At 52.4% G+C, this 88,723-nt stretch carries 65 protein-coding genes, 1 tRNA gene and 1 pseudogene; 25 read left to right on the forward strand and 42 right to left on the reverse strand.

Features of this window, described 5'->3' with window-relative positions:
* Positions 1-207 precede the first annotated feature (207 nt).
* The 5 genes from mntR to KOR42_RS17020 all read right to left on the reverse strand — a co-directional run bounded on the left by mntR (position 208) and on the right by KOR42_RS17020 (position 5,649).
* Entirely contained in the window at positions 208-648 is a 441-nt protein-coding gene (mntR, locus tag KOR42_RS17000) for a manganese-binding transcriptional regulator MntR (RefSeq protein WP_146511045.1), read from the reverse strand.
* Positions 649-1,074: 426 nt separating this feature from the next.
* Positions 1,075-2,040: a nucleoside hydrolase gene (locus KOR42_RS17005; RefSeq protein ID WP_146511046.1), complete on the reverse strand. Its 966-nt coding sequence runs from the start codon at positions 2,038-2,040 to the stop codon at positions 1,075-1,077.
* 30 nt (positions 2,041-2,070) lie between these two features.
* Entirely contained in the window at positions 2,071-3,339 is a 1,269-nt protein-coding gene (locus tag KOR42_RS17010) for a Gfo/Idh/MocA family protein (protein ID WP_146511047.1), read from the reverse strand.
* A 275-nt stretch (positions 3,340-3,614) separates the two neighbouring features.
* Entirely contained in the window at positions 3,615-5,102 is a 1,488-nt protein-coding gene (locus KOR42_RS17015; protein ID WP_146511048.1) for a DUF7133 domain-containing protein, read from the reverse strand.
* A gap of 61 nt (positions 5,103-5,163) precedes the next feature.
* A complete protein-coding gene (locus KOR42_RS17020; protein ID WP_197441288.1) occupies positions 5,164-5,649 on the reverse strand; it encodes a flavin reductase family protein in 486 nt (161 codons plus the stop codon).
* Between the two features lie 324 nt (positions 5,650-5,973).
* Here KOR42_RS17020 and KOR42_RS17025 point away from each other — a divergent pair, with 324 nt between their 5' ends.
* The gene (locus KOR42_RS17025) at positions 5,974-6,198 is read left to right on the forward strand and encodes a hypothetical protein (protein WP_231740974.1); all 225 of its coding nucleotides are present in this window, start codon (positions 5,974-5,976) and stop codon (positions 6,196-6,198) included.
* Positions 6,199-6,400: 202 nt separating this feature from the next.
* Here KOR42_RS17025 and KOR42_RS17030 read toward each other — a convergent pair whose 3' ends face one another.
* The 5 genes from KOR42_RS17030 to KOR42_RS17050 all read right to left on the reverse strand — a co-directional run bounded on the left by KOR42_RS17030 (position 6,401) and on the right by KOR42_RS17050 (position 12,139).
* Positions 6,401-7,072: a DUF4956 domain-containing protein gene (locus KOR42_RS17030; RefSeq protein WP_146511051.1), complete on the reverse strand. Its 672-nt coding sequence runs from the start codon at positions 7,070-7,072 to the stop codon at positions 6,401-6,403.
* Positions 7,073-7,382: 310 nt separating this feature from the next.
* On the reverse strand, positions 7,383-9,164 hold the full coding sequence (locus tag KOR42_RS17035; protein ID WP_146511052.1) for a CotH kinase family protein: 1,782 nt from the start codon (positions 9,162-9,164) through the stop codon (positions 7,383-7,385).
* Between the two features lie 421 nt (positions 9,165-9,585).
* The gene (locus tag KOR42_RS17040) at positions 9,586-9,897 is read right to left on the reverse strand and encodes a hypothetical protein (protein ID WP_231740975.1); all 312 of its coding nucleotides are present in this window, start codon (positions 9,895-9,897) and stop codon (positions 9,586-9,588) included.
* Positions 9,898-10,229: 332 nt separating this feature from the next.
* Positions 10,230-10,691, reverse strand: a complete 462-nt coding sequence (locus KOR42_RS17045; RefSeq protein ID WP_146511054.1) for a hypothetical protein — start codon at positions 10,689-10,691, stop codon at positions 10,230-10,232.
* An 11-nt stretch (positions 10,692-10,702) separates the two neighbouring features.
* Positions 10,703-12,139 carry an RHS repeat-associated core domain-containing protein gene (locus KOR42_RS17050; RefSeq protein WP_197441289.1) on the reverse strand — a complete coding sequence of 479 codons (1,437 nt, stop codon included), beginning with the start codon at positions 12,137-12,139 and terminating at the stop codon, positions 10,703-10,705.
* A gap of 79 nt (positions 12,140-12,218) precedes the next feature.
* Here KOR42_RS17050 and KOR42_RS17055 point away from each other — a divergent pair.
* Both KOR42_RS17055 and KOR42_RS17065 read left to right on the forward strand, forming a co-directional pair.
* Positions 12,219-13,349 (forward strand): annotated as a pseudogene (locus KOR42_RS17055) (sulfatase-like hydrolase/transferase); the annotation flags it as partial.
* A 900-nt stretch (positions 13,350-14,249) separates the two neighbouring features.
* A complete protein-coding gene (locus tag KOR42_RS17065; RefSeq protein ID WP_146511057.1) occupies positions 14,250-15,680 on the forward strand; it encodes an ApeA N-terminal domain 1-containing protein in 1,431 nt (476 codons plus the stop codon).
* 462 nt (positions 15,681-16,142) lie between these two features.
* Here KOR42_RS17065 and tssH read toward each other — a convergent pair whose 3' ends face one another.
* The 12 genes from tssH to KOR42_RS17125 form a co-directional block, all read right to left on the reverse strand.
* Positions 16,143-18,857, reverse strand: a complete 2,715-nt coding sequence (tssH, locus tag KOR42_RS17070) for a type VI secretion system ATPase TssH (protein WP_146511058.1) — start codon at positions 18,855-18,857, stop codon at positions 16,143-16,145.
* A 499-nt stretch (positions 18,858-19,356) separates the two neighbouring features.
* Positions 19,357-20,466, reverse strand: a complete 1,110-nt coding sequence (gene tssG, locus KOR42_RS17075; RefSeq protein WP_146511059.1) for a type VI secretion system baseplate subunit TssG — start codon at positions 20,464-20,466, stop codon at positions 19,357-19,359.
* On the reverse strand, positions 20,424-22,262 hold the full coding sequence (gene tssF / locus KOR42_RS17080) for a type VI secretion system baseplate subunit TssF (RefSeq protein ID WP_146511060.1): 1,839 nt from the start codon (positions 22,260-22,262) through the stop codon (positions 20,424-20,426). Before tssF ends, tssG begins: the two co-directional genes overlap by 43 nt.
* Before the next feature lie 8 nt (positions 22,263-22,270).
* Positions 22,271-22,756: a type VI secretion system baseplate subunit TssE gene (gene tssE / locus KOR42_RS17085; RefSeq protein ID WP_146511061.1), complete on the reverse strand. Its 486-nt coding sequence runs from the start codon at positions 22,754-22,756 to the stop codon at positions 22,271-22,273.
* Between the two features lie 130 nt (positions 22,757-22,886).
* Positions 22,887-23,687 carry a type VI secretion system accessory protein TagJ gene (locus tag KOR42_RS17090; RefSeq protein ID WP_146511062.1) on the reverse strand — a complete coding sequence of 267 codons (801 nt, stop codon included), beginning with the start codon at positions 23,685-23,687 and terminating at the stop codon, positions 22,887-22,889.
* Between the two features lie 4 nt (positions 23,688-23,691).
* Complete coding sequence (tssC, locus tag KOR42_RS17095) at positions 23,692-25,263, reverse strand: type VI secretion system contractile sheath large subunit (protein WP_231740976.1); 1,572 nt, start codon at positions 25,261-25,263, stop codon at positions 23,692-23,694.
* 193 nt (positions 25,264-25,456) lie between these two features.
* Positions 25,457-26,947, reverse strand: coding sequence for a type VI secretion system contractile sheath large subunit (gene tssC / locus KOR42_RS17100; RefSeq protein WP_146511064.1), 1,491 nt, complete (start codon positions 26,945-26,947; stop codon positions 25,457-25,459).
* Complete coding sequence (gene tssB / locus KOR42_RS17105; RefSeq protein ID WP_146511065.1) at positions 26,944-27,477, reverse strand: type VI secretion system contractile sheath small subunit; 534 nt, start codon at positions 27,475-27,477, stop codon at positions 26,944-26,946. The genes tssC (KOR42_RS17100) and tssB overlap by 4 nt, the downstream gene beginning before the upstream one ends.
* Positions 27,478-27,804: 327 nt before the next feature.
* Entirely contained in the window at positions 27,805-28,905 is a 1,101-nt protein-coding gene (gene tssA / locus KOR42_RS17110; protein ID WP_146511066.1) for a type VI secretion system protein TssA, read from the reverse strand.
* A 308-nt stretch (positions 28,906-29,213) separates the two neighbouring features.
* Entirely contained in the window at positions 29,214-29,903 is a 690-nt protein-coding gene (locus KOR42_RS17115; protein ID WP_146511067.1) for a sigma-70 family RNA polymerase sigma factor, read from the reverse strand.
* Between the two features lie 4 nt (positions 29,904-29,907).
* Positions 29,908-30,324, reverse strand: coding sequence for a hypothetical protein (locus KOR42_RS17120; protein WP_231740977.1), 417 nt, complete (start codon positions 30,322-30,324; stop codon positions 29,908-29,910).
* Positions 30,325-30,703: 379 nt separating this feature from the next.
* On the reverse strand, positions 30,704-32,056 hold the full coding sequence (locus KOR42_RS17125) for a YHS domain-containing protein (RefSeq protein ID WP_146511069.1): 1,353 nt from the start codon (positions 32,054-32,056) through the stop codon (positions 30,704-30,706).
* Positions 32,057-32,608: 552 nt separating this feature from the next.
* Between KOR42_RS17125 and KOR42_RS17130 the strand changes: the two genes are divergently transcribed.
* The 5 genes from KOR42_RS17130 (at position 32,609) to KOR42_RS17150 (ending at position 39,489) form a co-directional block, all read left to right on the forward strand.
* Complete coding sequence (locus KOR42_RS17130; protein ID WP_146511070.1) at positions 32,609-34,360, forward strand: tetratricopeptide repeat protein; 1,752 nt, start codon at positions 32,609-32,611, stop codon at positions 34,358-34,360.
* A 475-nt stretch (positions 34,361-34,835) separates the two neighbouring features.
* The gene (locus KOR42_RS17135; RefSeq protein WP_146511071.1) at positions 34,836-35,918 is read left to right on the forward strand and encodes a DUF1559 domain-containing protein; all 1,083 of its coding nucleotides are present in this window, start codon (positions 34,836-34,838) and stop codon (positions 35,916-35,918) included.
* 206 nt (positions 35,919-36,124) lie between these two features.
* Positions 36,125-36,541, forward strand: coding sequence for a hypothetical protein (locus KOR42_RS17140; RefSeq protein ID WP_146511072.1), 417 nt, complete (start codon positions 36,125-36,127; stop codon positions 36,539-36,541).
* A gap of 68 nt (positions 36,542-36,609) precedes the next feature.
* The gene (locus KOR42_RS17145; RefSeq protein ID WP_146511073.1) at positions 36,610-38,367 is read left to right on the forward strand and encodes a CRTAC1 family protein; all 1,758 of its coding nucleotides are present in this window, start codon (positions 36,610-36,612) and stop codon (positions 38,365-38,367) included.
* 75 nt (positions 38,368-38,442) lie between these two features.
* Positions 38,443-39,489 carry a tetratricopeptide repeat protein gene (locus KOR42_RS17150; RefSeq protein WP_146511074.1) on the forward strand — a complete coding sequence of 349 codons (1,047 nt, stop codon included), beginning with the start codon at positions 38,443-38,445 and terminating at the stop codon, positions 39,487-39,489.
* Positions 39,490-39,565: 76 nt separating this feature from the next.
* On the opposite strand, the gene KOR42_RS17155 is transcribed toward KOR42_RS17150, so the two are convergent.
* The 5 genes from KOR42_RS17155 to KOR42_RS17175 all read right to left on the reverse strand — a co-directional run bounded on the left by KOR42_RS17155 (position 39,566) and on the right by KOR42_RS17175 (position 42,755).
* Positions 39,566-40,777, reverse strand: a complete 1,212-nt coding sequence (locus KOR42_RS17155; protein ID WP_146511075.1) for a cytochrome c3 family protein — start codon at positions 40,775-40,777, stop codon at positions 39,566-39,568.
* A 264-nt stretch (positions 40,778-41,041) separates the two neighbouring features.
* Entirely contained in the window at positions 41,042-41,326 is a 285-nt protein-coding gene (locus tag KOR42_RS17160) for a hypothetical protein (protein WP_146511076.1), read from the reverse strand.
* An 87-nt stretch (positions 41,327-41,413) separates the two neighbouring features.
* Positions 41,414-41,659, reverse strand: coding sequence for a hypothetical protein (locus KOR42_RS17165; protein ID WP_146511077.1), 246 nt, complete (start codon positions 41,657-41,659; stop codon positions 41,414-41,416).
* 275 nt (positions 41,660-41,934) lie between these two features.
* The gene (locus tag KOR42_RS17170; protein ID WP_146511078.1) at positions 41,935-42,180 is read right to left on the reverse strand and encodes a hypothetical protein; all 246 of its coding nucleotides are present in this window, start codon (positions 42,178-42,180) and stop codon (positions 41,935-41,937) included.
* A 38-nt stretch (positions 42,181-42,218) separates the two neighbouring features.
* On the reverse strand, positions 42,219-42,755 hold the full coding sequence (locus KOR42_RS17175; RefSeq protein ID WP_146511079.1) for an RNA polymerase sigma factor: 537 nt from the start codon (positions 42,753-42,755) through the stop codon (positions 42,219-42,221).
* A gap of 205 nt (positions 42,756-42,960) precedes the next feature.
* On the opposite strand from KOR42_RS17175, the gene KOR42_RS17180 reads away from it, so the two are divergent.
* Positions 42,961-43,791, forward strand: coding sequence for a GntR family transcriptional regulator (locus tag KOR42_RS17180; protein ID WP_146511080.1), 831 nt, complete (start codon positions 42,961-42,963; stop codon positions 43,789-43,791).
* 306 nt (positions 43,792-44,097) lie between these two features.
* Positions 44,098-44,904, forward strand: a complete 807-nt coding sequence (locus tag KOR42_RS17185; RefSeq protein WP_146511081.1) for a hypothetical protein — start codon at positions 44,098-44,100, stop codon at positions 44,902-44,904.
* A 254-nt stretch (positions 44,905-45,158) separates the two neighbouring features.
* Here KOR42_RS17185 and KOR42_RS17190 read toward each other — a convergent pair.
* Both KOR42_RS17190 and KOR42_RS17195 read right to left on the reverse strand, forming a co-directional pair.
* Positions 45,159-45,243, reverse strand: a tRNA-Ser gene (locus KOR42_RS17190).
* A gap of 219 nt (positions 45,244-45,462) precedes the next feature.
* Positions 45,463-46,356 carry an STAS domain-containing protein gene (locus KOR42_RS17195; protein ID WP_146511082.1) on the reverse strand — a complete coding sequence of 298 codons (894 nt, stop codon included), beginning with the start codon at positions 46,354-46,356 and terminating at the stop codon, positions 45,463-45,465.
* 641 nt (positions 46,357-46,997) lie between these two features.
* On the opposite strand from KOR42_RS17195, the gene KOR42_RS17200 reads away from it, so the two are divergent.
* Complete coding sequence (locus KOR42_RS17200) at positions 46,998-48,833, forward strand: cation:proton antiporter (RefSeq protein ID WP_146511083.1); 1,836 nt, start codon at positions 46,998-47,000, stop codon at positions 48,831-48,833.
* Between the two features lie 213 nt (positions 48,834-49,046).
* Positions 49,047-50,036, forward strand: a complete 990-nt coding sequence (locus tag KOR42_RS17205; RefSeq protein WP_146511084.1) for a peptidylprolyl isomerase — start codon at positions 49,047-49,049, stop codon at positions 50,034-50,036.
* Positions 50,037-50,141: 105 nt separating this feature from the next.
* Here KOR42_RS17205 and KOR42_RS17210 read toward each other — a convergent pair whose 3' ends face one another.
* The 6 genes from KOR42_RS17210 to KOR42_RS17235 form a co-directional block, all read right to left on the reverse strand.
* Entirely contained in the window at positions 50,142-50,978 is an 837-nt protein-coding gene (locus KOR42_RS17210; protein WP_146511085.1) for an NHL repeat-containing protein, read from the reverse strand.
* A gap of 156 nt (positions 50,979-51,134) precedes the next feature.
* The gene (locus KOR42_RS17215; RefSeq protein ID WP_146511086.1) at positions 51,135-54,830 is read right to left on the reverse strand and encodes an FG-GAP repeat domain-containing protein; all 3,696 of its coding nucleotides are present in this window, start codon (positions 54,828-54,830) and stop codon (positions 51,135-51,137) included.
* 46 nt (positions 54,831-54,876) lie between these two features.
* A complete protein-coding gene (locus KOR42_RS17220) occupies positions 54,877-55,251 on the reverse strand; it encodes a hypothetical protein (protein WP_146511087.1) in 375 nt (124 codons plus the stop codon).
* Positions 55,223-55,966: a metallophosphoesterase family protein gene (locus KOR42_RS17225; RefSeq protein ID WP_197441292.1), complete on the reverse strand. Its 744-nt coding sequence runs from the start codon at positions 55,964-55,966 to the stop codon at positions 55,223-55,225. The genes KOR42_RS17220 and KOR42_RS17225 overlap by 29 nt, the downstream gene beginning before the upstream one ends.
* Before the next feature lie 127 nt (positions 55,967-56,093).
* The gene (locus KOR42_RS17230; RefSeq protein ID WP_146511089.1) at positions 56,094-57,080 is read right to left on the reverse strand and encodes an adenosine kinase; all 987 of its coding nucleotides are present in this window, start codon (positions 57,078-57,080) and stop codon (positions 56,094-56,096) included.
* A gap of 257 nt (positions 57,081-57,337) precedes the next feature.
* The gene (locus tag KOR42_RS17235) at positions 57,338-60,616 is read right to left on the reverse strand and encodes a PAS domain-containing hybrid sensor histidine kinase/response regulator (protein ID WP_146511090.1); all 3,279 of its coding nucleotides are present in this window, start codon (positions 60,614-60,616) and stop codon (positions 57,338-57,340) included.
* A 347-nt stretch (positions 60,617-60,963) separates the two neighbouring features.
* Here KOR42_RS17235 and KOR42_RS17240 point away from each other — a divergent pair, with 347 nt between their 5' ends.
* From KOR42_RS17240 to KOR42_RS17250, 3 genes are all read left to right on the forward strand, one after another.
* Positions 60,964-62,742 carry an ABC transporter ATP-binding protein gene (locus KOR42_RS17240; protein ID WP_146511091.1) on the forward strand — a complete coding sequence of 593 codons (1,779 nt, stop codon included), beginning with the start codon at positions 60,964-60,966 and terminating at the stop codon, positions 62,740-62,742.
* Positions 62,739-64,661 (forward strand): ABC transporter ATP-binding protein, encoded by a 1,923-nt coding sequence (locus KOR42_RS17245; RefSeq protein WP_146511092.1) that lies wholly within the window; start codon positions 62,739-62,741, stop codon positions 64,659-64,661. The genes KOR42_RS17240 and KOR42_RS17245 overlap by 4 nt, the downstream gene beginning before the upstream one ends.
* 290 nt (positions 64,662-64,951) lie before the next feature.
* Positions 64,952-65,953 (forward strand): YybH family protein, encoded by a 1,002-nt coding sequence (locus tag KOR42_RS17250; protein WP_197441293.1) that lies wholly within the window; start codon positions 64,952-64,954, stop codon positions 65,951-65,953.
* A 404-nt stretch (positions 65,954-66,357) separates the two neighbouring features.
* Here KOR42_RS17250 and KOR42_RS26780 read toward each other — a convergent pair whose 3' ends face one another.
* The gene (locus tag KOR42_RS26780; protein ID WP_197441294.1) at positions 66,358-66,627 is read right to left on the reverse strand and encodes a hypothetical protein; all 270 of its coding nucleotides are present in this window, start codon (positions 66,625-66,627) and stop codon (positions 66,358-66,360) included.
* A 42-nt stretch (positions 66,628-66,669) separates the two neighbouring features.
* On the opposite strand from KOR42_RS26780, the gene KOR42_RS26785 reads away from it, so the two are divergent.
* From KOR42_RS26785 to KOR42_RS17265, 4 genes are all read left to right on the forward strand, one after another.
* A complete protein-coding gene (locus KOR42_RS26785) occupies positions 66,670-67,236 on the forward strand; it encodes a hypothetical protein (protein WP_197441295.1) in 567 nt (188 codons plus the stop codon).
* On the forward strand, positions 67,233-68,198 hold the full coding sequence (locus KOR42_RS26790; protein ID WP_197441296.1) for a tetratricopeptide repeat protein: 966 nt from the start codon (positions 67,233-67,235) through the stop codon (positions 68,196-68,198). Before KOR42_RS26785 ends, KOR42_RS26790 begins: the two co-directional genes overlap by 4 nt.
* Positions 68,199-68,621: 423 nt before the next feature.
* Positions 68,622-69,587 carry a PP2C family protein-serine/threonine phosphatase gene (locus tag KOR42_RS17260; RefSeq protein ID WP_146511095.1) on the forward strand — a complete coding sequence of 322 codons (966 nt, stop codon included), beginning with the start codon at positions 68,622-68,624 and terminating at the stop codon, positions 69,585-69,587.
* Positions 69,588-69,772: 185 nt separating this feature from the next.
* A complete protein-coding gene (locus KOR42_RS17265; protein ID WP_146511096.1) occupies positions 69,773-70,510 on the forward strand; it encodes a 3-keto-disaccharide hydrolase in 738 nt (245 codons plus the stop codon).
* Between the two features lie 219 nt (positions 70,511-70,729).
* Here KOR42_RS17265 and KOR42_RS17270 read toward each other — a convergent pair whose 3' ends face one another.
* The 3 genes from KOR42_RS17270 to KOR42_RS17280 all read right to left on the reverse strand — a co-directional run bounded on the left by KOR42_RS17270 (position 70,730) and on the right by KOR42_RS17280 (position 75,754).
* Complete coding sequence (locus tag KOR42_RS17270) at positions 70,730-71,905, reverse strand: hypothetical protein (protein ID WP_146511097.1); 1,176 nt, start codon at positions 71,903-71,905, stop codon at positions 70,730-70,732.
* Positions 71,906-71,991: 86 nt separating this feature from the next.
* Positions 71,992-74,100 (reverse strand): hypothetical protein, encoded by a 2,109-nt coding sequence (locus KOR42_RS17275; protein ID WP_146511098.1) that lies wholly within the window; start codon positions 74,098-74,100, stop codon positions 71,992-71,994.
* A 172-nt stretch (positions 74,101-74,272) separates the two neighbouring features.
* A complete protein-coding gene (locus KOR42_RS17280) occupies positions 74,273-75,754 on the reverse strand; it encodes a MotA/TolQ/ExbB proton channel family protein (RefSeq protein WP_197441297.1) in 1,482 nt (493 codons plus the stop codon).
* A gap of 179 nt (positions 75,755-75,933) precedes the next feature.
* On the opposite strand from KOR42_RS17280, the gene KOR42_RS17285 reads away from it, so the two are divergent.
* The 3 genes from KOR42_RS17285 to KOR42_RS17295 all read left to right on the forward strand — a co-directional run bounded on the left by KOR42_RS17285 (position 75,934) and on the right by KOR42_RS17295 (position 81,491).
* On the forward strand, positions 75,934-77,070 hold the full coding sequence (locus tag KOR42_RS17285) for an FmdB family zinc ribbon protein (RefSeq protein ID WP_146511100.1): 1,137 nt from the start codon (positions 75,934-75,936) through the stop codon (positions 77,068-77,070).
* A gap of 336 nt (positions 77,071-77,406) precedes the next feature.
* Entirely contained in the window at positions 77,407-78,447 is a 1,041-nt protein-coding gene (locus KOR42_RS17290; RefSeq protein ID WP_231740978.1) for a KpsF/GutQ family sugar-phosphate isomerase, read from the forward strand.
* 2 nt (positions 78,448-78,449) lie between these two features.
* Positions 78,450-81,491, forward strand: coding sequence for a hypothetical protein (locus KOR42_RS17295; protein WP_146511101.1), 3,042 nt, complete (start codon positions 78,450-78,452; stop codon positions 81,489-81,491).
* 127 nt (positions 81,492-81,618) lie between these two features.
* Here the strand turns inward: KOR42_RS17295 and KOR42_RS17300 are convergent, their stop codons facing one another.
* Positions 81,619-82,620 carry a sugar phosphate isomerase/epimerase family protein gene (locus tag KOR42_RS17300; RefSeq protein ID WP_146511102.1) on the reverse strand — a complete coding sequence of 334 codons (1,002 nt, stop codon included), beginning with the start codon at positions 82,618-82,620 and terminating at the stop codon, positions 81,619-81,621.
* Between the two features lie 173 nt (positions 82,621-82,793).
* On the opposite strand from KOR42_RS17300, the gene KOR42_RS17305 reads away from it, so the two are divergent.
* From KOR42_RS17305 to KOR42_RS17315, 3 genes are all read left to right on the forward strand, one after another.
* Complete coding sequence (locus tag KOR42_RS17305; protein WP_146511103.1) at positions 82,794-83,249, forward strand: hypothetical protein; 456 nt, start codon at positions 82,794-82,796, stop codon at positions 83,247-83,249.
* A 717-nt stretch (positions 83,250-83,966) separates the two neighbouring features.
* On the forward strand, positions 83,967-85,634 hold the full coding sequence (locus tag KOR42_RS17310) for a sigma-70 family RNA polymerase sigma factor (protein ID WP_146511104.1): 1,668 nt from the start codon (positions 83,967-83,969) through the stop codon (positions 85,632-85,634).
* Between the two features lie 273 nt (positions 85,635-85,907).
* Positions 85,908-86,780, forward strand: coding sequence for an alpha/beta hydrolase (locus tag KOR42_RS17315; RefSeq protein ID WP_146511105.1), 873 nt, complete (start codon positions 85,908-85,910; stop codon positions 86,778-86,780).
* 191 nt (positions 86,781-86,971) lie between these two features.
* Here the strand turns inward: KOR42_RS17315 and KOR42_RS17320 are convergent, their stop codons facing one another.
* Both KOR42_RS17320 and KOR42_RS17325 read right to left on the reverse strand, forming a co-directional pair.
* Entirely contained in the window at positions 86,972-87,880 is a 909-nt protein-coding gene (locus KOR42_RS17320; protein ID WP_146511106.1) for a DUF1559 family PulG-like putative transporter, read from the reverse strand.
* An 11-nt stretch (positions 87,881-87,891) separates the two neighbouring features.
* Positions 87,892-88,524 (reverse strand): hypothetical protein, encoded by a 633-nt coding sequence (locus tag KOR42_RS17325; protein ID WP_146511107.1) that lies wholly within the window; start codon positions 88,522-88,524, stop codon positions 87,892-87,894.
* Between the last annotated feature and the right edge of the window lie 199 nt (positions 88,525-88,723).

The raw sequence follows: 88,723 nt of genomic DNA on the forward strand, positions 1-88,723 counted from the left end.
CAGCTTCTGCAACACCTCAGCCAGCGACTTTCCTGCCGCCAACATCGCTTGCCCCTCCTGCAACAGCTTCACAATCTGCTCAGGCTTACGTCGTCGTCGCTTCGTCATCAAAGTCTCCTCGAACCAAAATCGGTCGGTTGACTCTCATAACATCTGGATCAGAAAATGGGGAGCACGCCAGTGCTGCGATTCGTTCCTCAGAGAATTCTACATGCTGACTCCGATCTTATCTCCTTTCAACTCTTTCAGATGGCGGCGAAACACGGAAAGAGTCTTTTCACTGACATGATGTTCGATTCCCTCGGTGTCGATTTCGGCAACGTCGGGAGGAACTCCGATTGCGACAAGGTATTCGAAGACCACATGGTGCCGCTCACGAGACGTTCGAGCCAGAGTCACGCCGTCCTTGGTGAGTTCGATCGGGCGATACGGTTCCGTTTGAACGTAGCCCTCTTTTTGAAGGCGGCTGATGATGCGCGTCACTGTCACATGAGAAACGTCAAAGCGTTTGGTCAGGTCGACGACCCGACACTGCTCCTGATCTTCAATGATTTCGAAGATGGCTTCCACGTAATCTTCTGCCGTTTCCGTGGCATGGTCTTTTCGAGTTCGACGATGTCGATCAGCGATTTTGCGTGGATTGTTCATTCGCGGCTGTGAGTCTTCCGGATAGTCGAAGCTGATTTTCCTGTCGTTGAAACGTCTTCAGTCCCTTTTCGGCGTTTCGTTGTTCAGCGTCGGCCATCGACCGTTCTCAACGATACAGATCGGGGTTGAAGAATCGATCCTCAAACAGATTTCCTCGTATTGAATTTGCCCCGACCGATCGAAGGAAACCGCGTCGAGCGAATCTTCATTCGAGTCCCTGAAAACCGATTCGACCGGTCATCGAACTCTCATCAAGAACGATAACCGAAAGAGTGCAAAATCTAAACCGGAATCCGTTGAGCAATTTGCACAGATTCAAATGGCCCGCGGGTTCAAACTTGGCCGTACTTCGCCAAATCCAAGAAGGCATTTTCGGTTCCACTCAAACGAAAACATCTCTCGACGGGATGAATGTTTCCAATCGAGTCACTCACCAACGCCCGAGCTGGCAATCAGACGCAGCATATAATCGAGAACCCCGACTGTGTCGACTTCGGTGAGCACTTCGATATTCTGCTTCCAATGCGGAACAGGTCGACGATCGAAGACGGTCATTCCCCGCGTCAGTTCGCCGGTCAGTTCGACATCACAAACCATCGGTCGCTGCTCAAACAGCTCGCTGTGAGAAATACTTGCCACAGCCATTACTTCGGGGAGAAGAATTCCTTCTCTCCCCAACTGAGTGCGACTGATCCTCAATGCGAACGGGATCAACTCGTTCAGCAGTCGTCCGAGCCGGGAAAAACCATCGACTCCGAGTTGGCTGTATTGATCGAAACTCAATTCGAATTGATGAGAGGTATCGAGCGGAAGGAGTGTTTTATTCGCTGGAGACGTGAGAATCGCTTTGGCAGCGACGGGATCGGCGAGCATATTCAACTCAGCACACGCGGTCACATCTCCGCCTGCGGAAACAGATCCTCCGAGGATGCGAAGTTGTTTCAACTCGCTTAAGAACTCGCTGGATCTCTCAAACGCCCCGAGAACATTCGTCAGCGGTCCGAGAGTGAGCAATGTCAGTTCACCCGGATGAGCGCGAACAAGTTCGACCATCAGCTTCACGGAATCTGTCGGTTGATGAAGAGGAGCGGCGATCGGTCTACAATCTCCGAGACCGCTTTCTCCGTGGCCACTCAAAATCCCTGAGAAAACGGGAGAATCTTCGACTCGGAATGACTTCCCGTTCGACCATCCCAAACGAGGCCAGAGGGGCGGATCGACCATGGAAATAATCGTTTGCAGGTTTCGAAATGCCTGATCCCCGGAAACCAGCCCCGCACAAGAGGTCAACGCCACCACTTCAATTTGTGGGTCCATGAGTGCCAGTGTAATCGCGACGGCATCCCCAATTCCAGGATCCGCATCGATAATGACTTTGTGCCGCACCGACATGCATCCTCCATCTCAATCATGACAGTTCAATTACCCCGATGACATCAGCAGCGTCGCATCAGGATCGTCATTTACTCTCAACCTTTTCGCATCAATGTCAAGAGCGCGCCCTACACGATAGGAAATATTGCCAAGGTGACATGCTGTGCTGACAAGACTTCCTGCTTCGATAGACGCCCGCGAAGAATCGCCAACTCTGATCGATTGCACAAAAGATTGAAGTGCGTTCCGCTTGAATTCGCTCGATCCGGCGAATCGTTCATCGCGATTTCCGTAAACCTTCCAGCCACTCCGATCGACGACGAGAGTCCCGCGCTCGCCATAGAACGCCGTTCCCGATGTTCGACCTTCAATCCCACGAGTGCCCCATTGCCGATGTTCCCAGACGACATCAACCGATGGATATTCATAAGTAACCGTCAACGTGTCAGGGGTCTCTCGATCGTCCCGAAACGTTCGAATTCCGCCGGTCGATGAAACACGTTTGGGAAGGCCAAGCTTGAGTGCCCAGAAAGCGAGATCGAGATTGTGTGTCCCCCACCTTCCGAGCTCACCAGCCCCGTAATCCCAGAACCAGTTCCAGTCGCTATGAAAGCGATTTGCGGTAAATGGCCGGTGTTGTGCTGGCCCAAGCCACCGCTCGTAATCGACCCCGCGTGGAGGAGTCGATTCTGCACAGTAGCCAATCGACTTTCGCTGATGGACAGCCCATGCACGAGCAAGCGGAACCCGCCCGAGAAATCCCGACTGAACAAGTTCAACTGCTGACTGAAAATGCGCCCCGTATCGCTGGGGGAGGCCAGCCTGAACAACGCAGGAAGACTTCGCTGCCACCCGCCGAATTCGATCGACATCTTCGACGGTATGAGCAGTAGGAGTTTCGAGATAGAGATGGCGACCACTTTGAAGAACGTCGACCGCCTGCTGGGCATGCCAATGATTCGGCGTCGCGATGACAACTGCGTCCAGATCGGGACGCTCCAGCATCATCTGATGATCGGAAAACGCCAGTGGACGAGAGTTCTGAATCTCTTTCAAATCGGCCTGACCGGTCGACAGACGAGCAACATCAACATCGCAAATCGCTGTGACCTGAACGTCACCCATTCCGGCAAACGATTTCGCCAGTTCAAGCCCTTGATCTCCAAGCCCGATCACTCCGACCTGAAGGCGATCAACCGGAGATCGTACGTCCTTCAGCCCCATCATTCCGACGGTCAAACACGCAGCATTGCGAGAACTCGATTCCAGAAACTCTCGTCGAGAGTAAGAAGATTGTTCGCCAGCGGGCACCGTCATTTGACTTTCTTTGATTGGTGAAGACGTTGTCTCACACAGGCCGTTGACGTACGGATTTCCTGAGACGACATTCCGCTTCACAGTTGAGGATGTCTGCTTCGCCGGTCGTCCGTCTTGTCTCCATATGATTGAATAACCGCTCCCGTCGTGATTGGACTTGAGCGGCCGATTCACATCAAAATCATACCATCTGTTTTGATCGAGGACTACGTCCAATTTGCCGGGCTGACGAAATCCCGATTTCCGCGAACAATATTTTCGGATTCAAAGACACTTCACTCAACTGCTGTTTTCGCATCCTCTTGTGGAATGTAGTTCAACGTGTAATAGGCTTCAGGATGGAGGACCGGCAGTCCGTCGGCATTGCGCACCCCGGGCAACTTCAATTCATGCACATGACCACGTTGAAGGCCGTCAACTTTCAGTCGTACGCTCAAACCATCGTCGCTGACGGTCGCTGACTGAATCTCTGGAAGCGTCTGATCAACTTCTGGACTCCCGTAGCTGGACTGAAAAATATAGGTATACGTTTCAAGCGTGTACGATTCCGGATCGCCCGCCGTCGATGGATCCACAGGTTGAGTGAATGTCAGCTCGAAACCATCGGATTGAGCATTCATCGAAAGAATTTCGAAAGGGACTTTTCCTGTCCAATTGACCCGTTCAACCGCGAATGGACTCTTTCCTCTTGATCCCCATCCGCGATTCGTCCCTCCGACGAACATCACACCATCGGGAGACAACTCCACGCCCAGCGTTCCCGATCCGAACCCTTCCAGAAACGGGATACAGCACCCCTGATAGTGACCGTCGACTTTTTCCAGAACGACACGCATAACCGTGCTGAATGTCTGATCTCCGACGAAAAGTTGACCTTCGAATGGTCCAAATTTCCCGTGCGAAAGGTCACACGCAATTCCGCTCGCCGATTGCCCCATTTTCTTATACGGAAACAAAACAGCTGGGGGTTCGTACTCGGGAATCTTCTCTGCCTCGACGACAAATCGGCTGCCCGACTCCGGTTCTGCCGGGCGCGGTCCCATGACGTCTTCCGCGAGCCGGTACCACTCGAATCCTCCGGGATGTCCCACGAACTTCCCCGGGATCAGATGCTTCAACGCAGAGGTCCCATTCCATGGCCCCTGATTATCTGTATAGAAAATTTCCCCGGCAGCATTGGCCCCCATTCCCCCCGGCGAACGAATTCCACTCGTCGTTGGAATCATCTTTCCTTCGGGCGTCACACGAACACACCATCCCCGGTATGGAACTTTGCTCGAGAACGACCCAGTCAAGCAGAGCGTAATCCAGAGATCTCCCTCGCGATCAAACTTCGATCCGAACGCATACTCGTGGTAGTCCCCGGAAATTTCCCAGTCGTCGCAGACAACTTCGAATTCGTCCGCTTTGCCATCTCCATTCGAATCGCGCAATCGACTCACATCGGAGCGCTGGACGACATACAACCATCCATCTCGCTCCGCCATGCTGAGAACTTCGTGAAGCCCATGAGCGAACCGTTTGAACTGCGATGCTTTGACTTCACTCGCAAACGGATCGGTCACAATCCAGATTTCGCCACGTCGCGACGCGACCGCTAATTTGTCGTCGTCCAGAAGCTGAAACGAACTCGCTTCGAGAACTACACCTTCGGGGACTTCGAAACTTGTGATCGGGTAATAATCACTCTCCTTCGGATCGTCCGCCAGAACGAAATTCGCAACGACAAGTGAGCAAACAAGTCCACACAAAATCCGTCGCATCAGTCCCTCACATCAAATTGGAAAAGTGACCGCTTCATCCCAACAAGCCAGCTGTCCTCGATCAGTAACCGAATCCATTCTTGCGAAGATGCACGAACGGCTTCTCCGAGGAAACGCTCTCTCCCGGCTTACCTTCGGTAATCTCAACGACGTAAACGGTATGGTCGCCCGCATCGACGGAAGACCGCACCCGCCCTGCCAGCCATCCCAATGAGCCGTTCAGGACGGTGAGCCCGGTACTCGTTTTCTCGGTAGCGAGTCCTTCGAATGCGGGTTCTTCCGGTTCGAAGCCTTTTCCAAAATGGGACAGCAACTGCTTCTCGCTCTCCGCTACCAAACTCACCGCGAGATCGGACGACTCTTTAATCCAGTCGTTGAGATAGCGTTTCTTGTTCACCGCCACGGTCATCGTCGGAGGTTCAAACGACGACTGCTGAACCCAGCTCGCCAGCATTCCCGTTTCGAGGCCGTCTCCGTTTTGAGCTGTCAAAATGAAAACGCCACTCGGAATTTTCCCCAAAACCGGGCCAATATTTTCAACGTTCACAATCCGTCCTCAATGTGCACCAGTCGTGACAATCAATTTGTTTGCCGCAAATAGTAGGCAATCGAACGTCACTTGGCAGCGCAACAACGTTGCGAACGTCACAATTCTCGCAATCGTTCCTCAGAGGGGATCGCCACGCATCACGTTTCCGGCTTTTTGATGCATTTTTTCAACATCGCCTCAGAAAAATCGGCGCACCAAAAAAGGGTGAACTAAAGAACCAGTATTCAAGAAAGCATCCCCTTTGTCTTTCTGGAGAAATCGCGCCAGTGAGGTTCACCTCACCAGCCCGAAATTTCCAACAACCTCAGGACCATCATGAAGATGTCTCAGAACAACCGAATCGCCTCTGTTCTCAACGATCAGACCACTGACGAGCCAACTCCCAAAGACATCGCAATTGAGTGCGAAGCAATTCGTTCCAACTGGACTCCGGAAGTCCAACGGCGACGCGAGATCATTCGTCGGTTCGATCAATCCAGCCGGCTGTTCGAGGCAAATCTTCGGTTCATCGAGTTCCTGATCCAACGCTCTGAAACAACAAACTAAGCCAGAATCCAACTGGCGTGGCCGCGACGAGAATCAAACCCAGAGCCGGACAGGTTGCCCCGCGCAACCTGACGACTGAAAAAACTGCGTGCCCTGAAAAACTGCGTGCTTTGAACACCCTGCTCTCAACAACGCGCAATGCACCAGAGTGTTGCAAGAAGTTGCACGTCAAAACGCAGTTTGCCAGGGTTGTGGAACCAGATCAGAATTCATCGTTCGAGTCACCATCGCCAGTCTCAACGTCTCCATTGATTCCGTCACCGTTCGCTGTCGCGTCATCACACGAATAGTGAAGGACAATGCTGGCCAACCCTTTCTTCAGGTCAATCTTGGAGATTTTGACGCGTTCGCCAGACAGCCCGGTGCGTGACTCAATGTCCTGTAAAAGCTCTCGCTCGTTTCCGGGACTGAGCAGAGCAATGTTGTCATAGACAATGTTGCACTTGCACTTTGGTGCGCTAATCAGTGCCTGCTCAAGAAAGAAAGCGGCCGAGAGAATGATTCCATTCATCGCCGCCAGTTCTGCATAGCTCGTCTTCTTATTGGAGAGCGCATTGATGACCGCAATCCCGACAACCACGAACAGGTAGGTCATCTCTTTCACTCGAATGGCATCCGTGCGATATCGAATGATTCCGAAAATCGCGAACAGCCCCAGCGCCATCCCGATTCCCAGGTCCAGCTTCTTCAGCGCAAAGCAAATGAAGAAGATCATGACGTTCAACAGCAGGAAGCTGAAGACATAATCAGCACTCCCTTTATGACGTCGATAGCAGAAGGTCGTCAGCGATAAAACGACGACAATGTCGATTGCGAAACGGACCAACATCTTGATGAGGTCATCGTCAAACAGCGGGATCTCAAGGAATTCCATTGGGTAGCGGTTCTTAATTCAAACGACAAAAAATGTTGTTTTGTGAGACGTCAACAGGCTGTGTGAGCGAACCGTCGAGTTCCCACAAGAAAACGGTTTCGAGTGAGTGGACAGGAAGACGAAATCGCTCACAAGCCAACACTGCGAGCGAACCTTCGTCCTTGGAATGAATGGATTGGAACAGCGGCGGGGGCAATGAGTCAGAAGTCGATTCGCTCGCGAGAACGCTTCGAAACCAACAATGCCGGTCGGTCGTCGCCACTGTCCCAATCAAAAGAGGAAATCTTCAATCGCTAAATCGCCAGTTGCTTCATCGAAGCGACTGTTGCGTCGACGTGTCTTTCGGCAAGTTCTTGATCACCTCCAGACCGAGCAGATAGTCAGCACGCTGTTCACAGAACTGCTTTAACTCGCCATTCTTCATATCGGTTGCACGTTGAAATTCTTCGAACGAAGCCAGTTTTCGCGTGTCCTGTCGAACCTCGCGCTCAATCAGTTTACGGGATGAATCGACATGCGGTCCCAGGTAATCCCAATCGAGATACTTCGCCGCAATGAGACGGACATACTGCAGGTAACGGGTTCGTAGTTCTTCGTTGGCGAGAAGCTTACTTCTCAGAGGAAACCGATCGCTGTCGAGTCCAACGAGTGGATCGAGCGTCACGCTTGGTCGTTCTCCACCACCGGGAGGACCAAACCCTCGCCCGCTTCGCCCGCGACCTTCTCGATCTTCGAATCCGGGAGGAGGTCCACCATCCTCAGGTCCACCGAATCCGCGTCGGTCACCAAACTGATCTCCACGCCCCCTCTGTCGATCACCATCACGTGGACCGCGATCTCGAAAATCAGGACGCCCAGGGCCATCTCCACCAGGAGGGCCGAACCCCAGGAATCCACCATCCGGAGGGCCACCGGGACCTCGTCCCTGATGATCATGGAATGCTTCGTTCATATCGTGTGGGAGAATATGGAACTTGCCATCTCGATCCTGATAGATGTTGTAATCGCTGGCTCGTGTCCAATATCCGTCGCTGTTCACGAGAGCCACATCGACCGCAAGAAACCAGAGGACACCATCGATATCGAGAATCCCCTCGAGTTTCTCCGGAAGGTCCTGTTGAGGCGTGGTGTTGAGCACTTTGCAGAGATGAATCAGATCTCGCCAGGCATCTTCATCGTCATTCGATTTCATTTCGTAGCGTTCACGGTAAGGTTCGATCTCTTCTCCGAGATACCTCAGACCTGCATCGCCATTCGGACTTCCACTCACTTTCCAGCGAGTCCCTTTCTTGGTGTCGTAAAAATCTTTGAGGAAGTCTTTATTGAACTGTTGTGAGTTCGCATAAATTCCCCAACTGCGGCCGTTAATGACCACCTTCATGAAGTTAACTTTGGGAGTGGCAAGCTTTTCACCAGCGATGTGTGAGTACAACAACGAACTCATCATCGAAGCATCACCGTTGCAGTTCAGCAGATTCATTGTTCGGTATCCGTTCAGACGCTGCTTGTCATGAATGAAATCGATCGACAAATTCAGCGACCGCTTGCTTCCTTCCGGGATCATGAAGAACGAAGACGACCCGCGAAAACTGACGCCGATTTCAGGATAGGTTTCCTCGTCAACAATCAGAGTCGCTGGGATCTCAACATCGGTCGGCTTAAACGCAGCCATTTCCTGTTCCCAGTCATCACTTTCGAACTCAATGAACAGCGTTCGCAGCACATTGGGATCATACAAGTCCGCATCTTCAATCACGTCAACATTGTTCACATTCACGCGGGGACCCGGAGATCCTTCTGGCCGCCCTCCCCGTCCGCGACCGCCACCCGGAGGACCACCTGGAGGGCCACCGAAACCGCCGGGACCACCACGTCGATTCCCTCCCATTGTCTCCCGCATTCTCTCCATTGCCCGGAGCGCTGCCTTCCGCTCATCCGCGTTGAGCCAGCCATCTCCATTCGCATCAAATCTGTCGACGAGTTCGATGTCCGGGGCATTGGGACCGCCCGGTGGTTGTGCTTGTAAATTCGAAACCGACAAGCCAACCGCAAGGGTCAGCAACGGAACAACATAAGTGCGCAGTGGAATCATGGAAAACCATTCTGAGAGTGGATGGAATGCGTGCATCGAGCAGCGAAATCGACTCAAGTCGAACGCAGAGGATTTCAAACGCTTCGTTTGCCGACGAACATCAAAGTCACCAAATCAGACGTTGATATCCGCAAGGCATCTCGTGAAGACGATTCCTGAAGATGCTCCAGGACGCGAGATTCGCAGGATTGGCGCAGGAGCACCCGAGTTGCGAGCGAGACAGCAATCTCGTCTTCGTCTTCAGTATGTAAACGCAATCCAAGCCAGAAAGTTTCGACCGCCACCCTGAAAAAAAGAAGATTTCATGAAATCTTCAAGATTCGTGACGAATGCGCAGCCACTGCCCCCAAAGAAATCACCCCACAACTCAGCTCAACGCCACTCACTTCCCCGACAACAAGGTCGCCAGGGTGCCATGCCCTCAAGTTCTTTCTGCAATGCCACCCAGCCTGGGATCATCGCTGGTCCATCTTTTCTGCTTGACAGAATACTTGCGTGGGCCGATCGAGTAGATCGAGCCGGGACCGGCGTGGGGGTCGTTGTAGTAAGCGTTCAACTGGCCTTTGTAGATATGGGCGTTGGGAGTGGTTCCGGTGGTGCTGCGTTCTTCACCCCAGGCATCCACAACGTAGCGATCGGTTTCGACGTTGGTGTTGTCGGTGAGTGCCATCGTGTTGGCGGTGCCGTCGAAGTGGTAGAAGGTGGAAGTGCTCTCTCGCTGCTGGCTGACCATCTGAGCATACACCGCTGGAACGTAGGTCAGTGCGGTGCTGTTCTTTATCGCACGGCAAATCGCTCACGCACTCAGAGGAAAGCCGTCAGTCAGCCCAAGCGTAGATACCAGCATGAAGGCGTTTCACGAATGGCTGGCAGAGTGAGAGCAGCGGCAACGGGAAGGGCTGATGCCGGGCAGCGATAGCAGACTCAAGGAGATGTCACCAGCGAAACCGTTGCCGAAGGACTCAGCATTCAACAAGAGATGGAAGCAGAAGCCCAAGCCATTGCCAGCAGCCGCGCCCTTGTTCAAACCGTGGACGCCTGCACAACCGGCCAACTTGCAACCCCTCAAACCTGCACAGCCTGCGAAGCAAATAGGCGCCCCTTTCCGTCTGTTTCGATTATCCCATCAGTGAAAATGAGCGTCCCGTCTTCACTTCTTTCCACACCCAATAGCAATCTGCAACCGGGAGCTTTCCAAATCAACGTGTCGAGATTGCGAATCATGAGTTCGAATGGTCCTAACACACTTGCAACAGTTTCTGAATAGACCAGCAACGCCAATGTGCATTTTCCGGCCAAAGTTCCCTTCGCCCACAAGGCCGCTTCATCGTCGGTAGAATTAGCCCAATCCAGTGTTTTGTAACGCACGTTTTCCCAGTCGATGATTGAAGTTGTCGCCATCGATTGAATTGGGAAGTGGTTCTCCAAATAGTGAAATGCCAATTGTGCGAATTCGGCTGGCAATACTTCCAGGCCACTGGAGTGAACCAAACCACGAACATGCTCCTCGTCAACAAAGCTGCTCATCGTTAAACCTCCTAATTACCAAAGCCATGCTTGAGCAGTTCGATGTATTCATGCCATGTACCGCCCACGATCTCAACAGCACCGTAGAGCCAGTCCTTCCGTTTAGTTCCACCGGTTCGATCCCACCAGTTGACGTGGTATCCCTTCTTTGGGTCCCAGTCCAACCGCCATCCACGGAGTCCGTCTTTTGACTGCCTGCCAACAACCCACCCCTTTTGAGGTCCAACGTCCGAAACAAACTGAACCGAGTCGTCGCCGAGGCCAGCAAGTTCGGCCGCACGACGCCGAGCTGCAAGCGAATCACCTACTGATTCAAGGTGTTCGGTGCCTTTCTTTAGTCCTCTTGCTGCCGCACTTTTTTGGGCTTTCCTCCAAGCCCAAAATCCTAACGGTGAAGCAGCGAGCAACGCTTGCCAGTATTCCTCTTCTCCAACGTGGTACGAAGTGGTGACGGCCCAGCCGGCGGGGCTCCATTCGATGATACCCTCGACGTACATTTGTGCAAGGATCGCCGACTGCGCAGCACCAGTTTGAATGCCGGCTTCGTATGACTTCAAGGTCTGTTTGAATTCAGAATCTGAGAAGTCCGGATTGAGAAGCCGTGACATCAGGGCCTTCCGCATCCCGTATGATGCATCCCCGAATGATTGAACGAGTTCCTCGTAGAGTAGCTGCGCTGCGACAACGACGTTGGCAGTTGGTGTACCGTCGAACAGATTGTCGTCTAACTGGATCTTGAACGAATTCGTGTTCCGGTCCCAATCAGTGTCCGAGTATCCTGACAACTGCCAGAGGTCCTCGACAACAATGGTCTTCCCGGTGGAATGCCACGCCTTCAAAAGTGTTACAGCGTCATTGCCGTGTGTCAGGACGAACAAGGACAGAATCTGCCGTTCCTGTTCTCGGGTAATCCCCTGGATGTGGCGAGTTTCTCCGTAAATGAGGGATTTCTGTTCGGCTGTCAGTTCCGGGTACTCCAGCATTCCACTCGGATCGGTGGCGTTGACTGGGTTATTTGAAACGTATAGATACTGGTCTCCGTTCGATTCGATCGGATCTTCGCTTTTGAATCGCCCTGACAGAGCATCGTATGGGCGATTTGGCAATTGGTAGATCGAATCGCCAGGTCCGGCGTCGGGGTCGCGGTGGTAGGCGAGGAATTCCCCTTTGTAGATGTTGGCGTTGGCAGTCGTGCCGGTGGAACTGCGGAGTTTACCCCAGGCGTCAAGAGTGTACTCATCCGTCGTCGTTTCCGAGGCGTCGGTCAATTCGCTCGTGTCGTGGATACCGTTGAAGTGATAGAAACTCGAAGCGGCATCGCGATGCTGGCTCACCAGATGCGCGTACGGGAGTGGGATGTAAGTGAATTCCGCTTCGACGGTTCCGAGATCATCCCGTTCCTGGAGCACATTGTTTCCGTCGTACGCTTTTCGAATCGCCTCGGACACCGTGCACTCCTTTGCGTTGATGAACCGCAAAGTGTGAACAAAACCAGACTTTCACAAAACCTCAGTTTCCGGATAGCCTCTCAGTCTTCCAAAGTTGCTCAGTGACGCCGGCTATTTCACCCTGCTCACTGGGAAGTGGCATATCGGCGAGTCGGAAGGTATGCGCCCGCACGACGTCGGCTTTGATGAATTCTACGGATACTACCCGGCTCAAAAAGAGATCTCTCAGCGTGTCGACGCCCGGCGCTTTCCCGGCCTCGTTCTCAACCCAGACCGCCTCGCCGCATTCGAAGCGGTCGGACCTTCGGATTATCTCACACATGGCTTTAAGGGAGGTCGCACCGAGGAACTACAGCAGATCATGTCAACGGAGGACATGAGTAAGGCAGATCAGGTGCTAGCAGACTTCACTGTGAAGCGAATCGAAGAACTCGCTGCCGGGGAAAAGCCGTTCTTTATCGAGCACTGTATTATGAAAGTCCACTGCGACAACTTTCCCCACCCTGATTATGTCGGCAAGAGTGAAGCGATGTACCCCTACAAAGACAGCATTCACGAGGTGGACGCCCAGGTCGGCGAAATCATGAAGGCGCTCGACGACACCGGGGTTCTAGAAAACACGCTGGTCTTCTTCACTTCGGACAATGGCCCGCAAATGGACGGTTGGCCCGATGCAGGATACACGCCGTTCCGCGGTGCGAAGGGGACGACTTGGGAGGGCGGCGTCCGCGTTCCGGGCATCGCCTACTGGAAAGGTATGATCGCACCTGGCCGCACGAGCGACGGGTTATTCGATCTAATGGATCTTTTTGGCGTCAGCCTCAAACTCGCTGGTATCAGCACCGATGCGCTGCCGGATGGAAGATACTACGATTTTATAGACCAGACCTCTTTCCTGCTCACCGATGGCGGTCGATCAAGCCGTGAAGCCGTTTACTTTTGGTGGGGCAAGGAACTTATGGCGTGCCGCATGAAGGAGTATAAGGTCCACGTAAAGGTCGTGATGGCCCAAGCCCCGCACATGCATATCGACCTCGCAACCGTTCACGACGTCGGACTCGCCCCATGGTTCTTCAACCTCTACCTTGACCCAAAGGAAGAAATGACCGTTGGACATCGCCTGGACCCATGGATGGCGACTGTGCTCGGCAAGCTAAAAGCCCATGGTGCCACCTTCAAGAAGTACCCAGCCAAGGATATCGGACTGTGATACTTACTCACTGACACAGCGAGTCCCGTAGACTGCGACATGTCTTAGAAAATCACCAACATATTTGGATGCGCAGCGATCGTCGATCCGAATCCGTGCAAGCGTTCTTCTTCAGAATCGTCACACACAAGCGACGGTCAATTCTGACAACGGAAACGGGTCGTCTCGTTGCTTACGTGAAGCGATTGATCGCGTTCGCAACGATCACCCATTTCAGATTGCTGCGATCGTCCTGTTACCGGAGCATTGGCACGCAGTCCTTGACCTCCCAGACGGCAACCGTGCCGCGACGAAGAGGACCTGAAGCGATGTGCGGATGACGTTCATGGTCATCCGCACATCGTTGTGTCACATAGGGAGAGTACGCTCCAAACCGGGGACATGCGAACACCTGGCACGGCGATGAATTGGCAAATGCAGAACTTCCTTAACAAAGCTGGGACGTGTCCCAGCCTACGGGACTTTTCGAGTTCTTCGATGGCCAGAGTGCAACGCCAACTTTACAATCCAACGACGATCAAAGCATGCCCACGCGAGCGAGGGCATGGCACCCATCACCCAAGATCTTTCTACAATGCCTCCCAGCCTGGTGTCGACAGCGACAAACGGTTGGTCTTCCGATCAATTGGCCACCGGGACTGGAAACGGATGATGATTTTGTCGTCGGATGGTGTTAGAAACCTGACGGTGAAGCATCTTGTTGCTACGCAACCCAGCCGATCTCGGCCGGGCCACCCAGCGGGGCAACTTTTCACAGGAAGCGAAAATCAGCCAAGCATTCAGGTTTCGCTGCTAACGAACACTGATCAAAAGGACCAACAATCCCTTGCCATTCCTTCCACGGAAGCGGTGTGGTAGAAACCGAACGATTCCCGTTTGGCACGAACACCCAGAACTAAAATGTCTCAAAACGAACCTGATTCACAAAGTATCGATATCTCCCTATTCCCAGAAATAATGCCCGAAGACTATCTAGACAAGGAATTGGCATCAGATGAAATCTGGTGGCCACCTCGAACTGATCAGAAAGTAAGGGGGCGACTCGCCTACAAAGACACAATCAATTTGTCACTTTTCTCAGCCGTGGACACTACAGACGAACCTGTGATTTTCGGCAACTCGAACAAATTTGGCCGATGCACAATCTTTGAAGCATACAGCAAAGAGAACGACAACCACTCGCTTCCTGCCCCTAGTTCCCGTTTTCAAGCGACGTACGCAATCCTCGGAGTACATTGTGAAAGTCGAGAAGAACCGATTTTCAACAACATCTCGTTTCACTTTCCGGAGCTTTGTTATTTCCTTGAACATGACGCATTTTCCACCGAACGACATCCTGATGGAAAATCGACCACCACATACACGCCTCAGCAAAGTTTTCGCACATCTATTCTAGACGATAGCTGTACTGTCTACATCGGTTCAGGAATGTCTGAACTTGGGGGCGGAATGGAATCTCTAACACTTATCCATCGGCCTTCGATTTCTTTCTACTTCAAGTCGCCTGAGTCTTTCAATGGTATATTAAGCCTTTCTGATAAGGTAATACGACTGTTTACGCTTCTCCTTGGTAAACGCACTTACCTAACCGAATTTAACTATGCCTGCCCCGACCCAATGATGAGTGAACAGATCTTGCAGCGTCGGTCTCGACCCCCGAAGCCAGAATGGTGTTTTCCAATCGCACTTCTAAACCGAATTAAAGCTTATTGGCCAAACTTGCTTGAGAAATGGTTGGGAAATGAGGACATTCACACAACTGCCCTTCTGTTGCATCATGGAATGTCAGATGAGGGCTTCCTCGAGGATAGGTTTCTCTCGCTTGCACAAGCTTTGGAGACGTACTGCAGACTAAATCAGCCAGACAATCAGTATATGGATGAAGATTCTTACCAAAAGATTCAACAAAAGCTTCTGAACTCGTTACCGGAAGCTACTCCCCGGTCATTTCGACAAAGCTTTACACACAAGCTGAAATTCGCCAATCAGTTTGGACTCAAAAAGCGAATCAAATTGGAACTCGATGGATTAGACGACAAAACGGTTCGATTGTTCTGTCTGGATAAGTCGAAATTTGCCGACAAGGTTGTGGCGACTCGAAACTGGCTGGTCCATCAGGGGGAAAGAGAACCATCCCAAACATTCAGCAATCATGAGCTTTTCCCAGCCGCGATGAGCTTGCAAACGCTCATGCTGATGCTCATCTACAAGTGGCTTGGATGCCCAGAACATGAAGTTCGTCAATGGCTGATGGACTCCGATCAACTGAACAAGTTTAACTTGGTGCATCACGAACTACGTAAGGGAAAAATTGTTTCCCCAATTGCCTGACATGACTGAATCGAGAGGTGGGTTTTCGCTCCATCAGTGTTCCGGGGGTGGCAACGGATGTTGAAAACCAACTCATTGCGGCTGAATTTCCCAGTTTTACAGCAACTCTGCATTCGCAACTTTGATTTGGCACAGATGCTATGCCCTCGCTTGCGTGGGCATGCTTCGCCACATCACATTCCAGTCTCGAATCCTGAAGTTGGTCAATTCGGGTGAGGTCTTCGCTCATTCCTTCGTCGCGAGAGAGTCCCCCGTTTAGAGCAGTCGTCGCGCAGCGCTAGACTCGAGCGTTGCGGGGATCGGTTTGGCGTCTCACAGCATCTTCAGAGCTGTCCTCTTTGCTTAGACAGTCAGGAACGCCAGTTTAAATTCTATCGTCAGGACGCTTGATTTTATCGACTAAGAGATCGCTGGGCGGCTCGGGTATGTCTTGTCCGGGCCGCCCGGCGGGAGCACTGTCGATCAGGCCAATGTAAAGACGAATTCGCCATCTTCGCCGACGTCGACGGTGGCTTGATTGGTCTTTGTTCCTTCCGCCATGCGTGACAGGAATTCGGCGGACATTTGGGGCAGCATGGAGCCGTTGAGAATTTTGTCGACGTTTCGAGCACCGCTGTCGACTTCTGTACAGCGACTCACGATGTGATCGAGAACGGCATCGGTCCAGACGAGTTCTGCTCCGTGATGTTCAGCGACCCGGCGTTTGACTTTACCAAGTTTCAGCTCCGCGATCATTCGGAGAATTTCGTCCTTAAGTGGGAAGTACGGGACGATGTTCATACGACCGAGGAACGCTGGCTTGAACGTCTTGAGAAGTTCCGGATGAAGGGCTTCGGCCAGTGCTTCTGGACCGGGCATCAGTTCTTCGTCGGCACACAATCCCATGATGGTGTCTGTGGCTGCATTTGAGGTCATCAGAATGACGGTGTTCTTGAAGTCGATATCTCGTCCTTCGCCGTCTTTCATGTTTCCCTTGTCGAACACTTGATAGAAGATGTCCTGAACACCGGGATGCGCCTTCTCCATTTCATCCAGCAAGACGACACTGTAAGGCTTGCGGCGAACTGCTTCGGTGAGAACACCTCCCTCGCCGTAGCCGACATAACCGGGAGGGGATCCCATGAGCAGAGAGACTTTGTGTTCCTCTTTGAACTCACTCATGTTGATCGTGGTCATGTTCTGCTCTCCACCGTAGAGCAGTTCCGCGAGTGAAATCGCAGTTTCGGTTTTTCCCACACCACTCGGTCCGACGAGGAAGAAGACCCCGATCGGTCGACTTGGATCCGTCAGATTCGCACGAGATGTTTGAATACTCTTCGTGATCGCTTTGAGTGCGTGATTCTGGCCGACAACACGTTCTGCCAGTCTCTGCTCCAGCTGGAGGATGGTGTTGATCTCATCGCTGACCATTCGCCCGACAGGGATCCCGGTCCATGACGACACAATTTCTGCAACAGACTGACTATCGACACAAGGCTGCAGGAGCGGCTCTTCACCTTGCAGTTCTGAAAGCTCCTGAGTCAGTTTCTCAAGATCCGCCAGAAGCTTTTGACGGTCGTCATCGGAGAGTTCTGCCTGCTCCGTCGCTTCTGTCGTCGAGGATTTTTTCTCGCTTTCTTCACTCCCGGGCGGAAGGACAAGATCTTCGAGAGAATTTCCGGACAGCTGAGCCCGGATTTTTCGAATTGATCCGACGAGTTCGCGTTCCTTCTCCCAGCGTTCCATCAATTCGTCGTAGCGAGCGTGACACTCTGCTTTGACCTTTTTGAGGCTTTCGACTTTCTCTTGATTGTCCGCTCCGATCGCTGCTTCGCGTTCGAGTGACTCGATCGCAACCGCTGTTTGATCGATGGTTCGTTGACAGTCTTCGATGCTGGCAGGAGTCGCGGTGTGGCTGATGGCAACACGTGCACATGCTGTGTCGAGCAGACTGACGGATTTGTCGGGAAGCTGACGTCCGGAGATATATCGGTTGGACAACCGCACGGAGTCTTCAATCGCTTCGTTGAGGATCTCGACATTATGATGGGACTGCAAAGTCGCAGCGAGTCCACGCATCATGTTGATGGCCTGTTCCTCGCTGGGCTCTTCAACTTTGACCACCTGGAAACGACGAGCGAGGGCGGCATCGCGTTCGAAGTATTTCTTGTACTCAGCCCATGTCGTCGCGGCGATGGTCCGAAGTTCTCCGCGAGCCAATGCAGGCTTGAGCAGATTCGCAGCGTCCCCTTGCCCGGCCTGTCCCCCTGCCCCGATCAGCGTGTGGGCTTCGTCGATGAACAGAATGATCGGCGTGACCGAGCGATTGACTTCTTCAATCACCGACTTGAGTCGGTTTTCAAACTCCCCTTTTACGCCTGCTCCTGCCTGCAAAAGGCTGAGGTCGAGCGTTCTGACTGCGACGTCTCGCAGGGCTGGCGGAACATCTCCTTGTGCAATGCGGAGCGCGAATCCTTCAACGACCGCCGTCTTTCCAACTCCCGCTTCGCCGGTCATGATCGGATTGTTCTGCCGTCGCCGCGTGAGAATATCGACGATCTGCCGAATTTCCCGATCACGCCCAAGCACAGGATCAATCTTGCCGTTGCGAGCCCGATCGGTCAAATCGATTGTGTATTGATCGAGCGACGGAGTTTGCGATGGCCCTTTTCCTGGCGTCGGACCGCCAGATGCCCCTTTGGCAGGCTCTGTATAGCCAGCTTCGATGGACTCGGACGTGATGTCGAGAAAATCTTTCGCGAGCGACTCTGAGGAGATATTCTGAAGCTCCGGCGAAACGCCTCGGGCGATCTGACTGAGCGAACTATCATCCAGCAGCGCGAGAACCAGATGTCCTGACCGAGTTCGAGGGGCTGCGTAATTGACGGATCCAATCACCCAGGCTTCGCGTGCGAGATCAACGACATGCTGAGACAGCACTGGCTGACTCGAATTTCCGGTCTTAAATTTGTCGATCGCCTTCGTGAGATCAATCGTCAATCGAGAGATGTCAACGGAGAAGGCATTGCAGATGGCGGCGAGATCGCTGTTCGGAACTTCGAGAAGTTTCAGCAGCCAGTGTTCCACTTCCACATTGTAGTGCGTTCTGGAAAGACAGAGTCCAGCTGCCGCTTCAAGCGTTCGCGTGGCTGTGTCGTTCAGCTTTGCGATCAATGGTTTTAATTGAAGACTTGCCATGGTGCCGCCCACTATTCGAGTGATGAAAATCTGAGAGCGAGTTGCTCGTGCGAGTGAGTGTACACCAAATCAGAAAATGCACTAGTTTGGAAGTGGATCTAACAGTGAGTGAATCGCAGAGTTTTCGAAAACACTCAGCGATTCGATGTCTGCAATGAAGTTATCTGTCGAGCATGTCACGTCTCTCTTTGAAGAGGCTTAGATGCTCGGGGTGTTCGTAAAGTTAGTTCTTGCGAGTCGGCGCCTGACCATTCGACATGTTCTCTGTTGACGGGAGTTTCTGGCAGGATTTCCTCCCATCCACTGATCGTCGCTGTCATGGTCTTGTGTGACCGCCTCAAATTCAAGTTTCAGCCGCCATGGTCAACTTATTTCAACGTTGAATTTCTTCACTTGTCGTGTGCATCGTCCTTCGTCTGATGTGCCTCAAACTGACTTAAGAAACGTCTGGCGACCGATATTCTAAGAGGCCAGTTCCTTCAAAATCGTGACTGTTCGATTAGATGGAGAACGGCATTCCCCCATATCCATACCGGAATCGTGCATCATGCACTGTGGTTTGTTCAGGCGGTCTCCCCAACCAGGTGGTCCATCCCAGCATCGGCTTCGACTCATCGTTGCGACTGAGCGACATTGGACAAACTTCTTCAGCGGGGATGGAAAACTCGAGTTCGAAATCCAAATCGATGCCTGCATAGTGATGGACGAGTTCCGCCAATTGTTGATGCCCATCACTCCCCGGAAGGAACGCGAGAAACTGCTTCCAGGTGAAGAGTCGCAAAACTACTCGGAACAGACTCTGGATCTCACGCATTCGCGAACCGGCCACGACATTTGAGCCCAGTTGCATGTTTCCGCCGGACATTGAATCACCGGCAGCGAACGACGACAGACACTCCTTCGGCAAGTACATCCAGCGCTCGCACATTTGTTCCACGTCGACATCGATCTGAAAATATGCTTGGAGCAGTTGTTTGAGCCCCGCCGCACTTCGACAACGATCTGCGAACAACCCACCAAAATAGAGAATGACTTCATCGTGGAAGGAACTGCGATCGTTGAGTCCCGGCCCCGCGATGCCGGCCACGGCCCGAAGCGATGTCGTTATCGCATTCTCTCGGTGCTCAATGAACTGACTTCGCTCATAGACGAACGGCAAACGATGCTTTTCGCTCGCCTGAAAGAAGAACGAAAGGGCTCGATGATTAAACAGATCGAATAAGTCTCGTAAACCATAGTCCTTGTGCTGGGCGTGAGACCTTTCGATGACAAGAGATGTGTAATGTGGAGGAAGAACGCCATTGGGGCCGGTCAGTCCCATGAACGTCGCTGTCACTTCGGCCGACGGTTTTTCGTCGTCGCCCAATTGACGAATTCGTGAAATCTCCGTCGAGGGAAACGTGAGCGACTGGAAAGACCGAAACCGGATTCGCTCATTCTGAAACAACGCATCCATCCCGACAGAACGCCGGTATCGACTGTCGACTTCGAGCATCAACGCACTCTGCAACAGCCGCACTGCCTGAAAGAAATCGAAATCCGCAGACTTCTCTGTGAGAACGCGGATCAGATCAGAGGTCGATGCCCGACCTTCGGTATCCACTTCCATGGAGTGACCCCTTTCTCTTTGCGGAGGACTGTATTGGCACTGGTGCGAGTAAACGAATTGAGCGAAGAGTACATCGACAAAAACCGGTCGATGACACTGCAGAAGAGATAGGCGCTGTCGCCGGTGTAGCTTTCGTCATCAAGGAGGAATTGAATTTCAGTGCCACGTGCGAAGACTCCCTCCACACGGGCAACACAAGGTTCTGCCTGAATTTCGAGAAGTCCCGAAACGAGTTTCTCGGTGTGAACGGACGCAATCGGGTCGTTCAGCCGGAGTATTTCCTGAAGGGCTTTCATTCCGTCCTGACCGCTCAGCGAAAGATGATTGAGGGACAACTGCGAAATCAGCGGCCATAGGTTTCGGATTCCGAGATGTTGCCGAACGGTACGTGTTGGGGAGACCAGACAACGAATACTCCCAACAACTCCGAGCCCCCCGACAGGAGTCCAACGAATCTTTGACAACTCCCGCTTGCTCAGTTGCTCCGGAATCATCCGATTGAAGCATGTCAGCCGTGTCCGCAGAGTCCCGCGGCTTTCCCTGAGGTCGCGAAACTGTTCGTCGACGAGAGTCATGTAGACTTCCGACGGGCCGTCTGAATTTCCAACATCGCGCGCTTTCGGGCCGGGACGCCGCGTTGCGTTCCAATATCTCGAAGACCGTCCATGTTTGTGAGAGACGGAGAAAAACGGAGCGTAAACATCTTCAGAATCGTCATCGGTCACTCGAACATCGTCGATCGTGTAGATCTCTTTGAATGCTTCAGCGCGTCCATCAGGAATCAACCGATATTCGGAACGATTTCGACCGAGTGGAATCGCATCAGCTGTTTGCTGAAACAAGTTGACGATCGGAGTACATCCGAGTTTGATAACCGACGGCCGCACGAGTGACTCAAGATCCTTGTCGTGCGATTTGAGGTAGACCCAGAGATCCAGATTTGTCCCTGCTGCGCTCCGTATTTCGGATGTCAGCCCGGTGATTTCAAAGAACAGAAACTTCCGAGGGAGAATGAAGTACTCGGTCAGCAAACGATATCCCGGGAACGACTGAACGGGAGTCGGCAAGACAGCGTCATCGTCATCGAATCCAACTTGACGGAGACACGATGCCGGGAGGACACGGGCCGGTTTGTCCGGGTCTTCCCCACTGATGGCGACTTCGAGGCTGTTCGTGGACAACAACTCAACGAGGCGGGCTGCTCGTTCGAAGTTGCTCATGTCGACATAAAAACGCAGCGTCTCGAATTCGTACTCCGCGATCCGTTTCTTCTGGTCGAATGGTTGCAGTGTCAGATGGAGCGCTGACTCGGCATTCACTGAGTGAGACGTTTGAGGTCCTTGAAATGGTGGGGGCAGAATCTCCGCGTTTTGAACCGTTAGCGGAAACATGCGAACCGGCGAACATGTTCGATAGCTGCCCGCGAATCCATCGATTCGCTCCGTCTCTAATGCCGTTCCTCTTGGAATTTCGGATCCCCCGACCAGATCTTGCTGCTTGGGGCTCATCGCAAACTCGACGATGGACATCGAGGGAATTGGAGACACAAGATGGGGATAGAGAATCCCGAGAATCGCATCGACGAGTTCGGGAAAAGTGTCATCCAGCTTCTGTCGAACGCGAGCGTTGAGAAATGCAACTCCCTGAAGCAGACGCTCGACGTGGGGATCTTGAGTTTCCGTGGCACTCAGACTCAGGCGGTCCGCGATCTTCCCGTATCGCTGGGCAAAATCTGCTCCAGCTGTGCGCAGATATTCCAACTCGCGTTGGTACCAGGCATCAATTGAATCGGCCATTCTTCCGTTTACCCCACTTCAAATTGGCCGGAGGCCGATTCCATGATCGAATCAAACCGAACATCTTGTTCGAGTGACTCGATCACCAGTGTCGCCAGAATCCGAAAGCGAAACGTCCGATCGTAGTAGTCTGGATTCGCAACCTTTTCGACACGGACATTCTTCAGTCTGGGCTCGAAGAGACGCAGCGCGGTTTTAATCGACGAGATAAGCACATCTGGCTCGTTAATCGCATTAAAGCCAGCGGCGGTAAAATCAGGGAGTCCGTAATTGATCAAGGAATCTTCAAGCGAATCGAATTGAGGTGGCCAGTCCTGACAGCGATACTTGGTGTTGAGCAAATCCTCAACATCTCTGCGGACAGAGTCCTCGATCTTCCTCAGAAGCTGCGTTTCCGTGATCGGGTCATCCTGAAAACGATCCGGTTCATCATCAATGAGGCGATCGAAAACAGACTGGCGAATCTGGTGATGATGACGATCCGCGGGGCTCATTGAACGTCTCCTTCCATGGGTTCCGAACGATTCGACTCCGCGACTTCTTCTTGAACTTTAAACAGCTGCCAGCACGCAGTTCTCACTTGGCATTCCATCTCAGGTCGTTCGATTTCTCAGTCTCGTTTTCTCAGTCGCGTTCAATAACGATTTCTGTGACTTCCATAATGGATTTCACATCTTCTCCGACGAGAAGCTCCCGTTGACCTTGTCCGCAAACAGGCCCATCCGGCACTTTCTGCACCCAGTCTGTGGCCCGTCCGACGTGGACTCTTCCATCTTCATTCGAAGCAGAGTCGAAATAGATCGCGGGCACGCAAATGCGTCCGGAGAGTTCACCAACGGTTTTGATCCGGGCTTTTCTCCAAAGTTGATCAACGAGATTGTTAGGGGCGTCAAATTCCAAATCGTCAATTTCGTCAAGGTTGACCCAGTAATACTCTCCAGTTGCTGTAAAGACTTCCAAAATGGGGCCCATCAAATCGTCGAGATCTCGAATCCCCTGAAATGCCTCGCGATTGCATTTTCCCGTCAGTTCCGATTCTGCTTCACTGGCCTGTTGAATCCGTTCCACAGCAGCAGCGACATCACCTTCACGCAAACAGGTGAGTGCTTCAAGTCGTTTCTGTGTCGATTCGGAAGGTTGTTTGATGAACTCAGGAACACGGCCTTGCTCAAAGACTTCTTCGCGGGCAACCTCACATCGAATCAGATGCCGGATCATCGCCGCACCAATCATCGCGTCCTTGTCGATTTTGGTGATCGCTTCCAGTTGCTTGTCCGCACGTTCCCAGTCGCGAGTGAAACAGAGAAGCTCACAGTAGAGACTTCGCTTGGTAATATCTCCGGGTGTCGAACGGACGTCGTCAGCGGCCAGTGCAACGGCCTCGCCAAGCTTTCCCTGCTGAAAGAGTTCGATCGGTGTCGTCATGCCACTAGTCCTTAATTGCTTGACTTCCGGGAGCACTGATCTCCCGCGCCGTCAAAGTCATTGTTGATGTGAGTGCGTCCAGTTGATAATGCGGAAGCAGGTGGATGAGCACTTTGTATGTCCCCGGTTTTCCAGGAACTTCGTCGACCTGAATTTCTGCTTTGAGGAGTGGGTACTTCGCCTTCATCTCGGGCGAAGCTTTCTCATCGGGCGTCACATAATCGGTGATCCAGCGCCCGAGATGATCCTCGACAGCCTGGGCACTTTGCAAGGAACCGATTTTGTTTCGAGCTTCAATCCGCAGAAAATGAGAGATTCGCGAACAACACAAAACGTACTGGAGCATCGCCGAAACACGCGCATTCATCGTCGCAACATCGTCGTTGTACGTCTGCGGTTCGTGAACCGATTGATTCGCGTAGAATGCGGAAAATGGCGTCCCGTGACAGGCAGAGAGCGGGATGAAACCGTGATGCGTCAAATCCTGTTCCAGTCGATCACTCAATGCGACTTCGACGGATGTCTTTTGAGCAGCGCTTGACTGGTCTGTACTAAACGAGTGCGTCGGAAACTCCGTCACAACTCCTCCGCCATCAACCCCTCGCTGCATTCCCCGGATATCTGCGAACCAGCCGCTTTGAAGGTAAGCGCGAAGGACCACACAGGCGAAGCCCCACGAAGCTGGCCCCCAGAGGTAGTTTTCTCGATTCGGTGCGGTGAGGTCTTCTCGAAAGCGAAAACCTTGAGGACTTGCCCCGTCATCATCGTGAGGCAACCGCATCAGAATTCTGGGGAGAGTCACTCCCAGAAACTGCGTGTCGGGATTCTTGCGGAGAGTCTGCCACTTCCGAAATTTGGTCTGCTGAAAGATCTTGTCGATTTGAAGAGGCTGATCAAGCTTACTGAAGTCACTGATACCGAGCATCTCCGGTGTCGCAGAAGTGATCACTGGACAAAAGGCAGCAGCTCCCACTCCGGAAAGCTCGTTGAGCATATCGATATCATTGGGGTGATTGGTGAATTCGAAGTTCGCCAGCAACAGTCCATAAGGAGTTCCTCCGGACATGCCGAATTCTTCCTCATAGATCTTCTTGAACATCTGACTCTGATCGAATTCAACAGCATTGTCGAAGTCTTTTCGGACTTCTCGCTTCGTCACCGAAAGCATTCGGATGTCGACGCCGCCAGTCGATTCGTCACCGACAACGTCGCGTTGCAATTCATCAGCCCGGTCACAAAGAATTTTCAATCCCCGCCAATTCGATTCCAAATCCTGGAATTGCGGGTGATGCAGCACTGAATTGACTTGGGCAGCGATTATGGAATCGAGTTCGCCAATGGCATCCGAGAGACGGTAGCGAACCTGATCAATGGACTGGCCGGACTTTTTGAGAGAGCCGACCCACTTCTGAATCCATGATTCCCAGTCTTCTTCGAGACTCTGGTATTGCGGATGTTTTCCACTTCGATGAGGCGCGACGAACTTTTCATCAACGGTCGAAAGAATGGACTCCAACAGCGTTGGTTCTTTGGATGCTGCGTCAACCGTTTGATTCAGGGACGTCGTTGAACTCATCGGTTCACCGCCCATGTTCAATCCCTCTCTATCTCAAACGCTTCACCAGTTGCAGTTCGAACGAGACCTGACCCAAATTTTTCTTCGTTGTCAAATTGAGTTCGAAGGAGATTCAGTTCCGAGCCCGGAATCAAGCGGCGCAAAAATAGAGGTCCCGCCATCGAATGACGGCAGGACCTGTCGTCTTCACTTCTCAAGCTTTCTGAGGAAGCTTTGCGACCATTCTCAAAGAAGTCGAAAGTTCTTCGAGTTGCAGCCATGGGCGTAGATGAGCCACGGCGTTGTAAGATCCTGGAGCACCAGGAATCTCTTCGACAACGATCTTGGCTTCGGCCAATGGGTATTTGGCTTTCATTTCGCCAGAGGCGTTTTCATCATCAAGAACATAGTCTGCGATCCATTTCCGCAGAAAATCTTCCATGTCCTTGCGTTCCATGAAGGAACCGATTTTGTCCCGAGCAATGCACTTCAAGTAGTGAGCAATTCGAGACGAAGCCATGATGTAAGGCAGTCGAGCCGAAATCGCAGCATTGGCTGTCGCTTCCGGAGTGTTGTACTTCTTGGGACGTTGACACGTCTGTGCCCCAAAGAAGACCGAGTAGTCGGTGTTCTTGAAGTGGCAAAGAGAAAGAAAACCTTCTTTGCTCAACTCCGCTTCACGACGGTCGGTAATCCCGATTTCCGTTGGACACTGAGTATCGACGTCTCCGTCATCACTCATAAAGTTGTGAACCGGAAGTCCTTCGACTTTTCCGCCGTTCTCAACACCTCGAATGGCAGTACACCACTGAGTCTGAGCAAACGCGCGTGTCATGTTTGTTCCCATGACATACGCTGCGTTCATCCAGCAATAGTCTTCGTTCTCAGTTGCAACAGCTTCGCCGCTCGCATCGAGTTCGACTTCTTCGTACCCGAATTCATCGATCGGCTTGGTGTTGGCTCCATAAGGAAGACGAGCCAGGACGCGCGGCATGACGAGACTCACGAAACGGGAATCGTCCGAATCTCGGAACGAATTCCACTTCGTGTACTTCTTCGACATGAAGATCTTTTCGAGATCGCGAGGCTTGGAGAGTTCTGTCCATGACTCGAAGCCAAACAACTGCGGAGCCGCAGCCGAAACGAACGGACAGTGTGCTGCCGCTGCTGTTCCCGAGATTTTCTCAAGAAGATCAATGTCGTCCGGATGGTTCGTGAATTCGTAGTCCCCGATCAAGGCCCCGTAAGGCTCTCCACCAGGCATGCCGAATTCTTCTTCGTAGAGCTTTTTGAACAGTTGGCTCTGATCAAACTCAACGGCCTTGTCGAGATCTTTAAACAGTTCCCGCTTGGTCAAGTTGAGCATTCTCAGCTTCAACATTTTGCTCGTTTCCGAGTTCATCACGAGGTGATGAAGACCTCTCCACGAACCTTCAAGCTTTTGGAATTGTGGATTGTGCATCACCTCCGCAAGCTGTTTCGACATCGTCGCGTCGATTTGGTCAATCGCTTTGCGGATCTTCGCAATCGCACTCTTGCCGACGAGGTTTTCTCCTTGAGTCGCAATCTTCACGAGATTGCGAATCAAGTCTTGTCCTTCATCTTTTTGAACAGACGAAGGCATTGACGTCAGCATCTGGTCGAGAAGACTGCCCTCCGAAGTTGTTTCGGCCGCTGCTTGATCCTGTTGTTGTTCGGCGCTCATTCTTCACCCCCTTTGTCGCTGTCAGATGAATCCGAACCGATTTCGTCGGCAATTTTTTGTAACTGCTCAGTATCGCTAAGAATTTTTTCGAGCGCCTGCTCGAGATCTTCTGATTGATCCATGGTGGTCAAAAGGTCTCGCAGCTTGTCACGTGAGTCGAGAAGTCCCTTCAAGGCCGGGATCTGCTCGACGATCTTTGCTGGATCAAAATCGTCCATTGAATTGAACTTCAACTGGACGGCCATTTCGGAGTCTTCTTCGCCTTCCACCATGGTGTTTTTGACGCGAATATTCAGCTCCGGTGAGATGTTCGCCATGATGTCGTTGAAGTTGTCTCTATCGATGGAGACAAACTTTCGCTGACTCAGGCTCTTTGGCGGACTGGATGGATTTCCTGAGAAATCGCCCATCACACCCATCACGAACGGAAGTTCTTTCTTGACGATTGCGTCACCAATCTCGACATCGTATGTGATGTGGACCCGCGGTTTCCGCACACGATCAAGCTTGTGCTGGATAGATTCTGGCATCGACGCATTCCCCCGTTCTTCGGTGACTGAGTTTCTAAACTCACCAGTTTGTAAAAAGACAAGATTTGGAAGAGTCAAGCGGTCAAAGCCGCTCAGCGACCCTTCAACTGTGCGGCAAAACGATTGCTGTTGTCAAGTTGAACGCACACTCATTGCCGAGGTGCGAATATGAAGACACGTCATTCGTCAAGGCATTCATTCTTAGTATGTCAATCACAGAACCGGTTGCTCAAAGACTCAATTGTGAGTCAGGTCGACCTCATCTGCTGCGATCATGGGGATTGGAATGGCCTCTGCGAACTCTTCGTTTAGTCTGTCACATTCCTTCTAATACTCTTCTTCCGGAACAACGATTCCAACGTCGCGATACAGAGACCGGCGGACGTCAGAATCACTGATCAAATCTTCGTACAATTCCTGCGGAGTCATTTTTCCGCGTCGGATCACTTTGCGAATCTCTGACGGAAGCAGGCTTTGTGGTTCGTGCTGTTCAATCCAGCGAGCGACTTTCTCAAGTATGTCAAAGGCGTCGTTACGACTTTGAATCCCATCTCGTTTTGGCGGTGGAGCACCAGCTCCCGACTCGCCGGATGATTCTGCTTCGGATTGCTCTTCTGAATCATCGACATCAACTGCATCAGAGAGTCTGTCTCCGGCCAGCTGCACCAGAACGTTTTCAGCTTCACGAATCGCTGATTCGAACTTGGACAAATTCGGAGCAAACTCATCACCAGCTTGCTCACTGAACACGTCATTCAGCCGCTCAAGTTCCGCCTGACACTTCGCAAGATTGTTTCTGGTCTCGGTGAAGAACTCCGTCGGCGTTTCTGCGATCGCCTGACGAAACTGTTCGAGCGTCACCGCTCCGCGAGAGATTCGCACCTCACGTTCGGCCGGATCGAGTTGTTCGATCTGCTGAGCCTGAATGTATTGCCACATGACAAGATGACCGAACGAGCCATCGCTGGTCAAAGGCACTCTCATCAGAGGATATGCGATCACGTCCCCATTGAGTCTGGCAATGGGAAGCAGCGTTGTCTCGATTCCGTCTTCGTCAGGAGTCGGAAGAAGTTCACCCCAGAAACGGGTGACAAGTTCGGTCGTTAATTCGATCGATTTGGCGAACCCTGCAAACCCATCAAGTCGGATGGCCGCCTCGATCATATAGGCAGCGATTTCGAGATCTTTGGCCTGGGTCCGGAGATATTCCTGGCCTTCATCCCAGACTTCACGCCAGAACGGAATCGAACTCGCGGACGATTCACCGTCCTGATCGCTCTGCGTTTCTTCCTGACGGGCGGAGTTTCTCGCATCTTTCACACGACGAAAGATATTGTTGGGATCGTCATCGTCCCGTAAATCGACACCACCCGGCTGGTCTTCGCTGATCGGTTCAAGCAACAAGGGGAGATCAACGTCGGTTCCCATCGGCCCCTTTCTAATGTCTTCTCAATTGCCAAATGCATTCACCAATCTCTGCGGCGAAGTTGGTGAACCCGCACGATTCTTGCAAATGGATCCTGTGAAGCGTCGAGCACTTGACGCACCACGTTTGGTTAAAGTCGTATCAATTCGACTCAACTCTGCATCATCTTCCCAGAAATTTCTTTCCGCTCGCAAATTGCGTTCAAAAGATTTGCTCATGGAAATTGCGAAGTTCAGAGAAGAAAACGCAATTAAACTCTTTCCCTACTCTCTCGGGAGTCTAACGCCCGAAACACAGAGTTTCAAATATTTTACACGATTTGTGAATTCGTGAGTCGCAGCATTAACGTTTCGAGCGCCTGTTTATGAACGCGACTCGCCCACGCTTTGCTGATTCCAACTCGTTCTCCAGCTGCCTTAATGGTGAGTCCGTCGTAGTAGACTCCCTCCACAATTTCTCGCTGCTGGTCCGGCAACTCCTGAATTAATTCCCTCAATTTCTCCAGAAGATCAAGTTGCTCAACCTGTCGTTCTCTCTCTTCATAGGAATTGTCAACAGCCTCGCCGCCGGGCCTGTCTTCGCTTCCCAGTTGAGAGACGAGAAACACCGTTGCCAATGCATTGGTTGTTGAAGCGAACCACGAAAGATCTTCGCTGTTTGCTCCCCCAGAAGAACTTGTTGCGAGCACGTCATTGGCACTCTGCTCATATCGGCCGCGATTAAAATCGGCTTTGCTGAACCATGACATTTTCCCGAGACCGTCCAGAATCGATCCCCGGATCCGGTAGTAGGCATAGGTCGAGAAGTTGACGCCGCGGCGAACATCAAAGTCTCGCGCTGCTTCAGAGAGACCAATTTGACCGAACCCGATCAAATCATCGAGATCAACATTCTTGGGGAGCCTTTGATGCAGCTTCCACGCAATCGACCGCACTAACCCCTGACAACTGTTGACGAGGTCTCGTGGAGATGGAACATCTGTTTTGCTTCGAGTCGTCATTGCACTATTGCCCTGTCAAATCCGACCAAATCTGTTCCAGCCGACGACGCGACACCGGGTCTTCGCAAAGAGTTTCGGCGACCCAGTCAACCAGCTTCTCTGACAATGGAGCCTCAAGCCCTTCGATCTTCGATGTCACCACTTCCACCATTTGGGCGGCCACTTCTTTGTCGAACGATCTGTTCTCCCCAAGACGATTCCTCAGTTCCTGAAACTCTTGTCGAAGTTGATTGGTTTCTTCGGAACCCACATCTTGCGCGTCTGCGGAACTCAATATCTGCGATAGAAGATTGAGTTTGGGAAGCCGCTTGACGAAGTCATCGTTCCCGTCTCGATCAGTTGCTCGAAACGAGTTCGAATCCTGGTCGCCAGAGCTTGAATTGAATCCACTCATCGTGCCCCCACTAGTCACCAGTGCCATCACACCGCTGCCATCAACGTCTCGAATTAGACCAAGTTCAAGCTTTCACTGCACTCGCCTGAACCATTTTCTTTCGATGAACACAGAGTTGATGATTGCGAATTCGCGAAGAATGTCTCAGAAGGACTCTTCGAACATGTTCTCATGAATGTGTGTCAACAGCCATCTCAAATCCACACATCTGCTCGACTTCAAGAATACTTCACAATGAATGCTGTGGTGCAGAGGTTTCAAAAATCAGTTGTCATCTCCTGAGAGTGAGGCCGCCCCGGGAAACCGAATGAGCAAAAAATGAAGCCAAAAAACAAATGACCTTGCGACAGCATTTGTCGCAAGGTCATTCGTCAATGTCGCAGACACTTCAATCGTGACTCGAAACTCACTCGTTCCCTGAAACCTGGACCACTCGATCCTGCTTCAAAGAGTAGCTCTCGGGTTGTGCATTGAATTCCTCGAGGTTTTCAATGGTCGAGAACATGTAGAAGCGACCACCGCAATCGACGAGGTAACGTCCGACTTTCACTTCGTGAGTTTTCACGAAATGAACAGGATCGCAACCGCCGAAGGCGACAGCATACTTCTCAGGATCTGCCTGAAACTTGTTCAGACATTCCTCATTGGCGAAGTGATAGATGCGGCCTTTGTAGACAGCTTCCTGTGACGGATCAGGAGTCACTCGAACGCCGTCACGCCAGGAAACGATGCAGATCTTTTCCAGGTGGCTGATTGGCGATGGAGCAACGAGCTCAGCAGTTTTTTCAACAGCCGGAGCTGGAGTTTCTGTCAGTTCTGGCAGAGGTGGCAACTGTGCTTCCTGCGGAAGTTCTGGAACGTCTTCCATGTCGTCGTCCATCGGTGTCCGATCGATTGCAGGAACCTCTTCGGCATCGACTTCTGGAACTTCTTCGAGTTCAGGAGCTGGGATATTTTCCGGATCGAGCGGTCGAACAGCTTCGGGATCAACCGTTGGCTCTTCTTCGACAGCCGGCATTGGGCTGACTTCGGTCGAGACATAATATGGTCGATAGTGACATTCGATTCCGCAAACGCTGATCGCTTCCACTGCCATTTCGCGAACTCGTGTCGATGGCTCAACCGGGCAGCCTTTTTCGTCCATTTCGTACGCGGTCTTGGCGAGTGCGTTCAGAGTGTCTTCATCACAGCAGTTCTTGCAGCGACAATCTTCAGCGCGTGCTTCTTGCCGTTCACGATTTTTCATTTTGTGCTTCACAGTATCAACTGTGCTGGTGTAGAAACCGACGCAACTGGCCCAGACACCCTGGCTCTGCTGGCAGTCCTGGCAAGTGTTGTTGCGGCCGCGACCTGAGTTGCAACCGTTGCGCTCCAGCATGTCCCGCAATCCCTTCGCCGCAGCGAATCGAACGCGCTCAAACTGGTCTTCCTGCATCGCGACGATCAGCATTTCCTTCGCTTCTGGAAACTGGCTGCAATCGAGTGACGCAAGATAGTCAATCGCCTTGATTCTGTTCGGAACGTCCAGTTCCCGTGCACGAATCTTGGAAGCCAACCCTTTGGGAGTGGTTTCCTCTGCCATATGAAATGGCTCTTTCAGCAGACGATCTTTCTCGAAACGACGAAGGAATTCCCCCCAGGGAGGTGCACCTTTGTCTTGTGCTTCGGAAATTGAAACGAAACCGGTCGTCAGACACATCAGGCACAGGAATACCTTGGCTGCCCGACTCGGTGTTCGCCGTGTGATTGTGGCGGACATTGGTTAAGACCTCCGTGAGAAGAGTTGAGAAATCGATTCATTGTCTTCATTCGGAACGAGTTGTCTTCTCCGACAAGACCGCTTTGGTCGATGCAAGTGGTTCGACAGGAAACAACCGCGAAATTGCGCGTTGGTCCGAATAGGTAAACTCTGCGGAAGAAATTCACCGGCACATCCCGCCGAATGCTCAGCGAGTCTCCGTGATTTCCAGCGAGAAACGCCGCTTGCTCCGATCTCTCGATGCCTTTCTCCACGTCAAATGAGCCTTTAGCACGTCGCATCGTTTTGATACAGCCATGACTTTGGCAAGTCGGCAAAGACCGGAATCACGCGCTGTCCGAAGTTTAGAAAGAGTTCTGATTACGCAGTTCGAGCCTAAGAACAGTTCGGGAACAAAGAGCTTTCCAGCAGGGACTTTTCGAGACGTTTGTGATGCGAACGGTCACACTCTTATGATGCGAACGAACCGCTCGCCGTTTTTCGGACCGCAAATTGTTCTCGGGCTGCAAACTGTCCCGGCAAGAGTCTTTCAACTCGAAGTTCACCGACCTGATGACCAATCAAGAAACAGAAGTTACTCCGAAGACAAGACGCCCTCCGCGCTCGCGAAGGCGAATATGGATCTTCCGAACTCTTGCCATTGCCTTTCCGTTTTTACTGATTGGGCTTTCAGAAGCCATCTTGAGAACTGCCGGATACGGGACCGATCTTTCGCTCGTCATTCAGTTGACGAGTCTCGATCGAGAACTGCCCTGGCAAATCAATCCGCGGGCAGATCGCGTTTATGTGGGAATTGGCGATGTCATGGGCCCCCAGCCTCGTCGAATCGATATTCCTCCTCAAAAGGAAATCGATCGCGTGGTCGTAATCGGCGGCTCAACGGTCATCGGCTTCCCGTATGCACCGGAAGTCGCCTTTCCTAAGTACCTGCAAGTCCTTCTGAATGACGTTTCCCCAGAACGTCCGGTGGAGGTCCTCAATCTCGGAATCACCTCGATCAACAGCTTTGCCGTCGCTGACCTCGTGCAGCAGTCACTGCAACTCAATCCGGACCTGATCATTCTCCATACAGGACACAACGAGTTCTACGGACCCGGTGGGCCAGCTTCGACAGCTCAGCAAATCCCCACTTCGTTCGCTCCATCATTTTATCGTTGGCGACGAACTCGCCTCAGCCAGCTGCTGACATTGACCTCCAAGCAACAGGTTCAAGACGACCTCCTGTCCGTCTTGCCCTCGACATTTCAGATCCCGTTTGAAAGTGAGATGGTCTCACAAGCGACGGACAATCTGATTTCCAACCTCGATACAGCGATCACGACCGCATCGAACGCGGGGATTCCGGTTGTCCTCACAACTGTCGCCTGCAACTTGCGTGATCAGGGCCCACTCAATGCCTTCCTTCCGCACGACATCACAGAGATTGAGCAAAACGACTGGGCCATCGCGATGCGAGACGCCGAAATCGCAATGCTCGACGACAACTACGAACTCAGTCGTGAGAAACTCAACAAAGCCATCGAAGTCTGCCCGGAACACGCAGCGTCTCATTACCGGCTTGCTCAATGCCTCGAACGCCTCAACGAACCGGACGCCGCATTGAAGGAATACGAACTCGCCCGAGACTATGATGGCTGCCGCTTTCGTGCTCCGAGCCCATTCACAAAGGCAATTCGAGACATCGCCGCTTCTCACCCATCAGTTCAATTCGTCGACGTGGTTGATGAACTGGATGCATACACAGAATTTCCAGCTCCGGGCTTTGACTTGTTTCTGGAACATGTTCACTACAACCAGCAAGGGCACGCTGCCCTCGCCCGTCTTCTTGCCCCAGTGGTTCAGAACGCGCGGAAGCTGACATGGCCGACCGATCACGAAATCACCGACGATGAGTTGGTCACTCAGGTCGGACTGGTCACCGAGGACGAACTCGCAGCTCTTTCATTCTCGATTCAAGTTCTTGAATCCCGCCCCTTTCAAAACACGCTTGACCATCAACAACATATCCAGTTCCTGGTCAACGAAATTCTCGGCAAACTCGATCAACTCTCCCCAAGTCGCCGGGAGTGCTTTGAGTCACTCAACACCGATGTCATGACAAATTCTCTGATCGAAAGCCTCGTTAAAGAACATTTGCGCCTCGGCAATCTCGAAGATGCCCATGAAATGGCGCAAATTCTTTTGAAGCGAAAACCGTGGAAAGCCGAATCCTATCAGTTGGCGGCACAGGTTGCTGAAGCACGTTCTGACACTCAGAACGGGAACGACTACGCAGACCGTGCGCGTGAACTTGCCGTTCACTAGCCGCTTTGTTTCCGAATCTCTGAAATTTTTTAGCTCTTCAAAATCGCCCATTCGCTCCGAACACACGGTAGTACCGCGTTCCAAACCAACGGTCTCCCTCAAGACCAAAACAATCGCGAACTTGTCGCAACCGGATTCAGTTCAGCCCGGTTAAGTTCTCACGATTCCTGCACTTCGGTGTATTCAAATTGAGCAAAAATCTTTGCAGACTTTTGACATTTTTCTCATTAGCGGGATGAATTCTCCAGTGCCGATCCGCATTTTACTCGGTTTCACAATTGCGTTGGTGAATGCGACCGCCCCTTTGACGCCCCCGATCAGAGGCGCAAAGCGTAACTTTGACCGCAGTTAGCTTGCCAACTGTGCCCCCTTAGCCTACGATGCATACAGATAAGTGGATGTATTGATACTACGTTGACCCTTTCATCCCATTTTCTGTTTGGTTTTTCTTTCTTTTTTCAGGAGATTTCACTTCATGAACAGAAACTTACGTCAAAGAAAAGCTTTCACGCTGATTGAATTACTGGTCGTCATCGCGATCATCGCCATCCTCATCGCGTTGCTTTTGCCAGCCGTTCAACAGGCTCGCGAAGCTGCACGCCGAACGCAGTGCCGAAACAACCTGAAACAAATCGGACTGGCGCTGCACAACTACCACGACGCCTACAATCAGTTCCCGAACACCGTCATGGCGTACGGAAACCCCAACCTGTACGCAACAGGCAATGGCTGTAACGCTTGGGTCCGCAGCCGTGGCTGGGGCTGGCGCGTTTCGATCCTGCCGTACATCGACCAGGCTCCACTCTTCAACTCACTCGATAGTGACAACACCGGATTGAACGGTTGCTTTGGAGCTAATGGTGGTGTGCCGAATGACACCCCAAGCTCAGTTGCCATTTCAACCGTCATCTCTGCTTACCTTTGCCCAAGCGATGACACCGAATCAAGTATTGGAGCTTACTCAGGGAGAGCTGTTCACGGATCGAACTACCCAGCGGCTGTGCGTTCACGTTCCGATCGTAGCCACGGAGCCGAACGAAACACTGACGGCGACCTTGGGCTGATGACCCGAACCGGAGCCAGCGTTGAAGACGCCAAAGACGGTTCTTCGAACACAATTCTGGTCGGGGAAGTCTTCCGTGGAAAAACTTTGGTTCGAACCAGCGGTGGGTACCCATCCCCTGCCGGACCAAACGGAACTGTTGGAAACACCCACAATCGAGAACGTTGCCGTGAATGGTTCGAAAGCACAGCTTGGTGTCAGTGCAACGCTGGTGTTGTCGAAGACACAAGCCTCCCAGCAAACGATGGAGCTAACCCAAATCAATGGCGTCAAATTTGGCGTATCAACGATCCAAAACCGGATCAAGTGATCTGGACTGACCGTGTTGATGCCGGAAACGGTGGCGGATTGCCACTCTCCAGTGCTCACGCTGGGGGTGCTCAGGCACTCTTCGGTGACGGAGCGGTTCGGTTCGTTTCAGAAAACGTCGACGGAGTTTCGTGGGCACACATGTTCTCACGATCTGGCAAAGAAGCGAACGTCATCGCCTTCTAGTCAAGTTTTCAAGTGGTTGAAGACATTGCGTAAACACGAATCGCCGCTTCCCAGCGACAACGGTTTACGCGAGTTTTCGAAATCGAATAGTTTGCACTGCTTTTTGTTCAGCTGAAGTGAATTCCGCAAACGAGCGATTTCAATCGCTCGTTTGCTTCTTTTCTCACGTTCATATTCTTATCTGATCGTCAAAGAAAGACTCAGAAATGTTCTCACGGCTTTGGATTTGCTTTTCCGTCGTTGCATTGTTGCAGGTTGGGTGCGGAAACCCTTCCGTTAAGGAAATGTCGCAGGAGATTCCTTCCCTCAGCTATCCGGCTCTCGAAGATTTCGACCAGACAGCCATGATGGAAGTTGGATACGCTTATGGTGGTGGCAACGTCAACGGGTTGAAAGCAGCCGTTAAAAAGGACTCCTTCAAGAGTGCTGTCGAACAGTTTGAAGCTGCTCCGCTTCCTGAAGATGCAGCCAGCAAACAACCGCAAAAAGACGCAGTTGTCGCCGCGGCCAATGATCTCATCGAGAAAGCTGGTGGAAGCGACAACGAAGCAACCAAAGCTGCTTACGACAACCTTCTGAAAGCGATTACTGATCTACGAGTTGGCCAGCCTGCTCAGGAGTAGATCAGGCGTTGACGAACGTTCTCACAGGTTGTTCATGTCTCTATCTGTTCGGTAAAAGCAGGCCGTCTATGAACTCCCTGCATCGACTGATTCACAAAACGAACCACACTGCGATTGCGGTGTGGTTCGTTTTTTTCATTGTCCCAGGATGGCAGATCACCGCTGCGGAACCTGATCCACCTTTGACCTTCGACCAGAAACTTCGCGTCCCCTTTCGCCACGTTTCTCCGCAATCTCCCAAACGCCATATCCATTTGACGATGGGATCGGGAGTCGGAGCGCTCGATTACGACCTTGACGGATTCGTCGACCTCTATTTCGGTCAAGGGGGCGGCTGGACGGGAACGCTCGATCCAGAGTCTGGACTCGGTGACGTCTTATGCCGGAACATCACAGGCGAATTTCTGGACGTAACGAAGTCCGCCATGATTTTCGCTCCCGGATACGCGATGGGTATCTCAGTCGGCGACTGCAACAACGACGGATTTCCAGACGTTTACGTCAGCAACGTCGGACGGGACCGGTTGTATTCGAACAACGGCGACGGAACCTTCACCGAACAGTCTGAAGCAGCCAACCTCAAGAACTCCAGATACGGAGCAAGCTGCGCCTGGACCGACTTCCAATCCGATGGAGTCCCCGACTTATTCGTCGTGAACTACGTTCAAATCTCACCCGAGAACTACAAAACGTGTACCGACCAGTCTCCGGAAGGCAAGAACCTTCCCATCGCTTGTCCTCCCTGGACTTACACACCCGAACCGGACTGTGCGTATGTCGGAAGAGGCGATGGCACATTCGTGGAAGCATCGAAGGAACTCGGATTCCAGACAGGCCCCAGTCAGCCCGGCCTCGGAATCATTACCGCCGATATCGATCGAGATGGAGACCTCGACCTGTATATCGCGAACGACTCGACCCCCAACCAGCTCTGGATCAACAATGGAGGAGAGTTCAATGAACAGGGTTTATTGTCAGGGACGGCGTTGAATCGAGTCGGAGAACGTGAAGCTGGGATGGGAGTCACCTGTGACGACGCCGATAACAACGGACTCCTCGACCTGTTCGTCACCAACTACTTTGCCGAGACGAATACCTTCTATCGAAACGAAGGTTTCGGATTCTTCCTCGATGTCACTCCGGAAGTCGGTCTGGCCAGCGCGAGTTATTCTTTCCTCGGTTTCGGAACCAGCTTCGTCGACTTTGACAATGACGGAGAACTGGACTTGTTCGTCACAAATGGGCACATCCACGACCAATTGAATATCCTCAAACGGGACGTTCCCTATCAGCAGCAGTCTCAGGTTTTCCGAGGGAGAAGTGGAAAGTTTGAGGACGTGACCGCAACAGCCGGAGCGCCCCTGCAAAAGTTCGGACTCGGCCGCGGAACAGCGATCGCAGATTTCGACCGCGACGGAAGGCCCGATATCGCTGTCAATCATCTTGACCAGTCTGCACTATTGCTTCGAAACACAACTGAACAGGCGGGGCATCCTCTTCGACTTCTGCTGATCGGAACGCGTTCTTCCCGTCTTCCTGTTGGGGCAATCGTTACTGTCGAAACACCGCGACAAAAACTCACTCGAACACTTTCAGTGAACGAAAGTTACCTCTCGAGTCGGCACCGAGAGATGGTTTTCGGAATCCTGCCGACCCCGGACACTGACGACACCGAAGAACTCTCTCCAGTGAAAGCGGATCGAATCACTGTCCACTGGCCATCAGGGAAATCGGAATTGTGGCAAAACCTCACCACGGACGAACTTCATGTCCTTGTGGAGGGGACCGGGACTCCGATTCTTTCAGAAAACGCCTTTCCAGAATAAGGCCGTTCCTCAAGAATTGTGTCGACTGAGCTACTGAAGGCTCAATCTTGATCGTCGACTCCAGAAGACACTCTGATGCCGGAAACACACGAACCTGCAGACCACCAATCTCCTCCTGCCTCTCGCCGCTCACCCTGGATCAGTCGAATTCTGCTCCTTGGAATTCTTGGCGCGATCGGCTTTGGAATTTGGAATTCGCAGCAGCAAACGGCGATTCAACAATGTCAGGCTGCCCTCGCCGCCGGTGATGTCGACCAGGCTCGATCGATCCTTACCAAACACCTCACGACGCATCCGGAGGACCAGGAAGCACGAATGCTACTGGCCTTAAGCTACCGCGAAAGCGATCCTCTGGAAGCGATCGAAATCTGGTCTCAAGTCCCCGAGAATGCCGATGAGTACCTGATCGCGCAGCGATTCATCGCCGAAGCTGGGTTCAAGGCTTTCAATTCTGTCGCTGCCGAAGAAGCTCTCGAGACGATCCTCGAACAAGACCCACAGGATTTCGCATCACAACTCACTTTGGCAGAGTTGTACTTCCGAGACCGGGCCTTTCAGCTCGCTCTTCCGGAAGTCCGAAAAGTGATCAGCCTCGATCCGGATCGAGTGAAGTCGTATCACCTGCTGGCAGAAACGCTCGCTGGCCTGAATCGCGAATCAGAAATGGTCGCCCCGCTTCAACGAGCACTTGAGCTTGACCCAGACAACTACATGACACGATCAAGCCTGGCATACGCTTTGAAGATGTCAGGAGAACTCGACGAAGCAGAAGAACACGCTCGATGGTGCCTCGAGGAGACGCCCACCGATGTTGAAGTTCGAGCGATTCTCGCTCAAGTGCTTCGACAGTCCAATCGACTCGACGAGGCGAAGAGCGAAGTCGAACAGATCCTTCAGGCTTCTCCCAATCACTTCGACGCCAATCTTCTCAAAGGCGAGCTTCTTCTCTTCGAACGAAAACCGAAAGAAGCGTACGAAGTTCTCAATCCGCTGTATCTCCACTACCCCAACGACCGAAGGCTCATCGCTCCGCTTCTCAAAGCTGCCGCAATGAGTGGACGGACTCAGGAAGCCGCACGTTTGCAAGAAGCCCTGCTCAGAGCCATTCCCGAAAAGGAATAGCGATTCTCAAGTGCATCGGAGCTTCGCGCATCAGGCAAGCGGTTCGTCGTCCGGATCAAGTGTCGATCTGATTGACCTACGGATTCACATGATGCGGAACGTTCCCGGTTCCGCGCGGCTCATCAGGATCTCGCACGCGAATCCAGTGGTCGTGAAACTCAATCCCTCGAGTCAAATCCATTGCGGGCATGTGACATTCGATGCAGTTGGTCTTCGGCGAGACCGGGCAGATCGTCTGTTCATGTTCTTGATGACAGCTCAAACATGTCTCAATCTGCTGAGCCTTTGTGCGTGATGAGACCGGAGCGTGCGGATCATGGCAGGATGTGCAGGAAAGCGTTCGGCCGGATTCAAGAAAACAGGCACTCTTCAACAGCCCGACCGGTTGAAACCGAACCAGAGAATTCGGATAAGCTTCCAGCCGTTCCGGGGCAATGTCGTCCGGAAGTCGATGACATTCTCCACACATTCGAATCTCTTCATCGGCAGTCCACCCGCTTCGAATGCTGGAAAGCGTGAGGGCCTCATTGCCATCCTCGGCAGCCCGCACATGCGCTTCTCCCGGACCATGGCACCGCTCACAAAAAATTCCGCTGGTTAACTGAGTCAACTGATTCCCCTCAATCGTCGCGGTTGTCGTGTGGCATGCGATACAACGCTGCACATCTTCCGGAGGAATTGTTCGTCCCCACAGATTGACATCGAGAACCGGGTCGAGATCGTCCTGTCCCGGAGTCGCATCGAGTGCATCGTCTGAGCTGTATCGAGTCATTCGATGTTCGATTCCAATCGTTTCCCCTTCCTTATTCTTGAGCAAGGTCAGGAACGTCAATGCGTGCCCACCCGATCCGACCGCGAAGTCGAGCGGAAACGCCCGCTCCGGGAATCTGGCTGGGAGTGCAACGAGCAAACCTTCATCATCGCAACTGTATTCATAAGTCCCGTATGGCTGCCGTTCCTCAACTGTTCGGCCACACATCAGATCAAGAATTTGTGGTTCGCCCGTCCTGGCGAAAGTTCGCGCATGCGGTGAATTCGTCTCGATCTCGTGAATCCCCTCGTGGCACTCACGGCACTTCTCATGACCGACGAATCCTTTCGAATCCAGAATGACGACCACATCTTCCTCACGATCTTCATCGTCGGAAACGGGGACAGGAACTTCCTCAGGAGCCTTCTGACCACAAGAAGCCAGGAAGGCCCCACAAGTCGCCCCCAGGAAGATCATTGTCGCCAATCGAATTTGATCGAAGCGAGAAGTATGTTTTTGCGACTGATGTGAGTTCATGGACGGTCTTGAAGAGTTGAAAGCAAGATAACAATCAAAGGGATAGTGTACTTTGCTGCTGCCAGAAATCACCAGTGGTGATCATCACTCTCTGCCAAGTCCTTCAAGAGACTTCAATTCTGCCACAAGCATCTTCGACGTGCTCACAGCTTCCACCATCTTTCCCCATCAGCAGAAAACATAGGCTGCCGCGTTTTTGGCCTCTCAACGATTCGGCCGTTCAACTTTCGACATCGAAACATAAACATCAGCCCCTCGGCGGTCTCACCCATCTGTTGTGATGGAATCGCCTGAAGCGGAAACTCCTCCGAGGAAACAGGTTCCAAACGCTGCGACGTTTCCAAGTTGGTTCAGAGAAGCAGCGGTCTGATTGCCTTCATGTGCCTCAGTTGCGGCAATGCTGTGAGCAACTCCGATCGCCCCTCCGATGGGGTCAACGAGTGTCAATCCCACGGCAGCCATCATTCTGACCGCATCGGCAGTTTCTGTGCTCGCTCCGCATTGACGAGCTGCAAACCCTACAAGTCGTGACGCATACCATCCAACCATTTTCTTTCCCCACGCTGTTGAACAAGGTTCTCGAACGATCACCGTCTTCCACTCGAATCAAACATTTCCATCAGCCAAGATTGTCGACTACGAAAGGTTCGAAACATCATCAGCAGCCCCGGCAATGTCTCCCACGAGAAACTTGATCGCTGCCATTCCCACCAGACAGAACGGATACAGCTGCGCGATCTTGCCTTTCGTCGTCGTCACAGTTGCGGGCCGTCCACACCGGGTGCAGAAATACCTCTTCATCGTCCAGGTCCCTTCGTAGGAAATTTCCTCAAGAGGTGCGCCCTGACACTTTGGATTCACACATCTCATTCCATCAGACATTGCTTCACCTCAACCTCTCTAAAGATCGACAACTAACAATCATCGGGCGGTTTAATCCGCATTCAAACTGAAGCACGAACCGCTAACATCAACGGCCCCTGCCCAGTATATTCCAATCATCGAATTAATTAACAAACCTGAACGAAATCAATAACAAACCTCGTGTGACTCGAAAAGCAGCAACGCGACTTCTCGAGCCACACGTTTCACGATCTAATTCGAAACACTGCGAGGGCTACTTCATTTCGCAGCCAAACAAGCACTCTTGGCACGCTTTAGTCGCTGTCACCGCCGCCTGCGTCATCGCATCCGCTGTCTCCACTTGGAGAGTCATAGCTTCCGGCTTCAATGCCTGCCTGCATCCCATTGTAGAACTCTGAACCGCAGTCGTAGTCCAGGTCATCGGAAGCTGGATACGGGTCGCCATGAAATCCCGCGAGCCACTGATCTTCGCAGGCGTTTGCCTCTTTCGCATCGACAAAGTACGTATCAAATGCAGTTGTTAGAAAGTCCCAACTCATATCATTCTCCTAATTATTGGTTCGCTAACTTTCACGACTTAACTAAGACACTCGAACGAAGTTGCAAAGTGGTTCTGAATCGTATGGCGAGCGCGACAGTACAATTGCCTCGCATTCTCTTTTGATAGATTTAACACCTCAGCGATGTCCTGGTAGTCCATCCCATCCAGTCGAAGCAAAATGACTTCTCGCCCGGGAGATTCGAGGCTTTGAATCAACTTATGAACTTCCTCACACATCGCCTGAACTTCAGAAGTTGCGAGGTCACGAAATCGTGGGTCCCGGCGCTCGTCTTCAACCGTTCCAATATCAATCGCTGCATTTGAAATCCTTCTGCGACGACGCAGAACTTTCCGCTGCTTCTTCTTCAAGACTCCAAAGAACCACGGAGCGACCTGTTTTCTGGGAAGTGATTCAATCTTTTCGAACAGGACAAGGAACGCATCGTGAATGATCTCACCAGCGACACTCTCGTAGTGACTTCCAAGTCGCGATTTCAAATACGTGCGAGCGGGTCCTGCGAGGCTCTTATACGCGTCTTGAAACCACTTTTCTCGATCTGCTTGACTGTTCATGATCGAATTCCGATGTGGGACAACCGTCTGTTCTTCCCTCTACTATTCCAGGAGGAGACGATCTGTGACAAGGTTTTGCACAATTATCCGCAAATCCAGTTACACGTTTCCAATTGCCACTTGTTTTCACACAAGTGATACTCAATAATCATAGTGATTGACCAGATGGCCATCTATTTTTTTGTTCAGAATTGGGATAATTTTCATGAAAACGAATAAGCCTCAAGTTCGCAGTGCTTCAAAGAAGCCGCCCAATTCATCGACCAGTTCATCGAAACGGCAGAAGCCAGGAAGGCAGTCCAGTTCCGTAGGGGAAGTGCGACAAGAACTCTTTCACCGGTTGGTCGCGGAGCCAGAATTCCTCGCATCGCCACTGTCAGAGAAAGCTGTTTTCGAAGAGATACAACGGAGACAAGAGAATTTCAGAGGGTCCCTCTCATCGACCCGCGAGGCACTCATTGAACTCATTGCCCATGGATTGCTGATTCGGAGCGAGAAAGGCATCTCACGAGACATCCTCAGCCCTCGCGACTTGACAGAGTTCTTCGGGATCCGAATTCAGATCGAACTCTTCTCAATCGAAAGCGCATTGGCGGACGAGCGTCTCCGTCCTACGGTGACGATGAAGCTGATGAAGATTGTCAGCGAGCAACGGGAACTCCTCGAATCTCGGGAGATCGTTGATCGAATTCGATGGTTTGAGAAGTCGGTTGAGTTTCATGCGTCCATCGCTGTCGAAACGGACAATCGACGTCGCGGAGAACTTCTCAAAAAGCTGATGTGGCAGACCCGCATCGGTGCGAAATTTGACCTCGAAAGCGAAGAAGAACAGAGACACGCAACAGAAGAGCACGACGCCTTTTGCTCCATCATTGGTGGATTTGAACCGTTCGACCGCCAGGAGTTCATCAACCACTTTCGTGACCCATTCGAACGTGCTCTCGATCAAATTGACGCGGAGCAGAGAATGCGTGAACTCTGGTGGCAACACGTGCTTCGAATTTCCGGCTTAGACACAAGTCCCGGGAAAAGCTGAAAGTGCATGCTGAGTCTATGTTGAGAATTCCTTTCGAACCGGAGCGTTTTTCTCCTGGACCTTCCCGATTCCGCAGTGCGGTCCAAGAAGACTCAGAGCTACAATCCCTCGAGAACTGATCTCTGAGCCGATGACACTAAGAGCGGTCAATAGGCATCACCGCTATCACAACTTATTGAAAGACGAAGTCGTGAAGTTGCCTATAAACGCAGAAAATCGATCGATTCCATCGGCAACTCAATCACGACAGAATCTCCCAGAGAATCCCAACGGAGATTCCCGGAAACCGTCAGGCTGTTTTCTTCAATGAACAAGATTCGAGACATCCTCCGAGAAGCGACCGGTCGCATTGGCGATCATCGATTGGCGGAAGCTGTGAATGGTGTCTACGAATCGAGTTCCAGCCGCGAGACCATCCTGCTTACAAAAGACTTTTGGGACCGACTCACGACGAATACCTGGCCGCAAGAGACTCTGCGATTCTTCGCTTCGGGTTGGCATGATCTTCACCAGTCAGCGTTCTTCGTGGCTGGCCTTCAGGTTCGGCTCCAACGAGATGCGGCAAGTTGGAGCCCGGAACATCTCCCCGATTTGATACACGCCTCTTCCGAACTGGCAGAGATCATTTCAGAAGATACTGGTGTCGATGGCACTCCTCATGATGAGCTTTATCGGAACTTCGCGAGAAGCCTGACCGGGGATGATCTTTGGAGCCTTGACCGGTACACAGTCCCCGCGTGCAAAACGTTTCGAATTTACGTCCGAGAATCTCGCCTTTCCGCCCCCATCTCGAATGCGATTCTGGCCGTCGCTGCTTCCGAGCAATGGAACACCGCGGAATATTCACTCTGCTCGCAGTTGATGAAAAACTGGCAGCCCAGTGAAGCGGTCCATCATTGCCGTCTTGACTTAGAGTATGTCGATGTTCACGCTGGGGAGACAGAACTGGGACACTTGCTTCACGCTCTGAACGCCTGGAGATTCTTTCTGAAAACGGATCCGACCGCAGATCAGATTTCGGACGTCAGCACGATCTTTCAACACCACATCGATCAAGTGAAACTCGCCTATCTTGGACTACATCACGTCCTCGACAACACAAAATTCCACTAAAACCATTCCGGTGTGTCTGCTGCTGACTGACGTCCGGCTCAAGCAATCTACAGCCCAGTTGCCACCTGATCCGATGAGAACCGCTCGCGAAATACGATTCAAAAATGCGAGACGCCACGGGCCGGGAAAGCGAACGAATCCGGCATTCTGAATGAAATCAAGACGGCACTGAAAGACGATGCGCTTCGCCACAACGTCAAAAAGCGACAGGAGATAGTTCATCCTGCCGCTCTGCGTCTCGAAAGAAGCCAAAGCGGAGAGGGGGGGATTCGAACCCCCGGTGAGTTTCCCCACGCCGGTTTTCAAGACCGGTGCATTCGGCCACTCTGCCACCTCTCCGAGGCGGGCACGATATCGGGTTTTACAGAGTCCGTCAATCAGTTTCCAGAGATTTGAGCAGGCTCGCGTCGACTTGTTCCAATGACGAAGTGTGAGGGCAGTTGCCCTTCCCTGTCAAATTGGTTTGCGAAGCCGGAGACAGCAGATCGAATCCGCGAATCTGTGAAAGGACTGAATTGTGATGGCGACCGTTTTTGCTCGGGAGAATGACCGGTCGATTTAATCCGATGCGACCGGACGGGGATCACTTTTCGGTGAATTCAACTTGAGGTCATCAGGCTGGAAATCAGCAACGGACAGCCCTTGCTCAGCGGTAATCAAGAGTGCTGTTTCCCGGAGTCGTGTTCTTGCAGCATCGAGGGACGTTTCGGGGGGAACAACTTTCTGAACCGACAATTGCCATACAGCGAGTGTTGATTGATACAGCGACTCATTCAGCGGTGATCGATTCGGCTGATCGCGCAATGTGTCGAGAAATGGTTTGAGTTTCCTGTCGGCTCTTACTGAAAATTTTGACCATGCGCGGCTGGGATTCTCTTCTTTTCGAATTTCTTCAATCTCAGCGATGTGTTGAGTGAGAACATGATACTGACGCGAGGCTTGCGTTCCAACGAATCCATTCAGCAGATTGCTTGACGCTGCCAGTGCGACCACTCCCAAGAGTGCCACGGCGACGCAGATGGGAACGGCGAAGCGTTTGTTGCGTTTCAACCATGCGTTCGGAGATTCTTCAACAACACGCTGAATCGCTTCTTGTGTCGTGTCTTCAATCGGAACGATCAGGTTGACTTTCATTTTCTCAAGGACGAGTCGCATGTCGGCAGATGGTTCCGCAATGAGAGCCTGCCCGGATTCGTTGACCATTTTGCCAAGCGAAACCATGGCACTGATCAGTTCTGTTCCGAAGTATCTTGCCCCACTCAAATCGAAGATGAGATTGAGAAACTGGCCCGACGACATTAGCGATTTGATCCTGTGAAGTTCGCTGTGAAACGTTCTCGGCTCAAACCCGACGACGCTTCCCGTCGGTTTCACGATGAGCGTATTCCCACGCACACTACAGCCCAGAATGCTGTGATCCCGCACATCTTCGATCGTCACTTCAGTCTTCATCACAATTCCAATCCGCCACGTTGTCGACCGATTTCTTCGATCTGAACTAACCGCTCTCTCCAACGGTCTGCTTCTGAAATTCGCCGCGAAAGTGAGTAGAAACTCTCTCCTTCGGTGATCGCATGCGCGCTTCAGAGAAACCCATCCATTGGATGTGATAGGTTAGTGGCAATTTATGAATACTGGATGAAGGTGGAATTCCGAATTGCCTGGCACGAATCCGGGTGCTGAGCCGAGTGGATGTTTTCTGGGTCGTTGTGCCCTCGCGTTGACTCGATGTTGTGCTTTGAGACATTGATCATAATGGCGGCGTTCACCAGAAAGTTTCTCCGCCGGGAGTCACTGGTCAGAACTCACAGTATTTCTCACAGAGTAATTCGAGACGAGACTGTGCCCGCTCGGGAGTGTCGTCAAATCAATCACATGTACTCTTGCGTCAATCTTGCGACGACGAAATACTGTCCCCACGATCGCCTTCTGATCCGGGATGTCATCGAACCTTTGATTGTCGACATTGTTCAATTGCTCAATCGGTGTTTCGGCAATCAGAGTTTCGCTCCAGTGCGAAGGCATACTAAGATCACGAGGGGAGCTGAGTGATACCCCCAATTTTGTGAGCCTTCCGACAGAATCGACTCATCGTGCACGAAACGGATCTCCTTATTTCGCTCACCCTGGTCGTCGTATTCGGGACCGGCGCTCAGTGGCTGTCCTGGAAACTTCGGTTGCCATCGATTCTGCTGTTGCTTGCGAGTGGGTTTATCGCTGGCCCGGTTCTGAACGTGGTGGACCCGGACAAACTCCTCGGAGATTTGCTGTTTCCCTTCGTCTCGATCAGCGTGGCTGTGATTCTTTTCGAAGGAAGCCTTTCGCTCAAACTCCCCGAGTTGAAGCAAATCGGGGCGGCTCTGGGATACATATTGAGTGTCGGCGTCTTCGTCACCTGGGGACTGATTGCCATCGGCGCCTATTATATTTTGGAGTTCTCGGTATTCGCTTCCATTCTGCTCGGAGCGATTCTCGTTGTGACAGGACCGACCGTCATTGGTCCTCTGCTCCGACAGATTCGTCCGATTGGACAGGTTGGGCCAATCGCTCGCTGGGAGGGAATCGTCATCGACCCGATCGGAGCTGTGCTCGCCGTTCTGGTTTTCGAAGCGTATGCTCCGTTGTTGTCTGAAGGGGTGAATCAAAGTTCCATCGTGGCCCTTCAAAACCTGTTGTCGACCATTCTGTATGGCGGAGGAATCGGGGCTGCCGCAGCAATTGTGCTTGCGTGGGTTTTGAAGAATCACGCTGTTCCGGATCATCTTGAGTCACTTGTGACTCTTCTGTTTGTCCTGACTGCCTTCACAGCATCCAATTTGTGTCAGGAAGAATCGGGACTCGTCGCTGTCACCCTCATGGGAGTGATGCTGGCCAATTCCGGGGTCACTTTAAAGCACATTCTCGAATTCAAGGAGAGCTTGAGCCTCTTGTTGATCTCGGGGTTGTTCATTCTGTTAGCCGCCCGAGTCGAACTTAGCTCGATCGTACAGCTTGGCTGGCGCGGACAGGCGTTTGTCGCGTTTGTGATTCTTGTCGTGCGACCGGTCGCGATCTTTATCTCGACGGCGTTCTCGCAGCTGAACTGGAAAGAAAGACTGTTTCTCTCGTGGATGGCTCCGCGAGGAATTGTCGCGGCAGCGGTTTCTTCCGTCTTCGCGTTCAAGCTTTCTGAGTATGGAACGGAAGGCGAGCAATTCGTTTCGGCGACCTTTATGGTGATTGTCGGGACCGTGGTCGTTTATGGTCTGACGGCGTTTCCACTCGCTCGCAAACTCGGCTTGGCGTCATCAAATCCGCAGGGTGTTCTTCTTCTGGGTGCGAATGAACTCGCCCGGGCGATCGGCGGAGCGATTCAGGAGGCTGGGATTGTCGTCTTGCTTGTTGACACCAATCGCTGGAATATCGCGACGGCGAGGATGGAAGGACTCCGAACGTCTTCCGTCAATATCCTCGACGAGAATGCCGCACACAGCCTCGACCTCGGAGGAATTGGTCGATTTCTCGCACTGACTCCGAACGATGAAGTCAATTCTCTCGGAGCGATGCATTTCGCTGAGCTTTTCGGTCGTGCGAATGTCTTTCAGCTCACCCCGTGGCGTCGAGCGGAAAAACAGGAGCGGTCGGTTTCTCATCTTCGTGCACGGTTTCTGTTTGGAGAAGATTACAGCTATCAAACGCTTGTCAACCGACTCGATTCAGGGGCGGTGATCAAGACGACCAAGCTCACGACTGAGTTCACATTCGATGACTTTCAGAATGCGTACGGCGGCGACGTGATTCCGCTCTTCACGATTCAAAACGGCAAGCTGGCGATCCTCGATTCCACATCCCCTGAACCCAAAGTGGGGCAGAAGCTCATCGCAATTGTCGATCCTCAGCCTGCGTCAACATCGCCAACTCCTCCGCCGACGGAAGAAGCCGATGCGTAAGTGACGAGAAGCCCCTCGACACCAAAGAACAGGCGACAGCCTTCGTCCGGACCTTCGTTGTGGCTTCTCTGAAATCGCCTGAATTCATTTGAATCAAAGACCACCGCGTTTGCTCGTACGAACAACTTTTCACAGAAAACGAAGAGACTTTCGACGGAGAGTCTTCCCGCGATCACCTTCGAACAATGGTCTGTCACACGTGAGGCCCTATTGATGCAGCTCATCTTGAACTCAACGAATTCGCCCAGTTCATCAGTTCGTCCCGGCTCATGCTGTTACTTTTTGCTTTCGATTGCCGTTCCTTTCATGGCGATGATCGCCCTGTTGAGTGTGCAGCCGAATGCGTTCGGAGCGGATGATGATTCACAGCCGATCGCATCTGTAAACCGTCATCCGGTCACCGCCAGCCAACTCCAGTTGCAGTTCTTTCAGCAGGCAGGAAGTTCACTTCCGGTTCAGCACGATCAGGCACAACTGATCGAGAAACTGATCGATCGGGAATTGATTCGCCAATTTCTTGAGAAGAAAAAGATCGAAGCCGATCCGCAGGTCCTCGCGCGACGCCTGGAGTTGCTTTCTTCCGCGTTGGAGAGCCGCGGCGAAAACCTAGACGATCAACTTGCGAAGCTTGCGATCACGATTGATGACCTCAGCGAGATGCTCGCATTTGAGATCGCCTGGAGAACATATGTGACGAAGAGTCTTGATGAGCGGCGGATTCGCGAATTCTGGGAAGCGAATCGACAATCGTTTGACGGAACTCGCGTCACAGCCTCGCAAATCTTTCTTAGCTTCCCGTCCGAAGCAACACCGGAAGACCGAAAACGCACCGCTGAACGGCTCACGGACATTCGAAAATCGATTCTTTCCGGGAAAGTGAATTTCGCCGAATCAGCACGCGAGCACTCAGACAGTCCCTCAAAGTCACAGGGTGGACGAATCGGAAGCTTCGAAAGATATGGCCAAGTCTCCGATGACATTGCGAAGGTCGCGTTTGAGACTTCTCCGGGGATGATCAGCGAACCGTTCACGACGGAACACGGGGCGCACATCGTCCTTGTCGAAGAAGTCACACCGGGAGACCTCAGCCTCGAAGATGCTCGCCCGGAGCTGATCAACAAGCTTGCTCAGCAAATGTGGAACGAACGAGTCGCGACGGAACGAAAGACTGCACGCATTCGTGTGTTCGCACCAAAGAAGTAAGCCACTCTCACTGTCACTCTTTGAATCGCTGACAAATCGAAGGTCAGACCGAAAGAATCATGTGATTGGGATATCGAAGGGCCCGCTGGTCGGTTGGTGCTGTGTTTACTCAGACTTGATCAATCGAGTCACTTCCCCTTCGCCTGAGGGGAGGACGAAGATCTCTCGCGCGTGAGGGTCAGCGACAAGAAACCCTTCTCGAAAGCGACAAATTCCGACCGGCTTCTGAAGCGGTGCACCGGAGCGAATCAGTTCGGGAGGAGTATCGCCGGAAAGATCCGCTTTCCAAATGCCACCTGCGTAATTGTCGGCGATGAAGATCTCGTTCTCCGCGATCACACAATGATGAGGCATTTCGAACGGTCGGCCCGAAATGATGACCGACACTGTTTGATCATCCGCAATTTTGCGAACCGGATCTTCGAGCGTCGTGACACACACCAACTCCCCTTCTGAAGAGTGCGCCAATCCTCTGACGCCGGCAATCACAGCGAGTTCCTGAACTTCTCCTCCCGTTTTCGGAAGGCTCCAGATTCGCTGTGTTTCGAGATCTGAGACGATCAGGCGATCTCCATCGATCAGAAGATCGGAAGCAATTCCGATGTGCCCGTCAGATAAAGGCAGCGGTTTTCGATCCTCTCCGATGGCATATACTTCTCGTGTTGAGGAATCGCCAACATAAACCGTTCCGTCGCTATCGACTGTCACGCAGCGCACGGCATTCAGTGGAGTGCGAAACGTTTTCGAAGCTTTGACAAAGACCTCCAACTTTCCGTCGACGACCTTCCAGATCCCCGGAAGTTTGCGGTCCGCAATATAGACTTCTTCGTTCGGCCCCACTGCAACATCGAGAGGATAAACCAATTGATCGTTCGCGCAGCTTGTCGCCGAAAAAGTGAGAACAATCATCAAGGCGAGTGTGACGGAGACCTCTTGAAGCATAGCCAGATCACTTTAAGAAAGATGACAATGAAACGAATTGAGAGGTGAATGTTACCCAGACAGAATTCGTCTGAATCGACAGATTGAAGTTATGACTTGGCTTATCACGATAGCTCGATCGACTCACAGATTCAAATCGGCCGAGGTGGCAGTGGATCAGTTGGTCAATTGCAACGGAACGCTCCGCAACGTTTCTTTGGGCTGTTTGAGTTTCAATCTTCTTAGCGCCATCCTGAATCCGTCAGGGTCCATCCTCCGCGTCTGATACTGTTGAAGATAATCAGCGTCGTGCGGCAATGACAATTCGGGATCCGGCGGATAGCTGGGCATCCCGACAAATGGGAGAGGTTCTGAACTCTGCCCGTAAATGGTGTGCAAGTTGGCATCCTTGTCCCAACCGACGTTTCGAATGATGAAATCTCGCGTCCACCCTTCAGGAATTTCCTTTTCCGGGACGGCGAAACTCAACGTCATTTCATCTCCGCTCCCCATCACAACCATCTGCGCATCGGTACTCAAAAGGAGTTCCCGTACATCTCCGTATCTTGTGAACATCCCGCCCATGGACTGCCATGCCGGTGCTGTGTCGACATGTTCGTAGTCGAACTGCTCCGGTCCAAAGTGGTCTCCCGGCGTCATTCGAGAGACTCCGCGATAATGGAGATCAGCGCTGACGAGTTTCAGCGGAGTCGTTTCCGAGGGCAACTCGGCCGTCTCCGTCGTGAAGCAGATTTCGTCCCAATACAGTTCCATGCTCGTCGAAATCCGGAGCCGAAAGTCATCGGTCAGAAAGGGATTTCCGAGAGGAATCGCGATCGTTTTCGTCTTTCCACCCGGGAAACCGCAATAGTCGACGACTTGCACAAACTGGCCATCGGGACCGGGAACCGAAATCGATGGCGGCACCGGGCCGTCGAGTTGTCGATTCTCGAAAATCGCCCGATTCAGGCCGGTATCCGTCGGATACATCCAGCCCGTCAGGTACAGAGTCAAGTTTTGCGGAGGTTCTTCGAGTCCGAGATCCAGTTCAACGAAGCTTTCCTCCGTGAAGCCTTGCATTTTCTTCTTGTCGAATGGCTTCGCATAGAGTGCGTCACGATCTTTCAATTCCGGAAGCAAGTCTCGTTCGGAATGATTGCGAGCAGCGACCGGAGTCTTTTTGTCTGCAATGCCATAGATGCGATGTTCCGCCATCGACGGCGGACCCACTTTCTCATTGGTGACGATTTCGATGTCGGCAGGATGGTCAATCGCGATAAGTTCCACCTGATCGAAGTAAGCTGCTTCCCACAATTCTTCAGTCACCTGAAGCTGATACATCCCGTCGCGCGGCTTGAGTTGTTCGCCGGAAATCTTCAGATACTCCCAAGGCCGGTCCGGGACGATTTTCCCTTGCGCATTCGTTAATCCGATGGGAGCAGCCCAGAGCAGATCCGTCACGAACTCGAATTTCTCACCATTCCATACGTAGAGATAGGGGCAAGATCCCGTCAATGTCTGCCGTTCCCAGACGAGTTGATCAGTCGTTGGCTGAATGATGTTTTCCGGAATTCCGTTTGTCCAAACGACGCGCACGGCATCCGCCTGTTCGATTTCGTTCAGTCCAAATCTTCGTGGCCCCGGATCAAGGACGGGCAACAGTTGAACAAAAGCCCCCGCTCGAACTTCGATCGTACATCCGATTCCGAAGTGGTTGATTCTTTGACTCTGCCCATCCCCTTTGTTCAGCTGAGCGATGACGGCCACATCCAGCCAATGATTGCGGTTGCCTCCCACGTTCTCCAGCCAGACCACATCCTGGCCTCGAAGAGTGACAAGATCGTCATCTCCATCCCCTTCGAGGTCTCCGCTTCGAATGAGCTTCCCGAACTTCTCTTCACCAACGATCAGTTCATCGGACTCAATATAAGCTCCTCCTTCGCCCCCATGACGAAAACGCAACTTCCCAGATTCAACGGTCAGGACGTCACGGAGTCCATCGTTGTTGTAGTCCCATTCGATCAGCGACGGACTTCCGCGATGGGAGATCTCGTTCGTTCCAATGACTTGCAACTCTCCGGTCATGGGAATTCGAGTTTGGATCTCAGAGACACCATCTTCCCCGAGGCAGAGCAGTTCCCATGCTCCATTTCGATTGGCATCATTGATCGCCAGCGAGTGAGCCGGAGTAATCTCATCGAGAGATTCCAATTCCAGCCAGCGAAAATCTCCGTGTCGCAATCCTTCCAGAACTCCAACTGTTCCGTTCTCCAGAAGCACGACCATGTCCTGATCGATATCTCGATCGAAGTCGACAATCAGAACATCAACGACCCTTTCCTCTGGCATTTCTGTCGCGAGCGGCATTTTTAGGAACTCGAAGTTTCCATTGTTGTTCCAGTATTCCAGCTTTCCATCGACCACGAGAGCCAGGTCGAGATCTCCGTCCGCGTTCAGGTCGCCCGCACGAACACGACTCACGTTCGAAAGTTCGGCAAGTGAATTTTCCTGATCCACGAACTCGACGGAGATCGCTCCCCCGACTTCTTCGAGATCGGTACGGATGATTTTGATCCCATTTTTTCCGAAAAGCACAAGATCGAGATCGGCCGTATATTGCATGCTGCCTTCTGGCAAATCCCCGACCGATAGGCCATCGGCATCGTTGTCGAGATCTGCGATCAAGACATGCTCAAAGTCTCCTTCGATCGAAAGACTGACGACTTCCCCCCAAGACTGATTTTGATCGGGGTCGTTGACTTTTTTTCGCCAGACGGACAACTTCGAAGGTTGGAGAATGAGCAGTTCCAGCGACGTGTCCAAATCGGAGTCGACAAGTTGAATATCGTTGACGGGGCCTTCGATCCCGGAAATGAGTGGTCGCTCCTCGAAAGTGATGTCGAGATTCGTCGCTGCCTGATCGGCGAAGACAGCGACAATTTCCTCAAGCCCCTCACTGAAATCGACTTTGATAAACTCCAGCAGGTTGGATTCGATTCGACGTCGATCGCTTTGCACAGCATCTTCGGGCTTGGTGATGTTCGAAAAAGGAATCAGATTCGCGCGAACTTGATTCCAGTTCATCGCTTCCGCGCCCGCGATCGCAGCATCGAGGAACTTCATCACATCAGCACGAGTCTTCTCCTGAATCCTCTTCTGGAACAGCTCAAACAACGGGCGAGCAGCCTGCAATGTTTGACTGATCGCGGGATCTTGAGTTTCGAGCTGTACCGCCAGAACGGAGAGAAGGACGAAGAGATTTTCCGGAGCGAATTCATAGGCTTTCAAAATCGCTTCATTCGAGCGGCTTCGGATTTCTGCATCCGGAGCGACTCTGCCGACGGAGTAGATCTCGTACCAAATCGTCGGGTCTTCGGGAGACCGTTCGCTCGCTTCGTTGAGCAAATTGACTTTCTCTTTGATCCCTTTGACTGGATCGACGAGTCGGGCTTCCATGCGATAGCTGTACGGCGCGTCGGGTTCTTTTTCTCGGAGAGACAAGATTGCCTCAACGGCTGATTCGCGAGTGATGTTGTTTTCAACGTCTTCTTTGGTCTCTCGTTGTCCTCGTTCTTCGACTGCACCAGTTCGGGCAATCGCAAGATTTCTCCAGGGAAGAATTTCGTTGGGGAGCAGTTCCGCGAGTTCTGTGAAAACGCGATCGCTCTCCTGCCAGTCTTTGTTCTCCAGCAACGCGATTCCGACATACCGCGTTCCAAAGAAGTCTGTCGACACGACGATGTCATCACCGGAGGACTCGCTCACGTCGTCCGGCGGCAGGTCTTTCTGCTTCGGTTCCTGTTTCCTCATCAAAGCGGCAGCGACGAGAACAATCGCAATGACGATTCCAATCCAGACCCACAAACTCTTCATCTTTGATGTCTCTGTTTCAGTTTGAGATTGTTTCAGTGCGGCATTTTCACGGACCAATCATCTCATCGGAAATGAGGCGAGTCACCGTCGAAAGCAGGAACTTTTCTGCGAAAGCTTCGTTCATGACCGAAACGACTCCGATCTCACGCAACAACTCTTCCTGATGTTCGTCTTCGCGACGCAGAATGCAACAGACATTGGTGAGTCGCGCAATGTTAAACAGTTCTTGCATCAGCCCCTCCGAAATCTCGACGCGATTCAGGATCGCAAGTCGGGTTTCCTCGACTTGTGATTCCTGGAGAAAGTCAATTCGATGCGGCGTCCATTTCACCTGAATCGAACTGTCGTCGATGAACGATCTTTCGAGATGCGCTGTCAACAAGGATTGCGACTCATGAACGACGATCTTCCGGTCCATCATTCACGGCCTCCTGTTTCTGCATGGACGGCAGATAATCAGTGCGAATTTTTCCCTTTCGGTTCGCTTGCCAGTATTGGCCGGTCTCGACATTCAAGCAAGTGAGCCAACCTTCGGGAAACACCTTGGTGTCAATACACACCGCGAATCCGCGATCGTTGGGAACTCCGGATTTCTGGGCGGTGTGACCACACACAATCGTCTTGCCCGAACAGTGAGGCAACAACCTGTCGAAGCGTTCCCAATACAGGACGAAATCATCCTGCTGATCAACGGGAACATTCTCGATCAATCCACCATGCACAAAGATGTGCGTTTCCGTCTCCCAATAGGGCAACAATCCCGACTCAAGAAAGTCCTGGTGATCCCGAGGAATGACCTGAGCCAGCCTTTTCGACTTCGAAGAAGAACCACCACCTTTGAGATAGGAAGAGATCGTTTCTCTTCCGCCGGACAATTCCCAATGTTTTTGTGTCAACCTCCCAGTGATCGCAGCATGCATCATGGCATCATGATTTCCCCGAAGAGGAATGCAGCGACCGCTTTGAGTTCGATCGATGACCCAGTCCAGAACTTTCATTGAATCGGGTCCGCGATCGACAAAATCACCAAGCAGCACGATGCGTTCATCGTCGGGAATCGAAACTGCTTTCACCAGCGTTTTCAGGACGTCGTAACATCCGTGAACATCTCCGATTGCGAATCGAACAGGACGCACGTCAGTACTCTCCTTCGTCTGCAAATTTCTCCCTGAATCGAACTCAACAATTCAGAGACGCAAGGTTGCCAACTCCGTTTGTGTCAACGAATGCGAAAACGATCGGCGAAAGTCATCAGCGAATCGACTAATCGCCAATCAATTCTTGAATCTCAGCTTCTGTGAACGGTTGAGCGAGACGTGCTCCAAGTTGTCCCACGACGCGCGCCGCAGCATGCGAAGCCAGTCGTCCTGACTGCTTCCATGTCAGGCCGTTTGTGATTCCATAAAGAATGCCGGCAGCGTACATGTCACCGGCTCCTGTCGTATCGACCGGTGAGACTTCGACTCCTTCGATCGGAATGACAGCCCCTTCGTGCATCAAGACAGAACCGTCTCCCCCGAGCGTCAAAGCGACGTTTTCTGCATGATTGTGTAATTCATGCGCACAATCGACGGCGTCATGTTTTCCGGTCAGAGCGCGGGCTTCGTCGAGATTGCAGAAGACAAGGTCAACGGGTCCCTCAATCAACGAGAGGAATTCGTCTTTGTGGTACTGAATGAGAAACGGATCGCTGACAGTGAACGCAACTTTGACATCGTGCTTCTTGGCTAATTCAATCGCCTTGAGAGCAGCCGATCGTGTCGGTTCCTGTGTGAAGAGGTATCCTTCGACATAGACAAACTTGGACTGCCGGATCGCCGATTCCTGAATGTCTTCGGGAGTCAGGGTGATGGAAACACCGAGTGATGTCAGCATCGTCCGTTCTGCATCTGGAGTGATGAGAATGACGCATGTTCCGGACTGGCCCTCTGTGGTCGGGACTTCCACGGTGATGCCCTGTTTTCCCATGTCCTGCAGAAAGAATTGCCCAATCTCATCGGACGCCACTTTGCATGCGTAACTGGCAGTTCCTCCGAAGCCAACAATTCCCATGATCGTGTTGGCGGCAGAACCTCCCGCACACCGGGAAACATCGATTCCGGCAATCGCAGTGAGAACTTCCTGTTGCACTTCGTCGTCGACGAGGGTCATCACCCCTTTCTGAAAGTCGAGACGATTGAGTGTGGACTCATCAATCTTCGCTTGAACATCCACCAACGCATTTCCAACACCAAAAACGTCATAACTCACTGATGAACCTCGCTTGCAACTTCAAATCGTTGCTTGAAAATCAAAATGTCTCTCGCGCAAACAGCCGCTGTGCTTGATTGAGCGAATTTCGTTGACAAAAGAGAAGGAACGAGCAACCTGCTCGAATTCCCTGGAACTGGGCACATGGGCCAGCTTCGTAGAGGAGTGTAGCTCCCGAACCCTGAGAAAGAAATTTCCCCAAGTCCCCTTCTCCGACGTTCCGCAAATTCCCGGCAGATTGCCGATGCTACCGCGACTTATCGCTTTTCGACTTCCTTTTTAAGCTCGCTCAGGACTTCGGGAAGCGATCTTTCGAGAGAAGAAATGCATTGATGGCAGCGTTCCCAGTGTCCGCCAGCCGCTGCTTGTTCAAGGTCTAAAGCAATAGAATATGAAGGAGCCCCGATCGTTCTCAAACTCCCTTTCAACGTATGGGCAAACCGATTCACATCTTCAGAGTTTCGAGACTCGTAAGCTTGCTGAAGCTTGGTGAAGACTTGCGGCGACTCTTCCAGGAAGGCCTGCGCAACGTCCAGCGCCAGTTCTTCATCATCCATCGCAGTCGCCAAAAGCTGCGACCAGTCGATGGCAGCGATCGCAACCGAGCCCTCTTCCTGCGTTGGCTGGGCCGACTGACTGTTCGAGTTTTCCGAGGAAGATTGATCGTCGCTTGGCGTCATTTCTTGCATCTCAACGGGAATTTCAGGTTCTTCTGATTTTTGAGTGTCGGACAAATCGCTGGTCCATTCGTTGATGACTCGTTTCAGTTCCTGCGGGCGAATCGGTTTTGAGACATAATCGTCCATCCCGGAATCGAGGCAACGTTCCCGATCCCCTTTCATCGCATGGGCAGTCATCGCCACGATCGGAACCGACGGGATTTCGCCGAGAGTCTGAAGTCTTCGGATTTCTGCCGTGGCAGCCAGCCCATCCATCTCCGGCATTTGAACATCCATCAGGATGAGATCGAAGTCCGTTTTCCTCGCGGCGGCAATTGCGTCTCTTCCGTTGTTCGCCACAGTTACATTGTGACTCCACTTCGAAAGAAGACCGACGGCCAGTTTTTGATTGGCGGGGCTGTCTTCAGCGAGAAGAATCTTAAATGAAGCGGTCGGTTCGAGTGGCTCGTGATTCGTCGTCGATTCCATGGTCGCGACTGCTTCGGGACTATGAACGAGATCGACGATGGCATCGAAGAGATCCGACTGCTTAATCGGTTTCGTCAAGTAGCGGCCAATGCCCAATTCGTCACATCGCTTCAAATCTTCATTGCGATCGAGCGAGGTGAGCATCATCACAATTGTACTCGAAATCTGCGGATCAAGTTGAATGGTCTCCGCGAACATAAACCCGTCCACATCCGGCATGCTCGCATCTGTGATCACCAGCTCGAACGGTTTTTGACTCTCAAACGCGGTCCGCAGTTCTCGCAGTCCCGAATCTGCATCCGCGACGGTAAGGGGCGACATCCTCCAGTTGACGCACATCTCTTCGAGAATTTGCCGGTTGGTGGAGTTATCGTCCACGATCAGCACACGCAGCCCTTCCACAGCACACAGGTCCTCGACCATCTCCGTCGGAACATCATAGGCAACGGGCCGAAACGTAGCTGTGAAGTGAAATGTGCTGCCTATGCCGAGTTCGCTCTCGACCCAGATTTTCCCGCCCATAAGTTGTACGAGTCTCGAAGAGATGGTCAGCCCGAGACCCGTTCCTCCGAACTTTCGCGTCGTGGACATATCCGCTTGTTCGAATGCCTGAAACACACGTGCCTGAGTCTCTGCGTCCATCCCGATTCCGGTATCCGTCACCTGAAAATGGAGCACAATCTCTTCGTCGGTCTCCTCAACGAGATTGACATGCAAAACGACTTCGCCCTGCTCAGTAAACTTGATGGCATTTCCCAGAAGATTCACAATCACTTGCCGAAGCCTGAGTCCGTCGCCACGGATCAGATTGGGGATTTCGGGAACGATGTGGCAGGCCAATTCCAGCGATCGACTATGAGCTCGAATCGCAAGCGGTTTAATGGAATCACCGAGCCACTCGCGCAGATCGATGGGATAGCACTCCAGCTCAAACCGTCCTGATTCGATCTTCGAGAAGTCGAGGATATCATTGATAATTCCGAGTAAAGACTCCCCGGCATTTAAGACGGTCTCCAGATAATCTCTTTGCTGCCCGTTCAATTCTGTATCGAGCACGAGTTCTGTCATGCCGATCACTGCATTCATGGGAGTACGAATTTCATGGCTCATATTGGCCAGAAACTCGCTCTTCGCGCGGTTCGCCACTTCCGCCGCTTCCATCGCCGACTGCAATTCCATTTCGGCCAGTTTTCGCTGCGTGATATCCCGGGCAATTCCGACCAACCCGACAACTTCTTCCTCCGCGTTGATGAGAGGAACCTTCGTCGTCAACAGCCAACGACGTGTTCCGTCCGCCAGAAAGTTTTCTTCCTCGCGATTGATCAGCGGTTCCTGCGTTTGCATCACCGCCAGATCATCTTCCCGGAATGCTTCAGCAAGCTCGACCGGAGTGAAGTCGAAATCCGTTTTGCCGACAAGTTCCGATTCCGTTTCGAGACCGTACATTTTGACCAGAGCCTGATTCACCGTCACGAAGCAGCTGTTCGCATCTTTGATAAAGATGTAATCCGGCAGATTGTCGATGAGAGTTCTCAGCCGGTCACGTTCATGCTCAAGCTGTTCGGCGATCTGATGATGTTGGGTAATGTCGCGAGAAATTCCAAGTGTTCCAAAGACAGACCCGTCCGCTTTGCGAAGCGGCATTTTCGTCGCAGAAACCCACGAGACATGCCCGTCCGGCCAGACGAGCCTTTCCTCGTGATCGATCAGACCTTCACCTGTTTCAAGAATACTCTGCTCTGCCTGATAAGCGTCCTGAGCATGTTCCGGCTGAAAGAAATCGTTGTCGGTTTTCCCAATCGCTTCGTCGGGCGAACTCAAGCCTGATCGAAGGGCCTTCGCTCGATTGATTCTGAGGAATCGACCGTCGCGGTCCTTGAAATAAATGTCGTCGGGAATCACCGACATCAACTCCTCCATGAGAAGTTGTTCGTGCTCGTAAGCCTCTTGCGTCTTTTCGTGCCGCAGCACTTCTTCCCGGAGATCTTCAACGGCCGATTGCAGCTCGAGAGTTCGCGAGTGAATCCGCGCATCGAGCTCCAGATTGGCCTGCTTCATTCGATCTTCCCAGGTCTTGCGCTGATACCCGAGAATCGCAGTCGTCCAGATCGCAAAGAGAGTCAACAGCGTATTGATGACGCTCGCAACGTCATTTCCATCGGAGAACTGAGAAATCGTAAACCCGACGAGACACAGAACTGTCACCAGCCCCGCCATCTGCAGCACGAGATTTCTGTCCGTGGCCGAGAATGTCAGCACAAGAACCGCCACGTAGAGCAACCCGAACGCAATCCCAGGGGGAATGAGGTGCTCCACAATCGAAATGGCAATCGAGAGACCGATCGTCGAAACGATGATACTCTTTCGAGAGGAAAACAGCCTCTGCATGATCGAGCGACCTTCACGAATGGAAACGCGACGTGAACGAATTGTTCAGATTGTAGCAAGAAACGGCCACCCGCGCGGACTCTGAGACGGAAATCCCCCACTGTTTCGAAAGTCGATTTCTCCTGACGGTATTCCTGGAGAACCTTCGAACACTCAACTTGCGAAGGCCAGAGAACAGGTGACGAAATCGAATTGCCCCGAAGTGCTGGCGATCCGCTTTCAATTCGAGAATCTGAAAATTGAAGCGAACTTCTTTCAATCTCCCTTGTCACCCCTCATGTGGCATTGCACACTTTCGAGGCCCCTACTCTGCCCCCACCGGCATCATTTCGCGCAGGATTTTCGTCGTGGAACTGGAGTCACCCAAACAACCTCCGAGCTCGCTTTGGGCGTTGACTCAGGGAAACCGCTTGCTTTACTCAGCAGCCATTGCCGTCATGGCACTCGGCATGCTGTTTCTATTGCTGGTCCCGTTTGTTCTTCAGCAGACTCTCGATCGCCTTCGCGACGGCTCCGCGACTCCCACGGGAACACTGGTTCCGGCAGCCGCATTTCTCGTCACATTAAATCTGCTTCACGGCGGATTTACTTACCTTCGCGGACGCTGGTCCGCACAAGCGAGCGAAGCAGTCGTTCAACGTCTCCGACGGAGACTCTACGCTCATATTGAAGCTCTTCCCGCCCGATACTACGACACAAACTCAACGGGCGACATCGTCCAGCGGTGCTCCTCCGACGTCGAAACGGTCCGGGCGTTCATGGCGAATCACATTGTCGAAATCGCCAAGGTCGCGCTGCTCCTTCTGATCGGACTCCCCATTCTGTTTTCTCAAGATCTCAAAATGGGGTGGATTTCAATTTCCCTGTTTCCCTTCATCATCGGGTTTGGGTTCTACTACTTCCGTCGTATCCATGAGATCTATCAGAAAGTCGACGAAGCAGAAGGGGCGCTCACCACCGTTCTTCAGGAGAATCTGACGGGCGTGCGAGTCGTCCGTGCGTTTGGCCAGCAAGAGGCCGAAATCGAAAAGTTTCGAGGTGCGAACGCCAAGTTTCGCGATCTTGAGATGGACATGTTTCGCACCCTCAGCAGCTACTGGCCGATCTCGGACTTTCTGATTTTTCTGCAACTCGGAACGGTCTTGGTCTCCGGTGCTTACTTCGCAATGACCGGTGCGATCACCGTTGGAACATGGATTTTCTTCTGGTGGTTGACTCAAACGATCATCTGGCCGGTCCGACAAATCGGCCGCGTCGTTGCAGATGCTGGTCGCGCCACAGTGGCGATGAAACGCATCAATGAAATTCTCGGGGAGCCCGAAGAGTCTTCCGAACCGGAACCCGAAGAACCAGTCAGTGGAGAAATTGTCGTTCGAGACCTTTCGTTCTCCTATGTTGCTGGAGAACAGGTCCTCAACGACATTTCCTTCTCAATCGCTCCCGGAGAAACCGTAGCGATTGTCGGGCCACCGGGTGCTGGCAAATCGACACTGATGCACTTGCTTGTTCGCTTGTACGACTACTCTGAGGGTTCCATCACCATTGGCGGCACGGAACTGAACGAAATCAATCGGCACGCTGTCCGAAGTGCATTTGGAGTGGTGATGCAGGATCCCTTCCTGTATTCGCGGTCCGTGCGCGACAACATGATCATCGGGAAAAGCCACGCTTCGGAGCAGGACATCAAAGAATCCGCATTAGCTGCGGACATTCACGGAAACATTTCTGACTTCAAAAACGGCTACCAGACAATCATCGGGGAACGTGGCGTCACACTCTCGGGAGGACAACGGCAACGTCTGGCAATCGCCCGAGCACTCTTGAAGCATCCGACCTTTCTGATTCTTGATGACAGCCTCAGCGCTGTCGACACACGAACGGAAACGCAGATTCTCAAATCGCTCCACGCACGGCGGGGCCAGCAGACCACCATCCTGATCGCACATCGCCTTTCGACAACACGACTTGCCGATCGGATTTTCGTGATGGATCACGGGCGAATCATTCAGGAAGGAACGCACTCGGAACTCATCGAAGTTGACGGTCCCTACCAGCGTCTCTGGACCATTCAGGGAGTCGTCGAAGAAGAGATACAGGAAGCACTGGCGGAGGGATCGGCTCAATGACGTCAGGATGGATCGATGATGATGACCTGAAAGAGAAGAAGCTCGACCTTCGTCTCTGGAAGTCCCTGTTGAAGTATACGCTTCACTACCGACAAACGAGTCTGCTGTTCCTACTGGTCGCCTTCTCCGCAGCTGGCGCCGATCTCGGTTTTCCGATCATAACAGGTGCATTGATTTCGGAGATCGATCGCGACATCTCACAGGTTAACATTGCATGGTACGCGGGTGCCTACATGACACTCGCCATCGTGTTAAGCGTCTCGATCTGCGGGTTCATTTTGTGTGCCGGTCGTATTCGAACCAATGTCAGCCATGACATTCGGCGTGATGCCTTCGAACAACTTCAACGATTGTCGTTCAGTTTTTTCGATAAACGTCCCACTGGTTGGCTGATGGCCCGACTCACGTCTGACTGCCAACGGCTTTCTGTGATTTTAGCATGGGGAGTCATGGATCTGATCTGGGGATCAACACTCATGATCGGGATCAGTCTCGTCATGCTCTGGTACAACTGGCGCGTCGCAATCGCCGTTCTCGCTGTTGTTCCTGTTCTCTTCGCTGTGAGCATGCTCTTCAAGAAATGGATTCTTCGAACTTCACGACTGGTCCGACGAACCAATTCTCGAATCACGGGTGTCTATAACGAAGCAATTATGGGTGTCCGCACCACGAAAACATTCGTTCGGGAGGAAGACAACCTTAAGGACTTCGATCGACTGACGTCGGAAATGTATGAACACTCGGTCCGAAACGCGGTCCTTTCCGCCGTTTATCTTCCGATCGTTCTCTCATTGGGAAGTGTGGCGATCGCATCCGCACTTGTGATGGGTGGTAATCAAGTCCTTGCATCGACATTGGCCATCGGTGAGATGGTGATGTTTATGTATTACGCTCAAATGTTCTTCACTCCCGCGCAGGAAATTTCTGCATGGTTTGCCGAGCTGCAAATGGCACAAGCATCCGCCGAGCGGGTATTGAGCCTGATCGAATCGGTCCCGGACATTCAGGACTCGGATGAGGTCAAACAACGCCTGCAAACACTGGGACACGACGGACACCCGGATCGTCTCGGAGTGATCGAGTTTCGCGACGTTGGTTTTCGCTACGGCGATGGTCCGCAGATCATTCAACGGTTCAACCTCACCGTTCAACCGGGAGAAACGATCGCACTTGTCGGAGCCACTGGCGGTGGCAAGTCAACGGTGGTCAATCTTTTGTGCCGATTCTACGAACCGACATCTGGCGAGATTCTGATCGACGGAGTCGACTATCGACAACGAAGCCTCAGTTGGCTTCAATCGAACCTCGGAATCGTGCTGCAGCAACCTCATCTGTTCAGCGGCACAATTGCCGACAACATCCGCTATGGGCGTCCAGAATCGACAGAAGAAGAAGTGATCGAGGCAGCGACTCTGGCCGGGGCTCATTCTTTTATTTCCGAAATGAATTCCGGTTACGACTCACAAGTCGGTGAAGGAGGCACACAACTGAGCCTCGGACAGCGACAACTGATATCCTTTGCAAGAGCTGTTCTTAAACGTCCACGACTTCTCGTTATGGATGAAGCGACGTCATCAATTGACACTGAAACGGAGAAAGTGATTCAGGAATCGTTGGCCAGAATCCTGCAAAACCGTACAAGTTTTGTCATCGCTCACCGCTTATCCACAATCCGATCCGCCGACCGAATTCTTGTCATCTCACAAGGAGAGATTCTGGAACAGGGTTCGCACGCAGAGTTATTAAAGCTCCGCGGAGACTATTACAAACTATATACGGATCAGTCGATTCGCGACATTGATCGAATTGACTCCATTTCTCTCAGCGACGACGACTCCGCCGATGAGCTCAACAGCCCGTCGCCTCGCACAGAAAAGGATCATGCTTCGTTGTCGCCGACAGTGCGGGAACGAAAGTAACGTTCGTCGCGAAGCGTCACTCTCCTCTGGCATTTCTTTTCTAAGATTACTGAACGTGAAAAGTTGAAAGAGTTGTCTGTCTGTCGTTGGAGATGATTGCATTCTTTATCGCTCTCTGTAGACTGAATAGAAGAACTTTCGCACTTCCAATCTTGTCCACTCAGGCTCAACACAAAATCAAACTCTCAACAATTCCGTATATGCTCCGAAAACAGCCGACAATGTCGCAACATTTTCGGAGTGATCGATCCTCAGAGAATTGCTTTTGTGTCTCTAGAAGAGTTTATCCAATGATCCGATATGGGTTTCCGATCTGGTTCCGTGTATTCAGTATTGGACTTTCTCTCCTGATTCTCGGGAGCAGCCCTCAAGCTTTCGCTCAAGACGACGACGCATCTCCGGCAGCCGCAACCGAAGAGGCAGCTTTCGAAGTCCCGGAAGAGGAAAAGCCCTTCTGGGAGAGCGCACAGGCGTTCGTCGACGCCTACTCCGCGAGAGATGCTGAAGCCATTGGGAATCTGTTCACAGAGGACGCAGAGTTTTTCGACGAACTCGGCGTCAGCACCACTGGCAGAGACAACATTGTCGCACGCTATCAGTACGCCTTCGAGTCATCCCCGGAAGCGATGATTGAATCAATTCACATCGTGGGAGTCCGGCATCTCAGCGACAAGATGGCCCTCGAAAAAGGAACTGTGGTTGCATCAGCTTCAGCCGACAGTCCCCGCTTTATGGCACACTACCATGCCATCCACAAACTTGGTGAGGATGGAACCTGGCGAATTCATATCCTGCGGAACTCCCCACGAGAAGACCTCGGTCGAGGCGAACAACTCGCTCAACTCTCGTGGATGCTCGGCGACTGGATCAACGAAGATCCGGAAACAACAGTTCACACTACTTGCGAATGGTCCGAAGACGGCAATTTCCTTCTGCGGCGTTTCAATGTCATGACTCGCAATGGCCTGCAGATGAATGGAGTCCAACGTACCGGTTGGGACCCGATTCACAAGAAGCTGCGGACTTGGACCTTTGATTCCGAAGGCGGATTCTTTACCGGTTTCTGGACGAAATCCGACGCAGGATGGATTCTGACATCCGCTGGAGTCACGGCATCTGGAGAGACCGTCACTTCAACCGCAACGTACCAGATCATCGATTCCGAAATGGTGGTCTGGCAATACAACAACCTCATCATCGGCGACGCAGTCCACGGAGCGGGAGAACCCGTCACGATGGTGCGAAGTGCCCCCTCACCAAGCCTTGAAGAAGATTCCACTGGCGAGGAATAACACAACGCATTCGGCTTCAATCGTTACTTGAAGATCGATGTCATCATTGCTGAACTGAAGAGCCCGAATCACTGAGCAGCGAAACCCAAACATTTCGCTCCATTTGAAACATATCCGTCACGACAACGAGTTCACTATGAAGCCTTTATCAGTTGCGAAGATCCTGTTTGCTGCTCTGCTGGTCTTCACCCTTGGCATTCCTTCCCAAAGCCTCGAAGCTCGAGGATTCGGCGGTGGAGGTGGCGGTCGAGGGATCGGAGGCGGCGGTGGAGGCCGCAGTTTCGGAGGGGGTGGCGGACGCAGCATTGGTGGAGGGGGGGGAAGAAGCATCGGAGGAGGTGGGGGAATCAGCAGGCCTTCGGCACCTTCGATGAGCAGACCATCAAGACCGTCGACTCCATCGTTCAGTCGACCATCGACACCTTCTCGACCGACCTCGCGACCTTCGATTCCATCGTCGCGACCATCTGTTCCCTCGCGACCATCAACACGTCCGTCGGTTCCATCAACCCGACCCGGACTTCAGCCTGGAAACAGTCCAAACACTCGACCTGGAAACTTGCCGAGTATTCAACCCGGCAATCGACCAAGTATTCAGCCGGGAAATCGCCCCAGCACGTTGCCGAGCACACGTCCGGGACTCGACACCGGCCGACCGCTTCCTTCGCGTCCATCTCAAAGACCTTCTCAGCGTCCTTCCCTGCCTGGCCTTGGAGGTGACCGACCTGGAATCGGCGATCGGCCCGGAATCGGCGATCGGCCCGGAACTGGTGATCGACCCGGAACTGGCGATCGACCCGGAACTGGCGATCGACCCGGAACTGGCGATCGACCCGGAACTGGCGATCGACCCGGCATCGGTGACAGGCCCGGAGCTGGTGATCGACCTGGCATCGGAGACCGTCCCGGAAACGGCGATCGTCCTGGTATCGGTGACAGACCCGGGATTGGGGATCGACCTGGAAATGGTGATCGACCTGGAAACCGACCGGATCGTCCGTCGCAGCTTCCAAGCTTCGATGACCGACGAGACAATCTGCAAGATCGCCTCGACAATCGCAACGATCGTCTCTCAAACCGAGGAGATCGCTGGGATGATCGGCAAGACCGTTGGAACGATCGAAACGATCGCTGGGATGACTGGCACGATCGACACTATCACCATCATGACCACTGGCACAACGGCCACTGGCACGGCCCATGGTATCCAGGCAGCCGTTGGAATTACTGGTGGGACAACTATCCCGTCTTGTCAGCCTTTGGGATCACGACCTGGGCAGTGAATCGAGTCGGTTGGGCCTTTGGTTATTACGACTATTACAACCCTTATGCAGCACCGACTTACGTTGACAACAGCACAATGGTTTACAACTACAGTGAACCACTCATCATGACTCCCGATGAGACAACGCTTTCGGCGGATCCGCAAAGCGATCTCACCGAGACACCAATTCCGGAAGAAGTTCTGAGCAACTTCGATCAGGCCCGTGTCGACTTCTACAACGAAGATTATGAAGCAGCATTGAAATCGACAGATGCTGCCCTGAAAGAACTGCCGAATGATGCGGTGATTCATGAATTCCGTGCGTTGGTTTCCTTCGCACTCGGAAACTACAACGAAGCGGCCGCCACACTTTATGCGGTTCTGAGTGTTGGCCCCGGTTGGGACTGGACGACGATGAGCGGTCTCTATCCAAGCGTGGATGTCTACACGACTCAGCTTCGCGCTTTGGAAAGCTACATCCGTTCAAATCCAGATGATCAACCAGCCCGATTCGTCCTGGCGTACCACTACGTAACCGCCGGACACGACGAAGCGGCGATTCGCCAATTGAAAGAACTCGTCGAAGCAAATCCTCAAGATCAGGTTTCACGCGAAATGCTTGAACGACTCGATCCAGAAGCCGAAATTCCGGACGCCGCAAAACAGGTTGAACCTCCAAAACTAACACAGCCTGTTTCAGAAGACCAGTTGGTCGGATCGTGGACAGCCAAACGCGGCGATTCGACTTTCGAGATGACACTCGGAGCGGACCGCGAATTCAGTTGGTCGTACTCGCAGTCCGGTGGAGAGGCTCAGAAAGTCACCGGAGTCTGGGGAATCGACGATGACGGAGTTCTCGCTATGGAAATGAATGACGAAGGAACAATGCTTGCCCAAGTCATCGTGAAGGGGAATTCAATGGACTTCTACATGCTTGGAGACACTCAGGGACAGGACCCACTGAAGTTTGAGAAGAAGTAGGAACAGAACACAGCACCGATCTCTGACTGGAAACTCGGACGTTGATAACGAATGAGTCAGTCAGAGCGGGTGTTCTCATCCTCAATCGTTCGTAAACATGATTGCCGCGACATGCTGAAATTTCCTCAGCATGTCGCGGCATCGTGTATGTGCACTCGGAAAGTTCGAACCGAAGAGTCATTCCACAAAACAAAAGGCAAACTGTGGCATAAAGAGATTCGGGCAACATTAAAATTTTGACAGAATGCGACCTATTGTCCTTGGCATTTTCAGGGGACCAGCAGGATCAGTGAAGGAATTGGAAACACAAGACTCTTCGAAATCGTCTTTGCGAATTCGCACGAGCAATCAGGACGAATATGACACCAATCGGTCCAAGCGAGTGCAAAGGCAAGAACAACTTGCACCAGAAGAGGTAGACCAGTGGAATCTTCAGCGGGCGAAAATTGGGAAGAGCGGTATCTGAATGAATTTCGGAAGAAGTTCTTCGCACCGGATCGATCTGAGCTCAAGCTCACTTACGGAGCGCGGACGGATGTGGGGCGGGTTCGGAAGCGAAACGAAGATCACTTCGCAGTCATCCGCAACGGTCGCACTCAACAGATCATGCTGTCGAATCTCGACCCAAGTCTTCAGGTGTATCCAGAGCAAGTCACCTACGGACTCGTCGTCGCGGATGGTGTCGGTGGAGGCCGACGAGGAGACTATGCCAGTCAGCTTGTTCTGAAGACCATGCTGGAACTCTCAGGACGGGCGACGAGTTGGGTCATGCGTCTGACGGATTTCGAAGCTCAGGAGGTCCGTGAACGTGTCGATTCTTACGCGACCGAAATTCAGAACACGTTTCGCAAACTGATGAATGACGATCCCGAGCTGAGTGGAATGGGAACGACCTGGACTTCGGCCCACGTCCTCGGCAACGACCTTCTGACGGTTCACGTCGGTGACTCGCGAGCGTATCTCGGCAGCGATGGAGGATTCACTCAACTCACCCGCGACCACACACTCGGACAGGAACTGGTCGACCATGGGCTTCCTGAGTCAGAGGCGAAGCGCTTTCGCCATATGCTGACGAACAGTTTCGGAGGCACCAGCGAGAAAGTTCGGGCAGAGATCGCTCACCTGGAAGTTCATTCAGGTGACCGGTTAATTCTCTGCACTGACGGTCTCAGCGACATGCTCTCTGAGGAGACGATGCAGCAAGTTCTCACTGAAGAAGAGGATCCACAGGCGGCAGCGGATCGGCTTGTGGATCTGGCACTTGCTGCCGGCGGCCGTGATAACGTGACAACGATCGTGGCGCATTTTCTCGGGGATGATGAGATCTCCAAAGAGGCAGCTGCTCGCCTCGCCGAAACCGATCCCGACTTCGATGCTCTGGTTGACTGAGAAACGTTTATTCGAAATATCCTTTCCCGGCGTCGGTGCGACGCGATTGGCAGTCGAACGTCTCACAGTTCTCAAACGAATCACATCGGAAAACTTGCATACACCATTGACGCCTGTTCGACAGAAAACGACGATGTGCGCAAGTTTGAACCCTTACGAAAAGCTGTCTGTTTTCGGAAAGAAACATGATAAGAACACTGATTGCTTGCACTGCATTGATCGCCTTTTCTGCAGGAATGATGTCCGTCCAAGTCGACGCCGCTGAACCTTCAGCAGGCGAATGGAAGACCATCTTCAACGGAAAGGATCTCACCGGCTGGAATGGAGATTCTCGCTTGTGGTCGGTCCGCGATGGTGTCATTCACGGAGAAACAACACCGGATAAAACAGCAAACGGCAACACTTTCCTCATCTGGGAAGAGGAACCCGTCTCCGATTTTGAGTTGTCGCTGGCGTTTCGTTGTTCAGCGACCAACAACTCCGGAATTCAATACCGATCGCGACACATCGATGCAGACAACGCACGCAATGACTGGGTTGTTCGCGGCTATCAACATGAGATCCGCAATGAAAACGAACTCCCCAGCGTCGCGGGTTTCATTTATGACGAAGGGGGAAAACGAGGCCGGATGTGTCTGGTTGGAGAGAAAGCGGTTTGGACCGCTGATGGAAAAGAGTTGGTCGAGACTTTTTTGACCGCAGATGAGTACAAAAAACTCTTCAATCTCGATGACTGGAACGAAGTTCGAATCGTTGCCAAAGGCAATCGTCTGCAACACTACCTCAATGGAACGTTAATTCTCGACTGTACCGACAAGCATCCGGAATTCGCGAGAACCGACGGTGTGCTGGCTCTTCAACTTCATGCTGGGAAGCCAATGTGGGTCGAGTTCAAGGATTTGAAGATCCGCCCGGCAAAGTAGAAGATCATCCTGGGTTGAGTCATCTCGTCCCCAGAACGTAACCGGAGGTCGTGTTTCCTGTCGAAACGCGGCCTCAACTCGTTCAATAGGCAATTCATCAAACGCAATGCTTGGAAAACCGATCATTCCCGATTGATCGTGTTTTTCGTCAGTCGATCTTTCAGTTGACTCTTCACGCGTCTGAAGTCGTTTGTTCCGATACTCAACTCGAAAGAGAATCTATTGAGCGATCGACTTCGAACCACTTGCGGAGCCAGCAATCGGAAAACCTGACGGAAGAGGTCGTGAAGCGACCCAGAATCCGTAGTCGTGCAGGAAGGACTTCAAATCCTGATGCAGTTCGTAGCTGTCGGGGTAGACCCAGAATGTGATCGTCGCGTTGGTCCCTTGAGAAATCAATGCGCGGCGAAACTGTGAGTGCGACTGCAAAGCTTCTTCGGACGTCTCTCCGCGTACGTCACCCGCTGGTCTGATGACCCAGTCGGTCACGCTGATCTTCACGAGATTGGCACCGAATCGTGAATCGCCCAGCAATCCATTCGAGTGGCGTTGAACCAGAAACTCCATTTCGTAGCCGTTGACTGGCCCGACAGTCGCCTGATAGCGAGGCTGTTTGAGCAGGAAATCTTTGCGGCGTTGCATTTGTTGTTTGACGAGATCCGTTAATTCGTCCACGGGCACATACGAGACTTGACCGTTCTCAAGGCAGAAGTGCACCTCCTGGCCGGAAACGGCTCGGCCGACTGGATTCAACCGGTGCGCGAGTTTTTTGGTTTCAGGCTCTTCGTTTTGAACGTCTGCAAGCCGCTCTCTGAGTTGCTCAATCACCTGTGAGGAGCGTGCGTTTTCGATTTCAACAAATTCCAGCTGTTGCCGCCGCTGCGAGAGGGCGCTTTCGGCTGAGGTCAGTTGACGTTCGAGTTCTTCCGACTGCTGAGAGATTTCTTCGCGATCACGCTGGTGCTCCGAGAATTGATTGCGAACAGATTCCCACTGTGCAGTGAGTTGGGCCAGCTCCTCTTGCATTTGCTCGAAGACTTGAAGCAGTTCCGCCGAAACAGCTGCGTCCGGAATCGGCTCGAACACTCCGACTTCTGGCGGAACGAATGGCGCGATTTCGACCGGGATTTCCTCCGGGGTCATGGCTGGAACGAACGCGAGATCGACTTCGATCGGCTCGTCATTGTCCACCGGGGCGTTCGCCCATAATGTCACAGTTTCAGGGGACTTTTGTTCGGCCGAAGCCTCTTGTTTCGGAACGGAGAGAAGTGGAGTCCGGCTGACGCGCACGCCAGCTACAACAATCAGAATGATCAGAATTCCGACAATGTTGGCCACGATGTCCAAAAAGGAATCCGAGCCGAACGCCGTCTCTTCAACTTGTCGACGTGCCATGGATCAGAACCTTCTCACCGAGTTTGCGTTAAACGTTTGTCGACCACTAGTGATCTACCCACCACCAGACAGAACCATCAGATCGGTCAATCCAATGAATACTCTGCGACGGTCGGCGTCCCCCATTGATTCGTCAAATCCTTGACCCGGGCGTAATGCTGATTTCCCCCCGGATGGATGACGATTTTGACCGTTGGCTTCCAGAAGAATGAATCCGGAGCCGATTTCCACGATTGCGTATGTTGCCGAACAGCCCGTGTCACCGCTCGTTGGATCTGACCGGAGGTTGCTTCGAGTGGAATGTCGATATCCAGCTCATCCTCAACGCTGATCAGTTCCGGGCGAAGGTGAATGGCGATTTGCCGTTCGATCCCGATTGCGCCGCGGCGTCTTGGAATCGTCCAGGGAATTGACAACGGAGAATCTTCTTCTTCACCACCGGGACCAGCTGTGAACTGTGACGAACTGCTGTTTCCTGTGGATGACGAATCAATCGGACGAGACGCCACATTGGGAAGGAGGCTCGGCGGCTGATCGGGAACAATCTCAGGGAGTCGCCCAACAGACTGCGTATTCGTTCCGGAGGATTGTTCGTCTGCGTTGTCCGACGAACGGGATGAGCGTCCGCGGATCACGGTTTGTGGTTGCGTTCGCTCTCTCGTCTCTGTTGCTTCTGCTTCGCCTCGTCTTCCCGGCGAGTTCGATCGCGACAGGAGGCTTGACTCAGCATCGCTCAATCCCAAGGACGACCGGCGTGCGTCTGGCCGCTCTTCAGTCGTAGGAGATGAAGCAATTGATTCCCGTTGGCTGACATTCGGAGAAGGACTCAACGGTTTCAACGTCAGAGGTTGTGTTGCCGAACCATAAGGTCGTCCGGCAGCGGCCGAGGATGGTGTCGATGGTCGAACCTGCTCGCCCAGCGGAACCTTTTCGACAAAACTTCGATCGCGGCGATGCGGCGAGACCCACTTTTCATCGCCGAGATACATTCCGCCCCTCGACTTCGAAGCATTCTTCATCGCTGGAAGCGAGAAGCTTCCGTCTGTGTCCGCAAAGTCGAGCGGACCATCAGAGCGAATCAGGCCATATCCGGTTCGGGCAGCGACATGTTCTCGTTCCGAGAGGACTTGCCGAACGGCACGTTCACAAGCTGCGGCAGCACCGGGATCAGTTTCCGGCCAGTTTAGTTGCGTCTCTTCACTTACGAGTTCATAACCGAAATCGTGATCGAGTTTCGAAAGCAATCCTCGAGCCACATAGAACCCGGTTGTTCCCCCAGGTCGAACGACAAGTAAAAGATAAGGTTTGTCGATTCCTGTTCCGTTCCGTTCCCAATAGTCGAGAAGTGCCTCAGCCCCTGACCGCAACGGGTTGTATTCCGGAGGGAATCCGCTCAACTCCATGGCACTCAATGCGATGCCTTCCGAAACGAATCGGATTTCCTTCTCAGTACATTCAATGAGAATCGGCTTCTTTGCCGTTCCGGTCATCGTGTCGTAAGCGACGATCTCAGTAGCTGCCGTCGCACCTGAAAGATTCTCTTCCGCTCGCGCGATCTGACGCGTTAACTCAATCGATTCGGTCACCATCTGATTGCGAGCTGCAATTTGGAGTTGTTCGTCTTTCTCAATTTCGGCCAGCACATCTCGAATCTTCTGCAACCGCACTTCGTTGACGATGACTGCTTTCTTCTGTCGCTCGAGTTCTGCTTTCAATTCGGAGACCGCAGCCAGTCGCTGGGAAATTTCTCGCGTCTTGTCCTCAATCTGAGTCCGAAGCGATTCAATTCGCGCGGCAAACTCCGAATCCAATTTCTGCTGGAGCTGATTGCGTTCGTTGAGAGACCTTAAGTGTTCGGCACGCAGTTGTTCTTGTTCCTGCTCCCAGCGACGACGTTCCCAGGCAACATCTTCTTCAGAGATTGGAGCCAGGAGCGGAGCGATCGGTTGTTCGGGATCGATCGTGTTTGGCTTCTTGACTGTGAGTGGAAGATCGGGGATTTCCGGAAGTTGTGGGAGTGGATCGACGACCTCAACCGGGGCCTCGATCGACACTGTCGGAAGTTCAACAAGAGCTTGCTTCTGAATTCGACGAGTCGTAATCAGCAATAGAAAGATCAGCGCCCCCATCGTGCAGACGAGAACTGCAAGAAAGGGAAACAGATTGACAGATGGTGTACTCTTGCGTCGGCTCACGATGTTGCTGACCGCTGGTTGTGTTGCGCCACAATTTGTGGCTGGCGGATCGAAATCAATTCAGTCGATGCAATGGCCTGCGACGGCGATTACTTTGCCTGTTGAACATTCTTCGCGCTGATTGTCGTCTGTTCGCGTAAGCGGAAACTCAGCGATGACGACTCAATACCGGTTAAGCGGCATCTCGGGTTCGGGCTCTTGCTGTCAACAGGTGCACAGCTGCCGTGAGGTTGTGGAGCGTTTGTTCGAACGTTTCTCCAGTCCGGACAGCTTCGAGATTTCGATCGAGTTGAGTCTGAAGGCGGACCAGTTGTTCTTCCTGTCCTACAATCCGTTCCAGCTGACCTCCGTGATCAAGCAACGCTGCACTCTGGCGAGTCATCGCCAAAGTCAGTTGCTCAAGCTGTCGCTGCCACGAATCTGTTTTCGATTGCCAGGATTCGACGCGAGTTCCGAATTCGTCAAGAGTTCGAGCAAGGTCACGATGCTGCTTCGTCGCGGCTTCTTCTGCGCTTTGCTGAATCTGAGACGACAAAGCATTGAGTCGGTTGAGCAGGACAGCTTCTGATGCCTGCCGATCTTCATTGATTCCTGACAGATTTTTGGACAGTTCCTCACTGAGCAACTTTTGGGCGTTTAGAAACTGCTCTCGATATTCTTCCAACTGTTGAGCGTGATTCGAGAGCGCAGATTCCGTTCCATCAGAAAGCGATCCCGAAAGATGAGCTTGCTGCTGCTCAAGTGTGGAAACCCAGTTCTGTCGAAGGTCATCGAGTGCTGACGACCATGTTTCCGTTTGAGTGCTGATCAGTTCCGCAGTCTGCTTCAACAGATCTTCGGCAGCTTTCGTCTCGGCGTCGAACAGTGGATGTGATCGATCTCCTGTGACTCCGATTGGGAAACAGCGATTCACTTCAAGTCGACAGCGTTCATCGATATCCGTCAACAGTCCTTCTTCAGCCCGTTTGACGAAGAGCGATGCAAAGCCAAGCACGAGCGACAACGACAACGCCAGAGCAGTCGTATCGAAAGCAACGGCCAGTCCACCGGTGACTGCATCGAGTGACGTATCCAGCTGTTCCGGAGTCACATTGGCGATCGCCAGCGTAATTCCCATCACAGTTCCCAGGAATCCGAGAATAGGAATCGACCAGATGACCGTTTGAAGAAGTGAATGGCTCGCCTGCAATCGATCCATCGCAGACTCTGAAAGGTAAACAAGATGCTCGGACAGACCGTCTCCATTTCGTCGTCCCTTGAAGAACGCCAGCAAATGCTCAAGCCGACGTCCCCATTGTGTATTCTCCAGCGACTGAGAAGTGGACGTCAAATGGCTTTGGAAACGGGCCACATTTTCTTCAAGCTCCTCGCTCGGATGCGAGATTCCGAAGGTCGTCACTTTGCGAAACGCCCTCCGCTCGAAGATCATTGTGATCGCCTTGATCAGAATGATCGCCAGACCGACGAAGAACAGCCCCGCAAGAACCCGTTCCAGCGGGTGTCCGCAGAAATAGCGGATTGCGAGGTCTCTGCCGACTGGCAAATGAGGAAGACCTTGGTAAAACCCCCAAGTCATCGCCCCAGCCCAGATCCATGGCGCTGTAAGAAAGCGATAGAAGAGGCCAGGTTCCTGGAATTGATTAGGCTCAGGCATGATAAAATTCACGTTCTGGGGCACACTTCGGCAATCCATGCCGAATCTTGCGAATTTGTAGTACAATCGTTCCTATCACTATGATCGACTTCTCCGACAAAGATTGTTTACGGAATGCTTGAGACCTGTCCGTTTTCAGGAAGGTTCTCGAAGAGACTGTCGGAAGTGAGAGGTTCGGTATGCCCATCAAATTTCGATGTCCCCACTGCGAGCAATTCCTTGGAATTTCTCGTTCGAGAGCTGGTGCCATCACCGATTGCCCTACCTGCGGACGAACGATTCGTGTTCCGCAACTCGATGGATCGATCGATCCTCTTCCGGAACCTGAGATCAATCTCGGGGACAACCAACTACGCGATGCGCTCTCTGCGCTCGCCAGTCTGGAAGGTGATTTGTCCCCACAATTGACCTTGACAGCTTCCCCTTCTGATGAAGCTGTTACGAAGTCTCGATCACAGCCCGAAGCCATCGACTCTGTCGACCCGAGACCCGTTGTTGTTCCGATTGCGGAAAAACAATCAGTCGACGCGCTCGACACTTCCATCAGCGACGGGGAAATCGATGTCCTTGCAGAACTCGGCAAACTCGAGGCTGCACCACCTTCCGCTTATCAGAAGGCAAAACCGACTCCACTCAAGCCGGGCGGACAATGGAGATGGATCATCCTGGGCGGAGTCGTCGCATGTGCTCTCAGTTTTCTATTGGGACGAATTTCGTCAAACGTCGGTTCCGTGGATGAACCTCAAGAAGTGGTCGTTGCGAATAAAGTTCCCGTCCCGGATTCGGAGGTCGCTGTTCCTCCCGTTGTCGAAAACGCCCAGGAGAACGACCGGGAAAATCCCGCGAATCCGGTGGCTGTCCAAGAGTCATCTGCGACACTCGACGGAATCGTCACATGGGTTGATCCGACGGGAGAATCTCGTCCCGACAAAGGAGCCCGCGTACTCGTTCTTCCGCGAGAACGAATCGGGACGAGTCGACTTCCAGAAGAGGGATTGCGTGTCGGAGCCGACCAAAACGACCAGAACGTCCTCTCGGCAGCGATTGCCGCACTCGGCGGTCGAATGGGACGAGTGGACTCCGAAGGCAAATTTCACTTCGCGCAACTTTCTTCGGGGCAGTATGGAGTTCTGATTGTCTCACAATTTCAATCAGCCTCTTCCGCAGACCAGTTGGCTCCGGAGTTCATCACGTTTCTCCAATCGTACTTCGATCAACCTGATCGACTGTGGGGGCGTGTGCAGGCGAAGTTCCAGTTCATCAAAGTTCCCACCGATCAGGGAAAACCAATCGAAGTCGAATTCTCTAATCGCTAGTCCATCTTCACGTTGAGTGCTGATTCTGCTGTTTCGAAATTCGCTGCAATCAATGCAAACTCTTTCGAGAACTCGATCGCGAGTCAGTCATCACTCGACATTCCGAGCCCTGTAGATTTTACAATCACGGTTTCATGAAAAGTCTCATGACATCGACCACTCAATGATTTGGCACGGAGTTTGACTGGTTCGCGAGCATCTCAAGTGCTCAATCAGCAAAACTCTTGCAGCGAAATCCGCGTTGACCGGTTCGACAAAACGCTCGTACACTGCGTCCTCGAAATTGCTCTCGATTTCATCTCCCGAATGGATTCTCCAGTCTGCAGGAAGCACTCTGTGAGCACCTCCGCCAAACAACTCATTCCGTTCAGCCAGTTCGAACAGTTACGAACCGGGCGCGAAATTATTCGTACTGAGGCAGAAGCCCTCCTCAGCATGGCGAGAGAGCTGGACGCTTCGTTTCTCCACGCCGTCGATTCGATCTCCAGGTGTTCCGGAAGTGTCATCGTTTGCGGAATGGGCAAAGCTGGCCTGATCGGGAAGAAGATCACCGCGACACTCTCATCAACAGGGACCCGCGCCCACTTCTTGCATCCTGCGGAAGCTGTTCACGGCGATTTAGGTTGCCTCCATCCCGACGACATTCTTCTGACACTTTCCAACAGCGGGGAAACAGAAGAGATCCTCAACGTCATTCCGGTCGCGAAGCGTCTTGGATTGTCGGTCATCTCCATCACTGCCACGAATCACAATTCACTTGCGGAACAGTCAGACATCGTGCTCCCCATCGGAAGAACCCGCGAAGCCTGTCGATGGGGGCTGGCTCCTTCGACAAGCACAACAGCGATGCTTGCATTGGGAGACGCTCTCGCTCTGGTGGTCAGCGAATGCAAGGAATTCCAGCCACACAATTTCGCCCAGTTTCACCCAGCCGGAAGTCTTGGTCAAAAACTCAAACCCGTGGCCGAAGTCATGCGTCCGCGAGACCAGCTTCGAATCGCCTCCGATCGAGAAACTGTGCGGCAAGTCATCTCTCAGTCGGCAAGACCGGGGCGAAGAACGGGGGCGACGCTCCTCGTGAACGAAGAACAAGCACTGACCGGAATCTTCACCGACAGTGACCTCGCTCGACTTCTTGAGTCACGACAGGATGAACTCTTCGATGATCCGATCGCCAGCGCGATGACCCGTCATCCGTTGACGGTTTCAGCGTCGGCTCTGTTTTCAGAAGTCGTCGATCTGCTCGCGACTCGCAAGATCAGCGAAATTCCGGTCGTCGATGATCAGGGTGCCCCCGTCGGATTGATCGACATCACTGATGTCATTGCGTGGCTTCCAAATGAACAAACCCCCGGACCGCACTCCCAGGAGAACTGACTGTGGTTCGATTTGTGGTCTGTCTGGCCGTGACAATGTTTCTGGCCTCCGCGTACTTCATGTATGCCGGAGTCATGCTCCCGTTGACGGCCATTCAGAAAGCTCCTGATCCGCTCCCGTCGTTGAGTTCCACCGACTATCGTCCCCCTGTCCTCTCCGAAGCTGCCGAGCAGTACTTCCCGGATCTGGACTGGGTGAACTCCGAAAACCTGGAAACATTCGAGTCACAAACTCAGGACCTCATGCTGTTCACGCAGCATACGAAACGTGTCTTTGTCAGCGGTCAAACTGGAAGCGGAGAGGACGACGGACGAACGGTCGAGATGTCTCCCGTCGCTGTCCTTTGGAAAGACCCGCGAAATCCGGACGCTCGTCCTTTTCGACTGATTGCCGACCGCGCACTCGTTCGCTTTCAGAATCGTTTCTTCGACGAAGCTCTCGAGTTGTCCAACAGTCGCCCGGGAAGAGTGGTCTGGGCGTCGCTTGAAGGAACTGTTCATATCGACGGCCCAGATGGACTCGTGATCGACGGCCAACAATTCATTCTGTCTGAGCAGAGCGCTCAGCTTTACAGCGACCGTCCCATCCGATTTCGTTACGGCCCCACAGCGAATGACCAAACCGAATTCAGCGGATCGTCTGACCAGATCGCGATTCACCTGATGACAGATGACGCTCCGCTCCTCGGGAAAGATCTCCCACAAGTGAGTGGAGTGCACAGCCTGATTCTTCGAAAGAATGTTCTCATCAATACGACTTTCGTAAGCGACGGAAAACGAGAGCAAGCAAAAATCGCGTGTGACGGACCATTTGAATATGACTTCCAAAGACGATTCGCCTCATTTGAAAGCGACGTCGTCGTCGATCATCTTGTCCCTAATGGACAAAAATTCGATCGACAGCAGTTGCACTGTCAGCGGCTGGAAATCGATCTCGAACCAGAATTGGCATCCGAAGTTGAAAAGTTGAACAGCGAAACTTCGGACAGTGGGACGTTACAGCTGGACAACTTGACGTTCCGTCGACTGCAAGCGTTCAACACGACTCGTCGACTGGGCGGACGCATCACCCCTGTTCAGCTGTCTTCCGATGAACATCAGGTTCAGGGAACGATGAGCCAGCTCATTTACGACGCATTAACGCGTACGGCGGTGATGCTTGATGAACAGGGAGTCATTGTGCGTCAGAACGAGACAACGTTTCGATGCCCCAGGATCAAGCTCACTCACACCGACGGCAATGATCTCGAAACAATCGAGTGTCTCGGCCCCGGCGAACTCATGGTGACGACTGAATCGTTCGGCCAGACTCCGGTTCGTGCGAAGTGGGATCAAGCGGTGAACGTTCTGCCTGAGGCCAGCACCAACTTTCATATCGTCGAACTGAACGGAAACGCAGAATTCACCATTCCGAAGACGGATGACCCGAAAGCGGGCGCACTGAGTCAGGTGGGGATCGCCGCCGACCAACTGAAGGTATGGGTCGATTTCAAGAAAGCAGAATCGCTCCAAAATTCGGACTCTCTTCTCAAATCAAGACTGCCTGTCTCGCGTGCTCAAGCCGTCGGAAACGTGGCGATGGTCTCACGAGATGCGATTATCGAACGTGCTCAGACCATTGATGTCCGGATCACGCATTCCGAAGAATCACACGAAGTGGCCGATTCGGATTCGCCATCTCGTCCCCAAAAAAACAGTCGTGGCAACAAGTCTGAAGAAGAAGTTGCCAATCCGCTCCGAGTCGCCGCCCAGTCAATCACCGTTCATCTGGAGCACAATTCGCTCGACGGAAAAGTGGATGTCCGCAAGGTCGATGGTCGAGGCGATGTCGTCATGACTCATCAACCCGAGCCAAACGAATCACTTCAGGAACTTGGCGGTGAGAATCCAATCGTAATGTCCGGCGTTCGGGTCGTTGCGCATCGTGATCGCCACCAGAATGAATACGTCACACTTCTCGGCCAACTCGATGATCGCGGAGCTGTCACTGAACCGGCGATGATCTCCTTCGGTGCGACTCGAATCGGTGGAGCCAATCTCGCATTCGACCGGACGGGGAACACCATTTCCATTCTCGGTCCGGGTAAACTTCGCGTCCCTGTTTCAAAAAGTCTCGAAGGCAAAGAACTCGACACTCCCGGCATGATGGAAGTCGTCTGGCAGGAGCGAATGACCTTTGACGGAGAGACCGCAAGGTTCTTCGATTCGATTCGATGCTCTTTCGACAACCACGGGGAAAACCTGACCAGCTTGAATTGTGAGAATCTTTCCGTGCGTCTCACGGACCAGATTCGATTCGACAAGGGAACGAAAGACTCTGATTCCGTCGAACTCCACAGCATTCATGCCACGCAACTTGTCGAGTTTGAGTCTTATGAGTTCTTGAAGAACCAACTCATTGGCGTTCGAAAAGGTCAGCTCGACGATTTCATTCTGGACCAATCTGCAGATCGCTTCACAGGACGTGGCCCCGGACAGTTTCATATCTGGTCGTATGGGAACTCGATGAAACTGGCGCCCGACGGAAAAGCTGAAGCCAATCGCCCCATTCAGGCAAACGAAGAACAATCCTGGAGATATTCGACCATCGAGTTTTCAGGAGTCATCAACGGGAAGATTACGGATCGATCGGCAAGCCTAGAAAACCAGCGAATCGAGATCCTCTCGGCTCCTGTCGAACAAGCGCATATCAAGTTCCACCGCGACGAAATTTCTTCGGGACGACCACAGGCAGCGAACGCCGTCTGGCTCGGCTGCCGAAATCTCCGCATCAATCAAAAGTCATTCGGCGACAAGGATTATTGGGAGCTGTTTGCCCGCGAAGCAACGGAACTGGAAGGCGAACGATTTCGAGCAGTGGCGGACGAACTTTCCTTCGACGAACGGATGGGCCGATTCGTGCTGCGGGGTATTGGTCGAGAAGCGACTCTCTACTTCCAGGAAGCTCCCGGAACGCAATTCCGTCCTTCATCGCATCAGCTGATCGAATTCATTCCCAAACGCCGCAGCGTCACAGTTGACGGGTCAACAGGCGTTGGCGGTTAGTCCACTTTCGTCGTTTCTCCACACTTGGCGTATCGCGACTCTTTCGATGAAAAAAGCGAGCCATCCGGATCAGTGATCGCAGATGACTCGCTTGATGATGACGTTGATACGGCAATCGCAGTGAGATTTACTCGGCGAATGCGGCGTCGAAGGCGACGTTGCTTGGCTCGAAATCGATGTTATGGCAGAAGTCCGCAGCTTCAGCGGCACCTTGATCGCGATTCATGCCTGAATCTTCCCATTCGACTGAGAGTGGCATATCGGCAGGATATCCAGCTGCGTTCAACGCGCGGATAATCTCTTCGAATCGAACACCACCACGCCCCACGCTTCGGAAGTCCCAACCGCGTCGAGGGTCACCGAATGAGAGATGGCTGGCCAGAATGCCGCTGCGTCCGTTGAGAGTTGTCGCAGCGTCTTTCATGTGGACATGATAAATTCGGTCCGGGAAAGCACGGATGAATTCGACGGGATCAACTCCCTGCCAGATCAAGTGGCTCGGATCGAAATTGAATCCGAACTCTTCGCGACGATCGATCGCTGCCAGGGCTCGCTCAGCGGAGTAAATATCGAAAGCGATTTCGGTCGGGTGAACTTCGAGGGCAAACCGTACACCGCATTCCTGGAAGACATCGAGAATCGGGTGCCATCGATCGGCGAACTGCTGGAATCCGCCATCGATCATTGACTTCGGTGTCGGTGGGAAATCGTACAGCAGGTGCCAGATGCTGGAACCGGTGAATCCGTTGACAACACCCACTCCCAACTTCTGGGCAGCGCGTGCGGTGTTCTTCATCTCTTCGATGGCACGTTCGTTCACACCAGCAGGATCACCATCTCCCCAGACGTATTCTGGAAGAATCGATTTATGGCGTTCGTCGATGTTGTCGCAGACGGCCTGACCGACAAGGTGATTCGAGATGGAGAAGAGTTTGAGATCGTGGCGTTCCAGAAGATCGCGTTTTTTCGCGCAGTAAGTATCGTCCGAGAGGGCCTTGTCGACTTCGAAATGATCCCCCCAACATGCCAGTTCCAATCCATCGTACCCGAACCCTTTGGCCTTTTTGGCAAGTTCTTCCAGCGACAGATCTGCCCATTGGCCAGTGAACAAGGTAACAGGTCGACCCATTGTAAACTCCTCTCGCGGAAATCGGATAAATGAAGAATGACTGATCTGAATTCAACTGTGGGAAAAGTACAGAACGATGCCTGAGAATTCAAACCCTCCCGCCTACCATCCAGCGATCAACGTCTCTATAACAGCACAAACCGCATCGTCTTACTCAGCAGGAAACGCATTCCATGGACGCTTTCCCGATTCAAGTCAGTTCTCGCATTCTTCACATTCTCGGAGCAATTCTTCTGCTCGGAGGAGCGATTTTCTTCAAATTCATCGTTCAGCCCGCCGCTTCGGAACTCCCTGAGAACGAACACGCTTCGCTGAAAGAACGCGTGATGAAAAGTTGGCGACAGCTGGTCGGAGTGGCGATTGCGATTCTGATATTTTCAGGTTTCTACAACTATCTCGTTGTCGCACTTCCAGAACATGACGGCGACAAGCGATACCATATGTTCATGGGAATCAAGATTCTCATCGCTTTTGTCATCTTCTTCATTGCGTCAGTCCTGCCCGGACGTGCTCCAGCTTTTGAGAAGATGCGACAGAAAAGCAAGATGTGGATGACGATCACGATCGTGCTGGGACTCGTGGTCATCAGCATCGCCGGATTCCTTCGAATGCGTGGCATTCCTGGCTAATCGGGCAGAGTCAACGGGTCCTCTGACCTCAAGAATCGACGAGTCACGGTCCACGAAGCCAGATTTCATCGACGAAATTGCTGAATCTCGGACCCATCGAAGATGAGTCCCCCGTCCCTCAGGTGGACGAACACTTCTCTCAAAACAAACGAAACTGTCGCCCGCGACAAGTATTCAAATGATCACTACTGGTGTCGCGGGTGGTCAGATTTCTTCTCCCCCAGGAACACGCTGACTTCCTAATCTACCAAGACTTCCTCCTCGGAGAAATTTTTCTGAGTGACGGAATGTCCCTCACTGATCGATTTCGCATCACTCGATCAGTACGTTGCTCGGCCGTTTGCAGGCTGTACTAAATCTCTCTTGTCGCCACAACATGTTTCAAAAACACAACTTCCAGTAATTCCGGGAAGTTTCTTCCGTTGGGCGCTCCCTCTGCTCTCTCAGTAGCTGCGTGTTAAGAACCCGAAAACCTTTTCTTGGAAATATTGTTCGCATGCGAACTTTTTTAGTAATCCCAACGTCTCTTCACCCGTACTAACACCTGAACGGCAACATTAAGCATGCATGGGGAACTGAAAGTCCTCTGCTCAAGCCATAAAGAAAGTTTTCGAACAAAAAATCAGCGACAGGGAGTTTCTTCCGAAGACGTCGCTGTTGATTCACGGTTTCAGTTCAAGACGAACATGAAGCAGTGACTGTGGAAAGGGTTTTGTGATGAGCGAGAAGTTCAATCATCCGGTCATGAAACAACTGACCGAACAGCAGAAACGCTACGCTCCGATCGATAAGCGCCTCGAACAAATGGATCGCGCAGAAAAACTTCTGACGCAGATCGAAGAGGACCGCTCCTATCGATATCAGGATCTTTGCGAGCAGTTGACGACATTTCGTCCCGACAAATATCCAGACCTTTCAATTGACGGAGGCGACTTGGCCCATGACCTCCGCCTGTTCGTGGAAGAACTTTCTGCAACCACCAACTTACCGGTTGAGCAGGCTGGCGAACCTGTTTTGACCGTCAACGATCTGAGTGAAGAGTACAACGTGTCGACGAAAACCGTCGATCGCTGGCGAAAACGCGGACTGGTCAGTCGGCGATTCCGGTTCGGAAATCGATCCCGTGTCGGCTTCCTCCGATCTTCCGTCGATCGATTCGTGAATGAACATCACACCGAAATTCAGCGAGGTTCCAAGTTCTCACAGATCTCTGAAACCGAGCGTCAGGAGATGATCGCCAAAGCCCGCCGGCTCGCCATTCATGGAGCGTGTCCGTCGGAAGTGAGTAAACGCCTCTCCCGCGCATTCAACCGGTCGCCAGAAGCGATTCGGTACACAATCAAGCAGTATGATGAAGAAAACCCTGAGAATGCAGTGTTCCCGAATTCGACCGTTCCACTGACCGATGACCGCAAGATGGAGATCTATCAGCGCTTCGTCAACGGGATGTCTGTCGAGTTGCTTGCGGAAGAATTCTGCCGCACGAAAACCAGCGTCTACCGAATCGTGAACGAGGTTCGAGCCTCGATTCTCCTCAGTAGCCCTGTCGCATTCATGGACAGCCCCGAGTTTCACGAAGAAGGCAAAGAAAGAGAAATTCTCGGACCGCCGCCAGAAGTTGAACAATCCGGCCGCGTGATGAAGGCTCCTCCGGGACTGCCTCCATACCTCGCCAGCTTGTACACAGTTCCGCTTCTGACTCGTGAACAGGAAGGGTATTACTTCCGGAAGATGAACTACCTGAAGTTCAAAGCTGCGGAGCTGCAAGAACAGATCGACCTCAAACAGCCGAAAAGTCGGCAACTCGACAAACTTGAGGATCTGATCAACCAGGCTGTCGCGGTCAAGAACTTCCTGATCCGCAGTAACCTGCGACTCGTGGTGTCCATCGCCAAACGACACATGAAGCCGACCGTCAACTTTTTCGAGATGGTCAGTGACGGAAACATGTCGTTGATGCGTGCCATCGAGAAGTTCGACTACACCAAAGGGAACAAATTCTCGACGTATGCCACGTGGGCGATCATGAAGAATTACGCCCGTTCGATTCCGGCAGAGAACAAAGTTCTCGATCGGTTCCGAACCGGAAATGAAGAAGTGTTCCACTTCTCAGAAGACGATCGAGGAAGCCAGTTCTACGACGAGGTGACCAACGCACGTCAGCACGAAGTCATCATGTCGATCCTGGAAAATCTCGACGACCGTGAGAAGTCAATCATTCTTCATCGATATGGACTGGAGAAAGGCTCCGAACCGGAAACACTCGAACAAGTTGGTTCGAGGTTCGGAGTAACCAAAGAACGGATTCGTCAGATTGAAGCCCGTGCGATGCAGAAGATTCGAAAGATCGCAACTGAAGAAAACCTGGAGATCCCGGGAATCTAAGTTGGGGCCTCTCACTTTGGGTGCAACGAGTCCTCTCCACTCCTGGAAGCCTCAATGTCTAACTTGGACGTTGAGGCTTTTTCTTTGCGCATTGATATCAGATAATCATCTCATCAAATCATTTATCGGCATCTCCATTTGATTGGCGAACCATCACTCAACAGTCCATTCTAGAGCAAGTTGCTCTTACCTGTGCACTCGCTTGTACTCTTTCATCAGGGAAAAGGCTTTATTCACTCGTGCGAGTGAGTGCAAAAAACAGAAAATGCTCTAATGAAATCTCGGGCAAAGCACATTCAGTTCGCGCAGCTGGCGATTATCTTTCTGGGCGGAATTCTCTTTGGAACCGCTCCCGCCTTGATCGCTCAAGACTCACCAATCACCGGACCGTCGCTGGACGAAGTGTTCCTGTTTCGTCCTTCTCGATTCCCTGAAGGGAACTGGAACCCGAAGAACTTGCGTTTCGAAGACGTCGAGTTTCAATCTCAGGACGGCACGAAACTTCATGGCTGGCTTTGCCCGACTCCCGATCCCTTCGCGCATGTCCTCTATCTTCACGGAACCGGTAAGAACCTCAGCGATCGCGCTCAGCTTCTGGAGAAACTCACCAGGCAACACAAGCTCACCGTGATGATCTTCGACTACCGAGGCTATGGACGTTCGGAAAGTCTCCCGACAGTCGACGGAGCAATTGCTGACAGCTTCGCAGCCCGGGCCAAATTCGCAGAGATCGCCCAAATCCCGGAGTCCGAAATTGTCTTGATGGGGCGATCACTCGGAGGGGCCATGGCCATCCAAATCGCCGCTGCCCTCCCCCCACGCGGGATGATTCTGGAAAGCACATTCGCTTCTTACCGGGGAGTCGCTGAACTGCACGCCCCCAAATTCGCATTTCTGATTCCGGATGAGAAACTTCACTCGGTCGAACTGATCTCAGAAATCAAGACAAGCTTCCTGATCAGTCACGGCGACCGCGACCGGCTCATCCCATTCGCTGCCGGTCAAAAACTCTTTCGCGCAGCCCCTGCCCCCAAAAAGTTCATCCGAATTCCGGGGGCCGACCACAACGATCCCCAGTCACATAATTACTACAAAGCACTCGATCGGTTTTTGAGATCGCTTCCACGGCTGAGACGATCGCAGTAGTTCTTTCCTTCTGCACATTGGAGCCAACTCCGTCTGCGGAATTTCATCGCTCCTCAGCAGCGAACGGTTCCTGGACGATCACATCGCAGTGGTCTGTGCTGAACATTTCCCAATATTACCTAAAACAATGTTTTCCAAAAACGATCACCTCACAGCTCGACGGGAGAAACCATCCGGAAAGCGGACTCGAATTAGAAAGAATCTCCGGGGATCGGTTCGTTCCCGTTTCGCGTCCCCAGAGCCCGCCAAACATTGCGATCGATTGCGTCCGAGATAAATCGAGCAGCACCGTCCCCCATCCCCACATTGACGCCGCCGGGATGCAGGCTTGTCACGGTCACGGCAGCGTACGTCCCCGACCGAATGTCGTTGCGATTTCCGTTTGTACAACTGTTGCGATTGGGGGTCTGAACAGTTGTAAATTCCTCTTCGTTGTGAAGTGCGAATCGCGGAAGATGTGAACGGGTTTCGCACTCCTCAGCAAATGCATCGAGATCTTCATGAAAGACGCTCGTTCGGCGCATCAGCCGGTGATGCCATTGGGGACTGTCAAGAGGAATGTAAGACTGAGCGTTCCCTCCCAGCGAGACGAGACGTTCAGAAAGAGCGATAGTCGTCGACAGACCATCAGTAACATCACGCGGTGAGATCGGGTCGTTCGACTGATTCGAGTTGAACCCGTCCCGAAAATGTGCATTCGTTCCGTTTGACATTAGATAGCTCTGGCTGATCTCCTGCCCCGTGCTTTCCGGATCGGAGGGACACGCCATGACTTCTCGCGACGAGACCGGGTTCATCGTCTTGCCGTTCACAATTATCGGTTTTTCCTGCTCCAGGAACGGGAGCACCTGAACGTTCCAGTATTCTCGATTGACAATCGCCCCGGGGAAGTGACCGTAGACTTCTTCGAACTGATGAAACGCCAGACCAATTTGCTTGACGTGAGACAGACATTGCGTCCGACGAGCGGACTCTCGCGCACTCTGGACGGCGGGAATTGTGATCGCGAGAAGGACTCCGATTACACCCATTGCGACCATGAGTTCCACAACTGTGAATCCGTTTCGAGTTTGCGAGCGATGAATGGAATTCCGTCTCATATTCAACTCCCTTATTGTGGCGTCCCATCTGGCAAGAGGATCGGATGATCCTCGGAGAGAGGAACATACAAATCGCGTTTATCTGCTTCTTCCGACTCAACGATCGTAAGGTTTCCTTCGCCCAGAGCTACCGTTTCTGGAAGCGGTTCGTTCTCAAGGTCCATCACTTGTGTTTGCAGCAAGTAACGCACTCGATACTTCCCGGGCTTCAATCGAAATTTGAACGGATCGCTCGTGAATTCGTTTCCGAACGGATCTTGAGAAGGTGGACTCACCGGAATCGTGAAATCGGCAATTCCATCGACAACGTGAAAATCTTCCGGTGTCGCGTCAATGGGTCTCGGTATGACAACGACTCCACGAGCGGTGTAAAACTGGCTCCTTGAAACTTCATCGAGAATCACTTTCAGGAGATGGTCATGGTCCGTTGGATACGAGTGCGACTTTGATTCAAACGGTTCGTCATTGAGCATCGCAGACTGCACGTTAGAATCTGTTGCGACCAGTTCCGGTCTTCGGTGCTTCGCTTCAAATAGATCCTGAGTTGCTTCTGTCATCTGAGGACCTCGGAAGTACCAGAAACTGATTGCGACAACAAACCCCAGAATTGCTATCCCTACCGACCAGAGCTTTTTCGAGCTCATGTACACATTCCTTCCATGGTTGTTCACTGTTGAAAGAGAGTTCAACATGCATTGTTGAAAACATCTCTGGAATCTGAGATGAGAATGCGCTAAAATCTGGTGATGAGTGATTCCCCACGAACGAATGTGTTGTTGGAAGTGGCAAAGCTGTCGCTTCGGATTGGACGCAAGTATGTCGAGCCGTATTCGCATGCGAAGA

Origin of the sequence: Thalassoglobus neptunius, from assembly GCF_007859735.1 — a bacterium.
GTDB lineage: Bacteria > Planctomycetota > Planctomycetia > Planctomycetales > Planctomycetaceae > Thalassoglobus > Thalassoglobus neptunius.

Coding starts and splice junctions, on each gene's coding strand:
- KOR42_RS17285 (WP_146511100.1), top strand. CDS start 75,934: ATGCCCATCAAATTTCGATGTCCCCACTGCGAGCAATTCCTTGGAATT.
- KOR42_RS17220 (WP_146511087.1), bottom strand. CDS start 55,251: ATGATGGACCGGAAGATCGTCGTTCATGAGTCGCAATCCTTGTTGACA.
- KOR42_RS17090 (WP_146511062.1), bottom strand. CDS start 23,687: ATGACGACACCGATCGAACTCTTTCAGCAGGGAAAGCTTGGCGAGGCC.
- KOR42_RS17150 (WP_146511074.1), top strand. CDS start 38,443: ATGCCGGAAACACACGAACCTGCAGACCACCAATCTCCTCCTGCCTCT.
- KOR42_RS17270 (WP_146511097.1), bottom strand. CDS start 71,905: ATGGCACGTCGACAAGTTGAAGAGACGGCGTTCGGCTCGGATTCCTTT.
- KOR42_RS17215 (WP_146511086.1), bottom strand. CDS start 54,830: ATGAAGAGTTTGTGGGTCTGGATTGGAATCGTCATTGCGATTGTTCTC.
- KOR42_RS17310 (WP_146511104.1), top strand. CDS start 83,967: ATGAGCGAGAAGTTCAATCATCCGGTCATGAAACAACTGACCGAACAG.
- KOR42_RS17140 (WP_146511072.1), top strand. CDS start 36,125: ATGTTCTCACGGCTTTGGATTTGCTTTTCCGTCGTTGCATTGTTGCAG.
- KOR42_RS17205 (WP_146511084.1), top strand. CDS start 49,047: ATGCAGCTCATCTTGAACTCAACGAATTCGCCCAGTTCATCAGTTCGT.
- KOR42_RS17155 (WP_146511075.1), bottom strand. CDS start 40,777: ATGAACTCACATCAGTCGCAAAAACATACTTCTCGCTTCGATCAAATT.
- tssB (WP_146511065.1), bottom strand. CDS start 27,477: ATGCCAGAATCTATCCAGCACAAGCTTGATCGTGTGCGGAAACCGCGG.
- tssC (WP_231740976.1), bottom strand. CDS start 25,263: ATGAGTTCAACGACGTCCCTGAATCAAACGGTTGACGCAGCATCCAAA.
- KOR42_RS17195 (WP_146511082.1), bottom strand. CDS start 46,356: ATGAAGACTGAAGTGACGATCGAAGATGTGCGGGATCACAGCATTCTG.
- KOR42_RS17320 (WP_146511106.1), bottom strand. CDS start 87,880: ATGAGACGGAATTCCATTCATCGCTCGCAAACTCGAAACGGATTCACA.
- KOR42_RS17135 (WP_146511071.1), top strand. CDS start 34,836: ATGAACAGAAACTTACGTCAAAGAAAAGCTTTCACGCTGATTGAATTA.
- mntR (WP_146511045.1), bottom strand. CDS start 648: ATGAACAATCCACGCAAAATCGCTGATCGACATCGTCGAACTCGAAAA.
- tssC (WP_146511064.1), bottom strand. CDS start 26,947: ATGAGCGCCGAACAACAACAGGATCAAGCAGCGGCCGAAACAACTTCG.
- KOR42_RS17325 (WP_146511107.1), bottom strand. CDS start 88,524: ATGAGCTCGAAAAAGCTCTGGTCGGTAGGGATAGCAATTCTGGGGTTT.
- KOR42_RS17045 (WP_146511054.1), bottom strand. CDS start 10,691: ATGAGCAGCTTTGTTGACGAGGAGCATGTTCGTGGTTTGGTTCACTCC.
- tssF (WP_146511060.1), bottom strand. CDS start 22,262: ATGGCCGATTCAATTGATGCCTGGTACCAACGCGAGTTGGAATATCTG.
- KOR42_RS17245 (WP_146511092.1), top strand. CDS start 62,739: ATGACGTCAGGATGGATCGATGATGATGACCTGAAAGAGAAGAAGCTC.
- KOR42_RS17115 (WP_146511067.1), bottom strand. CDS start 29,903: ATGACGACTCGAAGCAAAACAGATGTTCCATCTCCACGAGACCTCGTC.
- KOR42_RS17305 (WP_146511103.1), top strand. CDS start 82,794: ATGGACGCTTTCCCGATTCAAGTCAGTTCTCGCATTCTTCACATTCTC.
- KOR42_RS17175 (WP_146511079.1), bottom strand. CDS start 42,755: ATGAACAGTCAAGCAGATCGAGAAAAGTGGTTTCAAGACGCGTATAAG.
- KOR42_RS17180 (WP_146511080.1), top strand. CDS start 42,961: ATGAAAACGAATAAGCCTCAAGTTCGCAGTGCTTCAAAGAAGCCGCCC.
- tssA (WP_146511066.1), bottom strand. CDS start 28,905: ATGGGAACCGACGTTGATCTCCCCTTGTTGCTTGAACCGATCAGCGAA.
- KOR42_RS17010 (WP_146511047.1), bottom strand. CDS start 3,339: ATGACGGTGCCCGCTGGCGAACAATCTTCTTACTCTCGACGAGAGTTT.
- KOR42_RS17185 (WP_146511081.1), top strand. CDS start 44,098: ATGAACAAGATTCGAGACATCCTCCGAGAAGCGACCGGTCGCATTGGC.
- tssE (WP_146511061.1), bottom strand. CDS start 22,756: ATGAGCCCCGCGGATCGTCATCATCACCAGATTCGCCAGTCTGTTTTC.
- KOR42_RS17030 (WP_146511051.1), bottom strand. CDS start 7,072: ATGGAATTCCTTGAGATCCCGCTGTTTGACGATGACCTCATCAAGATG.
- KOR42_RS17250 (WP_197441293.1), top strand. CDS start 64,952: ATGATCCGATATGGGTTTCCGATCTGGTTCCGTGTATTCAGTATTGGA.
- KOR42_RS17165 (WP_146511077.1), bottom strand. CDS start 41,659: ATGTCTGATGGAATGAGATGTGTGAATCCAAAGTGTCAGGGCGCACCT.
- KOR42_RS17210 (WP_146511085.1), bottom strand. CDS start 50,978: ATGCTTCAAGAGGTCTCCGTCACACTCGCCTTGATGATTGTTCTCACT.
- tssG (WP_146511059.1), bottom strand. CDS start 20,466: ATGGAAGTGGATACCGAAGGTCGGGCATCGACCTCTGATCTGATCCGC.
- tssH (WP_146511058.1), bottom strand. CDS start 18,857: ATGGCAAGTCTTCAATTAAAACCATTGATCGCAAAGCTGAACGACACA.
- KOR42_RS17160 (WP_146511076.1), bottom strand. CDS start 41,326: ATGGTTGGATGGTATGCGTCACGACTTGTAGGGTTTGCAGCTCGTCAA.
- KOR42_RS17025 (WP_231740974.1), top strand. CDS start 5,974: ATGTCTCAGAACAACCGAATCGCCTCTGTTCTCAACGATCAGACCACT.
- KOR42_RS17035 (WP_146511052.1), bottom strand. CDS start 9,164: ATGATTCCACTGCGCACTTATGTTGTTCCGTTGCTGACCCTTGCGGTT.
- KOR42_RS17300 (WP_146511102.1), bottom strand. CDS start 82,620: ATGGGTCGACCTGTTACCTTGTTCACTGGCCAATGGGCAGATCTGTCG.
- KOR42_RS17280 (WP_197441297.1), bottom strand. CDS start 75,754: ATGCCTGAGCCTAATCAATTCCAGGAACCTGGCCTCTTCTATCGCTTT.
- KOR42_RS17130 (WP_146511070.1), top strand. CDS start 32,609: ATGACCAATCAAGAAACAGAAGTTACTCCGAAGACAAGACGCCCTCCG.
- KOR42_RS17005 (WP_146511046.1), bottom strand. CDS start 2,040: ATGTCGGTGCGGCACAAAGTCATTATCGATGCGGATCCTGGAATTGGG.
- KOR42_RS17120 (WP_231740977.1), bottom strand. CDS start 30,324: ATGGCACTGGTGACTAGTGGGGGCACGATGAGTGGATTCAATTCAAGC.
- KOR42_RS17125 (WP_146511069.1), bottom strand. CDS start 32,056: ATGTCCGCCACAATCACACGGCGAACACCGAGTCGGGCAGCCAAGGTA.
- KOR42_RS17015 (WP_146511048.1), bottom strand. CDS start 5,102: ATGCGACGGATTTTGTGTGGACTTGTTTGCTCACTTGTCGTTGCGAAT.
- KOR42_RS17315 (WP_146511105.1), top strand. CDS start 85,908: ATGAAATCTCGGGCAAAGCACATTCAGTTCGCGCAGCTGGCGATTATC.
- KOR42_RS26780 (WP_197441294.1), bottom strand. CDS start 66,627: ATGGACGCGAAGGAAGCGGTCGGCCGGTGTCGAGTCCCGGACGTGTGC.
- KOR42_RS17265 (WP_146511096.1), top strand. CDS start 69,773: ATGATAAGAACACTGATTGCTTGCACTGCATTGATCGCCTTTTCTGCA.
- KOR42_RS17040 (WP_231740975.1), bottom strand. CDS start 9,897: ATGGTCAGCCAGCAGCGAGAGAGCACTTCCACCTTCTACCACTTCGAC.
- KOR42_RS17170 (WP_146511078.1), bottom strand. CDS start 42,180: ATGAGTTGGGACTTTCTAACAACTGCATTTGATACGTACTTTGTCGAT.
- KOR42_RS17145 (WP_146511073.1), top strand. CDS start 36,610: ATGAACTCCCTGCATCGACTGATTCACAAAACGAACCACACTGCGATT.
- KOR42_RS17065 (WP_146511057.1), top strand. CDS start 14,250: ATGTCTCAAAACGAACCTGATTCACAAAGTATCGATATCTCCCTATTC.
- KOR42_RS17235 (WP_146511090.1), bottom strand. CDS start 60,616: ATGCAGAGGCTGTTTTCCTCTCGAAAGAGTATCATCGTTTCGACGATC.